Origin of the sequence: Phyllobacterium endophyticum (assembly GCF_003010935.1) — a bacterium.
Lineage (GTDB): Bacteria > Pseudomonadota > Alphaproteobacteria > Rhizobiales > Rhizobiaceae > Phyllobacterium > Phyllobacterium endophyticum.
Genome location: NZ_PGGN01000001.1, coordinates 336,685 through 452,027, shown reverse-complemented (window position 1 = coordinate 452,027; position 115,343 = coordinate 336,685). Strand labels below are relative to the sequence as shown.

The following is a 115,343-nucleotide window of genomic DNA, read 5'->3' as shown; positions in this document are numbered from 1 at the left end:
GCAGCTGGCCGATCAGTACCGATCGCGTGGTTTGGGCGCGTGCTGCTTTCGAACTTCTCAAATATCTCGACGGTGAGGATCGCACGCGATTCCTGAACGATGCCTATACCGCCATTCGCAACACGATCGAAAACGATCGCCTTGCCGCCTATGACAATCGTGATGGGCTCTATCGCGGCGAAACGTCATTCCTCGATTGGCGCGAACAGACCTATCCCGACTGGGTGAAGGATACTGTGGTCCACATTGCGATGTCGAAAACGCTGTCTACCAACATCAATCACTGGAAGATTCTCGATGTCGCAGCGAAAATGGCCGTAGAGCTTAAGCAGACCTCGGACGCCGCCAAGTATGGCGGCTGGGCCGATGTTCTTAAACAGCACATAAAGAGCGACCTCTGGCTGAAGGAAGCGGGTCTGTTCAGCATGATGAAGACTACAGAGCTTGATCAGGCTCCAGTGCGCCGCTACGAATTGATTGGTGAGGCTCTGGCGATTCAGGACGGCATTGCTGATGAAGCCGAAGCAACGAGCATTCTGAACAACTATCCCCATACAGCGGCTGGCGCACCGGTCGTCTGGCCCCAGATGCGCGATGTGAAGGTCTACCACAATCGGGCCATCTGGCCGTTCGTTTCCAGTTACCTGATCAAAGCGGCGGCCAAGGGGCGCAATTCAGACGTAGTCGACCGCAACTTCGAAACTCTCATCAATGGTGCAGCATTGAACCTGTCGAATATGGAGAATTTCGAATTCACCAAGCTCGCGGTGACAGCAGATAAGCCTGAGGATCGCCCGGCTGTCAATTCCGATAAGCAATTGTGGTCGGTGGGCGGTTACATCGGTTCCGTCCTCGACGTCGTATTCGGGCGCGAGGCCGACATGACAGGTATCCGGTTCCAGCCGTCGATCACTAAAAAAATGCATAGGAGTGTCTTCAAAGGTGCCCGGCAGATCCAGTTGAACAATCTCGATTATCGAGGCAGAAAAATTACAGTCAAAGTGAATTTGCCCGATGCAAGTTTAGTCGATAATGGTTTCTACACTGCGCAATCGGTCACGCTGAATGGCGCGCAGATACTGCTGGACCGCTACACGAAAGCGTCAGATCTCAAAAACGACGGAATGAATATTTTCGTCGTAGAGCTGATCAACAACAAGGTAGATGGCGGGGCGGCCAAGGTGGTTTCCGCAGACACTGACCTGTACGGCCCGCAACCGGTTGACCTCGACCTGACCGCAGATCGCTGGGCCCTGACAAAGGACAGCAATGGATTGATCAATATCAACTGGAAAGGTGCCAATCCGGCCGGAACCGCCATCAATATCTACCGCAATGGCGTTTCGGTAGCTACCGGCGTCACGGATCGCGGCTGGACCGATACGCCGGGCCAGTCGAATATGAGTCAAACTCTATGCTATTCACTCGACCGGCAATATACTCTCGGACTGAATAATAGCGTGTCGCAGCGAACCGATCCGGCATGTTACTGGGGTGATGGCAGACTCACATTTATTGGTGCTGAAAGAGCGACGAACAATTCTGTTGCAGGTTCACATGCGCAACTGAAGGACGACCATGGTCGCAGATCCTGGTCAGACTGGGGTGTCCCAGGCGAAGAGCTGACCTTCACCGTCACGCCATCTGTCAGCGGGAGCTATCACGTTCTCCTGCGCTACGGCAATGCTTTTGGGCGTGTAAATACCGGCGTGACTGCGGCGGTCAAGCAAATGGAGGTAAGGGGTGCGGGTGAGACTACGGGCAAAGGCGTCGTCGTCATGCCGCATTTGCCAAACTGGGATACTTGGGGCGAATCGACCCCTGTCCCGGTGACGCTGGTGGCGGGCATGTCCTATACAATCAAGTTCAGCGATTTTTACAACATGTCCTATCTCGACTCATATTCGACCTATGGTGACAGTGGTGGCGCTGGGGGCATATCGAACCGGGCTAATATCACTGAGCTGATATTGCGGCGTATGATCGATTGAACTTGGATCTCGATGCGAGACATAGGAAATGGCCCGGCAAGTCCGGGCCAATTTTTTGAAATTTTCCGCATCTGCGAAGTACATTTTCTTGACCGTTTGATAAAAAATTTGACCTTCCGAGAAAATCTGCCATTCTCGCTGCAGGTCCGGATATACCGGCCATCGAAAAGACTGCTGATCCACGGGAACCGGACGCAGTCAAAACGAGGAGATGAGATTTCATGGGACCAATGGATTCTGGAATCCGTGACGTCAGAGCCGAGCGGCTCGCATCCGGCGCCTACGCGGACGTTTTTTCTGATCTTCACCCGCCGCTTAGCCGGCACGAAGCCTTCGTGGAATCAGACAGGTGTTACTTCTGCTACGACGCACCATGCATGAATGCCTGCCCGACGGGGATCGATATTCCGCTGTTCATTCGCGAAATCGCCGCGGACAATCCTACCGGCTCAGCCAAGACCATTCTCTCTGAAAACATTCTTGGTGGTATGTGCGCCCGCGTCTGCCCTACCGAAACTTTGTGCGAGCAAGCCTGCGTTCGCGAGGCCGCAGAAGGCAAACCGGTGAAAATCGGGCTTCTTCAGCGCTATGCTACCGACCATCTGATGGCGAATGGCCAGCATCCTTTCGATCGGGCAGAGCCGACCGGCAAGTCTGTCGCGATAGTTGGAGCCGGCCCAGCGGGTCTGTCGGCCGCCCATCGGTTGGCCATGCGCGGGCATGATGTCACTATTTTCGAGGCAAGGCCAAAGGCCGGGGGGCTGAACGAATATGGTATTGCTGCCTATAAAAGCGTCGCCGATTTTGCGCAGAAGGAACTGGATTTCGTTCTCGACATCGGGGGTATCACCATTCACAATGACAAGGCGCTCGGCCGCGATATCAGTCTCGATGCCTTGAAAACAGGTTTCGACGCGGTGTTCCTCGGCATGGGGCTGCCGGGTGTCAACGAACTGGGCCTGGATGGCGAAGATGCTGCCGGCTGCATCGATGCGGTGGATTTTATATCGGTTCTCCGTCAGAGCGACGACCTTTCGCAGATTGCAGTAGGCCGCGACGTCGTCGTGATCGGTGGCGGCATGACGGCTATTGATGTTGCGGTGCAAACGAAGCTGCTCGGCGCCGAGAACGTCATCATCGCCTACCGTCGCGGACCCGAACATATGAACGCCAGTGATTTCGAACAGGAACTGGCTTTGAAGAACGGCGTCATCATCCGTCATTGGCTCCAACCACGTGCGCTGACACGCAATGACCGCGGCGAGGTTTGCGGTATTACGCTCGATTATACAAATATGGCCGATGGCCGTCTCAGTCCTTCAGGCGAGAGCATCACGCTCGCCAGCGATCAGGTGTTCAAGGCGATCGGCCAGACACCGGCAGAAGCCGTGCTTACCGGAGCAGGTATCGCGCTGTCTCGAGGTCGTGTCAGCGTTGACGATGAAGGGCGAACCTCAGTCCCCGGCATATGGGCGGGCGGCGATTGTGTTGCGGGTGGTCAGGACCTCACAGTTGCCGCGGTACAGGACGGCAAGATTGCTGCAGAATCTATCCACCGGACCCTCATGCAGCAACCGGAGAAAGTCAGTGGCTTTGTCGAGGCCGTGATGACGACGAGCGCCGACGGCACCCCGTTGCCGGAACACCGAACCATTCATACGATCCAAGTGGTCGGCTAAAGGAACTGACATGGCTGATCTTTCATCGAATTTCCTCGGCATCAAATCTCCAAATCCGTTCTGGCTGGCCTCAGCGCCACCGACAGACAAGGCCTATAACGTCGAACGGGCCTTCAAGGCAGGCTGGGGCGGCGTTGTCTGGAAGACCCTTGGAGAACAGGGCCCGCCTGTGGTCAATGTCAACGGACCCCGCTACGGCGCTATCCACGGGCCGGATCGACGGCTGCTCGGTTTCAACAATATCGAACTCATCACCGACCGGCCGCTGGAAGTGAACCTGCGGGAAATGACCGAGGTAAAGAAGAAATGGCCGGATCGCGCCCTCATCGCCTCGATCATGGTGCCGTGCGATGAAGAAGCGTGGAAAGCCATCCTGCCTCTTGTCGAGGCGACCGGCTCCGATGGAATTGAGCTGAACTTCGGCTGTCCGCATGGCATGTCCGAGCGGGGCATGGGTGCAGCCGTTGGTCAGGTGCCGGAATATATCGAAATGGTCGTCCGCTGGTGCAAGCAGTATACGCGCATGCCGGTCATCACCAAGCTTACGCCGAATATAACCGACATTCGCAAGCCCGCGCGAGCGGCGAAATCCGGCGGCACCGACGCCGTATCGCTTATCAACACCATCAACTCGATCGTTTCAGTGGATCTCGACAACTTTGCTCCCAATCCAACGATCGACGGACGCGGCTCGCATGGCGGCTATTGCGGCCCGGCCGTAAAGCCGATCGCTTTGAACATGGTGGCGGAGATCGCTCGCGATCCCGAAACGCGCGGCCTGCCGATTTCCGGCATTGGAGGCATCACCACATGGCGGGACGCAGCGGAATTCATCGCACTCGGTTGCGGAAATGTGCAGGTTTGTACCGCAGCGATGACATATGGTTTCAAGGTTGTTCAGGAAATGATTTCCGGCCTCTCCGATTGGATGGATTCCCGCGGGTTCCGCAGCATTGAGGACTTCCAGGGCCTCGCAGTGCCGAATGTTACCGACTGGCAATATCTGAACCTCAACTACATCACCAAGGCGCAGATCGACCAGGACCTTTGCATCAAGTGTGGCCGCTGCCATATCGTGTGCGAAGACACGTCCCATCAGGCTATCACGTCGACGGTCGATGGCGCGCGGCAGTTCGAAGTTATCGACGAGGAGTGCGTCGGCTGCAATCTGTGCGTGAGTGTTTGCCCCGTCGAAAACTGCATCAGCATGGTACCGATGATCTCGGGCGTCGATCCGCGCACGAAGATGCCGATTCAGCCGGACTATGCCAACTGGACCACGCATCCGAATAACCCAATGGCGAAGCTTGCCGCCGAATGATCGGTCTTCTCGGCGGCCTGCGACAGCGCATCTATTGACTGAAATGATGGGGGTATTAAGAGTCCGGCGCAGCCAAACGCAGCAGGAACCAAACCGTGATCCGTCATATTGTATTCTTCAGTGCCCGCAACAAGGATGATGTTGGATTGATTGTCAAAGGCCTGAAACGGCTCGGGGAAATTCCTCACTCCACAATCTTCGAAGTCATGCAGAATACCAAGACCGATCCTATCTCAGGCGAGATCGACGTGGTCGTCTATGGCGAATTCAAGGATGCCGAAGCCTTGGCCGCATACAAGGCGCATCCGATTTACGAGCAAACGACTGCTGTCGTTCGGCCGCTACGTGAGCTGCGAATCTCTGCGGACGTGGTTTCGACACTCAGCTGACCGAGCCGGAAATACTCTCGAGGATGGGGCAATCGGGCCGCTGGTCTCCATGGCAATGCGCCACCAGGTGTTTCAATGTCTCCTGCAGTTCCCTTAGCTCGATGATCTTGCGGTCGATCTCCTGAAGCTTTGATCTTGCGATGGATTTCACGTCGGCGCTGGCGCGGCTTTTATCCTCATAAAGGGCCAGGAGCTGGCGGCACTCCTCCACAGAAAAACCCAAGCCACGCGCTCGCTGCAGGAACCGCAATTTATGCACGTCCGACATGGAGTAATCGCGGTAGCCATTTTCCGACCGCTCAGGCTTCAAAAGCCCGATATCCTCGTAATAGCGGATTGTCTTCGCAGGCAACCCGGATTTGCCAGAGGCGTTTCCAATATTCATGACAACCTCGCAGTCTGACTACAATTGGATCGTTCGCAACCTTAAGGCATTCGCGATGACCGACACCGACGAAAGGCTCATTGCCGCTGCAGCCAGCATTGGCGACAGCAGTAGACCGAATATGGGATAGAGTAACCCTGCTGCGACCGGCACGCCCAGCATGTTGTAGACGAAGGCGAAGAACAGGTTCTGTTTGATGTTGCGGATCGTGGCGCCTGCCAGGTGACGGGCGCGAACGATGCCATTAAGATCACCCCTCACCAGCGTTATCCCGGCACTTTGCATTGCCACATCGGCGCCAGTACCCATGGCTATGCCAACATCGGCCGCTGCGAGCGCCGGAGCGTCATTGACGCCGTCACCGGCCATGGCGATCATCGCGCCTTTCGCCCGCAACTCTTCTACAAGCTGTTTCTTGCTCTCCGGCAGCATGTCGGCCCGAACCTCGTCGATGCCGAGATCGCGCGCCACCGCCTGCGCCGTGACGGCATTATCGCCGGTCGCCATGACTATCTTCAACCCTGCCCTGTGCAGTTGGCGTATCGCCTCGGCGGCTGTCGCCTTGATCGGATCGGCAACGGCAACGATACCTGCCGCCTTGCCGTCCACTGCGATGAAGAGCGCACTCTTGCCGAGTGCCCGCAATTGATCAGCCTGCTTGACCAGCGCAGAAACATCCGCACCGATATCCTGCATCATCGCCCTGTTTCCGAGCGATACGGATTTTCCTCTGACTGAACCGGAAACTCCCTTGCCGATAGCCGCCTCGAAGCCGATTGCATCGGCAAGCGTGAGATTGCGCGACTTTGCCCCCTCGACAATAGCCTCGGCGAGCGGGTGTTCGGAGCCCTTCTCAAGGCTTGCAGCAAGGGCCAGCAATTCGTCTTCAGCAAAACCCGGTTCTGCAACCATATCAGTAAGTTTTGGCTTGCCTTCTGTCAGCGTTCCGGTCTTGTCGACGATGAGCGTATCGACAGCAGCAAACCGTTCGAGAGCTTCGGCGTCCTTGATCAACACGCCAGCATGCGCCCCCCGCCCCGTTGCCGTCATGATCGACATCGGGGTTGCGAGCCCAAGTGCGCATGGACAGGCGATAATCAGCACTGAAACCGCGGCAACAAGGCCGTAAATCATGCTCGGCTGTGGTCCAACCGCCGACCAGATGAGGAAGGCCATGATAGCGACTATGACGACTGCCGGAACAAACCAGGCAGCGACGCGGTCCGCCAAGCCCTGGATCGGCGCACGCGAACGTTGGGCCGATGCAACCATGCCAACGATTTGAGACAGCATCGTATCTGCGCCCACCTTCTCCGCCTCGATCAACAACGTGCCATTTCGATTAAGGGTGCCGCCGGTAACCGCGTCATGTTCGGTCTTTTCGACTGGCAGGGGTTCTCCGGTGAGCATGGATTCGTCGATAGAGGAGTGGCCTTCGAGCACGATACCATCCACTGGCACGCTTTCACCGGGGCGCACCCGCAGCCTGTCTCCTGCAACCACTTCATCGAGCGGTACGTCCGTTTCGCTGCCATCGCTCGCAACGCGGCGGGCTGTCTTGGGCGCAAGGTCTAAAAGAGCGCGGATCGCCGACCCTGTTCGTTCTCGCGCTTTGAGCTCCAGTATCTGGCCAAGGAAGACGAGCGTAACGATAACTGCCGCAGCTTCGAAATAGACAGGTACGGAACCGCCATGCATGCGGAAGGAATGCGGGAAGATGTCAGGCACGATAGTTGCCACCACACTGAAGGCGTAGGCCGCGCCGACGCCGATTGCTATCAGCGTCCACATATTCGCACTGCGATTGACAAAGGACGTCCACGCCCGTTCGAAAAATGGAATAGCAGCCCAGACTACGACCGGAGTCGCCAGCGCAAATTCCAACCAGATCGCAAGATTCTCACCGATCCAGGCGCGTAACGGCAGGCCGAGCATAGGGCCCATGGTGATGAGCAGGAGTGGTACCGAACAGATAGCACTTATCCAAAAACGACGGTTGAAGTCGACGAGCTCCGGATTCGGTCCTTCGTCTCCGGTCGGGATCCCCATAGGCTCCAGCGCCATACCGCAAATGGGGCAAGAGCCGGGACCGTCCCTAACGATTTCCGGGTGCATGGGACAGGTATATTGCGTTCCCGCGGGCATCGGTTCAGGCGCTGGCCGGCCGCCGAGATAATCCCGCGGGGACTCTTCGAATTTGGCCAGGCAACCTGCCGAGCAGAAGTAATATTTCTCACCTTCATGCCGCAGGAAATATCGAGCACTCGCCCGGTCTACTTTCATGCCGCAGACAGGGTCGGTTGCATCAAGATATGCCTCGGGATACTTCGCAAATTTGTTTTGGCAACCCGCCGAGCAGAAATGGAACAAACGTCCGCCAAATTCGGCTGCCGGTTTGCCTGCCGCGGGATCAACCGTCATCCCGCACACCGGATCGCGCACGTCCACTGCTTGTGCAGAGTTCTTGCCACTGCAACAGGAGTGATCATGGTTATGATTGGTCGGGTGGTGGTCATGTTTCATGGTGCGAACTTTCGGTTATGAACCAGATAGTGCACCAAAGGTAATGTTTCCAGTAACTGGAAGGTCAAGAGGCTTGGGCAGATCAGTGTGCAAAACAAAGGCGGGCTTGCCCGCCAGTCCTCTGCTAGCGATCTCCCCTCTCCAAGAGGATGGTCAAGACTTGTAGCTAACCGGCTTGCGCCTGACCGGCGTTGCCGTTGCTCAACTGTCCCGCTTCCCACCCGAGAATGGCCCGTTTGCGCGTCAGACCCCAATGATAGCCAGTCAAAGCTCCGGATTTTCCAACGGCTCGATGGCACGGTACGACGAAACTGACCGGATTGGCGCCGACGGCAGCGCCGACCGCCCGTGATGCCGATGGCGAGCCGATATCCGCGGCGATATCCGAATAGGCGACGCACTTGCCCATGGGAATCTTCAACAGGGCTTCCCAGACGCGTAACTGAAAATCGGTACCGATAGTAACGACTTTAAGCGGCCTGTCGGCACGCCACTCCGCCGGATTGAATACTCGCGCCGCATAGGGAGCGGTAGCGGCAAGATCCTCCACATAGGTCGCATTGGGCCAGCGAGAGGACATGTCCGCAAGCGCCTCGCGCTCCTTGCCGGGATCCGCGAAGGCAAGCCCTGCAAGACCTCGGTCTGTCACCATCACCAGCGCCTGCCCAAAGGGCGAGATGAGAAAGCCATAGCGGATGGTGAGACCAGCGCCCCGGGTCTTGTAGTCACCTGGCGACATGCCCTCATGGGTGACAAACAAGTCGTGGAGGCGACTGGGCCCGGACAGACCGGTCTCGTATGCGGTCTCCAGCAACGGCATGCCTTCATCCAGCAGACGCCGCGCATGATCGATGGTCACCGCCTGCAGAAACCCTTTCGGAGAGAGCCCCGCCCACCGGGTGAAGAGTTTTTGCAGCGCTGTCGGCGACAGACCGGTATCGCGTGCCAGCGTCTCGAGCGAAGGCTGATCGCGATAGTCCCTGCTGATGCGTTCTATGATATGGCTGACGATCGCATAGTCGTCGCCAGTGGGGGTGATATCTTTATGAAGTATGGCATGTGGTTTCATCGGCTTTACCTCTCATTGAAACCATATGACCACTCGCATCATTCTGTCGCCACCCGATTCTTGCCGCTCTTCGATTTCACCTGCCCTTGGCAGTTGCCAGAGCACTTTGAAATGCCGAGGCGAAGGTCTCGCGATCATCGGGATTGAGAAATGAGCCGATCGTTACGGCCTTGCCCTGCCCTTCGACCAGCATCGAGGTGATGCCAATCTCGGAATGGCGATCGACGCTGAACCTTGTCCAGAATGGATTGAACTCGTGCAGCTTTGCCCGGCCAGAGGGCGCAACCTGTCTGATCCGCAAGGCGACGCGCGATACGCATACCTCTTCGTGAGCCTTTGCCGACGTATAGTTCATACGGAAAGCAATATAGACCAGCAGAACGTCGAGGCCGAAAAAGCCAAAGACAGGCCAGGCACCGAGCGACAGAAAAAACAAGCCGGTGAGGAAACTGCTGAGACCTAGCGTGCCCATCAGAATGAGAAAACCCGGCCGACCCAGCGACCGGTGTGGAACGAGAAGCGCGCGAAAAATCTCTTCGTCGTTCGACCCCGCAGGGTCCAATGGCTTCATTGTTTGGCTCATGGCATTTGAGTATAGATGCACTATGGAAAATCCCAAGCGCAAAATTTGTGAAGATCATGTGAGCGTTACGACACCAGCCAAGGCGCGAAGGGTTGCCGGAGCGAGGTATAGCGCAGCCGAGATTCATGAAATCTTTCGGCGGTTCTCGATTCAACGCCCCGAACCCAAGGGCGAACTCGAACATATCAATCCGTTCACGCTGCTTGTTGCCGTTGTCCTGTCGGCACAAGCGACAGATGCTGGTGTCAACAAGGCGACCCGCGCCTTGTTCAAGGTTGCCGACACACCGGAAAAGATGCTCGCCCTGGGCGAGGCAAAAGTCGGCGATCACATCCGTACCATCGGCCTCTGGCGCAACAAGGCAAAAAACCTGATTGCTCTATCCGAGGCGTTGATCAACCAGTATGGCTGCGTAGTTCCCGATGATCGTGACGAACTCATCAAACTGCCAGGTGTTGGCCGCAAGACGGCGAATGTCGTGCTCAGCATGGCTTTCGGCCAATCGACCATGGCCGTCGATACGCACATCTTCCGCATCGGCAACCGGCTTGGCCTTGCTCCGGGCAAGACACCTGATGAGGTGGAAGCGCGGCTTATGAAGATCATCCCGGCGCAGTACCTCTATCACGCCCACCACTGGCTGATTCTGCACGGGCGTTATACATGCAAGGCGCGCAAGCCCGAATGCCCCTCCTGCGTCATCGCGGACATTTGCAAGGCAGCGGAGAAAACGACCGATATTCCGGCGCCGCTGGTGCCGTTGCCGCCACAGGCCGTCTAATCACCGCGTTCTGCTGTCTTCGTATCGTGCGATTTCCTTGTGCAGGTGTACCATCATGGCCGCGGCGAAGAGTGGCGTCAAAAGATTGACGATCGGAATTGCCATGAAAGCGGCAATTACCAACCCGGCAAGAAACACCCTAGTCGCATATTTCGAGCGCAAAGCCTTGGCCTCCACCTCCGGACGAAAGCGCATCGCAGCAAACTCAAAGAATTCACGACCGAGGAGATAACCATTCACGACAAAGAAAGCGATGAAATTGATGCCGGGGATAAGCAGCATCAGCAGAGCGGCGATATTGCCGAGGATGACAACGCCAAGGAATTTCACCGATAGAACGAATGATCGCAGGGCCGGCAGCGGGCGTCCTTTCGGATCGAGCGGATAATCCTCTTTTTCTACAAGTTCGGCCACGTCATCGAGAAACAGTCCCGCAACGATGGCTGTGACCGGCGCGACCAGCAATGCGAGGCCCAGAGCAAGCCCAATGCTGGCAAGGACGCCGGCAACAACACCTATCCATCCGGTCCACGACGGCAGATCGGGGAGCATCTGATCAAAGAACGGCCATGCCAGCGCCTCGAACAATTCCCGCAGGCCGAACCAGAAACCAATGAGCAGCAAGACAGTCAGTCCGATGGATTTCCACAGAACCGAACGAAACTCCGGTCGAAACAGATGACTTGCCGCCGCACGGGCGCTTTCCACAACCATTTGACGCCGCTCTCCAAGTTTTATGCCTTGCGCACATAGGGGCAGTTCACAGATCAGACAAGGCAACACACCAAAGAGGGGGTGGTCAACCGGGTGTCGACGCGCTAGGACAAGCGCCAAAATGACCAACAGGCAACTGACCGCAATCCCGGAGTATCCATGTCCAGCTTTGACGTGCTTTGCATAGGCAATGCCATTGTCGATATCATCGCTCGCACCGACGATGACTTTATCATCAAGAACGGCATCATCAAGAACGCCATGAACCTGATCGATGCCGACCGTGCCGAGTTCCTCTATGAGCGCATGGGTCCGGCGATCGAGGCATCCGGCGGCAGTGCCGGCAATACAGCCGCAGGCGTTGCAAGCCTTGGCGGCCGTGCCGCTTATTTTGGCAAGGTAGCTGATGATCAGCTTGGCCATGTATTCACCCACGACATTCGTTCGCAGGGCGTGGCCTTTGACACGCGGGTTCTTGCATCGCCGCCCCCTACCGCTCGCTCGATGATCTTCGTCACGCCGGACGGCGAACGTTCGATGAATACCTATCTCGGCGCCTGCGTCGAGCTTGGTCCGGAAGACGTGGAAACGTCCAAGGTTTCCGAAGCCAAGGTCACGTATTTCGAAGGTTATCTGTGGGATCCCCCCCGGGCCAAGGAAGCAATTCGCCTGTCGGCCAAAATCGCCCACGAGCACGGACGCGAGGTGTCCATGACGTTGTCCGATCCATTTTGCGTCGACCGGTACCGCGACGAGTTCCTTGAGTTGATGCGCTCCGGCACCGTGGATATCGTCTTTGCCAACGAGGCTGAACTGAAGTCACTCTACGAAACGGATGATTTCGAAAAGGGTCTTGAACTAATCCGCAACGATTGCAAGCTTGCCGCGGTCACCCGCTCGGAGAAAGGCTCCGTCGTGGTATCGAAGAATGAAACCGTTGCGGTTCCAGCAATCGAGATCGCCGAACTGGTCGACACGACGGGCGCAGGCGACCTTTACGCAGCCGGATTCCTGTTTGGCTATACGAACGGCCGGTCCTTGACGGATTGTGCTAGGCTTGGTTCTCTGACCGCTGGCCTCGTTATCCAGCAGATCGGCCCACGCCCGCAGCAGAATCTGAAAGCTGCCGCAGAGCACGCCGGTCTACTTTAACTTGATATAGCCGTCTCGCTTGAGTTCCTCCGCCGTGCGACCAGGCTTGTGATAGGTCGGCAGCGACCAGCCGAAATATAGCGCTCCGCCCCGGACAACAAACGCGGCGACGGTGGCTGCGAGCGCGGAAAATTCGGGGCCGGCGGCCGTCCCATGCAGCAGGATATAGGTAAGCGAGCCAGCCAGAGCCGCCGTGACGTAAATCTCGCGCCGCATCAGGACAGACGGCTCTCCGGAAATGATATCGCGGAGGATGCCTCCAAATGTTGCGGTCATGACGCCGGTGACAACGGCAATGGTCGAATCAAAACCAAGCGCCAGGCTTTTGGCAGCGCCGATCACACTATATGCCGCAAGCCCTAACGCATCGAGCCACAGGAGCAGACGGTAGCGCGACTCGAGGAGGTTGGCGGAGAAATAGACGAGAATGGCTGCGGCTGCGCAGACCAGCAGATTTCCGGGGTCCTGCACCCAGAAGACCGGCACGCCAAGGATCAAGTCCCGTAAAGTGCCACCACCGATGCCTGTCACGGCTGCAAGAAAGACGAACGCGATAATGTCGAGCTGCCGCCGTGAAGCAGCGAGCGCTCCTGTGGCGGCAAAGACAAATATCCCGGCATAATTGAACACCTGAATCATGGTCATCGGCATTTCCCATCTTACGTTCCCTGTATAGGGGCGGACCGCCGGTCCGTGCTGGGAAATAGATATCTCAATATTGCTGAATTATCGTTGCCAGAAAAAAGGCGGAGCCTGGAATTTCCTGCTCCGCCGCCATGCGTCGCCCGCAGGCTAGGTCAATTGCCGGTCAGGCGTCTCTTTCAGCCTGTGGATCAATAGGGCCAGGTTCAGGCTGAGCTTCAGCCGGTTGCTTCGGGCCACCTTTGGACACGCCGACAAGCGCGGGGCGCAGCATGCGGTCGCCTATGACAAAGCCGCTCTGCGCGACCTGAACTACTGTGTTCTGCGGGACGTCAGCATTGGGAATCTCAAACATTGCCTGATGAAAGTTCGGATCGAACTTCTGGCCCAGCGGGTCCAGCTTCTTGACACCGTGCCTTTCCAAGGCAGACATCAGCGACCGCTCGGTAATTTCAACGCCTTCGGCAAGGCTCTTGAAGCCGGCATCACCTTTGGCGAGCACATCGGCAGGAATGGCCTCGAGAGCGCGCTTCAGATTGTCCGACACCGAGAGCATGTCACGCGCGAAATTCGCCACTGAGTAGGCGCGCGCGTCATGTACATCGCGTGCGGTACGCTTGCGCAAGTTCTCCATATCGGCGGCCAACCGCAACAATTGGTCTTTCAGGTCGCCATTCTCAGCGCGCAATTTGTCGAGCTCTGCCCAATTGTTGGCATTTGTCTCGACCTCATCTTCCTGGGCCAGAGCATATTCCTCGGCCTTGCGTGACTTGAGAAAATCATCGGCAGCGCGTTTCAGCGCATCGCGATCGCGCGGGTTCTTGAGGTCGCGCTGGTCGAGATCGGAAGCGTCGTGATTTTTCTTTTCTTCAGCCATGTATCCTGTCCATTCATTATTCTTAAGTTGCGCTGGATATCGAGCCTCGAGCCGTAAAAATCAAGTGCAAATGAATGTAGCATTGACTTCTGATGATCGTGGAATGGAGTCAATCTGGGTCTGAAGATCAGGCTTTCCTCCTAGAGCGGTAGCCTAGTGCAGGTGCCTGTATGCATCAAGCTCACCCTGGAAAGGGACATGGTTCCGCAAATAAGACGGAACGGACGCGATCGGATTTTAATTTGGCTGCTAATCGCCTAAGACAAGGAGGCACAAAAAGAAACCCGCAAACGCGGGCTCTTTAACATCATTTGGTGCCAGAAGAGGCATCTAATCACTTGTATAACATGTTGTAATCGTTCATGAAATTATATGAGCACAGAAGAAATACCAACAAAAATACCAACAAATGTCAGGCTGTCACGGTGTGTTGAGTCAAATTGTCACTCTTTAAAGTTATGCGGGCACGCTATTCTTCGTCGGAAAAAAAATCTTCATCTAGACGCTTGAACTGCAGCGTGCGGTGAACCCGCACCCCCACATTGTGTTCAATCATGAGATCAACAAGCTGCTTTCCATCGATAAGGATAACACTTTTAGAGATGCTTCTTACGTATGTTCTAGCGCCTTCTGAAAACCTAGAGGTAGTGACAAACACGCCTTTCGATGCCTTGAAGCCTTCCAAACTACCTACGAAGGCATTCACTGTCGGAGTATGGATAGCACTTCCTATTTGATAGCGCTTGGCTTGAACATAAATCCGATCAAGTCCCAATCGATCCTCGTTTATAACGCCGTCAACGCCTCCGTCGCCGGTTCTACCAAGTTTACGGGCTGCATCCTGATGAGATCCTCCATAACCCATTGCAATCAGCAAATCGACAATTAGGCCTTCGAAAAAGCTAGGACTACTCGCAAGAATTCTTTCTAATAGCTCCTCCTGTAAGGCACCAAGAAGTGAAGCGTATGCCGTTTCTATTTGATCGTCGGGAGATTGGGGATGAGAGTCTTGTTCCGTGAAGGAAGGAAGATTTTCGTCCCTTTGACTCAAGGAAGACTTGCTTGCGGCGATGAAAGCCTGAAATGACGGGTATTTTTTCAACTGCTCATTGTCAATCCGCGCTGGTTTGCTTGCAAGTAACAAACGGCCAGCGTCGGTTGCGATGAACTGACCTCTTTGCGGGGTGCTTAAGAGGCCAGCTTTCAAGAGATAGAATTTGGCCCAATGAAGACGGTTAGCCAACATTCTTTGACGACCGCTTGGAAGAAGCTGTTGCCGCTCGTCGGCATTCATCCGAAATTCATCTGCCGCTAAATCTTCCAAATCAGGCACACGCACTGCCTTATTCGCGGCGGCCTTGAGAACTGTAAGCATTAAACTCTGATAATCAGGGATTGTCATTAAATCCACGCGATTGTTACGCCAAATATCCCGGCAGTTTCGATCTCCATTCGCTCATCAATACCAAAGCGCACTCCACGGTTTCTCCATTTGTGTCCTGAAGCTCAAGAGTGCCTGCCGGAACGGTCGTATCCCAAGCAAAATTATCGGAAAGGAAATTCAGCAAATCGCGCTTGTAGGCCGTGTCGAGATTGTCGAGTTGATCGCCTTTCGTTTCTAGAACGGCAATCCGGTCGCCACCCTCGTTTCGCTGAACAGCAAAAATGAAATCTGGATAAATTTTGCCCCGTCGCCAACCCTGCAAACCGTATTGCTTGCGCGCCACATTACGGTGCCACCATTTCAGTGCGTCATCGTTGTCGAGATATCCGGCAACCGCGCGCTCGTCAGTGTTGAGTTCTGATTCGTAAATTGGTGCAAAGAGGCTCTTTGCCAGTGAGCCGCCAGCAATACTGTGCAGTTGCGGTGCTCCCAACGGTTCTGTGGTTTCAACACTGAAGGGTAGCCGCCAGTTCTTTCCATCTAGCCGCAACCTGAATTGAACACCGCCGGTCGCCACTGCTGCTTTAAAAAGCGCTTCAGCCTTTGCCGCGCGTTCCATATCGAGCGCACGGCGCAATTCGTCAACAATGCGGCTAGCGATCGCCCCAATCTTGGCATCATTAAAGCCCTTGGTCTTCAGTACGTGTAGCAAGCTGCCAACAATTTCCCGAGCAACGAAAGGATTGGGTACGAGGTCGGAAATCATGCGTACGGCATAGGCGGGATCAAAACGCAAAGCCTCTTGCGCAATGGAAAGTGTTTCTGCTGCGAAATGCTCCGGCGTATCTGCAATGCTGATGCGCTGTAGCTGACGTGCAGCCGCTTGCGTGTTTTCTGGGATCGCGTCAGCAATAAAGGTGGGGTCGAAACCACGCCAGTCTATGGCTGCCAAAATGTCGGTTTCATAGTCCAGATCTCGCGTCAGTCCATTCTCGATGACTAACACCTTGGGCAGGTATATTTCTTGTGATGAAAATTCCGCGCGCCTATTAATCAAACGCGCTGTTTTGACGTTTGCCGAGTCTCCCCCTTGGTGGACTGCAATCACCAAATCACCCAGTCCATCTTTTTCCAGGCCTTCTTTGATATTTGCCACGACCTCAGCGGTGCCTGCCTGATGCGTAATCACATAGCATTCATCGAGTGGGTCAATGCCGGTTTTCAGTGCGCCCGGTTGGCGAAGGATGCGGCCAACAAGCTGCGTCATAGCCCTCAGATTTGAATTGGCAGACAGCGAACAAAGTACGTATGCGAATGGGCAGTCCCAACCTTCTTGTAGGGCCTGCTTAGTAATAATCGCCCGCACGCGGTTGAACGGCGATAGGAGGTCCTGATTTTCAGGGGCGCTTAGATCATTTGTTTCGGCTGTCTTGATCGCAATTTCGGCTTCATCAAAGCCAGCAGTCAAAAGCCATTCCTTCACATCTTCAGAATGGATGAGGCCCGCGCTGCGCTGATCCTTGCCGGTACGTTCCACCTGTATCAACATTATAGGACGTATATAGCGATTGGTTTGACCGCGAAGGCTCTCAGCTTCCCGTTGAAGTACATTCAACCGTTCAATTGCAGCGGCAAGTGTCGTTTTCCAGTCAGAGTTTTGACGCGTATCAAGGTTCAGCGGCATCTTAATCATGCCCTCTTTGTCGAGTTCGACGCCGGTTACCTCAACAAGCACATTGGCATAACGGCCCGGATGTGGATTCCTTCCCCCTCTCGGCTGCACATCATGGGGCGTTGCGGTCAACTCCAGCACAAAGGATGGGTTGAACCCATAAAGCGTCTCAAAAGCTAGATCGGAGACGGCCCTATGGCCTTCATCGAGCACAACAACAGGGCGGATTATCCGCAAGGCATTGCCCAGTGAATCCTTAATCAATGGCCAAGCCACGGGGTTGTCAGCAAGGTCATAGAGCGACAGATTGGGAATCGCAGCACTCATATCCGAATGGGCTTTTTGATCGCCTTGGGGTGGTGTGAATCCCGATACATCGCCCCGGTCCTGAAACATCTTCAGCGTATCCTTGGTTTCGCGATTCGCTGATTGCAGCATCAACAACATAACGCAGAGCTGGCTCTCCACATCGCGCGAATCGAGTCGGTCTGTCTTCTCCATGATTCGAACACGGCCCGCAGCGGCCCGATCAAGCATTTGCCGATAGGGGTCTTGTCGATCCCTCAGGCGATTAAGCGTTTGGGAATAGATCGCTTCATTGGGTACAATCCAAAGTACAAAGCCGGTATTGCTGTTGAGATAGCGTCCGAAAATGCGTGATAGTCCATTGATCGCCACATAAGTCTTGCCACCACCGGTTGGCACTTTCAGCACAGCATTCGGCACGGAGCGGCCAATACCGTCACGTCGCTCCGAATGAGCGATTGCCACTCGAGAAGGTGGCAGTTTGTTGTCGCGGCGCAATTGATCCCAAGCTAGCGCCGAAAAATCGGGAACTTCGATGCCTAGACTGGGCTCACTTGCGGCCATATCCGCTATTCTGTCCGCGCGGACTTTATGGAGCGTCAATGCATCGAGATAGGTGTCGAGCGCGTCTAGAATGCGGTCCTGATAGGCAAGTTGGCGCATTAGGCCCGCTCAATCCGGTAAAGCGCGAAGGGGAGGGGTACGAATTCAACGCGCAGCCCTTCTTCGGCAATGAGTTTTTGTGAGACAAAGCGTGACGCAGCAAAAACGAGATGATCCTTGTCGGGATGCGCCGCTGCAATCTTGCGTGCAAAGCCCAGAGTCAAAGCAGCATCCGGCCCCTTCAACCAGTTGAGATCTGCTCGGTAGATCAGCCAAACGTGCTGATCGCCGTTCAACCCGAGATAGAATTCTTCCTGATTGAGTGCGCCGCCATTTAGCGGATGATTGGTTGCTGTGTGATAGAGGACGCTACCCAAGGCGTCGTAGGATGGCAGACTTTGGCCGGTCAGGATAGCGTCAAGTTCCACCGGATCGCCCAATGTACAGTAGGTGAAACCGCCTCCTAAGCCATCGGCTCGCTCAGCGAACGCCTTTTCACCGGTCACAACTAGTTCGCCATCTTTTACTTCCTTTTTGATCCGATCATATTCATGCCCATGCAGGTTCTCGAGTCCCTGCACCATACTGACAAGATCATTGGGCGTCTCAATTGCGCGCCAGTTCAACCTTTCGCGTAAGAGTTCGGTCTTTTGCGTTCCGATGAATTCATAGCCATTGATCACCCGACGTACACGTTCGGCTGTTAACCGGTCGGCATATTCTTCCATCTCAGCGAGGATGAAACGGCGACGACCGCCATCTCGTTTGTTGGCTTCGAGGACAGCATGGGCAGTGGTGCCTAATCCCGCGAAAGAATCGAGAACAAGTGCGTCTTTCTTAGGAACAAGTCTCAAAATCTTTTGTATTTCGACGGTTTTGGGGTTGGGAAGAGATCGGATGTATCCACCTCAGGAAAGATACGCTTCAACTCATACTTGGCATTTCGGTTATGGCCTGTTTCCTCTATGTTTGCCCAAAGCGTAGATGGCGCGAGGCCACCTTGGTCCTGTAGATAAGTTTTTCTCAATATTCCGCGCTCTGTATCCGTGAAGATAATCTCACCGCTCGCGATCTTTGTCGATAATACCTGCCTGCTCCACCGCCAACCATTTGGTGGCGACTCCAACACCCGTCCGTTGGGATGGTCAATTGTATATCTTAAATTATCGCGTGGGTTTGGGGAGCTAAGATTTCCCGGAAACCAAGGGCCCTTCGGATCATTATCTGGATTTGAATAATGTTGATTGTGAGCTTCCTCGCGTTCAAGTCTTTCGGACAGCCATTCAGGGTTTTTGGAGTACGCGTAGATGGTGTTGTGGTCCACCGAAAACCGCTTTGAATCATGATTCGAGCTATCTGCCGAGCGCCAGATAATTTCGCCAACAAATAAATCTGATCCGAAAACTTCGTCCAGCATGCATCTTAAACGATGAGTTTCATTATCATCGATGGAAACGAACAGAGTTCCATCTTCCGCCAGCAGATCATACAATAAGCGCAAACGGGGCCACATCATAGCGCACCACTTGTCATGTCTCAGGCCGTCCTCAATGCCGATAGGATTGGCCGCCAGCCATTCCTTGATCATTGGAGCATTAACGTTGTCGTTATAGGCCCAACCTTCGTTCCCAGTATTGTATGGCGGGTCAATGAAGATGCAGTCCACCTCGCCCGCATATCTAGGCAAAAGTCCTTTTAGCGCGTGCAAATTGTCGCCTTGAATGATCAAGTTGCCAGTAAGATCAACCTCACCAATGCCTTTGTCAGAATGGGGCACAAGCGGACGAAACGGCACGGAAAGATGGTGGTTATAGACAAATTCCTTGCCCTTGAATGTCAGTTCCGTCACCACGCTGCATCTCCCCAAGTTGAATTCAGATAGAATCGAAAGACTGGCCAGATAGCAAGCCGTGTAGGTGCTTCAAATTCGATTGGTTTGGGTTTTTGCACTTTTAAGAAACGTCTCGAGCGCTGCAATCGCGACCGGATCGATGCTGTGAGTTACGTCATTCGAACTGGTGCCAAGCTTGCGGATAATTTCCGCCTGCCGGTGACTGGATACTTCGCCATACGATCGAAAAGTTGTCAGGACATGTTCATGGCCCAGGTTTTGGCTCCATGCTTTGAATTCTTCTGGCGTTTTGCAAAGGGTTTCCCCGAGTCGGGCAAGGGTGGTGCGGAATGAATGGGGGTTGAAGTAGGGAAGTCCGGCCTCGTTGAAAGATTGGCCGAATATGCGGCGGATCGCAGCAGCGTTTTTCCAATGCTTGCGCTCCAGCCCCAATGGCGCGAAATGCCCATTGGCATCAAGACCAACTTGTGTTTGCGGAAACAATGGGTCATCCGATCCATAGACACACTCGTTTTTGAGTGTAGCAATCCAGTCGCCAACAATTGCTTCCGCGACATCACCAACTGGGAAAAACCAAGTGGTGAAGGTCTTCCGGTTCTTTGTGCGCACGTCACGGGCATCCTGAAAAACCATGCGTCGTTCTAGATTAACATGGCGCAGTGACATTGAAGCCAATGCGTCGTCGCGCGCGCCCGTCAGAACTGCGAAGGCGATCAACGCCCGGTTGCGTTTCTCTAACAACGTTACCGATTTCATGTTTCTAATGACGTGCATGATTTGGCCAAGGTCAGGTGCCGCTTTTTCCCGTTTCGCCGTGGCGATACGGCTGTCATTAGCGGATGGATTGAAATAGTCGGAATCTGAATAGCTGATTTTCGATTTGTAGCCCGGTTGGCCAGCCAGCCAATGAAAAAATGCTTTAAGCGCCATCAGTCGAGAATGAATGGTGGCTTTGGCCAAGGGTTTGCCGGTATCCTGCTTGATCGCTTCATTCTGAAGCCGCTTAAAGCGCCGGGCTTGCTCGATATTAAAGGCGGCAAAATCCTTGTAATTGGTGGATACTTCAAAGAACGCGATTGCCGCCGCTGCTTGGTCAGCGGAAGTTGATGAAAGGCGCTTGGCCTCTTCAAGCCAAATCAGGTATTGGCGCTTGATCCGTTCGTTTTTAGGATGGTGCTTTCGCATGTGGTTTTGTCTCCTATTGCAAGTGATCATTCAGGCAGGGTTAGGCGCGCTTGTTTATGCGTTCTTTGTCCTGCCTAATTGTCACCGTCAGAATTGCCTTCAGTGCCTCAAGATTCATTACTGAAACGCGCTTGTGCATGAGGGTGGAGCATTCTTCGCAGATCGCCCGCAGGTTGCCGCTCGTGGAGTCCATGGGCAGAAACTCCACTTCGCCAAAGGCAGGAGGTCGTGGCTCACGGCACGAAAAGCAATAACATTCGGTCAACTGGCATTTCCGTTTGACGATCTTTCGGCTTTTGAGAAAGTCGGCAAGATCACTACCCAAGATTAACGCTGGCTTTCGATCCTGAAGGGCAGGAAGGCCGCTTTTCATCCAGCGCCGGACAGTGCCCTCTGCTACACGAAGGACGCGAGCGGCTTCATCGACCGTGTAATTTCTGTGCTGCCTAAGCGCCCGTCCATGTGCGCGCCGCGCCATTCAGCGTACCCCGCTTTCGATCAGCGAGTGAATATCTTGTACACGCCATGCTGTGATGCGTGGACCAAGCTTGATGGGCTTGGGAAAGCGACCATCTTTGACGCCTGCCCACCATGTGGACTTGCTGACAGGGATTGGACCGCGTGGCGAAATGATCGCGGATAGTCGGACGAAGCCGGTAGTAGGGAAAGACATGTCGTTCGGCACGGTGCCACCTCGTTCTGTTAAACATGAGGTGGTCTTAGGATGGCCGACATTGTTTTAGGACGAACTCGGTTAAAGCAAAACCGAATTCGGTTTGGGAATTCTATTCGGTTTCGCCCGGCAGGAGGTCCTTTCCCTCATTCAGATATTTGCGGATGGTATCGGCGTCCAGGGAAACACCTAATTTTGTCAAATCGTCTGCGATTTCGGTGGTCGCCGCATTTCGTCCAATCTTGGGTTCGTATCGATAGCCTGCAATTGCCATTCCAATTATCAGCTTCAAGAGACTCTCGCGTTCACGCGTACCGAGTGGCTTTTCCGAAGAGGACTGTGGCGAGGCTTCGAGCTCCACGATGCGAGCTTTGAGCGCGTCATGCATGGATTTGTATTGATCCAAGATGCCCACATAACCTGCGATTTGCTTGCTATGCTCATCGCCTATTTCCGACAGATGCTCAGAGCGTTTCTTCAAGTCGGCAAGCCGACCAGCCCTTTCTTCCGTGAGCTGGCTTTCAAGTTTTTCGAAGAGCTCATTCTTCTGGTCAAATAGAGTTTTCCAGTCTGCAATTTGAATGCCAAGCGCTTCGACCGCCTTCACGAGCTCTTCGGGCATATCAAAGCGCGTTCGTTGTGCCCATGCCAAGAAGATACGCGGAATAGTGGATTTCCAAATCTGGCCCATTGTTTCGGCGCGGCTAACCAAGACTTGCTTTGCAGAGAATTGGCCTACGAATGGTGATACATTGGCCAGAGATTTCAATCGCTCCCATGAAACAACTCTTGGATCTTTTCCGAAGGACAAGGCCACCGCTTCATCGATTGTCCAGTACGACATTTTGGCCCAGTATTCGAAATCAGCATTCGAGGATGGCTGGTTAAAGAATCGGGCCTGTTCTTCCTCTCTTTGCTTTTCCTGATAGTTATCAATTTCTCTTTTTCGAGCTTCTGCCGCGAGTTGCTGTATTCCCTCCAGCCCTAGCCCGGCGAGTTCTTTACGGAAAGCGCTGGCCTGCTCGTTGGCTTTGCGCAACTGGGTCTTGATATCGTCTGAATAGTGAGGATTCTCCAAGGGGCCGGGATAGGCAGCCAATATTGGAAAACGTTCGTGTACCAAGTATTGAATGGGATTGGTCTTCCAAGGTGCAGAAAATACCGCCATGTCCGTGCCGATTCGCTGGTTGAGGCCACCGACAATACAACTTTAGTCTACATCCTTCTAATTAGTTCAAGTTCATTTCCCCACCATTCTGCCATTTTGACACGCTCGTCCCAATAAAGTGCACGATGATACGCCCGACGAACCTCATCAGCGCCCACATGCGCAAGTTCTGCTTCAATAGCATCGGACGACCATTCACCGCTTTCGTTCAAGAGTGATGAAGCACTTGCGCGAAAGCCATGGGAAGTGGCTTCGCTGTTGGTGAAGCCCAAGCGCCGAAGTGCGCCGTTCAACGTATTTTCGCTCATGGGCCGCAAACGCGACGTGATCGCCGGAAAAACAAGTACTCCGTCGCCAGTCAGCTTTTGCAGCTCTTGCAGAATTATGATGGTTTGCGACGAAAGAGGCTTCCGATGTTCACGCCGCATTTTCATCCGTGCAGCAGGAATAGCCCAGATTGCCTTTTCCAAATCAAACTCTTTCCATTCAGCTTGGCGAAGTTCGCCCGGTCGTGGATAGAGAAGTGATATGAGCTGCAGCGCCATTCTCGTTTCCGGCATACCGTCATAACTCCAGATCGCTCGAAGCAATCCGCCGAACGCCTTTCTGCTTGTGATTGCCGCTCTATGAGTGACCACGGGCGCTGTTAAGGCACCTCTCAATCCAAAGGTGGGATCGTTCTCTGCTCGCGTTGTAGCGATAGCGTAGCGGAAGACCTGCCCGATTGTGGAACGCATGCGCCGGGCTGTCTCATAGTTGCCTCTGCTTTCAACCTTTCGAAGGGAACCCAGGATTTCGGTCGCAGTAATCTCCGAGATAGGCCGTAGCCCTAGATCAGGTCGAGCGAGATCGACAAGCCAGCGTTTCTTGACCATGGTGGCTGCCGCCTTACCTTCACGTTCAACCTTGGTGAGGAACTCGTCAGCAATACCGCCAAACGTTTCGGCCCGTGCCATCTGCTTGTTGATACGCTCCAGCTTCGTCTGGTGTGCAGGGTCCGTTCCGTTGGCAAGCAGCTTCTTGGCATCGTCGCGCTTTCGCCGGGCATCCTGTAGCGAAACGGCAGGATAGGTGCCAAGCGCCAATAGTTTTTGTTTGCTTCCGAAACGGTACGCCAGACGCCAAAGCTTTGAACCTTGAACTGTGAGAAGCAAATGCAACCCAGCGCCGTCACTGTGCTTTTTCGGGGTTGAACCGGGCTTCAATGCCTTAATGAAGGTATCTGTAAGCGCCATTTGTTGGTATCCGACTTTGCCGAGGCGTTGGAATTTTCGAGAATACCAACAAATGTACCAACAAAACGTTCGGATGCAATAGGACGGCATTGGACGTCAGAAAACAAAAAAGCCCGGAAACCGGGCCTTTTGTCTGATTTCAGTACCGTATCGGACGGTGTGAAATGGGAATTTGGTGCCCAGAAGAGGACTCGAACCTCCACGCCTTGCGGCACACGGACCTGAACCGTGCGCGTCTACCAATTCCGCCATCTGGGCAGCGGGGTTCCATGTAAGGGGAGCCCGCTGGTCTGTCAATCCACTTGCCGGGGAATTCGAAGCGATTTGTCAGTCGCCCGCAGGCTTGCAGTTCAACCCACGAGTACTTCTTTCGAGGCGACGGTGGAATCGGCATTAAGTTTGTAGATGATCGGAACGCCGGTCGCGAGTTCCTGTGCAACGATCTCCTCGCCCGTCAGGCCGTCCAGCGCCATGATCAGCGCCCGCAGTGAATTCCCGTGCGCCACCACCAGTACATTTTCCCCCCGCAGCACGTGGGGCTGGATATCGTGCATGTAATAGGGCCAGACACGGGCGCCGGTGTCGCGCAGGCTTTCACCGCCGGGTGGCGGCACATCATAGGAACGCCGCCAGATATGAACCTGCTCTTCGCCCCATTTGGCGCGCGCATCGTCCTTGTTCAGACCAGACAGATCACCATAGTCACGCTCGTTCAAAGCCTGATTCCTGATCGTGTCCAGGCCCGTCTGGCCGATCTCTTCAAGAATGTGATCGAGTGTCGCCTGAGCGCGAGAAAGGACAGACGTATAGGCCATATGAAAATTCAGCTCCTTGGCCCTCAGGCGCTTTCCGGCATCTCTCGCTTCCTCGTGGCCGAGCTGGGTCAGAGCGGGGTCGCGCCAGCCCGTGAAAAGGTTCTTCAAGTTCCATTCGCTCTGGCCATGGCGGACAAGCACGAGGGTTCCGGACATTGCAATACTCCTGTTGACAGACTTATGTATCGAGGCCGAGGACATCGAGCATGGTGTAAAGACCCGGTTTGCGGCCTCTGCCCCATAGCGCCGCCTTGACCGCGCCGCGCGCGAAGATCGACCGGTCCTCTGCATGATGGGAAAGCGTTATACGCTCACCTTGACCGGCCAGGATCACGGAATGGTCGCCCACGACCGAGCCACCACGCAGTGACGCAAAGCCGATCGTACCTGCTTCGCGAGCTCCGGTATGGCCGTCGCGCACCCTTACGCTATGCTGTCCGAGTCCGATATTGCGGCCCTCGGCAGCAGCCTCGCCGAGTAGCAGAGCGGTGCCCGAAGGCGCGTCAACCTTATGCTTGTGGTGCATTTCCAGAATCTCGACGTCGAAATCATCCGCGCCTAAGGCTTTTGCAGCCTGTTTGACGAGGACGGCGAGCAGATTTACGCCGAGGCTCATATTGCCGGACTTGATGACGACCGCATGACGAGCGGCCAAAGCAATCTTCGCATCGTCTGTACTATCGCAACCGGTAGTACCAACGACATGGACAATGCCGGTCTGGGCGGCAAGGCCGGCGAATTCTACGCTCGCCGCCGGCGTGGTAAAATCAAGGACGCCTTCTACGCCAGCGAATGCGGCCAGAGCGTCGTCTGAGATTGGAACCCCCAGCTTGCCGACCCCAGCAAGTACACCCGCGTCGCTGCCTATATGAGGAGATCCTACCCTCTCGATTGCGCCGGAAAGCATGGCGCCCGGGGTCGAATGAATGATACGGATAAGCGTCTGACCCATGCGGCCCGCTGCGCCGACGACCGCAAGTTTCATCGGGGTTGGCTGTTCCACGTCACTCATTCAGCTGGTCTCGCTATCGGCGTCTGGATATCCTCGCTATCGTAGATGGGCGACTCTTCCCTGCCCTGCAACTGATAGAAGCGGGCATAGACCCCATTGGGGCGGGCGAGAAGTGTTTCGTGAACGCCTTCCTCCACCACACGCCCGGCTTCCATGACCACGATATGATCCGCGTTGACGATGGTCGACAGGCGGTGGGCAATGACGATGGTGGTACGCCCTTGCATGACGCGTTCCAGTGCCTGCTGGACGCGTTTTTCCGACTCGTTGTCGAGCGCGGAAGTTGCTTCGTCCAAAAGCAGGATCGATGCGTCGCGCACAATAGCGCGGGCGATCGAGAGGCGCTGACGCTGGCCGCCGGAAAGCGTCACGCCGTTCTCACCGACTTCCGTGCCATAGCTCTGCGGCTGCTGGCGGATGAACTCGTCTGCATTGGCGAGCTTCGCTGCTTCGATGATCTCCTCATCGGTGGCATCCGGGCGGCCATAGCGGATATTGTCGGCGATCGTTCCTTCGAATAGATAGGGTTGCTGCGAGACATAGGCAATCTGCCTGCGCAGCGAGCGCTTGCTGACATAGGCGATATCCTGCCCATCGACCAGGATACGGCCGCCATTGATATCGTAAAAGCGCTGGACAAGCCCGATCAACGTCGACTTGCCAGCGCCGGAAGCGCCGATAATGGCGGTGGTCTTGCCAGCTTCCGCCGTGAAGCTGATGCCATGCAGCACCGGCACGCCAGTGCCATAGCTAAAGGTGACATTGTCGAATTGCACCTCGCCGCTCTGCACGGCGATCGGCACGGCGCCGATGCTGTCCGCCTGACGCGGCTCGATGTCGAGGATCTCGTAGATCATGCGCGCATTGACCAACGATCGTTCGAGCCCAACCTGCACCTTCGCAAGGCGACGTACCGGATCATAAGCGAGGAGCACAGCGGTCATGAAGCCGAACATGGCGCCGGGCGGCTCGGCATTATACACCGCGCGGTAGCCCGTATAGATGATCATCGAGGCGATGGCGATGCCGGCGATGAGTTCGGTGATCGGCGTCATACGCTCCGAAACACGCGCGATCTTGTTGGCGCGTTCCTCGGCCCGCTTGATCAGCGCACTGATCTTGATGCGCAACTGGTCTTCCATGGTGAACGCCTTGACGATGGCGATGCCTTGCGTCGCCTCCTGCATGGCGCCGATCAGATGCGAGTTCAGCGTCACGGATTCGCGATGAATGCTGCGCAGGCGCCTTGCCAGATACCGGACCACAAGTACCAGAGGCGGCCCGACGAGCAGGGCGATCAGCGACAGGAATGGATCGAGCAAGACCATGCTCACGATGAGCGCGATCAGCGTCGGCACGTCCTTGGCGATGGTCGTGACGACGATATCCAAAAGCTCGCGTACACCGCCAACGTTCTGGTTGATACGGGCAGCAAGCTGGCCAGAGCGGGTGTCGTGATAGAAATCGAGGCCGAGCTTCATCAGGTGATCAAAGACGCGGGCTTGATAACGCGCGACGATGTTGTTGCCGATTCTCGCCATGGTCACGGACTGGACATAAGTCGCAACGCCGCGAATGACGAAAGCACCAAGAATGCCGAGACTGATCGGAAGGATAAGATCTTCGCGGCGTTCGTAATAGATCTTGTTGATCACGTCCTTGAAGATATAGGCGACGAAAGCCGTCGTGCAGGCCACCGCAAGCATGGCGACGATGGCAATGGCATAGGAAGAGCGGTGATCGTGCAGATTTTCGCCAAGGACCCTGCCGATGACGCGCTTCGCCTCGGATGGATCGATCTTCTTTTTCCTGGTCTGTTCGCTCATTACTGGCGGCAACTCGCTGGTACTGAAAAATCCGGCAAAGGCGCTGCTTTTGCCGCTTGTTAAGTCCCTATAGCTTTATTGGCCCGGCTTGCCTATCGGTTTTGGCCTTGGTTGCAAAGGGAGTAGGCGAGTGTTGCTCTTGTGCCCCGCACCGGTCAGTCGCGACGCCAGCGGCGCCCTTCGGTTGAAATGCCAAAGCGGGTCGGTGTACGCGAGAAGGCGGAAAGGCCGCTCAAGGCCGCCAGAGGATGCGTTATGATATAGACCGGCGTCTCGCGTAGAATTTCAGTGTGAGGAGCCTTGTCCTCGAAAGCCTGGCGGAAGGCCGGATCTTTCAAGGGCTGTACGATCTTCTGGACGATGCCGCCCGCAAGGTAAACGCCGCCTCGCGCCATGAATGTCAGCGCAAAATCGCCGGCAAGGCGGCCGAGATAGGTCACGAACAGCGCCAGTGTCTCCTTGGCCTCCGGGGACGATCCAGCGAGGCCTGCCGCAGTGATGTCAGCGGGTGTCTGTAACGTTGGCTCGGTGCCTTCCACCTTGCAAATAGCACGATAGATATTCTGGAGGCCGCGCCCGCACAGCAACTGTTCGCCGGAAATGCGCCCCTCGATATGCTCGATATGCGGAAAGATTTCCAGGTCGCGGTGCGTGCGGGGGCCCATGTCCACATGCCCCCCCTCGCCGGGAACGGGCACCCAGCTATTGCGCGCCCGCACCATGCCTGCGACGCCGAGGCCGGTTCCGGGTCCAAGTACTGCCCGGCTGCCGTGCGGATCGCCCGCACCGCCGCCGAGTTTTTCCAGATGTTTCGGTTCTAGCGAAACAACCGCGAGAGCCTGCGCCTCGAAATCGTTCAGTACGGTTATGTCGCGCAGGCCGAGCGTCTCCATCATCTGATGCGGCTTGACCACCCAAGCGCAGTTCGTAAGGTCGATCTCGTCACCTTCGACGGGTCCGGCAATGGCCAGCACCGCGGAGCGTGGCTGAATGGATGTATGGTCGAGGATGGCGTTCTGGATCGCCTCGTCGATAGTGGGGTATTCCGCAGTCTGGAGAACCGGAAATTCCTTTGGCTCCGCATAGGCGTCGACCAGAATGGCGAACCGCGCATTGGTGCCGCCGATGTCTCCGACCAGAATCGGAAATTTCATGATGTGGTCGGTATCTGCCTGCGTAACCATTTTAGCTTCCCGTTGTGCATCCCATTACGCCTCGGAGGCGTGAGGTGTAATCAGTGTATCTGTGGTTGCATCGTCGCGCAGCAATCCCCGTTTTTGCACCAAAACCTCGGCAGTCGCGCGGTTCAGCGCCATCGGGATATCGTAAACGCTGCCAAGTCGCATAAGCGCCTTGACGTCGACATCATGGGGCATTGGAGAGAGCGGGTCGACAAAGAAAATCAGACCGTCGATCTTGCCCTCGGCTATCAGAGCGCCGATCTGCTGGTCGCCCCCAAGTGGTCCGCTCTTGACCCGGGTAATTGTCAGCGAAGGACAGGCATCTTGCACAAGACCGCCAGTCGTACCCGTCGCAATGATCGTGCAAGGTGCCAGCAATTGCTCATAAGCGCGAGCAAACGCCACCATATCGTCCTTTTTTTGATCATGCGCTATCAGCGCGAGGCGAAATGGTTGTGTCATCAAATCTCTATAACGGCTTGGGCCCTAAATCGATTGAAACCCTATAACCAATTCAGAACCGCATGAAAAGGCCGGAGGTAAAAAAGACTTGGGCAGGTCATTGCGCGTCTGTTCCTCCTGATTTGGCGGGCAAATCTGCTTTGCGTGGTTCGACAGGCTCACCATGGGGAGGTGGTGCGGCCGTAGGATAGTCGAAGGCGTCACGACATGCGCCCGAGTCGTGCTCCTGGTTCCCTGCAATCATCGACCTCCCTCAGGTGAGGCTGTCGAACCACGCACAGCTACAATGCGGTCAGTCAAAACTACTGCGCCGGCACGCCTTCCGGCAAATCGCCCCCTTCCGGGGCATAGGCCGTTGCCGGAGTTCCCGCCGCAGCAGGCTGCGCAACTTTCGCACCTGCGCCGTAGGTCACTTCATCAGCCGATTTCGGCCCTGGCGCGTTGAGGATCATCGCGCAGGCCTTCGGCAGGTCGGAGAGCATGGTAACCTTCGGCTTCACCGGCTTGGCGGGTTCCGGTGCTTTCCTCCAAGGCTCATCGGTGAACCACCAGGCTAGCGACTTGCCACAGCCATCGTCGGCGCCGATCGGTTCTTGCGGCTTGCAGTTGGGCGAACCAGGCTGGCATCTTATCCGCACATGGAAATGGTAGTAATGCCCCCAGTAGGGCCGGATTTTTGCCATCCAGCCACGGTCTCCCTGTACGCTGTCGCAGAGCTTCTTTTTGATGCCGGGATGAACGAAGATTCGTTCCACCTCCGGGTAGCTTGCTGCCCGTTTCAAGAGCGCCGTTCGTGATGACGTCCATTTATCCGGATCGACATAAAGTGTGTCTCCCCTGAGCATCGATGTGGCTTCAACCTTCTCGCGCTCATCGTTCGTAAAGCGCCGCTTCGGCATGGGAGTCAACCAGATATCGGCGTCCAGTCCTACCTGATGCGAGGCATGGCCTGTCAGCATCGGCCCGCCGCGCGGCTGCGATATGTCACCGACGAGCAACCCCGGCCAGCCATCCTTGGCAGCGGAATCGCGTGCCAGCCGCTCGAGAAGGGCGATCATCCGTGGATGTCCCCATCGACGGTTGCGCGACAGGCGCATGACCTGCCAGGCGGGACCATCCACGGGCAGCGCTACGCCGCCTGCGAGGCAGCCCTTGGCGTAGAATCCCGCCGACTGCGGAGCGCCGACGGTTGGCAAAGCCTGAGCTCCGAACAATTGCTTGGCAGGCCCGTCCTCGGCAACCGCATCAACCGCGGTAGTAAACGAAAGGAGCGCAGCTAACGCGAGGCGCCGCAGGGTATTCGATATCATGATCGCTGTCCCACAAGTGACCCGCAATAATCTGTATTGCCGATCCGGGCTTTATGATGGCCAGATTCGCCGGAAAGTCGCAATATGCCTGCAAGTCCGACTTACGATTCGATTGGAACATCGCCATGAAAGCAGTCATTTTCGAGCAATTCGGCCAGCCGCCGCGCGTGCAGAGTGTTGCGGACGCAACACCTGCTGCAACGGGCGTGGTCATCAAGGTCGAGGCGACGGGCCTTTGCCGCAGCGACTGGCACGGCTGGATGGGGCACGACGCCGATATCGTTTTGCCCCATGTGCCCGGGCATGAACTGGCCGGGACCATTCAGGCCATGGGCAAGCATGTAACCCGGTGGAGGCTCGGGCAACGTGTTACAGTTCCATTCGTTGGCGGTTGCGGCCATTGTTTCGAATGCAACTCGGGCAATCATCAAGTTTGCGAAAATCAGTTTCAGCCGGGCTTTACCGCTTGGGGCTCCTTTGCAGAATATGTGGCGGTGGATTTCGCCGACACCAATCTCGTCGCCCTTCCGGACGCGCTCGATTTTGCCACAGCGGCAAGTCTGGGCTGCAGGTTCGTCACCTCATTCCGCGCCATCGTCGATCAGGCGAAGGTCAAGCCGGGTGAATGGGTAGCCGTACATGGTTGCGGCGGCGTAGGTCTTTCAGCGATCATGATTGCAACGGCGATGGGCGCCAATGTCGTTGCGATCGACCTGACCGAGGAGAAACTTGCATTCGCGCGCGAGCTTGGAGCGATTGCGACGATCAACGCCCGGGAGACGCAGGACGTGGTCGGCGCGATGCGGGAAATCACCAAAGGCGGTGCGCATGTTTCCATCGATGCGCTGGGCCATCCTTCGACCTGCTTCAACTCGATCGCAAACTTGCGTCGGCGTGGCCGGCATGTGCAAGTCGGGCTGATGCTGGGCGATCACGCACAACCTCCCGTTCCGATGGACAAAATCATAGCGCATGAGCTTGAGATATATGGCAGCCATGGCATGCAGGCTTTTCGTTACAATGCGCTGATGGACATGCTGGCGACCGGCAAATTGCTGCCGCAAAAGCTGATCGGCAAGGAGATCACGCTGGATGACGCACCCGCCGCGCTGATGGCGATGGACCGTTTCGAGGGGACCGGCATAAATGTCATTACGAAATTCTAGACGGACCTCCCAAAGCAGAAGAATGAACTGGGGTTCTCTATTTCCAGCTTCCGTCCCGCCACATTGAGGAAAAGGCTGTGCCGTAGTCAGGATAGCGGAAGGAAAAACCCAGTTCCTTGATACGCCTGTTTGAGACGCGCTTGTTCTCGCCGTAGAAGGAGCGCGCCATGGGCGTCAGCGGCGCGGTTTCGAAATCAGCCTCTTCAGGGGGTTCGACACCCATCAGCTCCGCCGCATACGCAACCACATCCTGAGGCGGCGCCGGTTCATCATCGGTAATGTTGAAAATCCCGGCTTCCTTGCGCTTTGCAAGAAACGTCAACGCGCCGGCGATATCGTCGACATGGATGCGATTGAAAACTTGGCCGTTTTTGTTCAAGCGTCGCGCCGTTCCATTGACGAGGTTGACGAAGGCGTTCCGCCCCGGGCCGTAAATGCCGGAAAGCCTCAAGATGGCGAGCGGAACATCGCGAGCGTCGCAGAGTTTCTGCCAGCCACGCTCGGCTTCCACACGCTCTGCTGAACGCGCCGACACAGGGTGGCAAGGTGTGTCTTCGTCCACCCAGGCTCCACCATGATTGCCATAGACGCCAACCGTGGACAGGTAACCAATCCATTGCAGGTGCCTCATGTCACGCCGGATTGTTTCGCCGAATTGCGCCAGTACGGGATCGCCCGTCTGACCAGGCGATGTCGAAATGACGAGATGCGTGACACGGGCGAGCACGTCGACGATCTCCTGGGACGCGTGGGTTCCATGGAAGAGGAACGGCGTGATACCTTCTTTTTTGAGGTCTGAAAACTTGGCGCCGTCGCGCGTCGTCCCGCCGATGAAATCCGCTTGACCATCAATGAGCTTGGCAAAGGCGCGCGCCGAATATCCGGCACCAAATAGAAATACCTGCATCATCGATACTTTGCAGCGTTGTGCCATTCGGTCAAGACATCGGCATCGTTCTCTTTTACGGCATGGTGAATTGCCAGTGTAGCAAAACGGGTTCTTTCCATCAGTTGGCCGAGAGCCCAGACGGCGGCACCGCGTACCAGTGGTGAGGGATCAGCCAGATGATACTCGATGGGTCCGATCAGGCCTGATTCGCCGGAGTTTCCGCTGGCGATCAAAACGTTGCGCAGGAAGCGGGTTCGACCGATGCGCTTGACCGGAGATCCCGCAAACAGCGCGCGAAATGCCGCGTCGTCCAGCGTCAATAGCGATGCGAGCGATGGCGATTTCAGGTCGTCGCGTGCCCGCAGCTTCGTCTCGTGCGCCGCCTTGGCAAACTTGTTCCAAGGGCAAACGGCGAGACAATCATCGCAGCCATAGATGCGGTTACCCATCGACTGGCGAAATTCCGGCGGAATTGGTCCCTTGTGCTCAATCGTGAGGTAGGAAATGCAGCGCCGCGCATCGAGTTGATAGGGCGCGGGAAAGGCATTGGTCGGACAAATGTCCAGGCAGGCCTGGCACGAACCGCAATGGTCCGACTCACGCTCGTCGGCGGGTAATTCCGCCGTCGTGAAGATCGTTCCAAGAAACAGCCATGAGCCATGATTACGGCTGACGAGATTAGTGTGTTTGCCCTGCCAGCCGAGCCCGGCAGCTTCGGCCAGAGGCTTTTCCATCACCGGAGCCGTGTCAACGAATACTTTCACGTCCTCGCCCGCCGCACGGGAGACAAAACGGCCGGCGATACCCTTGAGCTTGCCTTTTATTATATCGTGATAGTCGCGGTTTTGCGCATAGACCGAAATTGCCGCCCTGTCCTTCTGCTTGAGAATCGTCAGCGGATCGCCCTCGGGACCGTAATTCATAGCAAGGACGATAATTGACCGAACATCTGGCCACAGGTTTTCCGGATTAGCGCGGCGCTGCTCGGTTTCCAGCATCCATTCCATACTGGCATGGCGTCCAAGCGCGAGATATCGACGCAAGCGTTCTTCGGCCAAGGGAATGGCGTCCGGCCGGGTGACCGCAACGACGTCGAACCCGGCTGCACGCGATTCTGCCAGGATGAACTGCTTCAGCCGTTGTTGTTGGTCCAAGTTCATTTTCTATGAACCTTTTGCGTGGTTCGACGCTGACTATCTCTCCCCTTGTGGGAGAGAAATCGATTTCAGCATCTTAGCGTCTTTGCTGGGAGCTAGAAATCGCAAGAGAGGGAATTTGCTTCGCTGAGAACTACCCCTTTCTTGGCTTTTTTAAGGATTTAGCGAAGAGGCTTAATCCAAGAAAACCCTTTCTCATCCACAAGGGGAGATAAATCGGCGCTATCAAAAATCCAGGTCGCCGTAGTGCGATGAAGGCGGCAGACCGCGTACGCGATCGGACAACAAGGGACGGAATGACGGGCGTGATTTCATCCGCGTGTACCAGTCGCGTGCCGCTTTATAGTCGCCCCACTTGATCTCGCCAAGATAATCGAGGATCGAAATCGATGCGGCAGCGGACATGTCGGCGTAGCTTGGTGCCGGGCCAGCCAGCCAGTTGCGCGTCGCCGTCAGCCAGTCGATATATTTCATGTGCTGGGTGATATTGGTACGCGCAGCACGAATAGCGCCTGAGTCGGGCGCCCCGCCACCCTGCTCGGCGGTCATATGCAGCTTGAAAATACGTTCGCGCGCCATGTGCCGCGTCACTTCGTTCTCGAGCTTCGTCAGGAACCAGTCGACAAGCCTCCTGACTTCGGCCCGATTGAGCGAATCCTCGGGGAACAAACGGCGGCTTCGCTTTAGCGCGCCCCGCGTCTCATCGATATACTCTGCGATAACAGACGCGCCAGAAACCGGCACGTCGCCTTCCGCCAATAACACCGGAAGTGTTCCCGCAGGATTAAGTGCCAGAAACTCCTTACGGCGTGCCCAACTATTTTCCTCGATGAGTTCCACCTCAATGTCATATTCGTTGAGTATGAGTCGGGCATAGCGGGAGCCGGTGGACATGGGATGATGGAAGAGCGTCAACATGGCAGATTGGTAAATCTTTCAAACTGGTATTTTATCCGCACCGTCGTCTCGCGACAGCCGCGTCGAGCTTGCGCCAACGTATAGGCGCAACCTTAGCACGAGACAAGTAAACAGGATTTCACCAATAGCCGGTTACTCCCAACGGCAAAATTCAAGAAAGCGATAATCATGGAATCAGAAACGATTGTCGAAGCCCTTTTCCTTGGCTTGTTGGAAGGCATGACCGAATTCCTGCCCGTCTCCTCCACAGGGCATCTCCTGCTTGCAGGGCATTTCCTGGGATTTGAATCCAATGGCAAGACCTTCGAGGTGTTGATCCAGCTTGGCGCCATTCTCGCAATCCTGACCGTTTATTTCAGCCGTCTTCTCAAGATCGCAAGGGCCCTGCCAAGCGATCCCACGGCGCGGCGCTTCGTCACCGGAATTCTCGTCGCGTTTCTGCCCGCCGCGGTCATAGGTGCGATCGCCCATGATTTCATCAAGGAGGTACTGTTCGAATCGCCAAGGCTGATCTGCGTGATGCTGATTATCGGCGGGCTCATTCTTCTCTGGGTCGACCGCCTCGATTTGAAGGCGCGCTACACAAGCGTCATGGACTATCCGCTTGGTCTCTGTCTCAAGATCGGCCTTATCCAGTGTTTCGCCATGATACCCGGGACGTCGCGCTCCGGTGCAACGATCGTGGGTGCACTGCTCCTTGGAACGGACAAGCGTTCCGCAGCTGAATTTTCGTTCTTCCTGGCCATGCCAACAATGGCCGGCGCGTTCGCCTACGATCTTTTCAAGAACCGCAACATACTGACTTTCAACGATGGCTCTTTGATTTTCGTGGGATTCATAGCGGCGTTTATCTCTGGCGTATTCGTCGTTCGCTATCTCCTCGACTACGTGTCGCGCCATGGGTTCGCGTTGTTCGCATGGTGGCGGCTCGTCGTCGGCACGCTGGGACTGATAGCCCTGATAGTAATGGGGTAAGGCTTGCTAGTTGGCTTATGCCGGCTTTTGGCTGGAATATTGCCCATGCACGCGGAAGCGCCAGAGATATGATGGAAGGATTGCCTCGATTGTCTGCGGCTGAATTCCAAGACCTTCCAACGTGCGACCCTCTTCTTTGGCAGCGTTTGACACAACATTGTCACGCTGCAGGAGCAAGACCTGATCACGGGTCATCACCGGGTTCGGAAGACGGCCCAGGATAGAACCCTGGATTTTGGCGATCCAAAACGGGATCGACACAAACATGCGTTTGCGGCTAATAACACGCAGCATTTCCTCAAGGCACTGCCGGAAGGTCAGCACTTCGCCGCCGCCGAGTTCATAAACCTCGCCTTTCTTCAAGGCACCGTCAACCGACCGTGCGAAAACTTCGGCTACGTCGCCGACATACACGGGCTGGAATTTCGTCCGGCCGCCGCCAATCAACGGAAGGAAGGGCGAGATGCGCGCCATGCCTGCAAATTTATTGAAGAAACTGTCTTCAGGACCAAACACAATCGATGGGCGAATGATAATTGCGTCCGGGAGTATTTCGCGCACAGCAGTCTCGGCGCGCCCCTTTGTGCTGGCATAGGCGGAACGAGAGTGTGCGTCGGCGCCGATAGCAGACATATGCGTTAGCGGCACACCCGATGCGCGGGCAGATTCGGCTACCGCGCGGGCGCCCATTTCATGCACCGTATTGAATTTCTGCTTCCCGGCCTCAAACAGCAGACCCACCAGATTGATAACATGGTCGCAGCCCGCGACGGCTCGATCGATCGAGGCACGGTCACGCAGATTTGCCTGAACAGCCTGTATCTGGCCTACACCGCCTAACGGCTGCAGATGGAAGGCGAGATCCGGGCGGCGGACGGCTACACGAACCCGATAGCCTCTTTTTGTCAGCGCGCGCACGACATGACGACCGATAAAGCCGGAGCCTCCAAAAACGGTGACAAGTTTTGGCTTTACGATTGTCATGAAGCTCTCCTAATTCCATGCGGCAGCAGAAGTTGTGTACTGCCTTTTGGCGCCGGCCGCAAAGGGGATTGGAGCTCAAGGTTCGCGGCGCGTTGCCGCGCCGCGGGAATCTCGTCTTACTGCAGCATCACTGTGCGCAGTTCGTGTTCCTGCGCACCGACGAGAATGTTGTCGCGCTGGTCGGAAAGGACGATCGGATCGCCATTAGCTGCGAACAGCGCCCATAGTTCAACGCCTGGCGTCATCGGCGGAAGTGCCGGGAAACTCGTGGCGAGATCCTCTGTCTTCACCTTGCGCATATAGGCCACCTGGCCTGCGCCAAGACGGGCGAATTCGAGCTCAGTCAGAAGATTCTTGTGGTCAGTCGTTTGCATGATAGCCTCCATGTTCGGACAGTCCATCCAAGGCCCTGTCCAGTTAGAGCTGACGATCAGTCTTCAACTGCAATGTTGATGCGCTTGACCAATCGCTCGGGTTCCGGTCGATCAAGGTCGATCGACAATAGCCCATTCTTCAGAGTGGCGGCGCTGACACGCATTCCATCAGCAAGAACGAAGATGCGCTGGAACTGCCGTGCCGCGATGCCGCGATGCAGATATTCACGAGTCTCTTCATCAGCCTGCCGGCCACGGATGATCAGCTGGTTGTCTTCCGTGGTCACTTCGAGGTCTTCATTGGAAAAGCCCGCGACGGCGAGAATAATTCGAAGCTGTTCACGATCATTACTATTGCCGCGGATACGCTCGATATTATAAGGCGGATAACCGTCGCCTGATTTGGCGATACGCTCCAGCGTCTTTTCCATCGAGTCGAAACCAAGCAACAGAGGGCTTGAAAACGGTGTCATTCGTGTCATTTGTGCAGTCCTTGAGAAAAGCGACCTAAAAGTGAAACCCTGGCTCGGCATTTCACTTCTGTCCCTTGATATGGTCGGTTGGATTGCAGAGTTCAAGAGAGTGACTTGTTACCCCTGATAGAAAGTAAGAAATGCCGCGTAAAATCATAATCGACACCGATCCGGGACAGGACGACGCTCTTGCGATCCTTCTTGCATTCGCAAGTCCGGAACTGGACGTCCTCGGCGTGACCGTCGTCGCAGGGAATGTGCCGCTCGCACTCACCGAACTGAATGCAAGGAAGATATGCGAACTCGCAGGGCGGAGCGACGCTCTGGTCTTCGCCGGTGCCGACCGCCCTTTGATGCGAGCATTGGTTACGGCTGAACACGTGCATGGAAAAACCGGGCTCGATGGCCCGGATCTTCCGGTTCCCACCATGAAACTTCAGGCCAAGCACGCTGCAGATTTCATCATTGAGACACTGCTGGCTGAACAATCGGGAACTGTCACACTGTGCGCCCTTGGACCCCTCACGAATGTCGCGCAGGTCCTGATACGCGCGCCCGAGCTGGCATCGCGTATCCAGCAAATAGTGCTCATGGGTGGAGGTTTCTTCGAAGGCGGCAACATTACCCCGACAGCCGAATTCAATATATACGTGGACCCGCATGCGGCGCAGATCGTGCTTCAGTCCGGCGTTCCCGTGGTCATTCTACCGCTCGACGTGACACACAAGGCGCTGACCACGGCAAAGCGCATCGAGCGTTTCCGTGCTATGGGAACAAGGGCGGGAGATGCCTCGGCCGCCCTACTGGAATTTTTCGAACGATTCGACGAGGAAAAATATGGCTCCGATGGGGGGCCTCTGCACGACCCTAACGTCATCGCTTATCTGCTGAAGCCTGAGCTCTATCGCGGGCGGAAGTGCAATGTGGCGGTCGATGTAGCCAACGAACTGACGCTTGGGATGACTGTTGTCGACTGGTGGGGGGTGACCGACCGGCCGAAAAATGCGCTTTACATCCGCTACGTCGACGACGAGGGCTTCTTCAATCTTTTGACCGATCGAGTCGCGCGACTGGCATAGGCACTTTCCGGTCCAATTGCGGAAATGAGCCGTTGCTTTCTCCTTGCTTGCTCACGGAGAGTTGAAGCCGTGTAAACCATCAGTAAGCAATTCCCAGACAGAATCGCCTGAAAAGGGTAGAGTCAAAAGATTGTACAGCAGAAAACTCGGGGGGTTGATATGCTGACGCGGCGTGGTGTTCTGGCAGGACTTTTGGCGGCAGCCTTGGCTCCCCGGGCGGCGTCTGCGGCAAAATCCAAGAAAAAATTCGTTGTCCAGCCCGAGTTCAGGCCGCAATATGTTTCGTTCGATTCATCGTACGCGCCTGGCACCATTGTCATAGATCCGCGTGGCCGTTTTCTCTATTTGATCGAAGACGGTTTTACCGCACGACGCTATGGAGTCGGTGTAGGGCGAGCGGGTCGTGTCTTTCGAGGCGCCGCGAAAGTCGGCCGCAAGGAGGAATGGCCGCGCTGGACCCCGACAAAGGGTATGATCAGGCGACAGCCGGAAAAATATGCGCGCTACGCTGGTGGGGTCGCAGGCGGACCCCACAACCCGCTGGGCGCCCGCGCACTCTATCTCTATCGCAATGGACGCGACACGCATTACCGCATCCACGGAACAACGGAGCCGTGGACGATAGGACGCGCCGTTTCGAACGGTTGCATCCGCATGATCAATGACCACGTCGTGGACCTGTATGCGCGGGTGCCGGTTGGCGCCCGCGTCGTTGTGCTCTAGGCCGCGACGCTATCCCGCTGGGTGTCGGGAGCCAGGGTGATCTCCAGACCATTGAGCTCTTCGGTCATTATCAATTGGCAAGAAAGCCGTGAATTGTCCTCGACGTGAAAGGTAACATCGAGCTGGTCGACTTCCTCATCCATGGGTGCAAAGAGCTTGTCCGACCAATCCTGATCGACATAAACATGGCATGTGCCGCAGGCGCAGGCACCGCCGCATTCAGCCTTGATGTCGAGGCCCCAATCACGAATGACCTCCATGACGCGAAAACCCTCGAGAGCTTCCAGCGTATGGCGCTTTCCGTGCTGATCGGTGACGTGGATATAGAGGGATTCAGAACTCATCAGAACCTATGCCGCCTTCAATTTCTTCTGCAGGGAGGTGGAGGACGTCGTGTACTGGAAGATAATCCGCTCGCCTGGCGAAACAATGCGTTTTGCCGCCTGGCTCATCAGCGCGGCTTCATGAAAACCCGAAAGGATGAGCTTCAGCTTGCCCGGATAGGTGTTGATATCGCCGATGGCGAATATGCCAGGTTCGGAGGTTTCGAACTTCTCCGTATCGACAGCAATCAGATTTTGGTCGAGATTGAGACCCCAGTCCGCAATCGGACCGAGCTTCATCGTCAAGCCGAAGAATGGCAGTAGCCGCCCAGCTTCGAGGATTTCTTCGCCTTCGGCACCCTTGAGAATTACTTTGGTCAATTGGCCGTCCGACCCTTCGAGACCACTGACCTGGCCCATGCGGAACTTGACACGGCCATCTTTTTCCAGCGCCCACATCTTGTTGACGCTATCGGGAGCGGCACGGAATTCTGGCCGGCGATGGACGAGTGTGACCGACTTTGCCACGGGCTCAAGATTGAGCGTCCAGTCAAGTGCGCTGTCACCGCCTCCGACAATTACCACGTCGTGGCCGCGGAAAGCCTCGATCTTGCGCACCGCATAGTGAACGCTTGTTCCCTCATAGAGCTCGATTTCCGGCACAGGCGGGCGCTTGGGCTGGAAGGAACCGCCACCAGCCGCGATGACGATGACCTTGGTGATGAAAACCTTGTCCGCATCGGTCTCCACGCGGAAACGTCCGTCCTCGAGCTTCTCGAGCGCGGTAACCATGGTGGAAAAATGGAACTGCGGTTCGAACGGCGCGATCTGCTTCAAGAGATTACTCGTGAGATCCTGGCCTGTGACTTCCGGCAGACCAGGAATATCGTAGATCGGCTTTTCAGGATAAAGCTCGGCACATTGGCCGCCAGGGCGGTCGAGGATATCGATTACATGGGCGCGCAGGTCGAGCAGACCAAGCTCGAAAACGGCGAAGAGGCCAACTGGGCCGGCGCCGACAATAACCACATCTGTTTCAATCAATTCGGACATAAAGGTGCCTTCCAGGTAGCAAATTCGAGTTGTTTGTGGAGTTCACGCCCCGGGAACGCGGCGCCAGCTATAGGTGCCGGGCACTGTGTGCGAGCCTCGTCCCGGCTGGTAGTAACCGGGAACATCGTGAAGATTATGGCCGGCAAGGCGGTTCAGCGTCACCGCATGGTTGACCTTCATCGTGTCGAAGCCGGTGCGCAGCATATAGGCGACCTGATCGATCAAAACATCCCCTACGGCGCGCAACTCACCCTTGAAATGATGCTGGTTCTTGATCAGCTCGGCCTTCGAATAGGAGCGCCCGTCACTAAAGGCTGGAAATTCCAGCGCAATTACCGGGATCGAATCCAGCAATGGCAATAGCGGTTCGACGCTTTCACCCGGGGCGACCACAACACCGATCTTGCGATTGGAGGCATTGCGTATCTCTTCGGTGAGACCGAGCCAGACGCCCAGCGGCAGGATCACAGCAGGTGCATCACCGGCCTCCTCCAGCGTTTCGGCTGTGACGTAAGGGTCCTCGCGGAAACCTTCGCGGCCCCAAAGCTCACCCGCAGGTTGTTCAATGTCACTCATAAACTCGAATCCGTCAGCGAGATGTTGCTCAGTTCGTCGGTAAGCCCGGTCAGGTGAATGCCGCACTCAGTCTTGTCGGAGCCAGCCCAGCGGCCAGCGCGATCGTCTTCGCCGTCCTTGACCGGCAAGGTGCAGGGCATGCAGCCGATCGAGCGGTAGCCTTCGGCGACCAAGGGGTGCGGCGGCAAATCATGCTCGGCCATATAGGCCTTGAGGTCGGCGGAGGTCCAGTGCGCAAGCGGGTTGATACGGATACGCGCGCCCACAGACTCGAACACGGGGAGTGCCGTACGCGTCGACGCCTGGAATTGCTTGCGGCCGGTCATCCATGCGCGGTAGGGCGCGACGGCACGGGCCATCGGCTCGACCTTGCGGATGTAGCAGCAGCGATCCTTGTTGGTCATGGACAGTGCGCCGAACGGGTCCTCATCCTTGAGGCTCTGCTTCAGCGGGTGGATATCATGCACATCCGTCATGCCAAGCTCGGCGATGAGCTGGTCACGATAGCGCAGTGTTGCCGGAAAATGCTTGCCGGTCTCCAGGAAAAGCACCGGCGTTGCGCGGTCGACCTGCGCGATCATGTGCAGCATCACTGCGCTGTCAGCACCGAAAGAGGAAACGACGGCGATCTCCTCGTTGAAGAGGTGATCGACCGAGAGCTCGATGACATCCATCGGCTCGAGATTACCATAGCGTGCCTGAAGCGCACGCGCCTCGTCCGCCACGGTAATGTCATTGACTTCAAGCAGCATTTGCAACCTCGCTATAGAGCGCATCCTTGAACGGTGCTGCGCCCACGCGCCGGTAGGTGGCAAGGAACGTCTCTTCCTTGTCGGTCCTGATTTCGAGGTAACGATCGACGATCGTTTCGATTGCATCGACGATCTCTTCCGAGGAAAAGCCGCGGCCGGTGATGTCACCGATCGTGCAAATCTCGTCACCCGAACCGCCGAGGGAGATCTGATAGAGCTCTTCACCCTTCTTTTCGACACCCAGAATGCCGATGTGGCCAACATGGTGATGGCCGCACGCATTGATGCATCCGGAAATTTTGAGCTTGAGCTCGCCAATATCCGCCTGACGCTCCGGGTTGCCGAAACGTTCCGAGATGCGTTGCGCGACCGGGATCGACCTCGCAGTTGCCAAAGCACAGTAATCGAGACCAGGGCAGGATATTATGTCTGTGATCAGGCCGGCATTAGCCGTTGCCAAGCCGTCGGTCAGAAGCAGATCGTAAACGATGCGCAGATCGGCAATCGCCACATGCGGCAGGACGAGGTTCTGCTCGTGACTGACGCGGATCTCGTCATAGGAGAATTTCTCGGCGATATCGGCAACCAGATCCATCTGCGCATCGGTGGCATCGCCCGGAATACCGCCGATTGGCTTCAACGAAATTGTCACCACGCCGTAGTCGGGATTCTTGTGCGGTGTGACGTTCTGGTCGACCCAGGCGGAGAATGCAGGATCCGCCTTGCGGGCCGCCGCGAGTTCAGACCAGCCTTCAGGACGCTGTACAAGATTCGGCGGCGCGAAGTAGGCGTCAATGGCGTCGACGTCCTGCTGCGGCAGTTTGAGGTCTGTTTCCTTGATTGCCTGCCATTCTGTCTCGATCTGACGGGTGATTTCTTCGGTGCCGGTCTCGTGCACTAGGATCTTGATGCGCGCCTTGTACTTGTTGTCCCGGCGTCCATTGAGGTTGTAAACGCGCACGATGGCTGTCGTGTAGGTCAGCAAATCCTCGACGGGCAGGAAGTCGCGTACTTTCTTGGCAACCATCGGCGTGCGGCCTTGCCCACCTCCGACGTAGACGCCAAAGCCGAGCTCACCGGACTCGTTCTTCTTCAGGTGCAATCCGATATCATGGACCTGGATCGCTGCGCGGTCGCGGTCGGCGCCCGTTACGGCAATCTTGAACTTCCGCGGCAAATAGGAGAATTCCGGATGCATCGACGACCACTGGCGCAGGATTTCTGCATATGGGCGCGGATCACCGACCTCATCGGCAGCAGCGCCTGCGAAATGATCGGCGGTGACGTTGCGAATGCAATTGCCCGACGTCTGGAGGGCGTGCATTTCCACCGACGCCAACTCGTCGAGAACTGCCGGGATGTCCTTCAAGGCAGGCCAATTGTACTGGATGTTCTGTCGCGTGGTGAAGTGACCATAGCCACGGTCATAGCGGCGGGCGATATGGGCAAGCTTGTGCATTTGCCTGCTGGACAGCGTGCCATAGGGAACCGCCACCCGCAGCATATAGGCATGCAATTGCAGATAGACGCCATTCATCAGCCGCAACGGCCGGAACTGCTCTTCCGTCAGCTCGCCGGCAAGGCGGCGTTCGACCTGGTCCTTGAACTGTTCAACGCGAGCGGAGACGAACGCGTGATCAAACTCATCATAACGATACATTCTGCGGTCTTTCGATTTTAGAGCAGAACTTGCTCTAATACTTTGTTTTTACGCAATCCCGGACGGAAAACCGGTTCCCACTTTCCTAGAATTGCTCCATGTCAGGCGGCTTTGGACTTTTCAGCCTGTTTGCCGAGGTCAAGACGAATGGTAGGTCCGAGCTGACGAATGCGCTCGCGCAGGCGTACCGGAAAAAGATCGGTGCCACGCTCTTCAACATCGATAACATTGACGTCGATGACGAGGTTGGACTTTATTGCGGACTTGCCGGCTTCCTCGAGTGCATTGACCGCTTCCGCGTGACGCGCGATCAGCGCTCCATCGATATGTTCCAACCACTCGCCATTGGCGCCGAGCCATACAACTTCGCCATCGGCCAGGCGGTTTGCAGTCAACACTTTAACACTCATGATCTTCATCCTTCGCAGTTATGCAACATTGTGGTCAAGGTGGTGTTGCACCACGGAATTCTTTGAATTGGCGGAAAGAGCCTCAGCCTTATCGATAGCTGCACCGGCGACCGCGTCGCCAATGATGACCATGACAGGGCCGCCCAGATCGTCGCGCTGTTCCAGCGCCGGCAGATCATTGAGCGTCCCATGGAACATGCGGCGTTCTGCACGCCCCGCATTCTCGATGACAGCAACTCCAGTATCGGCATGAAGCCCCGCCTGAATCAGGCGCTCCGCAACGGAAGCGGCCACGCTGCGGCCCATGTAGACAGCGATTGTCGCACCGGAAATGGCGAGGCGCGCCCAGTCAGGCAGCACCTCTCCAGCCATATCATGACCTGTGGTGAACACGAGGGAGGATGCGACACCGCGCAGGGTCAGGGGCAGTTGCATATCCGCCGCAGCCGCGAAGGCGGAGGTGATGCCTGGAACGATCTCAAAGCCGATCCCCGCGTCGCGCAAGGCGGCCATCTCCTCGCCGGCGCGGCCGTAGACAAGCGGATCACCCGATTTCAGGCGAACCACCTGCTTGCCTTCACGACCAAGCGCAACAAGCAGATCATTGATCTCGCTCTGGCTCTTGGTATGACAACCTTTGCGCTTGCCGACGGAGAGCCGTGTCGCGTCACGTCGGCCCATCGCAACCACAGCTTCCGGCACCAACGCATCATAGACTATGACGTCCGCCCCCATGAGCACGCGATGCGCACGCAAGGTCAGCAGATCTTCAGCGCCTGGGCCGGCGCCAACCAGCCAGACGTAACCCTTGGGTACACTTTGATTACCTAGAAGACCGGCTGCAGCCTCGTGCGCACCGGCAAGGTCATCGTTGTAGACGTTGCTGGAGACGGCTCCAGAAAAAAACGAACGCCAGAACAGACGGCGCGGCAGGCCTTTTTTGACCAGCTTATCAACCACAGGGCGATAAGCATTGGCGAGTCGCGCCAGATCGCCCAGCCGCGGCGAGAACATGACATCGATGCGGGCGCGGATCATCTGCGTCAATACAGGTCCGGTGCCTTCAGAACCGATGGCAATGGCGAGCGGCGCACGATTGACAATGGCGGGCGTGAAGAAATCGCACAGGTCCGGACGGTCGACAACATTGACCGGAATGTGCTGGCGGCGGGCCTCGTCGGCGACCATCGCATCCTGGTCCTCGTCGCCAGTGGCGACGAAGACCAGTTTTGCGCCGATCAATTGCTTGGGAGCAAAGCTTTCTGCGATATGTTCGTGTTCGCCATCTCGAAGGAACGCAGCGAGTTCCGGCTCAGGCTCTGCCGCAATGACGCGGATGGCGGCATTCGTCTGCGCTAGAAGCCTGGCCTTGTTCAAAGCCTCCTCGCCATTGCCAACGACTACAAGCACTTCATTGCGCACGCGAAAGAAGGCTGGAAAAACAGAAAGCTGGCTTAGGCGGATTGACATAGACAAGCGTATCCCGATGATCCCGAGGATTATCCATGATCCGCCCTTGATTTATAAGGAACAGAAGTGCGCCGAAACTCGTGGGGGAGCATGTAATTTCTGAAAATGTCGAAACAAGCGGATCAGCATTCTACGTGTACGACAACATACATGACCTTGTCATCACCCATCAAGGCGACACAAGGATGTGCTCTCTACCATCCGCGTCCCTGACCGAATCAGTCAGAAGGATACACGACTAAGTTAATCGTGTAAAAAACGAAATGCAAGATATTTTTCGATGCCTTGTCGGATCGGGCAACCTTAAGTCGTCATCTATAGGAACAACGCGACCAGAGAGGAATTAATATGCGCATGATTTTCGTAAACCTGCCCGTCAAGAGAATCGAGGCGACAAGAGCCTTCTTCGCCGCTCTTGGCTTCAGTTTCAATCCGGATTTTTCCGACGACAAGACCGCCTGCATGATCATCGAAGAGAATATTTTCGCGATGCTGATGGAAGAGGATCGATTCCGCGATTTCATAAACAACGATATCAGCGACGCCACGAAGGCTCAGGAAGTGCTTATCGCGCTCTCTGCCGGAAGCCGCGAGGAGGTAGACGGCATTCTGGCCAAGGCGATTAGCGCCGGCGGCAAGCCATGGAAGCCCATACAGGATCTCGGTTTCATGTATGGCTGCAGCTTCCAGGACATCGATGGGCATGTCTGGGAAGTCGTGCACATGGACATGCCCCAGCAGTAGAATTCTGCCAACGAGCGCCCCCCGCTGCTCCTGCTCAGGTCGTAAACGCCGCCGGCACATGCACAGGCCAGCGCCACGGCAGGATAGCAACAAGGTCGAACCGGAGGGAGAGGCGGGAATGGTCGGACTGGCGCGCCAGCCACAGGTCAGCCGCGGCTTCGATACGCCGCATGGTCGAGAGATTGAGCGAATCCATTGCCTGCTCAAGCGTGGTTCTCGCTTTTACCTCAACGATGAGAACAATGTCACCACGTCGTGCTATGAGGTCGATCTCGCCCAGCCTTGTGCGGTATCGACGGTCCACTATGCGATAACCTTTCAGCATCAGTGCGAGGGCAGCAAGGCGTTCGGCGGAATGGCCGCGGCGGTAGGCCCTGTTGCGCTTGTCCACTCCGCTCATTTCAAGGCCAATAGCCGTTGGTAGAGCTCTCCCTTGGGCCGGCCGGTCATTCGAGAGGCCTCGCCAGCGGCTTTCGCTGGCGACATTTCCAGGCTGAGTGCGCGCAACAGTGCATCGACATCGTCGTCCGTGCGAGGCAAATGCTGGTCGTCCCCCGGGGGTCCTATAACCAGAACAACCTCGCCGCGAATACGATCCTCCCCGTCATATTCCGCAGCAAGGTCCTTAATCGGTAAAGTCAGAACTGTCTCGTAGGCTTTCGTCAGTTCCCGGCACAGCGAAGCCTGCCGTTCGGGTCCGAACACTTCGACCATATCTGCCAGTGCCGTTGCCGCGCGGTTGGGAGACTCGAAAAACACCAGCGCCGCATCGAGTGATTTCAACTGCTCCAGTTTTGCGCGCCGCTGGCCTTGTTTCGAAGGCAGAAACCCGGCGAAATAGAACGAATCCTTGAAAAGTCCTGAGGCGGTCAGCGCGGCAAGAACCGATGATGCACCCGGAACGGGTACGACTCTAATGCCAGCAGCTTTGGCTTCCGGTACGAGGCGGCCGCCCGGATCGGCAACCAGGGGGGTGCCTGCGTCTGAAATCAACGCAACGCTTTTGCCGTTGAGGATCGCTTCGATCAGCTTCGGGCCCGCCATGCCGGCATTATGCTCATGATACGCATAGGGGCGCCGCGAGATACCATAGCGCTCGAGCAACACGCGGCTGACGCGCGTGTCCTCGCAAGCAATGACGTCGGCAGCGGCAAGCGTCTCGATACCGCGGAGAGTCATATCCCCGAGATTACCAATTGGCGTCGCCACGATATAGAGTGCCGGCTCCAGTGGACGGGCGCGATACGAAGCGCTGCCAATCTGGTAGTTTCGCTCGCTCACATCGCCTTCAGACATCGCAATCCTTCAAGCTGCCAACTCGGCTATGACCGCGTTGAGCACGATCGCTCCCTGTGGCGTCGTACGAATGCGGCTATTGCCGATATATTCGACAAGGCCCTGTTCAGCCAAGGAAATCACGCGGCTCTCCCTGACGCTGTGTCCTGTCAGCCGTTCGTAACGGGCCAGATCGATGCCCTCGACGAGACGCAATCCCATGAGAAGAAATTCATCCCCCTCCTGCTCATGGGTGAGGAACTCCTCTTCGACGATACCATGGCCGACTGTTTCGACTTTCTCTATCCACGTTTCGGGGTGGCGTTCGGTGATTGTCACAGTGCGGGTACCATTTTCTACGAAGCGGCCATGGGCCCCAGGGCCGACACCAACATACTCGCCGTAGCGCCAGTAGACGAGGTTGTGCTGTGATTCCGCGCCGGGTGCCGCATGGTTGGAAATCTCATAGGCGGGAAGTCCATGCCGTGCCGTCGTCTCCTGCGTGTCCGCATAAAGCGCCGCCGCGTCGTCGCCATCGGGCGTTATCAGTTTCCCGGCCTTCCAGAGATTATAGAAGGGCGTGCCCTCTTCGATTGTCAACTGATAGAGCGACAGATGATCGGCGGCGTAAGAAATGGCCTTCACCAGTTCTTCGCGCCAGGCTTCGACGGTCTGTTCAGGCCTCGCATAAATTAGGTCGAACGAGAGCCTGGGGAATATGTCGCGCGCCAGTTTGATCGCGGCAAGCGCCTCCTCGACACTGTGCATCCGGCCCAGGCGGCGCAGATCACGATCGTTGAGCGCCTGCACACCGAGCGAAACGCGGTTGACGCCGGCGGCGTGGTAACCGCGGAATCGCTCCGCTTCCACGCTGGTGGGATTGGCTTCAAGTGTAATCTCGATATTATCCGGTACATGCCAATTGGCGGCGATCTCGTTAAGCACGGATGCCACAGTTTCCGGCTGCATCAGAGAGGGTGTTCCGCCGCCGAGAAATATACTCGACACAGTGCGGTGACCCGTACGTTCGCGCATCTCGGCGATTTCGCGCGCGAAGGCTGCGGCAAAGCGAGGTTGATCAACGGCATGATGCCTGACATGCGAATTGAAATCGCAGTAAGGACATTTCGCCATGCAGAACGGCCAATGGACATAGACACCAAACCCGGTTCCGTCTTTGCCAGAATGATTCATCCAGCATCCAGACAGTCATTGGCAAAACGTTGAAAGGCGCGGGCACGATGCGATAGCGCCTCGTCATCGCCTGGCTTCCAACCATGCTTTTGTTGCGCCGTCATCTCGCCGAACGTTACGTCAAAGCCTTGCGGTTTAAACACGGGATCAAAGCCGAAACCGGCCGAGCCACGTGGCGGCCAGACAAGTTCACCTTCGACCTCGCCTCTATAATAATTCGCTTCGCCATCTGGCCATGCAAGGCAAATCACCGAAACAAACCGCCCGCTGCGATCATGGGGAGCGTTTGCGCCTCTTTCCTGCAGCGCCGCCTCGACCTTTTGCATGCCATGGGCAAAATCGCGTTTACCGTCAGGCAGTTCCGCCCAGTTGGCCGTATAGACGCCGGGATTACCGCCTAGTGCGTCGACGCAGAGGCCGGAATCATCCGAAAGTGCGACCAGACCAGTCGCCTTTGCAGCCGCGAACGCCTTGATGTAGGCGTTCTCCTCGAAGGTACTTCCCGTTTCGTCAGGTTCAGGCAGACCAAGCTGGGCGGCCGACACTACCTCGAACCCGAAGGGGCCAAGCAGGTCGATCATTTCCTTGATTTTCCCCTCGTTGTGACTGGCAACCAGGAGCTTGCCTTTTTCAAGTATTCTCATTTCCGATTCCATAATTCCGGCTCTGCGAATTCGATCGAATTTCCCGACGGATCGCGAAAATAAAGCGAGTGTGCGCCGTTGGGCCAATCGAATTCACTTTCGATGGCAACGCCATGCGCTTCAAGATGGGATTTCCATTCGGCGATTTCATCCCGTGTCGCGCGAAAGCAGACATGACCCGGACCCGTGGCACCATGCGAGGGTATCGGCAAACCACCTTTCGGGCGTTCTTGCAGTTTTAACGCATTGAACAGGATCAGCACGCCAGGGCCGCAACGAAAGAACACGGATTCTTCGCCGGCCCGGAGAATGCATTCAAGCCCGAGCACACCGCCGTAGAAACGAGCAGTTGCCTCGACGTCCGTCACATAAAGCGCTGTTTCCAAAACTCCGGATGGCTGCATCGTGAACCTGTTAGCTGACAGCCATTTTCTGCAACGAAACTAGCCGGTTGATGCCATTGCGGGCAAGGCCCAAGAGCGACAGCAGTTCTTCCTCGGAGAAAGGTTCGCCTTCAGCCGTACCCTGCACCTCAACGATACCACCCTTGCCGGTCATCACGAAATTGGCGTCGGTCTGCGCCGTTGAATCTTCGAGGTAGTCGAGATCGATAACAGGCGTACCGTTGGAAATGCCACAGGAAATGGCGGCGACATGATCTTTCAGGACTTTCTCCACCTTCAACATCTGGCGTGTTTCCATCCAGCGCAAGCACTCGTGCAGTGCCACCCAACCACCTGTAATGGCGGCCGTGCGCGTTCCGCCGTCCGCCTGAATGACATCACAGTCCACGGTAATCTGAACCTCGCCCAGCGCCTGCAGGTCAACGACAGCACGCAACGAACGGGCGATCAACCGCTGAATCTCCAGCGTGCGGCCACCCTGCTTGCCGGAAGAGGCTTCGCGGCGCATGCGGTCGCCGGTCGAGCGCGGCAGCATGCCGTACTCCGCTGTAACCCATCCCTTTCCGCTATTGCGCATCCAGCCGGGAACTTTTTCTTCAAGGCTGGCCGTGCACAAGACGTGCGTATCACCGAATTTTACAAGGCACGAGCCCTCGGCATGTTTGGAAACGCCGCGCTCGAAGGAAATGGCGCGCATTTCGTCGGGAGCTCGCTTTGAAGGACGCATTGAAAGACCTCTTGTTGATGTGTTCCGGGCCTTTTAGCCGCGATGGGACAACGAAGCAAAGGCTTTGATGCGAAGGCTTTGATGATCGTGCGGAGAATGCTTATATCATGGTAGCAATCGACAAAAAGCACGAGGCATGATGAACAAGACTGCGGTCCCCGAAACATTGCAATCGCTCGATCAGCGATCGCGCGATATATTCCGCCGTATTGTAGAAAGCTATCTCGGAGACGGAGAGCCGGTGGGTTCCCGCAACCTGTCGCGCATCCTGCCCGTTTCCCTGTCGCCGGCGACCATCCGCAATGTGATGAGCGATCTCGAACACCTGGGTCTGGTTTATGCTCCGCATATTTCCGCCGGCCGCCTGCCGACACAACTCGGCTTGCGCTTCTTCGTCGATGCCTTCATGGAAGTCGGCGACCTGTCCAAATCCGAGCGCCATTCCATCGAGGCGCAGGTCAGGGCGGGCGAAACGCAGTCGGCAGAAAATGTGCTGACGCAGGCCAGCCAAATCCTCTCCGGAATGTCGCGAGGAGCAGGGCTGGTACTCGCGGCGAAGGCAGAAGGAGCGCTCAAGCATATTGAGTTCGTCCGCCTGGAACCGACGAAAGCCCTCGCCGTACTGGTCACGCAAAGCGGCGATGTCGAAAACCGGGTCATCGAACTGCCTGTCGGCGTCACGCAGTCGCAATTGATCGAGGCATCGAACTTCCTCAATGCGCATATACAAGGCCGCACAATCACCGAGGCGCGGCAGGAAATCGCCCGCCTGAAGGAAGAGACACAGCAGGCGCTGGATGCGTTGTCCCAACACCTCGTGGAACAGGGGCTCGCCATCTGGGGCGGTGATGGCGGTGGTCAACCAGCACGGCTGATCGTCCGCGGTCGCGGCAATTTGCTTGAATCGGTTAGCGCCGAGGCCGATCTGGAGCGTCTGCGCCACCTTTTCGATGATCTCGAAACGAAGGAAGGTACGCTGCAGCTCCTGGATCTGGCTGAAGCAGGGCCGGGCGTTCGCATCTTTATCGGCTCGGAAAACAAACTGTTCTCGCTTTCCGGTTCATCACTTGTCATCGCGCCATATCGTGATTCTGAACAACGCATAATCGGCGCTCTTGGCGTCATCGGCCCGACAAGGCTTAACTATGCGCGAATAGTGCCAATGGTGGACTACACCGCCCAGCTCGTTTCACGGCTTTTGCGATAGATCATCATATTTGCCGGCACCGGGAATCGTGGCAATGTAAGAACCGGCCGCAACATTGAGTGAGGGTTTCAGCCCATCGCTGCCAATCGTTTCGGCAGTCCGGAGACGACCACTTTCGATGCGGGATCCGCTACATTCCGAGCCGCCAGCTTTGCGATGATCGCTTCGCGGATCGGGCCTGCGTGAAGTGACGGGCCGATGATTATCCGATCAATCAACTCCGGCAGCTCAATACCCATGACATTGTCGGCGGGGCTGTTTTTTAGCTGCATCTTATAAACAATCTGCGGGACTCCGCCGATCACTTCCTGATGCTCCACGAGTTGGACAGACGGCCAGAGCTGCGGGTTCGTCAGGACACGCCATTCGCGTTCGTCGCGAAAGCCGGGATGCTTCGAGCAGGTCGCCGCGAAGACAAGCATAAGGAAAACCATCTCGGCCAAAGCGACCTTGTTCAGTTTGGCCAAAAAGTCCTTGTTGGACGCTACCCGCTGGGCGACGAGCCTGAACTCATCATCGAGTTGCTGGCGCGTCCAGTAAGCTACCGGACTGGAATAGGCCTTCAAGGCTTCGGTCACCTGTAAAAAAGGGGCAACCTTAACGACGACCGCAACTCCAGTCGTACTGTCGTCAAAGGCCCGCCATAATGACAAACGACCTGTATCGTTTTCGGTATCATCGTGCTCGGCGACTGACAGGACATAGGACTGGGTTCGCAGACTCGACAGCCACTGATAGTATTTTTTGACGGCTTCTTCCCAAACTCCAGGAACGCTGGCCTGGAGAGCGCTTGCCAGAGCCGCGTTGCTTTCGCTGTCGTTGTTCCACTGATGCAGTTGCATGACGCCTTGTTCGACGTCACGATAATCGTTCATGCATCGCGTGTTACGAAACTTTATTGCCTCTTCATCAAGAATGCGAAACAGATTTTCCGCCGTGGTGTAGTGGACAAAGCGGGAATTCGCCTTGATGGCCAGACGCCGGTCGAAAGTCGTTGGCATGAAGATGCTGAGCATCTTGACTACGTTGGGATCCCAGTCTTCCATCAGTCCTCAAACGCCCGAGCCGTGCTTGCATGCCAATCTGCACGGCTGATCATAAACGCTAATGCAGCGGGTGTCGCCTGCCCGACTTGTCCTCACATCGTGAAATCGTTCAGGGACAACCTATCTTCAACTTGTGCCGAGACCTCAGCGATCAGATCGGCAATGCCATCGCCGTTGATGTCGCCCTCGATCATCCAATGATCGACGTTCGAAGCGGCTGCCTGGTCCTGTGGGACGAGGAAAACCCGCAACTCTCCGGCGACGCCGGAGAAATCGTTCTCGCCAATAAAATGGAAATCCTGGTTGCCCGCTACGCCCGTGTCCGCATCTATTCGGCTGAGATCAATCGCGTCACCGTCACTGGCATTGAAATCGGCTATGGACGCGTGGGTGGCTTGTCCGCCGTGCATCTGGGATCCATGTTCAACCTGACCGAAGATAAAAGTATCTGCCCCGCTTCCACCCGCCAGAATGTCGGTCCCCGTACCAGTGATGAGTTGATCATCGCCCAGACCGCCATTCAACGTATCGTTGCCGACGCCGCCTTCAAGCGTGTCGTTGTTGTCACCGCCGCGCAGGAAATCATTGCCGGAGCCACCAATAAGATGATCCGCGCCTGTACCGCCGTCCAGCCAGTCGATGCCTGCCCCCCCGACCAGTGTGTCGCTACCCGAGCCGCCATTCAGCCTGTCTTCACCCGCGCCGCCATCCAATGTATCATCACCGTTGCCGCCATAGAGCCAGTCTTGTCCGCTTCCACCATCCAGCCGATCGTCGCCTGCGCCGCCGTCCATCCAGTCGAGGCCCTGTCCGCCAGCGATGTAGTCGGTACCGGCGCCACCATTGAGCCGGTCACTACCGGAGCCACCATTCAAAGCGTCATCACCTGCGCCGCCGATCAGCGTGTCGTCACCGCGGCCGCCATCCAGGAAGTCATCCTCTGCACCGCCATCGAGATAGTCCGCTCCGACGGCGCCATCGAGCCAATCCGTACCGGCACCGCCAAGAAGGTGGTCATCGCCATTGCCGCCATCGAGGCGATCATCTCCACCGCCGCCATCCAGCGTGTCATCGCCGCCGCGGCCATGGAGATAGTCCTCGCCACTGCCGCCAAGAAGCCTGTCCTCGCCGCTGCCCCCGTCGATCCAGTCGGTGCCTGCACCGCCGACCAACGTGTCATTGCCATCACCGCCCGAGAGGCCGTCATCGCCATCGAGACCGACAAGGACATTGTCGCCGGAATCGCCGGACAGCGTGTCGTGAAAAGAGGAACCGACAAGATTTTCGAACCCTACTGCAAGCCGATCGCCTTCGGCGTCGCCGCCCCAGGCTCCAAGTGCGCCAGAACCATCAACACCGCCTAGACGAACCATGACTCCCTCGGACGAACCCGCATAGGCCAGTGTATCGACGCCTTCATAGCCGAATAGCAGATCGCTGCCCGCCTTGCCCTGGATAAGATCATTGCCACTGCCTCCAAAAAGCAGATCGCTTCCGTCAGTGCCTGTGAGTATCTGGTCAATGCCATTTTCAAGGTCGATATTGAGGAGATCGAGCAAGGAACTGTTCAGCGCCATCATGGCCCCCGTGTTGAGACATTAAGATCGGTTTATTCGGCTATATTTGGATATAGAGCTAATTTTGGAGGTTCTTGCAAATGAATTTTTTATAAAGAAAGCATAGTTCAATGTGGCGTAAATATACTTCAAATTTTGAATTAGATTATGCTTGCTGACTTGCTCTTCAGCACGGGCTTCGACCAGCCACGGTACCGTAAACGTGATCAACGGTGTAGCTGGAAGAGCCATTGCAAGCCATGACGCGGTCAACTAATATATCAATCTTATGATTGGAGATGTTCATGGATACCCTCAGCCCTCCCAGGCATTTGCGCCTTCACGCCAGCGACAATGTTGTCGTTGCGGTTGACACCTTTCAGCCCGGCCAGTTGATCGAGGCGGTGACGGTGGCCAGTCGTGTACCGCGCGGCCACAAGCTCGCCTCCCGCTTGATCGCTGCGGGTGAACCTGTTCGCAAGTTTGGACAAATCATAGGATCCGCATCCAAGCGCATCGAACCTGGTGAATGGGTACATGAACATAATCTCGACTACAGTAACTTCGTCCGTGAGCCGGGTGCCACTCATACGATCCACTCGAATGGTGTTCTGCCCCTGGAGCAGCAAGCCACATTCGAGGGTTTCCGCCGGGCCAATGGCCGTGCGGGCACACGCAATTATATTGGCATCCTGACCTCGGTGAACTGCTCTGCTTCAGTCGCACGCTTCATTGCGGAGGCCGTGCAAAAGTCGGGCCTACTCGACGAATACCCAACCATTGACGGGATTATTCCCCTGGTACACGGCGGCGGCTGCGCTCTCGATGTGAAGGGAGAAGGCTACGAGGTCTTGAAACGTACCCAGTGGGGTTACGCCACAAATCCTAATATCGCAGCCGTGCTGATGGTTGGACTGGGTTGTGAAGGCTTCCAGATCGGCCGTTGGAAAGAGGCTTATAACATTGTCGAGAGCGATACATTCCGTAGCCTGACGATCCAGGAGGTAGGGGGCACCCGCAAAACGATGGAAGCCGGCATTGCGGCGGTGCGCGACATGCTTCCGGCAGCGGCAAACGTTAGGCGCGAGACCATTCCCGCATCGGAACTTATCCTTGCCTTGCAATGCGGCGGCTCGGACGGGTATTCAGGCATTACTGCCAATCCGGCACTCGGTGCCGCAGTCGATCTCCTGGTGCAGCACGGCGGCACCGCAATCCTTTCCGAAACGCCCGAAATATACGGTGCAGAGCATCTTTTGATTGAACGCGCCTCGAACCAGGAAGCCGTCAAGCGGCTGCAGGATGTCATCGCCTGGTGGGAGGACTACACAGAGCGCAACAAGATGGAGATGAACAATAATCCCTCGCCCGGCAACAAGGCTGGCGGCCTGACCACCATTTTGGAAAAATCTCTTGGTGCGGTCGCCAAGTCGGGTACGACGCCACTCGAAGCTGTGTACGGCTATGCCGAACCAGTGACTGCGCACGGTCTGGTTTTCATGGACACACCGGGCTATGACCCTGTTTCAGCGACGGGCCAGGTCGCTGGCGGAGCCAATATCCTGGCCTTCACGACAGGGCGCGGTTCGGCCTATGGCTGCAAACCGACGCCCTCTGTCAAGCTTGCAACCAACACGCCCATGTACAATCAGATGATCGAGGACATGGACATCAATTGCGGCGATGTTCTCGACGGCGTGTCGATCGAAGACAAGGGCCGCGAAATCTTCGAGTACATCCTGAAAGTCGCCTCGGGCCACCATAGCAAATCCGAAGAGCTCGGCTATGGCGACGCGGAGTTTGTGCCTTGGCAGATCGGCGCGACGATGTGAGGCCTTCAAGCGGCGTTTTGCTGGTGTTTTGCCCGGGCGACAATTTGCGTCGGGTTGACGAAACGAAGTGCGATGAGCAGCCAGACGAGCGTCGTGATCATATAAACCACGGCCATGGCGTCGATTGATTGCACGGCACGCACACCAGAGGCGAACACCGAATAATACAGAGCCACAACAAGGGTTTGGCTCGTGGGACCTGCTGTCAGGAATGTCAGCTCGAACATTGCTACGGTCCGTACAAGAACGAGTAGCAAGGCTGCGAGAATGCCCGGCAGCAACATTGGCAGAAGTACATGTCGGAACAGCTGAAACGTTCCCGCACCAAAGACCCGCGCCGCGGCCTCAATTTTGGGATCGATCTGCTCTATGAACGGGATCATGACGAGAATCACGAAGGGTACTGTCGGCACAAGATTTGCAAGAACGACGCCCCAGAATGTACCGCCGACGCCTGCCTGATAGAGCACTGTTGCCAAAGGAATACCAAACGTGATTGGCGGCACGAGCAAGGGCAGAAGAAACAGCAGCATGACCAATTTCTTGCCGGGAAAATCGCGGCGGGCCAAGGCATAGGCAGCAGTGACCCCGAGCAGCCCCGATAGTGCGACAACGGTGAAGACAATCTGGAAGGTTACAATGAGCACATCACTCAACTGGAACTCTGACCACGCCGTAAAATACCATTTCGTGGTCCAGCCTGCGGGAAGCCACGTGCCGAGCCAACGTGTGCCGAAGGAAGAAATGAGGACTGTTGCTATCATCGCCAAGAGATTGACGACGAAAAAGGTTATGACCAACCACACCGCAGTGATCCAGAGCTTGGCGCCAACCGTCGTATCGCGGATCATGATCAGCCTTTCCCGCCCGCGGTCGAGCCGCGATAGAACATGTTGCGAAGTGCGAGGATCGCAACGACGATGAGCAGCTGCACCACGGCCATGATCATGGCTACCGCGGAGGCCATAGAATAATCATATTGCTCGAAAGCCGCTTGATAAGCGGCAATGGAGATGACGCGTGTCGGGCCAGCCGGCGCTCCAAGCAAAATTGCCGAAGGGAAAACGGCGAAGGCTTGAACAAATGAGAGGCAAAAGGCAATGGCGAGGCCCGGGATCAGCAATGGCAGCATGACATAGCGAAACCGTTGCCAGCTTTTGGCGCCGTGCGTCGCTGCGGCCTGCTCCAGTGCGGGATCAATGCCGGAAACGTATGAAAGCGTGAGCAGGAAAGTGAACGGAAACCCTGTAATGATAAGGGAAGCAAATACACCCCAATAATTGTTTGTCAGTTTCAGCGGCCGGTCTATCGCGCCGAGAAACATCAAGGTCCGGCTGAACCAGCCTTGCGGCCCCAGATAGTTCAACAGCCCCTCGGCGACGAGCACTGTTCCAAGCGTCACCGGGAGAACCAGAATGGTCGTCAGCAATCGTTGATGCGTCATCAGACGCACGCGGAATGCAACGGGCAGCGCAATCGCGATGCTGATTATCGTTACAGGCACCGCCAGCCATAACGTCGTGAGGATAGTGTCATAAAGGAACGGATCCGAGAAGAACTTCCGGTAATTGGCGAACGCTCCCCCTTCTACCGGTGTGAATGAAAGGATCAGCCCGTATATGAAGGGATAGATGAACACGAGAAGGAGAAAGAGCACCGCGGGAAGGACAAGAAGGGTCACACCGTCGATACCTCGCAAGGCAAGCCGTTGCCGGAGCGACATGCGATCGTCGAAGGAGTTCGAGGCCATGTTCTCCCTAGTGGTCATGCCGCGAAAGCCAGCGCACGTGCCGGATCAACCGATAGCCAAATCGAAGTGCCAAGCGCAGCCGTCTGTGGTGCGTGGAATACCAGCTCAAGACCTTCCGCCGTACGGGCGGTCCCTACAAATTCGCGGCCGCGATATTCGATGGTTTCTACCGTGGCTTCGACCGTCCGCCCGGATTTCTCACCGGCGACCACGTCGTCTGCACGTGCCGCTATGACCGCGGCATCGCCGACCTTCAGGGTGTTCCGAGCCCTACCGCTCAGCGTGGCACCACCTACGACAACGTCGATGCGATCGCCGCTTCTAGCGAGGACCTTTCCAGTCAAGCGGTTGCGGTATCCCATGAATTCCGCCACGTCCAGGTGATCGGGCCGCTCGTAAAGATCGCTTGGCGCACCCACCTGGCGGATTTCGCCATCACGCAGCACCACGACGCGGTCGGCCAAAGACAAAGCCTCGTCCTGATCATGCGTGACGTAAACAGTGGTTGCACCCAGCTGGTTGTGAATACGGCGGATTTCTGCGCGCATCTCAAGCCGAAGCTTTGCGTCGAGATTGGATAGTGGCTCGTCCATCAAGACAAGCGGCGGCTCTATGACGATAGCGCGTGCGATGGCAACGCGCTGTTGCTGGCCTCCGGACAATTGTCCCGGCAACTTGTGGCCCTGCCCTTGCAGGCGGACAAGATTCAATGCCTCCTCGACACGCTTTTCCATCTCTGACTTCGCGACCTTGCGCATCTTGAGGCCAAAGCCGATGTTCTGACGGACGGTCATATGAGGAAAGAGGGCATAGTTCTGAAAGACCATGCCAAAGCCGCGATCCTCCGGCTTGAGGGTGTCGATGCGCTTGTCATCGATGAAGATGCCCCCACCCGTTGTCGATAATAGTCCGGCGATGCAATTGAGAGCCGTTGACTTGCCGCAACCGGATGGTCCGAGCAACGCGATAAACTCTCCCTTGCGAATGGCGAGAGATACGTCTTTGAGAGCATTATGTGAGCCGAAAGCGCGGCTCATCCGGTCAAGGCGAATCTCATGAAATGGAGAGGACGCAAGCAGCATCGGGCACCCTTGTAGCTGACCATCATCCGGACTGACTTCCGGATGATGTTGTGATCGGCTCGGCTATATCAGGACTTTTTCGCCGCGACTTCTTCGTCCCAGCGGCGGAATGCCACAACCATGGACGATGGCTCGAGCGGAATTTCCACCGGATTATTGGCAATCCAGTCCACATATTCCTTTCGGCCGAACTCGGCGATCGCATCCTGGCTCTCCTGCGGCGCCATGGTGATGGGCACGTCCTTGACCGCCGGACCGGGATAGAAATAACCCTGGTCATAAGTGAAGGCCTGCTGTTCAGGCGTCAACAGAAAGCTCATCATATCGAGAAGCACTGCGAGCTTTTCGTCAGCGATCCCTTTCGGAACGCACATGTAATGCGCATCGGCAACCCAGTGAAATCCCTTGAGCGTCGAGACTGCGGCTTCTTTCGGAACAACGCCGAGTACGCGTGGGTTAATGTCCCAACCGGTGGTCGAGACGGTCATGTCACGCGTTCCTTCTCCGAGTTCCTTCATCAAGGCGCCTGTACCAGTCGGGTAATATTCTATGTGCTTGTGAAGCTCCTTCAGGTAGGCCCAGGTCTTGTCCCAGCCTTTTACCGGATCACGCGGATCAGCGTCGCCAAGCAGATAGGGAAGACCCATCAGGAAAGTGCGGCCGGGACCTGAATTTGCCGGACGCGCGTAAAGGAATTTGTTGGGGTTTTCCTTGGCCCAAGCCAGAAGCTCTTCAGCGGTGGTCGGCACCGTCTTGACGCGATCAGGCATATATTCGAGCAGCGGACCAGACGGGTAATATGTGACCACCACACCGAAGTTCTTGCCGAGAGAGAGCATGCGATGGGCAGGCTCAAGATAGATCGACGCGAGGTCTGGCAAGGAGGATGAATGATCCGGCAAAAGCTTAACCCAAAGATCCTGGGCGATACCAGCTGAAAGGGCATCGGTGCCCGTGAGGACGAGGTCGATATCCAGCCTGTTTGCCGCCTGCTGGGCCTTGATCTTACCCGGCAATTCCGGGGCAGGCGCCTTGGTAAAGGTGATCTTTGACACGAGCTCCGGCTTGGCTTTGGCATAGTTCTCGATAGCTGTCTGCGTAAGCGCAAGGTTGCCAGCGACGTCGGCAACATTCAGCGCCACCGGAGATGTCGGCAAGGCGAGCCTGGACTGAGCGAATAGTCGTGTCGCCGGCAGCGTAGCGACTGCTGCCAGACCGCCAATGGCTTGTCTGCGTGAAATGCGGATCATGACTTCCTCCCTGTTGATCTCAACATCCCTTGTTCAGGGGTGACCGCCGGCTTCCCTACTTCCGGTCAATCGCTGAGATTTGATATATTAATCTATCAGATCGAGATAGCAAGGGTCTTCGACTCACAACGTCATTCCGGTGACCGCTCGGGCTGCACCGCACTCCAACAATTTCTCCAGTGCAGTTCCGACCGTTCTGCGAAACTCGGAATTGCCGGGAAGGTCGTCACCAAAAACTTGGCGAAAACTCAGATAGGCATCGAGGAAGTCATTCACAGAGGCGGCATCTGCGGTCCGCTGCTTGAATTCCTTGGCAAGGGGATCTCGAACATCGATCAGGTTGCCGTTTTCGTCGGTTCCGGCGGCGTAGCGCATCCAGCCAGCGACGCCGAGAGCCAACCGGTCAAAAGGCTTCTTCTGTTCCAAGCGACGGCGGATCGTGTTCAACAGGCGTTGCGGCAATTTCTGTGAACCGTCCATTGCGATCTGCCACGTGCGGTGCCGGAGCGCCGGGTTACGAAACCGCTCGCGCAGTTGAGTCTTGTAGGCCTCCACGTCGAAACCCGTGAGGGCCGGAAGAGTGGGGGTAATCTCCTGATCCATCATCGCTTCTATAAACGCACCGAAGCCCGGTGCCGCCATGACATCCGATACCGTCTCGTGGCCCGCCAGGTAACCAAGATAGGCCAACGTAGAGTGACTACCGTTGAGTAGCCTCAATTTCATCAGCTCGAATGCGGCGACGTCGTCGACAAAGGTCACCCCGAAGTTCTCCCATTTGGGACGGCCCGAAGAAAAGTTGTCTTCCACGACCCATTGGCTGAAAGGCTCGGTCATGACAGGCCAGTCATCGGAATAGCCGGTGGAACGAGCTACCGCCAAGCGGTCTGCGTCCGTGGTGGCCGGCACAATCCGATCCACCATAGTGGAAGGAAATGCAGTATTCTCACGGATATATCGCCCAAGCGCAGGGTCTCGCAATTCCGCAAATCGGGTGACGACACGCTTAAGCGTCTCACCATTTGATGGGAGATTGTCACATGAAAGAAGCGTGAAGGGCGCAACGTCATTGGCGCGGCGTCGGGCAAGTGATTCCACGATGAAGCCTATGGCCGAACGCGGTGCAGCAGGATTGTCGAGATCGTGGACGATATCGGCATGTGTTTCATCGAGCGAGGCCGTCGCAGGTGAATAGCAATAGCCTTTTTCTGTCACGGTCAAGGAAACGATGGCGACATCGGGATCTGCCAGCGCCGCAAGTACTGCTTCCGGGTTTTCTGGTGCGACCAGAACTTTGACAATGCTGCCTATCACCCGAAAACTATCGCCTCCGCCGTCACGTGATGCAACTGTATAGAGTCCCTCCTGCGGCTCCAGCGCATCACGGGTGTCGCTACTGCGCAGCGAAACGCCGAGAATGCCCCAGCGATTGTCACCGCCGGCCAGAGCGCTGTCAGTGTAAACTGCCTGGTGCGCGCGGTGGAACGCACCAATCCCGAGGTGGACAATGCCAACCCGAACCTTACTTCGATCATATCCAGGCTTGTTCACATTTGTCGCCAGCTGCAGGCTAGCTTCAGAGAGGCGTGCAAAGTGGTTCATCGAAACCTTCTGTTCATTCTAGAGCTTGTAGGCACGCTTCGCCAACCGGTATGCAAGATCGTGCGCGATCTCATGCGCCTCGTCCTCATCCAGCCTGTGATCGGCTACCAGCCGGGCGAGGAATGCACAATCGACACGCCGTGCCATATCATGGCGAGCTGGAATGGAGAGATATGCACGCGTATCATCGTTGAAGCCGACCGTATTATAAAAGCCGGCCGTCTCGGTAGTGAGCTCACGGAAACGCCGCATGCCTTCCGGACTATCATGGAACCACCAGGCTGGACCGAGCCGCAGGGCCGGATAGTGACCCGCCAAGGGTGCGAGTTCACGACTGTAGCTTGTTTCATCGAGGGTGAAGAGAATGAGAGTTAGCCGCGGGTCGTTACCAAGTGCATCAAGGAGTGGTTTCAATTCTTCGACATAGCTGGTCGAGCGGGGAATATCTGCCCCCTTGTCCGTTCCGAACGCTCGGAAAAGCGACGGATTGTGGTTTCGGTACGAGCCAGGATGGATCTGCATGACAAGGCCATCGTCAACACTCATTCGTGCCATTTCCGTCAACATCTGCGCCCTGAAGAGGTCCGCGTCATCGGGTGAAACGCCCTTCAAGACACGTTCGAACAGCGCAGATGCCTGTGAAGAAGGCAGATCGGCGGTACGCGCGTTTGGATGACCATGATCCGTTGAGGTTGCGCCGCGCTGCTTGAAATAGGCCCGGCGGACACGATGCGCTTCGAGATAACCCTGATAGTCGAGCCGGGTACCCGCAAGTGCTACAAAATCTTCTACATTGGCCAGGAAGTCAGCGCGTGAAGCATCGACAACCGCATCAGGACGATAGGCTGGAACCACCCGACCGTCCCAACCCGAACTGAGAATGGCATCATGCTCCGAGAGTTCGTCGGTGGCTGCGTCCGTCGTGGATATGACCTCGATGTTGAACTGTTTGTAGAGCGCCCGCGGTCGCATGGATGGTTCCGCGAGGCGCGATGCGATCCGGTCGTAGATTGCATCTGCATTCGTCTCGTCAAGGCGATCCTCGATGCCGAATACCGTTTCCATCGCATGTTCGAACCACAGACGGGAGGGTGTGCCCCGGAACAAGTGAAAATACTTGGCGAAGAGCCGCCAGATCTTGCGTCCGTCCGCCTCGACCGGCCGGCCGTCCTGACGCGGCACCCCTAGATGTTCCAGCTTCACGCCTTGAGAATAGAGCATGCGGAAAATATAATGGTCCGGCTTGACGAAAAGGCTGGCCGGGTCTGCAAATGCATCATCATTGGCATACCATCGAGGATCGGTGTGGCCATGCGGCGAGATGATAGGCAAGCTCTCGACCGTGTTGAACAGGCGCCGGGCAATCACGCGTGCATCGACCTCGATGGGAAAAAGCCGGTCAGGATGAAGTGCCATTGGACGTCCTTGTATAGCGCCCCCGATGCAGCGAGCCACTGAGGTTTCAGACAACAGCATCGATGTCTTGGCGAACTGTAGAAAATAATATATTAGTATGTCAACCGTAGCGAAAAAGCGTTTATATCGTCCGGAATGGCGTTATAGGACTTTGCTTCGTAAGCGGTCATGGGATGAGATGCATTCCATGGCATATAGAGATGGAGCGCTGCAATGACAGCAGAAGACCGGGGGAACAAGGCTGTGGCGGTTGCATCATCAGAGGTGCGGACGTCCGAATTCGAAGCTGCCACCCGCTCCATGCGAATGGGATCCCGCGGAGTGCCGGCCGGCCGGATGACGACGGCCACCGCTATTTACCGCGAACTTCATGCTGCGATTGTCGCAATGGAGATGACCCCAGGAACGGCCCTCAACGAAAAGGTCTTGACAGAACGGTTCGGTGTCAGCCGCACACCGGTGCGCGAGGCTCTGATCCGACTGGTTGAAGATGGCCTTGTCGATGTGTTTCCGCAGTCGGGAACATTCGTCGCGCGCATCCCAGTTGCCTTGATCCCCGAAGCTGTCGTTATCCGCCAGGCACTCGAGGGAGCGACGGTCGAGCGAGCGGCGGCTATCGCAACGCCCAAGGACGTCGAATGGCTCGACGAAATTCTTGCCCGCCAGCGCTTCCTTGCCGACCGCCAGAACATGAGCGCTTTCCACGAAGCCGATGAAGCGTTCCACGAGGCGATTGCAGGTGTTTCCGGCCATCCGGGCATATGGCACTACCTGAAGCCGGTCAAGGTGCAGATCGATCGGGCTCGGCGCATGACACTGCCTGGCCTAGGCCGCATGGAGCAGGTCCTGTCCGAGCATCAGGTAATCCGCGATGCCATCGGGGCTCACGACGTGCCCGCTGCCTGCGCGGCTATGAAACAGCATCTGAACGCGGTCATCCCTGACATCGAGACATTGAGAAAAAGCCATCCCGGATCCTTTGTTTGATCGGACGGCACCAAATTACGGAGGAATGAATGCGTCAGGCATGGCGATGGTTTGGCCCGAACGCCGGTGTATCACTTGATAATGTACGGCAGGCCGGCGCAACTGATGTCGTTTCGGCACTGCACGCTGTCCCCATTGGTGAGGCATGGACGACGGCACAGGTGCACGCTCGCAAGTCACTCATCGAATCGACCCCAACGGGACGTACACAGCTAACCTGGTCGGTGGTCGAGAGCATTCCGATTCCGGATGCGGTCAAACGTCTGGGTCGTGCCGCCAAGCATGAGATTACCGCCTGGATTGAAAGCATGGAAGCGCTCGCGGCCAACGACATCAAGGTCGTCTGCTATAATTTCATGCCCGTGGTCGACTGGTGCCGTACTGATCTTGACTATGTCACGCCGACCGGCTCGACGGCCATGCGCTTCGATCACAATATGTTCGCTGTGTTCGACCTGCACATCCTGCAGCGGAAAGGTGCCGAAGCCGACTATTCGCAGGCCAATCGCGATATTGCCAGAGATCTGTATGAAGCCATGGGCGCACAGGAGATCGCCGATCTCACCCGCAATATCGCCAGCGCGCTTCCAGGCTCGACAACTGAACCACTGACTATTCCCGCATTTCGCGACAAACTGGCAGCGTATGAGGGTATCGACGCACATCGGCTGCGGCAGCATTTGATCGAGTTTCTGGAGGCGGTTACACCCGTCGCCGAGAACCTCGGCGTCAAACTCACCCTGCACCCGGATGATCCGCCACGTTCACTTTTTGGCTTGCCGCGAATAGCCTCGACCGAGGCCGACTACGCGGCCCTTTTCGAGGCTGTGCCGTCTGTTGCAAACGGCATGTGCTTTTGTACAGGTAGTCTCGGCGTGCGTGCCGACAACGATCTGCCTAAGATTGCCAGGCGTTTTGCAGAGCGCATTCATTTCACCCATCTGCGTGCGACCACTCGCGAGGGTGATGGAAGCAGTTTCCATGAAGCGGCTCATCTTGAAGGTGATGTGGACATGGTGACGGTACTGCGCGAACTGCTCGCCGAAGATAGAAAACGTGAGAAGGCAAACAGTATCATCTTCAGATCCGATCACGGGCATCGCATGCTTGACGATCTGGATAAGGAAGTGACGCCGGGGTATCCGGCCATCGGCCGCTTGCGCGGCTTGGCGGAGCTGCGGGGCATCATACACGCCTTGGACGCCATCGCGCTCGCGTAAAGTCGATCACAATTTTCAAGAGTGAAGCCCTGCTGCCGAGTGCCGGGGCTTCAGAGGCTCGAAAGAGTTAATCCAAATTAATCATATCCGGGTCCAGTTAACCCCGGATCAGGCAAACACTTAATAATTCGGTGAGTATTAACCATATTATCGCCATATTTCGACAAATCTTCGGGCAATAGCGCCGTAGTTTCAAACATCGTTGATCACGTTTTGAGTCACAATAAGACAAGTTTTTATAGCGACTTAGATATTCTATTCAACTGATCTCGCAGGTGTTTGGACGACGAGACACCTCAAGGCCACATTTCTCCAAAATAGAAGACAGTACTCGCTCACGCCACGATCTACTTGCCCGGGGATCAATTTCCATGCGTGTGTCTTCAGTCCGGCAGTTCTGCCGCGGGCTATCTTAAGTGTGAATCTCACATGGTCTCTTTTACAAGTATCCGCCTGGTACTTATCTCATTCGTTCCCTTTTTGATGTTCAACGCCGCATCTGCCAACGCCGGGTCGGCTTGTGGCGGTGCGTCCTGGTACGCCCTTAACTCCCGAACTGCCTCCGGTGAACGGATGAACCCTTCCGCACTGACTGCCGCACACCGTACATTGCCGCTCGGCTCACGGGTCAAAGTGACCAACCAGCGCAATGGCAAGACGGTCGTAGTGCGCATCAACGATCGCGGACCGTTTGTCCGAGGCCGCATGATCGACCTTTCCAAGGGAGCCGCCAGTCGCCTCGGCTTCATCGGCGCCGGTCACACAAGTATCTGCATGGCCCGCTTGTAAGAGCTTCAAAGGATGTTGATCGGGCCACGGCATTGACCTTGACGCTTGAACGTGACATCGCCATGTGAACACTCCTAATCCAGTCGGGGGACGTTCCATGGCGCTGACAGTCGCGGTCCAGATGGACCACATCAATTCAATCCGGATCGCTGGCGATACGACCTTTGCACTTTGCCTCGAGGCCCAAAAGCGGGGTCATGTCCTCTACCACTACACGCCCGATCGTCTCAACATGCGCGATGGCGTGGTCTCTGCCCGTGTTGAAGAACTGAACGTCCGCGACATCGAAGGTAACTATTATACGCTCGGCGAAAAGGTGCCGCGCGATCTGTCGGAAATGGATGTCGTTCTGCTTCGCCAGGACCCGCCCTTTGACATGAACTACATCACGACCACGCATATGCTGGAGCGCATCCACCCGAAAACGCTGGTCGTCAACGATCCGGCATGGGTACGCAACAGCCCTGAAAAAATCTTCGTCACCGAGTTTCCGGACCTGATGCCCGAAACGCTGATCACAAAGGACCCGCTGGAGATCGCAGCCTTCCGCAAGGAGTTTGGCGATATCATCCTGAAGCCTCTCTACGGCAATGGCGGTGCCGGGGTTTTTCATCTCGCCGATGGTGACCGCAACCTTACATCATTGATGGAAATGTTCGGTCAGATGTTCCGTGAACCTTTCATAGCACAGCGCTATCTGAAGGATGTGCGTTCCGGTGACAAGCGCATCATCCTGATCGATGGCGAGGCTGTCGGGGCGATCAATCGTGTGCCATCCGACACAGATGCACGATCCAACATGCACGTGGGCGGCCGTGCCGAGAAAACCGAACTCACGGAACGTGAGCGCGAAATTTGTGCCCGTATCGGACCTTCCTTACGCGAGCGCGGTTTCATCCTGGTCGGCATTGACGTGATCGGCGACTTCATGACTGAAATCAACGTGACGTCTCCAACCGGCGTTCGCGAGGTCAAGCGTTTCGGTGGCGCCGATATCGCCGCACTCTTCTGGGATGCGGTGGAAGCGAAGCGCACGTAATTACTTTGCCCTTTGTTCTCTTCTTGTTCTTGTCACGCAGCGTTAAGTATGCTGATGTGAAGCCATTGGTGTCGTCTTCGTTTTTTAAACCTACGCATTTTCAAGAAAGATCTCATGGTTACCCGCGTTCGTACGGTTGCCTTCCAGGGAATTGAAGCACAGCCCGTTGATGTGCAGGTGATGATCGCCCCCGGCAAGATGGGCATGCATATCGTCGGTCTTCCGGACAAGGCGGTTGCCGAAAGTCGGGAGCGTGTCCAGGCCGCACTGCATGCTTCGGGGCTTTCGATGCCGGTCAAGAAGGTGACCGTGAACCTGGCGCCGGCGGATTTGCCAAAAGAAGGTAGCCATTACGATCTGCCGATTGCGGTGGGATTGATGGCGGGGCTTGGAGCCATGCCGGCCGATGCGTTGCAGAACTATGTGGTACTGGGCGAACTTTCCCTGGACGGAACCATCACTCATGTAGCAGGTGTGTTGCCTGCCGCAATCGCCGCCAACCGACAGGAGAAAGGCCTGATCTGTCCCGCATCCTGTGGTCCCGAAGCCGCATGGGCGGGTGCCGACATCGATATACTCGCGCCGCGGAGCCTGATCCAGTTGGCAAACCATTTTCGTGGCACGCAAGTATTGTCGCGCCCCGAGCCTGTGATGCAAGCAAATGCGACCGGGCTGCCGGATCTTGCCGACATAAGGGGCCAGGAGAGTGCACGGCGTGCGCTGGAGGTTGCGGCAGCCGGTGGACACAACCTCTTGATGATGGGGCCGCCAGGGTCCGGCAAATCCATGCTGGCGCAACGGCTGCCCTCAATCCTGCCACCATTGCTGCCGCGTGAACTGCTCGATGTATCTATGATCGCTTCGATCGCCGGTGAGCTTATGGGTGGCAAACTGACCGACAGAAGGCCATTCCGTGCGCCGCATCATTCGGCATCCATGGCGGCCATGGTTGGAGGCGGTATCAGAGCGAGGCCGGGTGAAGTTTCGCTGGCACATCGCGGCGTGCTGTTTCTCGACGAATTTCCCGAGTTTACGCCGCAGGTGCTCGACTCCCTGCGCCAGCCACTCGAGACTGGCGAATGCATGATCGCACGTGCCAATCATCGAATCTCCTATCCCGCACAGATCCAGCTCGTTGCCGCGATGAATCCCTGCCGCTGCGGTATGGCGGGTGAACCCGGCCATCAATGCGCCAGGGGACCCCGGTGCAGGCAGGATTATCAGGCAAGGATTTCAGGGCCTCTGCTGGACCGCATCGACATCAGGATCGACGTCCCGTCCGTGAGTGCTACCGATCTCATACGCCCGCACTCGTCAGAAAGCAGTGCATCGGTCGCTGAACGGGTTGCGCGGGCGCGGGCAATCCAAAAGAGGCGCTACGAGGAATTGGGATTTCCAGCGATCACCACAAACTCACAGTGCTCCGTTGCACTTATCGAACAGGTGGCGCAACCGGACAGTCCCGGCGTTTCCTTGCTGCAACAGGCGAGCGAACAAATGCGCTTCTCCGCGCGGGCTTATCACCGCGTACTCAAGGTTGCGCGTACACTTGCCGACCTGGAGGGGCAGGAGACCGTTGGACGCATCCACCTTGCCGAAGCTATTTCATATCGAATGGCAGGGGACGCGTCTATGCAAGCGGCATGAAGGTGTTAATCCATGGAGCATCGCGCTGTACAGGGCGGTGACGACCTGCGCCGCGATAGCAAAAGACCTTGCCTCAACCAAGATCTTTCTCAGTTCTACTGAACCGAACCAACGAGAATGTTGGTCGGAGCTTCGATGCTTACCCAGCGGCCGGTATTGTTGGTGGCTTGGCGCTTGAGATAGGTGTATGGCGTCTCGGACCAGTTCTTCACACCATCAACGAGATTGTCGAGGATAAAATCGCCTTGGTCTGTGCGCACGGTCAACACCGCGTGACCTTCGCCATCAGGCTTGCGAACGACAGTAATCAACAGGTTTGCGGAAGAAATCCCTGACTTCATCAGATCGCGACGCTTCAAAAGAACATAGTCCTCGCAATCGCCTACCTTGTCGGGATACGCCCAATATTCCTCGACGCCGTAGATTTCCATGTCGGTCAGCGGCTTGACCTTGTGATTGTCATTGCTGTTGACGTTGACTATCAATTGCCAAAAATCGTGATTCATCTTCTCGGGAGTGACGTTGCGGCTCCGGATCGTGCACTCATCGGGAATCCTTTTGCAGAATTCGTAATGGCCGATCGGCTGCGACGTAAGTCCGCCGGTTGTCATGAATGCTTCGGATGCGAAAGCGCTGTTTGTGCCAAGTATACCCGCGACAAGTGCCACAGCGAAACCCATGGCTTTCCCAACCCCTGCAACCCCCAACATGTTCTACTCCAGACCCCATCCGCTATCGTTAACAAAACGTTAATGGCGGGAGGGGACATGAGTCAATCACAATGGCGCCACGATCCAGCCATTGTTAATATATGGTTAAAATTTGAATTTTCGTAACTCCGCAATATTCATGAGAGACCGCAGGTCTAACAGGATGCTCGTTACCAAGCCGAAAAGGAAACTGGGCAGGTACGGTGATTGCTACCCGAGAATGACAGAACTCTTTGATCTTGCAATATATTATGGCTGATCAAGCCGTCCAAAAATTACGGGTAAAAACCCTGTGCCGTGCAGGCCCGGGTTGAACACCAGTACATCCACCGGCCTAGAGGTCAGGCGCGCTTGTTGATCGGCGTCACATTGGTCCTGCGATTCATTTGTGCGTGATCATTAACGAATTGAACGATACGCGGTGCAATTTCAGCGCGAAAACGCGAGCCATTAAACACGCCGTAGTGACCAACCTTCGGTTGCAAGTAATGCATCCGCATGTCGTCGGGAATATTGGTGCAGAGTGTCTGCGCTGCCTTTGTCTGGCCGACGCCAGAGATGTCGTCGTTCTCACCTTCGACCGTCAGAAGTGCGACATTGCGAATGGCAGAAGGGTCGACGGGGAGGCCCCGATGGGTCATCTCCCCCTTTGGCAATGACTGCCGGACAAATACAGTATCAACCGTTTGCAAGTAAAATTCCGCCGTGAGATCCATCACCGCAAGATACTCGTCGTAGAACTCGCGGTGCTTGTCGGCAGAATCACCGTCTTCCTCCACGAGATGCATGAAGAACTCTTTGTGGGCGGTGATGTGGCGGTCAAGATTCATGCTCATGAAGCCCGACAACTGCAGGAATCCCGGATAGACATCGCGCATGAAACCACTGTGCGGCCAAGGCACCGACATGATCACATTATCGCGAAACCAGTCGATGCCCTTTTCTTCGGCCAGTTTGTTCACGACTGTTGGATTCTTGCGCGTATCGATCGGTCCACCCATCAAAGTCATGCTCGAGGGAGCAAACCGGTCGCCATTGGCTTCCATGATCGACACTGCGGCGAGGACCGGAACGGAGGGTTGGCACACCGCGACGATGTGCGTGTCCTCACCCAATACATGAAGCATCTCAATGACATAGTCGATGTAATCATCGAGATCGAAGCGCCCGTCGCTGAGCGGAACAGTCCGCGCATCGACCCAGTCGGTTATGTATACCTCAGCATGGGGCAGCAATGCTTCGACCGTGCCGCGCAGCAAAGTTGCATAATGACCGGACATCGGCGCCACCACGAGAATCTTCGGATCGGCGGCCCGCTTGGCTGGTAACGCGCGCTTGAAATGAATGATTTTGCAGAATGGCCTTGACCAGACGATCTTCTCTTTGACATCCGTCTCGATGCCATCCACGACCGTCCCGGCCAAACCGAATACGGGCTTGCCGTAGCATCGCGTGGTGCGCTCAAACAGCTCGCAGGCCGCAGAAATCGATCGCCCGACAACCGTTTGTGATAGTGGATTCAAGGGGTTATCGTAGAAGAGCCTTGTTGCGTCGGAGAGCGCTCGATAGGGCTGGAGCGCAGCATGGTTGAGTTCATAAAGCTGGTAGAACATGCCACTTTTTCCGATCGATCAATCTGACATCAGCTTCAAGAAACCCCTTGCAGATGAAAAGGTTCTTGACTGGTCAGTGACCGTAGCGGGTTCCTGCAATATTGCAATGCAACAAAGTGATAAGACGCAGCAAAAATGTTCACGTGCGCGCGTCGAAATACGGGCTCGATCCCAGCCCCTCAAACACCCTCGACAATCAGCATCTCTGCATCGGCAACGGTGATCCGAATGGCTCTAGCTGCTTGATATTCCTTAGAATTATAGCAATCGAGCGCAGCTTGGACCGAAGGAAATTCGATGATGACATTGCGGCCCCGGGCTTGCCCCTCGAGCACGTGATAGGGACCGCCACGAGCCAGAAAATTGGCTCCATATTTTTCGAAAGCAGGCTTGGCAGTTGAAACATAGTCCTTGTAGCGATCGGCGTCCCTGACGTCTACGCGTGCAACCCAATAACCCTTGGCCATCTGCTTTCCTCTACCTCTCACAACCCAATTACACTAAGGGGTTGATATTCTGGTGCCGATTCAGGGCATTTTGATATCAAAACCTGCGATTCCTGTTCCGGACCTCACTTTAATGATCCGTTTCCTCCTTGAGGAACAGCGTCACGCGTTCGACATCTCGGCGAGAATTGCCTCGGCGGCAGTCTTACGATCGGACGCTGTCACGATCGGCCGGCCGACAACGAGATGGCTCGCTCCCGAACCAAGCGCATCCGCAGGTGTCATGACCCGTTTCTGATCACCGGCGTCCGCGCCGGCGGGACGGATGCCGGGCGTGACGATGGCGAGATCGGGACCGACAATCCTGCGCACTGCTTCAGCTTCGGTCGCGGCGCAGACAATGCCGCCCATGCCGGCGGCAAGCGCCTGCTCGGCCCGGATGAGGACGAGCGTATGCGGATCGTGCTCGTAGCCGGCATCAATCAGATCCTGTTCGTCCATCGATGTCAGGACCGTCACGCCGAGAAGGCACAGGTTCGACCCGCGTGCTGCCTCGACTGCCGCCCTCATCGCCTTGGGGTAGGCGTGCAGTGTCAGCATGGAGACACCCATCTTGACGATATTCTCGACGCCCTTGGCGACGGTGTTGTCGATATCAAGGAGCTTCATGTCGAGGAATACTTTTTTACCCGAGCTTACAAGATCGCCGGCAAAGCCGAGGCCGCCGGCAAAGGCGAGTTGATAGCCGATCTTGTAAAATGAAACCGCATCGCCGAGTTCGCTGACGACCTGTTCAGCAATTTGCACCGTAGGCACATCAAGGCCAACGATCAGGCGCTCGCGCAAAGCCGCATCCGTCATGAAACCATCCTTTTTCATTGATCGATTTCCCATGACACAGAACTCACGTGGAGGAAATAACCTAGCGGCGGGAAACGGCGTATCTTGTGTGATCGATCAGCGACTGGCAGACGCGCTGCATCGACTTGAAGGTCCGTTCATCGGTAAAGGAACCGTCTTCGGCGAAGGCTTCCTGCGCATGAACGACCGAACATTGTTCGGTAATGATCTGGGTGCCGACATTCATCATCACCGACCGCAAGTGATAGAGACCGCGTGCACCGCCGAAATTGCCTTCCGACGAGGAACAGAGCGCAACGACTTTGCCCGAATAGGGCTTCAAGGGCCGATCGCCATCCCTGGAGATACGGCTGACCCAATCAATGGTGTTTTTCAGGAGCGGCGGGATCGACGAGTTGTATTCCGGCGAAGCAATCAGGATGCCATCATGGGCGGAAAACAGACGGCCGAGCTTCATGGCGTTGTCAGGGATGCCTTTTTCCTTTTCGAGATCCTGATCCATCAGCGGCAACGGATAATCGACCAGCGAGATATGAGTGACTTCGGCGCCGAGTTCGATCAGTGTCCTCAGCGCGACATTGGCCACCTTGCCACTATAGGCGCCGGTGCGATTCGACCCCGCGAAAACGAGAATTCTGGGCAGCATTGCATTCCTTCTGCGAGTGATCGGCGCCGATGCAACAGCCGGTCAGTCGGCCCGGCGGTAGACCCACAAACGCGCAGGCGGCACATTGCGGATGATGAAATCGAGATGTTCGATCTTGTAGTTGCCACGGCCAGCCGGAACCGGCGACATCGGGCCGTAGGTGATCTGAACCACTGGACGACCATGCGGAATGCGCCGCAGCAGGTCCTCGACGATCTTGACCCGGTCGCCGACAGGGAAATTCAACAGGGGCACAGCAGAGACAACTGAATCGAACTTCTGGTCGCGTTTTTCGCCGAGCGTTGCATCCAGATTGAACGCATCGCCTTCGATAATATTCACACCGGGAAAATCCTCGCGCAGATGCTCGGCAAAATCGGAGGAATATTCAACACTATACAGGTTCGAAGGCGCAACGCCGCGGTTGAGAATCGCTCGGGTGATAACGCCAGTGCCGGGGCCCAACTCAAGCACGGGAAGACCCGAATGAGGATTGACGACGCTCGCCATGCGGCGGGCGGTGATCGAACTGGTCGGGAGAATCGAACCGACAGCCTTGGGACCATGCATCCATCCCTTGAAGAAACGGATTTCCTCGCCGAACTTCTCGGCCAGTTTCTTCCCAAGTGGTCGTGACATGCTCATCCTCCGTCGCAGTCAGACAAGTTTATGACGCAACCTGCAAGGGACGCAAGACCGACCATAGCAAAAACGCCAATTAAACTATTCGCTTAGGCCCTCAAAGAATTCTTTCATTCGTGCAAAAAACCCCGACGATTGCGGGCTGTTATCCTGCGACGAGATGCGATCGAATTCTTCCAGCAGCTCGCGTTGGCGCTTGTTGAGGTTCTGCGGCGTTTCGATTGCAATCTGGATGTAGAGGTCGCCCATGGCCGGCTGGCGCAAAACAGGCATGCCCTTGCCCTTGAGGCGGAATTGCTTGGCGTTCTGCGTGCCCTCGGGAATTTTGACACGGGTCTGGGTGCCATCGAGTGTCGCCACTTCGAACTGGCCGCCGAGCGCTGCGGTCGTCATCGAGATGGGCACCTTGCAATAAAGGTCTGCACCATCGCGCTGGAAAAATTCGTGGGGCTTCAACGAGAGGAAAATATAAAGATCGCCGGCCGGTCCACCGCGCAAGCCCGCCTCACCCTCACCCGTCAGGCGAATGCGGGTTCCGTCTTCGATGCCTGCGGGAATGTTGACCGAAAGAGCGCGCTCTTCGGTGATACGGCCCTGACCGCTGCATTTCGGGCAAGGATCCTTGATGATCTGGCCCCGGCCATGGCAGGTCGGGCAGGTACGCTCGATGGAGAAGAAGCCCTGCGCTGCGCGGATGCGGCCGGAGCCGCTGCAAGTGCCGCAGGTGACGGGCTGGGTGCCAGGCTTGGCGCCGCTGCCGGAACATTCGTCGCAAGTGATGGAAGTCGGGACCCTGATCTGCGCCGTCTTGCCGGCATAGGCCTCTTCCAGCGTGATCTCCATATTGTAGCGCAGATCCGCGCCACGCTCACGCCCGCCGGAGCGGCGCTGGCGGCCGCCACCCATCATGTCGCCAAAGATATCTTCGAAAATATCCGCGAAACCGCCGGCGCCACCGGCGCTGAACCCGCCGCCCATTCCGCCATTTTCGAAGGCGGCGTGACCGAACCGATCGTAGGCGGCGCGCTTTTGCGGGTCCTTCAGCGTCTCGTAGGCCTCGCCGATCTCCTTGAATCGATGCTCTGCATTGGCATCGCCCGGATTCTTGTCAGGGTGAAACTGCATCGCCAGTTTACGGAAAGCGCTTTTCAGCTCTTTCTCATCAGCGCTTTTAGCTACGCCGAGGGTTTCGTAATAGTCAGCCTTCATCCGGATACTCGTTCCCAGAAAATCGCAAAATGCTTCTTCCGAAGCTCATTCAAAGGCCGTATTTAGGTGTTCCTGCCCACGAATGCCATAGTTAACTTAGAATGATTCGACCAACAATGCGCAAATTTGCGCATTGCATGGTTTGTGCCGGAGGAAATACGGCACGCTTGAGCGGACCTGTGGCACCGGAACATCACCGTGCCGCAGTTCAGGACCATCCGACAAACTCGTGATAGCGCCAATCATCGTTTGCGATCGATTTTTCCCGGGCTTTGACGGCTTCCCAGCTTTTTTCAACAATCGTCCTGCTATCGAAAATCACGTTTCCCGCCAGGGATCGCGGTGCATCGAGAATTTCTGCGATGATCGCGCTTGTCAGTTCTGAAAACCGAAATTCGAAACTGTCCAGCGGGCACAGCCTTATGATGACGGTCTTCTTCAGTTTGGATAATCGGCTCAAGTCGTCCTGGCTGAAGCCCTTCGCTTCTGACACGTGGAAATCCCTTACGTAGAGCTCGAAGCCGCTCATGAGATCCCTGCCCTTCAACAGATCGATACCGGGATTGGACAAACGGAACCTGAACGGCAAGAAACCTGAATGAAGCGCAAAACTGAAGCCCGGACGAATTTCGCAGCTCATCTCGAACTTGTTCAACTCGCTGATCATTTGAGGAATGATTTCGTCTGAGATGTCATCCAGGTGAATGAGATAATCCATGCTCATAGGCAACCCTTTTACTAACGGAAATTCCTAAAGGCGTTTGCAGGTCATCTGAAAGAAGATCGCACGGCTCAAAGGCTGCAATGTTGCTGCGTAAAGAAGAACTCCGGACTTGATGATTGGCAGAGCTTTCCGTGGCCGCATTGCCGAGGTAATCGCCTCTGGCAGGCGGCAATAACGTCTCACCGTCTTTGCCATGCCTTGAACTGACTCAACGATGCGCAGGATGCCGGATGTAGTCAATTGAGCTAAAGTATGAATGGCAAACAAAAGCCCGGCACAATGGCCGGGCTTTTCATTAGAACGCAGTGAAGTCAGTTAAGCTGACTTCTTCTTGCCGTCTTCGTCGATCTCTTCGAAATCGGCATCGACGACATCGTCGTCAGCCTTGGCGGTTGCATCGGCTCCACTGCCTTCGGCAGCAGATGCCTCGGCAGCCTGCGAGGCCTCATACATGGCCTGGCCAAGCTTCATCGAAACTTCGGCGAGCGTCTGCGTCTTTGCCTTGATCTCTTCGGCATCGTCGCCTTCCGCCGCAGTTTTCAACTCGGCGAGCGCCGTTTCGATCGCCTGCCTGTCTTCAGCCGATACCTTGTCGCCATATTCCTTCAGGGACTTCTCGGTCGAATGGACGAGAGCTTCGGCCTGATTCTTCGACTCGACTGCCTCGCGGCGCTTCTTGTCGCTTTCGGCGTTGGCTTCGGCATCCTTGACCATCTTCTCGATATCGGCGTCCGAAAGGCCACCCGACGCCTGAATGCGGATCTGGTGTTCCTTGCCGGTGCCCTTGTCCTTGGCCGAGACGTTCACGATACCATTGGCATCGATGTCGAACGTGACCTCGATCTGCGGAACACCGCGCGGTGCAGGCGGAATGCCGACGAGATCGAACTGGCCGAGCGACTTGTTGTCGGCCGCCATTTCACGCTCGCCCTGGAAGACGCGGATCGTCACGGCGGACTGACTGTCTTCCGCGGTGGAGAAGGTCTGCGACTTCTTGGTCGGGATCGTCGTGTTGCGTTCGATCAGACGGGTGAAGACACCGCCCAGTGTCTCGATGCCGAGCGACAGCGGGGTAACGTCGAGCAGAAGAACATCCTTGACGTCGCCCTGCAGAACGCCGGCCTGGATGGCAGCACCCATCGCAACGACTTCATCAGGATTCACGCCCTTGTGGGGTTCCTTGCCGAAGAAGGCTTTGACGATTTCCTGAATCTTCGGCATGCGGGTCATGCCGCCGACAAGGACCACTTCATCGATCTCGCCAGCCTTGAGGCCAGCATCCTTGAGCGCCGACTTGCATGGTTCGACGGTGCGCTGGACCAGATCGTCGACGAGGCTTTCGAACTTGGCGCGTGAAAGCTTCATCGTCAGGTGCTTGGGCCCGGACGCATCGGCGGTGATGAAGGGCAAGTTGATCTCGGTCTGCTGTGCGGACGAAAGCTCGATCTTGGCTTTTTCAGCAGCTTCCTTGAGGCGCTGCAGCGCAAGCTTGTCGTTCTTCAGGTCGATGCCCTGCTCTTTCTTGAACTCGGCCGCAAAATACTCGACCAGACGCATGTCGAAGTCTTCACCGCCAAGGAACGTATCGCCATTGGTGGATTTGACTTCGAAGACGCCATCGCCGATTTCCAGAACCGAGACGTCGAACGTGCCGCCGCCAAGATCGTAGACGGCAATGGTCTTGCCTTCCTTCTTGTCGAGGCCATAGGCCAGGGCGGCTGCCGTTGGCTCGTTGATGATGCGCAGGACTTCAAGGCCGGCGATCTTGCCTGCATCCTTGGTTGCCTGACGCTGTGCATCGTTGAAATATGCCGGAACGGTGATGACGGCCTTCTCGACCTTTTCACCGAGATAGGCTTCGGCAGTTTCCTTCATCTTCTGCAGGATCATCGCGGAGATCTGCGAAGGCGAATATTTCTTGCCATGGACTTCTACCCAGGCATCGCCATTGTCGCCCTTGACGATCTTGTAGGGGACAAGCTTCTTGTCCTTCTCGACGGTCGGATCGTCAAAGCGGCGGCCTATGAGGCGCTTGACCGCAAACACGGTCCCTTCCGGATTTGTAACAGCCTGGCGCTTGGCCGGCTGGCCAGCGAGGCGCTCATCGCTATCCGTAAAAGCGATGATCGAAGGCGTCGTCCTTGCACCTTCCGCATTTTCAATAACCTTTGCGTTCTTCCCGTCCATGACGGCAACGCAGGAATTGGTCGTTCCCAGATCAATACCGATAACTTTAGCCATTACTCTTCTCCATTCAGCAGGCTGCCGGGACCTCTGCCGAGCGTTCCATACGGGCAGCCCCTAGGGGGTTAACAAAATCAGGACTGCGGCGCGGGCAGTTCTTTACCGCATAACCCCAAAAACAGAAACCGTTTTTGGAAATGATTATGCGTCGTACAAGTTCTACGGCGACATTGTGCATACGCGAGGTTCCGCACGGCGCAGTAGGTTGCTGGCTATATAAGAAGGGTCAAATTGCCATGCAAGACAGAAGGCGCAGCATTTACATGCATAATCACCTTAAAAGACTCGGCAAAACAGCTTTTTCTCTCCATATAATCGTCCATGACCGACAGTTCTTTCCCTCTCCCCCTGCCTTCACATCGCCGGAGCAGGCTGATCAACAGGCTGCACACCTGGCTGCTTCTGGCCGGAAGCCTGCTCTTGCTCATCGTTTGCGCCTTCACGCTGGCGGGGCCTGCCGGGGTGGTCTACGCGTTGGTTTTCGGCGGGATCAGCCTTTACGCCATCAGGCGCGTAAGTCCTCAAATGGTGCTGGCGATGTATAAGGCAAGGCCCGTTACACGCGCCGAATTCCCGCAAGGCCTGGCGATCGTCGAAGAACTCGCCAAACGGGCGGGCCTGCCCAGGCCCCCGGAGCTGCATGTCATCCCCTCACGCATGATGAATGCCTTCGCTGTCGGACGGAAGGACAATTCAGTCGTTGCCGTCACCGACCAGCTCATCCGGTCGCTGACTGCGCGCGAACTCACCGGTGTTCTGGCGCATGAAATCAGCCATATTCGCAACGAAGACCTCAAGGTCATGGCGCTTGCCGATACGGTGTCGCGTTTTACCTCCCTCATGTCCACCGTCGGCATTGTTTCACTCCTGTTCAACGTCACCTGGATGGCGAGCGGGTCCGAGGCGCAGATACCATGGCTCGGCGTTATTGTGCTGCTGTTTGCGCCTACCATGGGCGGGCTGCTGCAGATGGCGCTTTCCAGAACCCGCGAGTTCGACGCCGATCTGGGCGCCGCGATGCTGACGGGCGATCCGGATGGTCTCGCCAGCGCTCTGACGAAGCTCGAGAAGGCTCAAGGCAAGATATGGGAGACGCTCGTTCTCCCGGGCGGACGCATCCCGGACCCTTCGATCCTGCGAACGCACCCGCTGACGGAAATTCGCGTCGCCCGGCTGAACGCGTTGAAAGAAGCCTGCGATATGGCCGCTCGCGGCGATATCTTGACGGATCTGGAGCTGCAGCCGCTGGAGCATATCCGCACGCGGCCAAGATCAGTCCCGCAGATCGGCCAGCAATATGGACGCTGGAACTCCAACAACCTGGAAATTCTGTCGCTGATAAACACGCAAGCGACCCATCCCGTCGTGCAGGACAGCGAAGCGGAATGCGAGGCATGCGCCCAGAGCCTCAACAGGCCGGACGGCAAGCCTCGCATTCATGTCGTTCGCGGTGGGGTTTATTGGTAGGTTACGGCGGTCAAACCGTTTCCCAGTGTCCGCTGTCGCCAGCACGATAGACAGCGTCGATCAGCTTCTGATTGCAAACCGAGTCTTCGAGCGTAAACACCTTTGCATCCTCACCCTGCGCGGCACGGGCGAAGGCTTCGATCTCGAGGCAGTAATGATCCACATTGCCGAAATTGTATTCGGTCGCGCTGCCATGGCTTGCGTCGTGCAAGGTGATCTTGGCGTGATCGTATTTGCCGGTATTGAATGGTGCGAGCACCTCGATATAGCCCTTGTCCCCGTGGAAAGCGATCGACTGGCGCGCGGCGAGCTGCGTCGCGACATAGAAGTTCAACTCGAAGTCTTCAAAGTCGGCACGCACGCTGGCGTAGCGGTCGGTCCCGAAATCGGGATCGCGTTCGATGCTTGCCATCACACGGACAGGCTCCTTGCCGGTCACGAAGCGCGTCACCACGGTCGGGTAAACACCGATATCGGGCAAGGCGCCGCCGCCCAGCGAGAGCTGGTTGCGCATGTTGGTAGCATCCTTGTTGAAATAGGTGAACGCCGACTGTACCTGACGCAACTGTCCGATTGCTCCCTGGGCGATCAGTTCGCGAACTTTCAGCCATTGCGGATGATAGGTCACCATGAAGGCTTCCGAAATCAGCACGCCATTCGTATCGCGTGCGCGCTGCAGGGCCGCGATCTCACTGGCGTGGAGGGAGATCGGTTTTTCGCACAGGACGTGCTTGCCAGCCTCCGCCGCTTTCAACGACCATTCCACATGCTGCGAGGTAGGCAGCGGAATATAGACCCCGTCAATTTCGTCGGACGCCAGCATCTCCTCGTAGGAACCGAAGGCAAGCGGGGCGCCGAAGCGGTCAGCGATCGCACGGGCCTTCGACAGGTCGCGGCTGGAAATAGCGGCGAGCACGGAATTTTCCGCGTTGCATATTGCTGGAATAACCAGCGTGACCCCGATTTTTGCCGTCGATAGAACACCCCAACGAAACATGATGACCTCTCCTTTGCGTCGATATCCACGCCATGGCAGCCTGCAACGGGATTTTTCTGCGTCCGGTGCTCACGTACCAGAATGTACGCTGCGCTCCGGTGCTCGAAAACCACCGTTTTCGTCTCGCCCTGACATGAATCTCCACAATTCCTAGGGTGTAAACTTGAAGAAATCAATGAAGGCACGCAGTGCCGGACGCATCTGACGGCGGCTCGGATAATATAGATAGACGCCGGGAAAAGGCGCGCACCAGTCCTCGAGCATGGAGATCAAGTCTCCTTTCGCAATCGCTTGCGGCGCCATGTGATGCAGCAGGAACGCAATTCCCGCGCCCCCGACCGCCGCTTCGACCACGAGCCGGTCGTCGCCGAGAATGAGCGGACCGCTGACATCAAGAACGATGGCCTCGCCATCCTTTTCGAACTCCCAGCGATACACCTGACCACTGGCAAAGCGGCGGCGGATGCAAAGATGATCGAGAAGATCGCGCGGGTGCCTCGGCACTCCATGTTTTTCGAGATAGGCTGGCGCAGCAACGATGCTCGCCCTGATCGGACTACTCATGGGTACGGCGATCATGTCCGGCTCGAGACTCTCACCGAGCCGCATGCCGGCATCGACGCCGGTCGCAACGATGTCATTGAATTTCTCCTCGACGCGCAATTCCAGCGTGACACCAGGGTAGTTTGCGCTGAACGCAGCCAGACGCGGCGCCAGAAGCCAGTGGGCCGCAAAAGGCGGAACGCTGAGGCGCAGATTTCCGGCGACACGATTATTTGCCTCCCTGACGGCATCCAGCGCCAGGTCGATCTCACCCAGAGCCGGACGAAGCCGCTTGAGCAGCAGCGCCCCCTCCTCGGTCACGGCGACACTACGCGTCGTCCTGGCAAGGAGCCTGACGCCCAGGCTCTGCTCCAGACTGGAAATGGCATGACTGACGGCGGATGGCGCAATGCCGAGTTCCCTGGCAGCACCACGGAAGCCGCCACTCTCGGCGACCGTCGCAAAGATTGCCAGTTGGGGAAGCCGGGAACGATCCATTGATCTAACATATAGACCAAGCTGTGAAATTATAAGTCAATTATCGAACACTGCTCCACATCCTATCTTCCACCAATCACACACAAGGAGATCGGTGATGGAAAAACGCAAGCTTGGAACGGAACTCAACGTCTCGGCCGTGGGTCTCGGCTGCATGGGCATGACGTTCGCCTATGGCGGACAGGACGAGGCCGACGCAATTCGCACCCTGCATCGTGCCCTGGACCTTGGCGTCACCTTCTTCGATACGGCGGAGGTCTATGGTCCATTCGACAATGAGATACTCGTCGGCAAGGCCATCAAAGGCCGCCGCGAAGATGTTGTGATCGCCACCAAGTTCGGCTTCAAGATCGCCGATGAAGGCGAGGGTCCGTCTCGCATGATCGGCGTCGATAGCAGCCCGGAACATGTGAAAGCGGTTGCGGAAGCATCGCTCGGACGTATCGGCATCGATGAGATCGACCTGTTCTACCAGCACCGCGTCGATCCGAATGTGCCTATCGAAGAGACGGTGGGTGCCATGGCCGATCTCGTCAGGCAGGGCAAGGTGAAGGCTCTTGGCCTCTCCGAAGCCAGCGCCGCCACGATCCGCCGAGCTCACAAAGTGCATCCGATTGCCGCCGTGCAGAGTGAATACTCGCTGTGGAGCCGGGAACCCGAAGAGGATGTTTTCAAGGTTTGCCGCGAACTTGGTATCGGCTTCGTGCCGTATAGTCCGCTTGGCCGCGGTCTCCTGACCGGAACAATCAACAAGCCGGATGAACTCGGCGCCGACGACTGGCGCAGGACGCTGCCGCGTTTCCAGGCGGAAAACATGGATGCCAACGCGGTACTGATCGCAACCTTGAAAGGACTGGCAGAAGCCAAGGGTATCACGCCAGCACAACTGGCATTGGCCTGGGTTCTGCATCAAGGCAATTTCATCGTGCCAATCCCCGGGGCCCGCAAGATCAGGCATCTGGAAGAAAATGTCGCCGCAGCCGATATTTCCCTGTCAACCGTCGAGCTCGCCAAAATCAGCGATGCGCTTTCGCCTGACCGCGTCGCCGGAAAGCGCTACACCGATGCGGCGCTTGCTCTTGTGAACGGCTGACAACCAGGGCGGACCAATAGAAAGGGGCGGCTACGGAGCCGCTCTTTTTGGTGCTCTTGACAGAGGAAATGACGTGGGCCTATTCCTGACCGCCACGGGCCACTTTTAAAAACGTTCCGGCGGCTGTATATCGCGCTAGATCGATTTGTCTCAACAAGCCGCGCCACCTCGTCTGTCATCGCTGGCGCCGAAACCTGGAATACCATGGAAAAAGCAACGAAAAAGTCCATTCGGCGTTGGACTGTCGGATTGGTTCTTCTGGCAATCCTCGCCTATTTCGTCCCGTATCTGGTGATCTTCTACCTGATCTGCGGCCTTTACGATCTGTCGCGCAACAAGAATTTGAACCTGCAGGTTGTCGAGCAATATTTCTTTGGCAATGGAATGTTCACCTGGATCCTGTCGCCGCTCAATATTCTTCTCGACATATTGTCACTGCCTTACGTCAACAAGGGAGTTTACAAGCTGCAGGACCTTCCCGCGGATTACCAGGCGGAGGTGAAGCGCCTGATAACCGCGACGCAGAAGGAAAACATCGTCGGGCAATTGCAGGCACGCGCCGAACAGCAGGCGCGCAGCATGTTCTTTTTCAAATGGTACGGCAAGGATCAGCCGAGCTTCGCCAATGTGCCGTCCTTCTATGAAAAGTACAATTTCGTGAAGACGATCGGTGTCTCCGTTTTCAACAAGAAGAACTCGACTTCAAAACATTTCGGGCCTATCCGGGCGACGATCCGCGTTCTTTACAACATCAACGACATGAACGATCGCACGGCCTATATCTGGTGCGGCGACACGACGAGCTATTGGAAAGACGACAAGCTGTTCATCTTCGATGACACGCTGATGCATCAGTCCGTCAACCAGACCGACCAGACACGCTATTGCCTGTTCGTCGATATTCTGCGCCCGTCCTATCTGCCCGGCCTGTTTGCCGCGATTGTTTCGTTCATGGGCGTTATCCTGAAGGGCAGCAATTCAATCTTCTACAAGAACTGGAAAGTCATCCAGAAGTAGAGCCTTCATGTCTGGATAAGATCAGTTCTGTTTCCAATGAGCAGCGGCTTGCGAGGCTGGTCCTTCTTCAGAAGGACGCTGCTGTCCGGGGCGAAAAGTGCGTAGATCGGCAGCATAGCAGCGCCTATGGCCGATCCTAGATGGCCGAGCGATCCAGCGATGATTTCCGGTCCGAGCAAGCCAACCGGGATAATCTCGCCCAGCCGTTGCTGCACCTTCGCAACAATATCCTGAAGAATGGCACGCGGCAGAATACTGTCGATGATCACCGCATCGATATCAACGACCGCGACGATACCAACGATCGCCTGCGCCAGCGCATCGGCACAGTCGGTCTGCCACTCAAGCAGCGGCGTACGCGCGGCAACGGGCAGCGGATCCAGCTCTCGCACGCGAAATATATCGATGCCGTTGGCACGAAGATGATTAACGAGGACATAGACCGAGGCCCGGTGCAGCAAGATATCGAACGGGCTGGTCGATGGCTTTGCGGAAAAGAGATCGGATCTCGATACCGGAAACGGGCCAAGCGCCGCCGTATTGCCATTCGGTCCGGTCTGCAACTGGCCCTTCTGCACCAGTCCGCCGCCAATGAGCGTATCGATCGATACGTGCATGAAATCTTCGAACCGGGATCCATTGCCGCTGACAAGTTCGGCCAGCCCGGCTGCCGATCCGTCATTCTCGATATAGACGGGCGTAGCGGCGGCAATGGAGAATAAAGTGGTGAGATCGACATTCTCCCAACGGGAACTCAAGGCCTCCGGGAAGCCTAGTTCCTCGCCCCACCCTCCGAAAAAATAAGGCGAAGCTATGCCGACCCCGACGATCCTCGACTGTGCGGCAGCGCCGAGAAATGTCTTGAAGGATGCGACTGCATGATCGCCGAAGCGTTTGACATCCGCAGGTTCGGGAAACCGGTACTCGTGCGATTCCTGAGCGCGGATGTCGCCGGCAAAATCGAGCAGAACGGCGTCCAATGCCCGCCGCCCTATGCGTATTCCGATGGAGTATGCGCTCTCAGGCACAAGCCGGTACATGATCGAGGGTTGACCCCGCTGCCCGAAACGTTTGCCAATTTGCTTTACGAATCCCGAGGCCTCCAGCCCATCGACAATCGTCGCGATGGCCGCCGGTGTCAAGTTGGCGTAGCGGGCAATATCCGCCTTGGAAGCGTCTTTCAACCTTCGGATCGATTCCAGTACGACGCGTTCGTTATAGTGCCGCACTTGAACAGAATTACTGCCTTTTCCGGCCATTATCTCTCATTTCCAGCGCTTTTGCGGCATCTATACTCACTTGTGGATCCATTGTCGTGGGCGCAACGAGCGCCGCTCTCACCCAGCAAAGCTCGTGCGCCTTTAGTCGAAACTGCCCGTTTCGAGGGCCAATGTCAAACTTTCCGCTTGACCCCGCGCGGCAATTCTTTTAGCAAATTGCTTTAATATACGCGGGAGAGGCGTATGTTGGGCGGCAGGGTTTTCGGCCGGGAGGAGGCACTGTTGAATAGCATGCAGAACGTTGCCGTTGACAGCGGTTCAGTTGCGCCGATACGCCTGAACAAAGTCGTCAAGACGTTTCCCGGAACGGTTGCCCTCAAAGAGGCATCGTTTGATTTGCGGCGTGGTGAGGTGCTGGCGCTGCTCGGCGAAAATGGCGCCGGGAAAAGCACCTGCGTCAAGCTTCTGGCCGGGGTCTACCAACCGACACAGGGTAGCGTGGAGATCGACGGCGTACCGGTGGTTTTCGCGTCGCCTGCCGATGCACAAAATGCCGGCATTGCCGTGATGCACCAGCATCCGGGCCTGTTTCCCGACCTGTCGATTGCCGAAAACATCTTCCTTGGGCATATGCCGCTAAACAGTGCGGGATTGATCGATGTGGAGGCGATGCATGCCCAGGCCAGGGCCGTCCTCGACACTGTGGGCCTTGCGGTTTCCGCCACGACAAAACTTGGTCTGTTGCGCACCTCCGAGCAGCAACTCGTGGAAATTGCCCGGGCGCTTTCGCTGAAGGCCCGGGTCTTGATCATGGACGAGCCGACGGCAGCCCTGTCGCAGCGCGAAGTCGAGCGGCTATTCAAAGTGGTCGAGGATTTGCGTGCGCATGGCGTCGCCATGATGTTTGTCGGCCATCGTATGGACGAAATTTTCCGCATCGCCGATCGCATTGCGGTTTTGCGTGACGGGCAGATGGTGGGTGTCGAGCCGGCGTCTTCGCTCAGCCGCGAACGCGCGATACATATGATGGTCGGGCGCGAAATCACCATGCTCTATCCACAGCGCCAAGCCTCGCTTTTGCCGGTTGCACTGGAACTCAGAAAGCTCGTGGTCGAGGGGACCGACAGCGAAATCGACCTTCATGTCCGCAAAGGCGAAATTCTCGGAATTGGCGGCCTGGTGGGAAGTGGCCGCACGGAAATCGCCCGTGCGATTTTCGGCGTCGACAGGCCGCGCAGCGGCCAGATACTGGTCGACGGCAAACCCGTAGAATTCCGCTCGCCGCGCGATGCGATGAATGCCGGCATAGCCTATGTGTCTGAAGACCGTATGGGACAGAGTCTGGTGATGGACTTCGCCATCCTCGACAATGCGGCACTGACGGTGCTGGCAAAGGCCAGCCGCAACGGGATTTACCGCCCGCAAAGCGCCATCGACATCGTCGGTGACGAGCTCAAGCGGCTGAAACTGCGGTTCAAGGACTATCACCAGCCGATCAAGCAGCTCTCCGGCGGGAATCAGCAAAAGGTGGTGATCTCGAAATGGCTGGCGACCAGGCCATCGATCCTGATCCTTGACGAACCAACCCAGGGCATCGACGTCAATACCAAGGCCGAAATCCACGCGATGATTGCAGATCTTGCAACACAGGGCATGGCGATTATTCTGATTTCCTCTGAACTGCCGGAATTGCTCGGGATGAGCGACCGGATTGTCGTCCTGCGCGAAAGGGAAAAAACCGCCGAATTTTCCAAGGCAGAGGCAACACAGCAGCTCGTGCTGAAAGCCGCGACACATGAGCTGGAGGACCGCACGGGTGTGGATGCTGGTGACGCTGGACGCCGCAGCGTCTGGAGCCGGATGCTGGAGCATCGCGAATTCGGCCTAGCGGCTGCAATGGCGGCCGTGGTGATTCCTGTCGCGCTCGTCAATCCACGCATTTTCAGCAGTGCGAATATCACGGCTGTCTCGATGGACGTTGCGCTTTTGATGGTTGCTGCGCTTGGTCAGATGCTCGTCATGATCACCCGCAACATAGATCTGTCGGTTGCAGCCATCATCGGGCTTGCCGCCTATGCATCGGCGAGCACGCTTTCGGCCTTTCCGGAGCTTGGTGTTGCAGGCGGCCTCGCCGTTGCCTGTTCCGTTGGCATTGCAGCCGGTCTCATCAATGGGAGCATTGTGACGCTCGGGCGCATTCCTGCGATCGTCGCGACGCTCGGCACCTTGTCGATCTATCGGGGATTCAACAGCCTGTGGGCGGCCGGCGATCAGGTGAGTGCCGACGAGGTACCGCAGGCATGGCTCGACATGACGGGTTACAAGCTTGCCGGCATACCGCTGATCGTCGTTATCACACTGGCAATTCTTGTACTTTCGGCATTTCTGCTGAAACGCACGGCGCTTGGACGCGAGCTTTTCGCCACGGGCTCCAACCCCGACGGAGCCGACATGATCGGCATTCCGCAAAAGCGGCGTGTCGTGCTTGCCTTCACGCTTGCCGGGCTGCTTGCCGGCATTTGCGGCGCACTCTGGGCCTCGCGCTATGCGACCGTAGATGCCCGCGTTGCCAGCGGATTCGAGCTGACGGTCATCGCTGCCTCGGTTGTCGGCGGCGTCGCCATACGCGGTGGCGCCGGTACCATCCTCGGCGTCGCTCTTGGAGCGATGACGCTTCTCGTCATCAAGAATGGTTTGACGCTGGTGCGGGTCGATCCACTGTGGCTGCAGGGCGTCTACGGCCTCGTGATCCTGCTTGCGATCGGGATTGATGCGATTGTCACGCGCCGGGCGGCGCATGCCCAACAACGCGCAAGGTAAACATCATGACCAACTTCATTCGACGGCTGGAATTTTGGGATCTGTTGCTGCTGGCAGCGTCAATTGCCGTGATCGGCTACGGCATCGTCTTCGTTCCCAACTTCTTTTCCGCTTTCAATCTGTCGCAACTGGCAGCGAGTGCTTCGGAAAAAGCATTGCTGGTGCTTCCCATGGCGCTCTTGATCATTGTCCGCGAGATCGATCTGTCGGTTGCCTCCATTTTGGCGCTGACCAGCGTTCTGTTCGGATTGATGGTCCAAGCTTCAGTGCCGCTCTCCCTGGCATTGCCGCTCACGTTGCTGGCCGGCGGCATTCTGGGAGCCTTCAACGGCTATTTCGTCGCCTATCTCGGACTGCCTTCGCTTGTGGTCACACTTGGTACGATGGCGATGTATCGTGGTATCGGGTATATCTTGCTCGGCACCGGGTCGATCAATATCCTGCCCGACCCGCTGTTGAATTTTGGCATCGACAATGTGCCTGGGACCAGTATCCCTCAGACTATCCTGCCATTTCTGATCCTTGCGCCGGTTTTCGCTGTCGTTCTCCAGAAGACCTCGACCGGCAAACGCATCTATGCGTTGGGCGGCAATCCGCTCGCTGCGCTTTATTCAGGAATTGCCGTGAAACGGATCACGGCAGCTCTCTTCGTGTCGACGGGGATCATTTGTGCGATTGCAGGAATTGTCTACACCGCCCGGCTTGCCAATGCGCGCGCCAATAATGCACTTGGCATGGAACTCGACGTAATTACCATCGTCCTGCTCGGCGGCGTCAGCGTATTCGGTGGCAAAGGCAAGCTTACCGGCGTTCTCTTGGCGCTCGTGCTGCTTTCGGTCATACGCAATCTTCTGGCGCTGAACCAGATCGGCGGCGATGCCCAAGGCATGGTGATCGGGCTGCTCCTGATCGGTTCACTGCTGTTCGGCAACTATTCGGCGCCCCTGTTGAACTGGTTCATTGCCTTGCCGCATCCGCGCAAAAGCAAAGGGTGAAACCGGGCCCCTTGCTCAAACAATTTTTCCGGTGTTCAGGTAAAGGAGGAGATCATGCAGTTGCTTAGACAGGTTTTGTTAGCGGGTATATTCGCCAGCGGGCCGCTAACGGGTATGGCGCTTGCGCAGGAATGCGCCAAAGAGCCCGTTACCGTCGGTTTTTTGCCCAAGCTCGATACGGATCCCTATTTCCAGGTTGCCAAAACAGGCGCCGAGGAAGCGCAAAAGGAAATCGGGGGAACGCTCATTCAGGTTGCGCCGTCACAGGGCACCGCCGAGGCACAGATCGAATTCATCAATAGTCTGGTGTCACAAAAAGTCGGCGTCATCGCCATTTCCGGCAATGACGCCAATGCAGTTGCGCCAGCATTGAAGCGTGCCGCCAAACAGGGCGTTCGGGTCATATCCTACGATTCAGATGTTGCGGCCGGGGCACGGTCGATTTTCGTGAACCAGGCGAAGGGTGACAGCTTGGCCGAGATGATGTTGCAGAGCGCCTATGATCTGACCGGCGGCAAGGGGGAATTTGCCATTCTTTCTTCGACGCCAACCGCGACAAACCAGAACACCTGGATCGAGTTCATCAAGGACAAGCTGGCGAGCGATCCGAAGTACGCCGAACTGAAGCTGATGCAGGTTGCCTATGGCGAAGAAAGCGAGCAGGTCAACCAGCAGCAGGCGCTGGCGCTCGTTCAGGCATTTCCCGACCTGAAAGCGATCATCGTGCCCGCCGGTATCGGCCTGCCTGCCGCCGCCCGCGCGCTCGAAGAGGCCGGCCTGACCGGCAAGGTGAAGCTGACGGGGCTTGCACCGGCAACGCTGATTTCAAAATATATCAAGAATGGCAGCGCCCAGGATATCTGGTGGAATGTTTCTGACCTTGGATACCTGACCTATCACGCAGCACAGGCGCTGGCGCAGTGCAAGATAGAAGGAAAGGAAGGCGACAAGTTTACCGCCGGCCGCCTGGGCGAATACACCATCGGCGCAGCAGGCGAACTGATCCTCGGCCCGGCGAAAATCGTCACACCGGCAAATCTTGCCGAGTTCAAATTCTAGAGTCCTCCAGCTCTGGAAAAGGGGATTCAGCCATCGCGATCCCCTCTCTTGCGATTTCAGCATTTCAAGCTTCGCCCGCTTGCTGGAATCGCAACTAGGGCGCCGCAGGCGTTGCCCACCCCTTCGGCGCCCTCACATCCAGAATATGTCAGCCACGCAGAACGCCGCCGGTCTGTTTGCCGACGCTCTCGACAATGCGCTTGGTCAGCGTGTCGAGATCCTCGTCGGTCAACGTCCGCTCGAGCGGCTGGATAGCCACTTCGATCGCGACCGACTTCTTGCCGGCACCCAGCGACGCACCTTCGAACAGATCGAAGACCTGAACGCCGGTGATCAGTTTCTTGTCGCTGGCTAGCGCCGCCCGCAGGATCGCACCCGCTTCCACGGACTTGTCGACGACAAACGCAAAGTCGCGGCGCACTGTCTGGAAATCCGAAAGGTTGAGCGCGGGTTTGGTGCGTGTCGGCTTCTGCTTCGGTTCCGGAATGGCGTCGATGAAAACTTCAAAACCGCACAGGGCACCCGCGACGTCGAGCGTTTCCAGCGTCTTCGGATGGAATTCGCCGAAGGTTCCTAGGATCACCTTGGGCCCGAGCTTGATCGTGCCCGAACGTCCTAGATGATACCAGGCGGGACCGCCGCTTTCGATCTGCAGCTTTTCCACCGGCGCTCCGCAGGCCTCGAGCACTGCAAGCGCGTCGGCCTTGGCGTCGAATACACCAACCGGGCCAGCATTGCCCGACCAGTGACGGCCGGAGCCTTCAAGCTTGGCCGTACCACGGCGAACACCACCGGCGACGCGCCGCTGCGCTTCCGGCGTGTTGCCCTCGTATGTGCCGGAGACTTCGAACAGCGCCAGATCACTGAAGCCGCGATCGGCATTACGCTGGGCAGCAGCCAGCAGGCCCGGCAGCAACGAGGGGCGCATGTCCGACATGTCGGCGGCGATAGGATTGGCAAGCTTCAACTCGCTCTGGCCGCCGCCAAAAGCCCTGGCCGATGATTCCGGGATGAATGACCAGGTAACGGCCTCCATCATGCCGCGCGAGGCAAGCGCCCGGCGAGCGTTGCGGGTGCGTATCTGCAGCGTCGTCAGTATCTTGCCGTTGACCGCGGCGTGGCTGACCAGCGGTTGCGGCTCGATACGGTCGACACCGTGGATGCGCATGACTTCTTCGACGAGATCTGCCTTGCCGTCGACATCTGGACGCCAGGAAGGAACCGCGACATCGACCACTTCGCCGCTTCCTTGCGGTTTGAAGCCGAGGCGGGACAGGATCTCGAGGCTCTTCTCAGCCGGAACATCGATGCCGGTGAGCCGCTTGACTTCCGATGCCGGGAACCGGACGATCCTGGAGTTGTGACCCTTGTAACCGGCCACCTGCGTCCGCGATGGGGCACCACCACAGAATTCAAGAACCAGCTGCGTCGCGAGCTCCAGTCCGGGGATCATGAATTCGGGGTCGACACCCCGTTCGAACCGATACCGCGCATCGGTTATGATCCCGAGGTCTCGACCTGTGCGGGCGACATTCAACGCATCCCAGAGTGCAGATTCGATGACGACGTTGGTGGTGTTCTCATCGCAGCCGGAATGTTCGCCGCCCATGATGCCAGCAATCGACTCCACGCCGTCCGCATCGGCAATGACGACATTGTCCCAACGGAGCGTATATTCCTTGCCGTTGAGGCCAAGAATCTTTTCGCCATCAATTGCGCGACGCACGGTAAGATTGCCATTGACCTTGTCCGCGTCGAAGACGTGCAGGGGACGACCCCGGTCGAACGTGACATAGTTGGTGATATCGACCAGCGCATTGATCGGGCGCAGCCCGATCGCTATCAGACGCTGCTGCAGCCATTTCGGGGCGGGGCCGTTCTTGACGCCCTTGATCGTGCGCCATGCAAACCCCGGACACAAGCCGGGCTCATCCTTGAGATCGAGGGTCACGTTGACCTGCGGCTCGCCGGCACCCGCGACGGATTCGACCGGCTTTTTGCGGAGCGTGCCAAGGCCGGCTGCGGCGAGATCCCGGGCAATACCGTGGACACTGGTGCAATCCGGCCGGTTCGGCGTCAGATTGATCTCGATGACCGGATCGTCGAGACCGGCATAGGCGGCAAAACTCGTTCCGACCGGCGCATCCGCCGGGAGGTCGATGATGCCATTGTGCTCATCCGACATCTGCAGCTCGCGTTCCGAGCACATCATGCCATGGCTTTCGACACCCCGGATCTTGCCGACGGAAAGCGTGATATCGATGCCTGGAACATAGGCGCCCGGCGCGGCGAATGCACCAATGAGGCCAGCGCGCGCATTGGGAGCTCCGCACACGACTTGCAGCGGCTTGCCATCGCCCGTATCGACGGTGAGTACCTGCAACTTGTCGGCGTCCGGGTGGCGCGCAGCCGTCAGCACCTTGGCGATGACAAAGGGCTTAAGCGCCGACTTGTCGTCGAGGGACTCGACCTCGAGACCGATCATGGTGAGCGTCTCGACGATCTGATCCAGCGATGCGTCAGTCTCTAGATGATCTTTCAGCCAGGAGAGTGTGAATTTCATGATTTCACCCGTTTCGAAAGTTTGAATTACGAGACATCGGCAAGCCGCGTCGTTTCCTTGATGTCAGGCGCTCAGGCCGCCAAACAATGTCGGGATGTCGAGCGGACGGAAGCCGTAATGCTGCAGCCAGCGAACGTCGGCGTCGAAGAAGGCGCGCAGGTCCGGCATGCCGTATTTCAGCATGGCTATGCGATCGATCCCCATGCCCCAGGCAAAGCCCTGATATTCGTCCGGATCGAGACCACCGGCGCGCAGCACATTCGGATGAACCATGCCGCAGCCGAGAATTTCCATCCAGTCGGTGCCTTCGCCAAACCTGACTTCCCTGCCGGAACGGTCGCACTGGATATCCACTTCCAGCGAAGGCTCGGTGAAGGGGAAGTAGGATGGACGGAAGCGCATCTTCAGCGACGGCACTTCGAAAAATGCCTTGCAGAACTCCTCCAGCACCCATTTCATATTGGCGACGTTGGCAGTTTTGTCGATGACCAGTCCCTCCACCTGATGGAACATGGGCGAGTGGGTGGCATCGCTGTCCATACGGTAAGTCTTGCCGGGAATGACGATGCGAATAGGCGGCTTCTGGTTTTCCATCGTGCGAATCTGGACCGGGCTCGTATGCGTACGCAACACCCGCCGCTCGCCATTCTCGTCCGGATTGAAGAAGAAGGTGTCATGCATCTCACGCGCCGGATGGCCTTCGGGGAAATTGAGCGCGGTGAAGTTATAATAGTCGGTCTCGACGTCGGGACCTTCGGCGATGGAGAAGCCCATGTCGGCGAAGATCGCAGTGATTTCATCGACAACCTGGCTGATGGGATGAATGCGCCCGCGTTCTGCCGGCGCAGCGCGCACGGGAAGCGTGATATCCACCTTCTCAGTTTCAAGGCGCGAGCTGATAGCAGCGTCCCTGAGCGCATTCCTGCGGGCGGTCAGCGCTTCCGCAATCCGATTCTTCAGCCCGTTGATCGCAGGGCCCTGGAGCTGCCGCTCTTCCGGCGACATGGAGCCGAGCGACTTGAGCTTCTCTGAAATCGAACCCTTCTTGCCGAGCGCAGCGATGCGGACCGCCTCTATGGCAGCTTCGTCATTTGCTGACTCGATCTGCGCGGCAAGCACGCTTTCCAGTTGTATCAGGTCATCCATCGTTCTCACCTGTTGCTAGGATCCCGTCATTTCCACGAAATGACCGCCTCTTGCTCGTCCATACAGAAAATCGAAAAACCCGCGCCAGCCGAGCCAGCGCGGGTTTCCCAAATCTAGTTTCGTGAATGCTTTGGGAGCGGCTGACTAAGCGTGTACAGCGCCTTCGAAAGCGTTCGGTGTGGTGTTCTTCAGGTACTCGAGAGCCTTCTTTGCAGAAGCCACGAGCGCACCGAATGCTTCCGGCTCATGGATCGCGAGATCCGACAGAACCTTGCGGTCAACCTCGATGCCGGACTTCGACAGACCGTCGATGAAGCGGCTATAGGTCAAGCCATGTTCGCGAACAGCAGCGTTGATGCGCTGGGTCCAGAGCGCGCGGAAAGTGCGCTTCTTGTTCTTGCGATCGCGATAGGCATATTGCTTCGAACGATCGACAGCAGCCTTGGCGGTCTTGATCGTGTTCTTGCGGCGGCCACGGAAACCCTCAGCCTGCTTCAGAACTTTTTTATGCTTGGCGTGGGACGTAACGCCCCGTTTTACACGTGCCATGATATGATCTCCTTAACTCGAGGCTCGTTGCCATTTCTTCCGAAATGACCGCCTCCTGGGATGGATAACGTTTGCCCGATCAAAGACCGTTTGGCAGGAACTTCTTCACGATTTTCGCATCGGCATCAGCCAGGACCATCGTCCCGCGTGCATCACGAATGAATTTGTTCGAACGTTTGATCATGCCATGGCGTTTGCCAGCGGCGGCGGCTTTGACTTTGCCAGTCCCGGTAATCTTGAACCGTTTCTTGGCAGCAGATTTGGTCTTCATCTTGGGCATTTTGCTACTCCTTATTGGCGCTTTCCTGTCGTGCCTTCGGCACGCTGCGCCTCTTTTCTGTTTGAGGGCCCTGTCATTTCTGCGAAATAACCGCCTCTGTTGTTAACTTCAGGCCGACCAAAGCCTGAAAGCATACAAAACCGCCACGGCATGCCCTGCCGGGCGGTTTGAACGGGTGCTTATTACCAGAAGCTTGGAAAAGCGCAACAGTTGAATCGCGTGAGCCGGCGAAAAGCTTAGTAGAGCCTCAACAGGACCGGCAGAACGTGGACAGACTGCAAATATTCGACGAACTCCAGCAACGGACAGGCAACAAAGAAAACCAGTCCATCGGTAAATGTCCGGTAAAGCATCGAAGACTTTACCGTCAGCACCTCAGTCTCCCGGTAGAGGGAGAGCTTGGGGAAAAATCGGGGTACCTCGCGCTTGTAAACGGCATAGACCTCGCCGAAAACCTTTTCGAGATAACCTTCTTCGGCAGCGATGACAAAGCGGAAGGCGATGTAGCAGATGACGGAAAGTGCCAGCGAAACGATCAGGCTGCCTGTCATCATGCCTATACCTGCCGCACCGAGCGTGCTGAAGACGTAAAGCGGGTTACGGCTTATGGAATAAGGACCTGTGCGAACAATTTCCGAACTTTTACGTCCGCCGATATAGAGCGTGCACCACATGCGTCCGAGGATCGTCAGGACGATCACGCCGATGCCGAAATCCTCGATATACTCATGGACTTCGCCCGCCCAGGCCGATCGTATGGTCAGAAGGGCAATCAGGATCAGACCGACGAGGAGAGCAACTGCAATGCGCCTGCGGTGCTGGAACCGGGACATGTCCCGCAGAGAGTTCAGTGCCATCATGGGCTTTCGAATTGTGAGCATCCAAAGGAAAAGCCGCCCGAAGGCGGCTTTTCTATGAAGCTATGTTGTTTTCAGCGCGGCGCCAGAACCATCATCATCTGGCGGCCCTCAAGCCGAGGTTCGGCCTCGACCTTGGAAATTTCCAGCGTATCTTCCTTGACCTTGTCCAAGAGGCGCATGCCGAGTTCCTGGTGGGCCATTTCGCGGCCGCGGAACCGCAACGTAACCTTGACCTTGTCACCCTCTTCAAAGAAGCGCTTGATCGCCTTCATCTTCACGTCATAATCATGCGTGTCGATATTCGGGCGCATCTTGATTTCTTTGATCTCGACCGTCTTCTGCTTCTTGCGCGCTTCCGCGGCCTTCTTCTGGCCCTGGTATTTCAGCTTACCAAGATCAACGATCTTGCAGACTGGCGGTTCGGCATTGGGTACGATCTCGACGAGATCAAGCCCCGCCTCATCGGCCATCGCCAATGCTGCCTGGATGGTTACGATCCCGTGGTTTTCACCTTCGGCATCGATAAGCTGTACCTGAGGTACGCGGATATCGCGGTTGGAACGAGGTCCATCTTTCTGGACCGCCTGGGCTCTAAAGGGTCGGCGAATGGCAGTAGTCTCCTTGAATTATTTCGGAACCGCAAATAGCACCGTCAGGCCGGAGCCGCAATGCTTCTGTGCGCAGGCGAATGGCAATAGCAGTTTTTTCGGGATAAATCACTCGAAACCAATATAGGCTTGTCGAGGATTTATGCAAATGTTGCGGGCTTCCCACGTTCTGTTTAGCGTCGAGACAGCAGATCAACCAATGGAGCAAGCTTGATGGACGCATCCCCACCACAGTTCCTGGACGTCAAAGGCGTGGACATTGCATTGCGTCGGCGCGAGGGGCGTGCTCCGGGAATCGTCTGGCTGGGGGGCTATTACTCGGACATGCTCGGCAGCAAAGCGCAATGGCTCGACCAGTGGGCATCCGAACGCGGCCTCGCCTTCCTCCGGCACGACTATTCCGGTCACGGCGAATCGGGCGGCGAATTCCGCGACGGCACCATCTCCTTATGGCTTGAGCAGAGCCTTGCGGTTTTTCGCAAGTTTTCCCACGGTCCGCAGATTGTCGTCGGCTCATCCATGGGCGGGTGGATCGCCTTGCGGCTGATCGAGGAATTGCAGAAACTTGGCGAAGGTGGGCGCGTGGCTGGTCTCGTGCTGATCGCGCCCGCACCCGATTTCACCTCGGAGCTTGTCGAGCCGCAATTGACCAATAATCAGCGGCGGCAGATAGCACAGCGCGGATATATGGAAGAACCATCCGACTACTCATCCGTGCCTTACATATACACCAAGGCCCTGCTCGAGGATGGCAGGGCCAACCAGGTGCTGAAGGGTGTGATCCAGACCGATTGCCCGGTCCATATCCTGCAAGGCATGAAGGACAAGGACGTGCCCTATACGCACGCGCTGCGATTGGTGGATCACTTGCCCGTCGACGATGTGACGATTACACTGGTGCGCGATGGGGATCACCGCCTGTCGCGTCCGCAGGATCTTGAACTTTTGACCCGGACCGTGTCTTCACTGATCGATCGAATCGCTTCTTCCGTCCAATAGGCCTTCCAACCTCAGGTTCCCATGCGCCCTTCCGTGATTGCTTCCGCCGTCGTCGCTGCTGTTGTCGGCTTTGGCGGCACGCTTGCGCTTATCATCGCAGCGGCGCAGGCGCTCGGCGCAACGCAGGAGCAGACCGCAAGCTGGGTAACCGCGGTCTGCCTCGCGATGTTCGCAGCGACCGGTTACCTGAGCTGGCGCTACAAGATGCCTGTTATAACAGCCTGGTCCACACCCGGACTGGCGCTCATCGGCAGTTCTATCGGTTTCACCATGCCCCAGGCAACCGGGGCATTCATTGTAACCGCGATAGCGATCATTCTCACCGGATTGATCAAGCCGGTTTCAGCATTCGTATCGAGGATCCCGGCATCCATCGCCTCCGGCATGCTGGCCGGCGTTCTCTTCGCGTTTGTCGCCGCCGCAGCGCGGACGATCCCGATAGATCCGCTATTTGTCCTTCCGCTCATTCTATTGTTCTTTGTCATCCGGCTGTTCAATCCCGCCATGGCCGTGCTTGCCGTACTTTTCGGCGGAGTGATCTATGCGTTTGTCAGCGGACGGGTCGAGAGTGTCCCCGGCATCGAGCTTTCCACCCTGACGATGATTGTGCCGGTCTTCGACATGCGCGCCATGATCGGTCTCGCCTTGCCGCTTTATCTGGTGACGATGGCATCGCAAAACCTGCCGGGCTTCGCGGTGCTTCGTGCAGCGGGTTACGAGCCGCCAACGGCGGCGGCGCTACAGGTGACCGGGCTCGTATCGCTGATCACCGCTCCCTTCGGCGCTCACACCAGCAATATGGCGGCAATCTCCGCCGCGATCTGCACCGGCCCGGACGCGCATCCCGATCCGGCAAAACGCTGGCTGACCGGTCCTTTCTACGCACTTTCCTACCTGATCTTCGCCATATTCGGCGCGTCTCTGGTTGCGCTGTTCGCCGTATTGCCCCCGCCGCTGATCGCCCTCGTCGCCGGGCTCGCCCTGATCGGCGCCTTCATCAATGCCCTTACGCTTGCCCTGACGATCGAGCACGAACGACTGGCAGCGATCGTTACGTTTGCCGTCACGGCATCCGGCATCACTATCGCCGGAATAGGTTCGGCCTTCTGGGCGCTGGCGGCGGGGCTTCTCGTCATTGGCCTCGATCACGCAAAGAAACGGTTCTGATTCCAAGCATTTGGCGTATTCGAAACCATGGTTTCTTGAAAAGCCGCAAAGTCTTTCCCATGTCGATATCAATCGGCCAGTTACTGTTTCCCGCGCTTGGCGCACAAGGACGCAGTAATTATTGTGTTGGCACATGATCCTTGTCCAAAAGCCATTCCGACTTTTGGGGTCATGTGCGGGTCGGGCTTCTTGATAGGGAAGGGCTTTCGATGAACACTTCTGCTTTGATCCGTCCAGGCTGGTCCCCGGCGACCATCGCCCTGATGATTATAGGTTTCATGCTATTCTGGCCGCTCGGCCTGGCAATGCTCGCCTATATTGTCTGGGGCAATCGTTTCGGTGGTTTCAAGCATGAAATGAACAATGCGGCTGACAATGTCTGTGGCGCGTTCCGCCGTCACCGGCGTTCGCAGCATTTCGGCCGCGGTCCATTCGGCACGGGCAACGTTGCTTTCGACGAATGGCGCGAGAAAGAACTGCAGCGTCTCGACGAAGAACGCCGCAAGCTGGAAGAGATGCGGACCGAATTCGAAGACTACGCACGCGAGCTTCGCCGCGCCAAGGACCGGGAGGAATTCGATCGCTTCATGGCCGAGCGCAATGCAGCGCCCAAGACGTCTTCGGATACCAACGAAGGATAGCGACTTGCGGTCACTTCCTTTCTGACCTTGCAAGCGGCGCCTTCCGGCGCCGCTTGTGTTTTTGTCTCACCCGTCTTGTTCGAATCAATTAATGTGTCTTCATGATCCTGTCCCTGTTCCGGAGCCCGCCGAAAAAGTCCGCGACGCTTAAAGCCGAGCGGATATACGAAGTTGCAGGCCGCGTGTTGCCATTGCTGGTGATGGAGAACCCGCGAGCGACAAGATTGACGCTGCGGATCGACGCGGGCGGCAAAGGCCTTCGGATCACGGTACCGCCCGGGATGCCGGCACGCGAAGTCGACAAGTTCCTCGCCAGGCACGAAGGCTGGATCGAAACACGCATTACCAAGATGCCGGACCAGCCCAAAGTGCGACCGGGGATAAAGCTTCCCATTCGAGGCGTGCCGCACCTCATCGTGCACGAACCGGCAAAGCGCGGAACGGTGCGGCAGGAAAACGGAGCAGAGGGCCCGAGATTGATTGTCTATGGCGATCGCCCGCACCTCTCCAGGCGCGTCGGCGATTTTCTCAAGCGGGAGGCGCGCCGCGACCTCGAAATGCTCGTCGCACGGCACACTACGGCTGTCGGAAGAAGGGCGAAAGCCGTTCGGCTGAAGGATACGAAGAGCCGCTGGGGTTCGTGCACCTCGGACGGAACGCTTTCATTCTCGTGGCGTATCATGATGGCGCCGCAACCAGTCATCGACTATCTCGTCGCGCATGAGGTGGCGCACCTGAAGGAAATGAATCACGGACCTAAATTCTGGAAATTGTGCAGTGAGCTCTGCCCCGATACGGAGCGCTGCAAGGCGTGGCTGAAACGCAATGGCGGCGCGCTGCAGGCGATTGACTTCAGCTGATGCGGTTGCCGCTCTCGCCTGACGTACTCGCGGCCGCCCGCACGCTGTGGGATTTTCATCTCGTCTATGACGATCTCGCGGAGGCGGATCTTATCATTGGTCTCGGCAGCTACGACCTGCGCGTTGCCGATCGGTGCGCCGAACTTTTTCACGAGGGGTGGGCGACGCAACTGCTCTTCACCGGCAAATCCGGCAATTGGACGAAGAAGCTCTATGACGGCAGTGAGGCGGAGGCGTTCGCTGCCCGCGCCGGCAAAGGCGGTGTCCCTGATGGGGCCATGCTGATCGAGCCGGAGGCCACCAATATCGGCGAGAACATCCGCTTTTCGCGCGCCATGGCCGGAGACAATATTCGCCGCATCATCATCGTCACCAAGCCGCAAACGCAAAGGCGCGCCTATGCGACGGTCCGGGCCCAATGGCCTGAAGTACCGGCGCTTGTAACGGCTCCTTTGACGAGGTTCGAGGACCAGCCGGTCGAGGCCTATCCACTGCAGAGCCTCATTCACGAAATGGTCGGGGATGTACAGCGCATGGTCGAATATCCGGCAAAAGGATTTCAGATTGCGCAATCCATCCCACGATCTGTCGCGGATGCGTATGAGTTGCTTGTGAAAGCCGGGTATGACCACCATCTGTGATGTCAGAGTGAAACGTGCAATATCCTCGACTTTGACGCATTTTCATGCGAGTGGCGGCATATGAGCCTTGATATCAAGATATGCGGGTTGAAAACCGCCGAGACAGTTGCTGCAGCACTGGACGGCGGCGCAACGCATATCGGCTTCATCTTCTTTCCAAAAAGTCCGCGCAATATCGATCCTGCCCTGGCTGGCTATCTGCGCCGCGCCGCCAAGGGTCGCGCCAAAGCCGTTGCCGTGACTGTCGATGCGGACGACGTCACGCTCGACGGCATTGTCGCGGCTATGCAACCGGATATGCTGCAATTGCATGGACATGAGAGCGTGGGACGGGTTCTCGAGATCAAGGCGCGCTATGGCTTGCCGGTATTGAAGGCATTGTCGCTTCGAGACCGCGCCGATCTGGATCAGATCGGTCCTTATTCTGGCGTTGCAGATCGGTTGCTTCTGGATGCCAAGCCCCCCGCCGGGTCCGACCTGCCGGGCGGAAATGGTGTTTCTTTTGACTGGAAGCTCCTCGGTGCGCTTGACGCCTCCATAGATTACATGCTTTCCGGTGGTCTCAACGCGGGAAACATCGCCGAGGCGTTGCGAGCGACGAACGCGCGCGGAATCGATATTTCTTCTGGCGTCGAGTCGGCTCCTGGCCTCAAGGATGTCAGCCTGATCAAAGAATTTTTCCGGGCGGCAGGTGTTGCGAAGGGCGCCGCTGCCGCCTGAAAACAAGAGAGACGGTCGTTCGGCAAGCGCCGGGATCTCAATAGTGGAGTGATGCAGTGAACACGGTTATTCAGCCCAATTCATTCAAGACCGGGCCCGACGAAGAGGGCATGTTCGGCATTTTCGGCGGACGCTTCGTCGCCGAAACCCTCATGCCGCTGATCCTTGAACTGCAACAGGCCTATGACGATGCGAAAAACGATCCGGCTTTCAAGGCAGAGCTTCAGGCCCTTTCTACGCATTATGCGGGCCGGCCGTCCAAGCTGTATTACGCCGAAGGACTGACGCGGCACGTTCGCCAGCTTGCCAGAGAACAGGGCCTGGATGGCGGCGCGAAGATTTATTTCAAGCGTGAGGATCTGAACCACACCGGCAGCCACAAGATCAACAATTGTCTTGGCCAGATCCTGCTTGCGAGGCGAATGGGCAAGACCCGCATCATCGCCGAGACCGGCGCTGGCCAGCATGGCGTGGCCTCCGCCACAGTGTCGGCGCGTTTCGGCCTGCCTTGCGTCGTGTATATGGGCGCAACCGATGTCGAGCGGCAGAAGCCGAACGTTTTCCGCATGAAGCTGCTTGGTGCCGAGGTCAAGCCGGTATCCTCCGGGCACGGGACGCTCAAGGACGCGATGAACGAGGCGCTGCGCGACTGGGTTTCGAATGTCGAGGATACCTATTATCTGATCGGTACTGCCGCTGGCCCACATCCCTACCCCGAAATGGTGCGGGATTTCCAGGCCGTGATCGGCACGGAAGCGCGCGAGCAGATCCTCGAACGCGAAGGCAGGCTGCCGGATACCATTGTTGCAGCTGTGGGTGGGGGGTCCAATGCGATTGGCCTGTTCCATCCATTCCTCGATGACAGGCAGGTGGAGATCATCGGCATCGAAGCCGGCGGCCGCGGGCTCGATGGCGAAGAGCACTGCGCGTCGATGAGCGCAGGCAGACCGGGTGTGCTGCATGGCAACCGGACTTACCTGCTGCAGAACAAGGACGGCCAGATACTCGACGGCCATTCCGTCTCGGCCGGGCTCGATTACCCGGGCGTCGGACCTGAACATTCGTGGTTGCGCGATACGGGGCGCGTTTCATATGTTCCTGTTCTCGATAATGAGGCCCTGGACGCTTTTACGCTGACGACGCGCACCGAAGGCATTATTCCAGCACTTGAATCCGCCCATGCTATCGCGCATGCGGTTAAGATCGCGCCCAAAATGGCGCAGGACAAGATCATGATCGTCAATCTCTCCGGCCGCGGCGACAAGGATGTGCACACGGTCGGGCAGCTTCTTGGAATGGACATCTGATCATGACACGTATCGACGCAAAATTCGCGGCATTGAAGGCGGAGGGGCGCCCGGCGCTCGTGACCTACTTCATGGGCGGGGACCCGGATTTCGACACATCGCTGAAGATCATGAAGGCGCTGCCCGAGGCGGGTTCTGACATTATCGAACTCGGGGTGCCGTTCTCCGACCCCATGGCCGATGGTCCTGCAATCCAAGCTGCCGGCTTGCGTGCGCTCAAAAAGGGCATGTCGCTGACAAAGACCCTGGATCTCGCCGCCCGCTTCCGGCAGGGCGACGATACGACGCCAATCGTATTGATGGGCTATTACAATCCCATCTACATCTATGGCGTCGAGCGCTTCCTCAAAGATGCCGTCGCTTCGGGAATCGATGGTCTTATCATCGTCGACCTGCCGCCGGAAATGGACACGGAACTGTGCATTCCGGCGATCAGGGCCGGTATCAACTTCATCCGCCTGGCCACGCCGACCACGGACGACAAGCGCCTGCCCAAGGTTCTGCAGAACACGTCGGGCTTCGTCTATTACGTTTCGATGAATGGCATTACCGGCTCGGCCCTTCCCGATACGAGCAGGGTTGCGGCAGCTGTTCAGCGCATCAAGAAGCATACCAGGCTGCCCGTGGTGGTCGGCTTTGGCGTGAAGACTGCCGAACAGGCCAAGATCATCGGATCTGCGGCTGACGGTGTCGTCGTCGGTACCGCAATCGTCAATGCGGTTGCCAATACAATCAACCCCGACGATTCCCTGGTGGCCGATCCCGCCGAGGCCGTTGCCACGATGGTGAAAGGCCTTTCCAGCGGCGTGCGTGCATCGAGCGCAAGTTTTGCTGCCGCCGAGTAAAGTTCCCAAGTCAACCGTTTGTTAGAAGAACAGGACCGATCATGAACTGGATTACGAATTACGTCCGGCCAAAGATCAATTCGATGCTTGGCCGCCGTGAAATGCCGGAGAACCTGTGGATCAAGGATCCTGAATCCGGCGAGATGGTTTTCCATACGGATCTGGAAAAGAACCAGTGGGTGGTGCCATCGTCAGGGCACCATATGCGCATACCTGCCAAGGACCGGCTGAAGTTCTTCTTCGACGATGGCGCTTTCGAAGTACTCGAACAGCCGAAAGTCACGATTGATCCGCTGAAGTTCCGCGACGAAAAGCGCTACGTCGACAGGCTGAAGGAACATCGCGCCAAGACCGGCCAGGACGATGCCATCATAAACGCCCTCGGCACGATCGAAGGCCTGCCAATCGTCGTGACCATTCATGATTTCAGCTTCATGGGCGGATCGCTCGGCATGGCCGCTGGCGAAGCAATCATCAAAGGCTTCGAAACGGCGATCGCCCAGAAGAAACCGCTGGTGCTGTTTGCTGCCTCCGGTGGTGCTCGCATGCAGGAAGGAATTCTTTCCCTCATGCAATTGCCGCGTACGACTGTCGCTGTCGAAATGCTGAAGGAAGCAGGTCTTCCGTATATCGTGGTTTTGACAAATCCGACCACTGGAGGCGTTTCCGCCTCATACGCGATGCTCGGCGACATTCACATTGCCGAGCCAGGTGCATTGATCGGTTTTGCCGGCCAGCGGGTAATAGAGCAGACCATCCGCGAAAAGTTGCCGGAAGGCTTTCAGCGCGCCGAGTATCTGAAAGCGCACGGTATGGTGGACATGGTGGTGCCGCGCACCGAACTGAAAGCGACCATTGCACGATTGTTGAAAATGCTGATGGGCGAGGCAGCGACGGAAGTCCCTGAAGAACCCCCCGTCGAGCAGGCCGTCGTCTTGCCTGTACCAGCCGAAGCGCGAGCTTGATCAACATAATGCGTTCAAACCGGCTGTATGATGCCATCGCTCGCTGAAGAGGAAATAGACCGTCTTTTGGGGCTACACCCCAAGGGCTTCGATCTTTCGCTTGGACGCGTTACGCGTCTGCTGGACACCCTTGGCAATCCGCATCTGAAACTCCCGCCCGTTATTCACGTGGCGGGCACGAACGGCAAAGGATCCGCCGTTGCCTTCTCGCGTGCCCTGCTGGAAACTGCCGGCTACAGGGTCCATGTCCACACGTCCCCACATCTGGTGCGATGGCACGAGCGTTATCGTCTGGGACAGGAGGGGGGCGGCAGAATCGTCGAGGACGAGGTGCTGGCGGATGCGGTCAAGCGGGTTGCCGAGGCCAATGCCGGACAGGCAATCACCGTTTTCGAAATTCTGACCGCTGTCACTTTTGTCCTGTTTTCGGAACACCCGGCGGACGCTGTCATCCTCGAGGTTGGTCTCGGCGGGCGATTTGACGCTACCAATGTCATCCCGGAGCCGGCCGTCAGCGTCATCATGCCCATTTCACTGGATCACCAGCCCTATCTCGGAGACCGGGTAGAACTGATTGCCGCGGAGAAAGCCGGAATAATCAAGGCGCGTTGCCCTGTTGTCATCGGGGCACAGGAGGAGGAGGCGGCGCGTATGGTCCTGATCGAGACCGCCGAGCGACGCGATTGCCCCTTCACAGTATATGGTCAGGATTTCCTCAGCTACGAAGAACGCGGCCGCATGGTCTACCAGGATAACAGGGGATTGATGGATCTTCCTCTGCCTGCCCTGCCCGGGCGTCATCAACTGGCGAATGCCGCTGCGGCCATCCAGGCGGTCAGAAGTGCCGGATTCAAGGTGCCGGAACAGGCGGTCGAAAAAGCCATGACCGCTGTGGAGTGGCCGGCACGCATGCAGCGCCTCGTCAAGGGCAAGCTGGTGGACATGGCGGTTCCGGGATCCGAGATATGGCTTGACGGGGGCCATAATCCTGGCGCGGGCCTGGTGATAGCCGAAGCTGTCGCCACCTTGGAAGACCGCAATCAACGGCCGCTGTTCCTAATCACCGGCATGATCAACACCAAGGACCCGGTCGGCTATTTCCAGGCGTTCACCGGCATGGCGCGGCACGTCTATACTGTCCCAATCCGTTCGAGCGGTGCGGGCATACCCCACGACGAACTGGCGCTTGCTGCCACTGAAGCCGGGCTTTCCGCTGAGCCCGTCCATTCCGTAGAGAATGCGCTGAAGATACTGCGTGACAGCTGGGATGCATCGGAACCCGCACCGCGCATTCTTATCGGCGGATCGCTCTATCTTGCCGGCGAAGTCCTTGCCGACAATGGCACCCCGCCACAGTAGAAAAAGCCCTGCATGGAGCCGGGCTTTGCAGTACTGGTCTTTCGAACCGATCAGGCGGCGGAATTCTTGATCCAGTCCGACAGCTTGCTCTTTGGAGCAGCGCCAATCAGGTTGGCGGCGAGCTCGCCGTCCTTGAACATCAGCAAAGTAGGGATAGAACGTACGCCGAACTGGGCAGCCAGTTCCGGATTTTCGTCGATATTGACCTTGGCGATGGTAACCTTGCCTTCCATCTCGGAAGCGATTTCTTCAAGGGCGGGCGCGATCATCTTGCAGGGACCACACCATTCCGCCCAAAAATCGACGACCACCGGCTGGCCTGCCTGAATAACGTCCGACTGGAAATTGCTGGTGTCGATCTTGAGGGTAGCCATTGGCTTTTCCTTGTATGTTTGTGACTGTGTTGCGCATCATGTGGTGAGTCGGCTCGCACTCGTCAAGCTTGGTATTGTCACGATTCAGTGCAAACAGCCGAGAGAGCTTGCGGCCCTGCGTTGCAGCTTGGCGCAACAGGCCGCAGTTCCTGTCTTTGCTTCACCCCAGTCTGGTCAGGGCATCTTGCATAGCGTCAGGGGGTATGTCGATGAGATGCGGACCTTCGGTGTAAAGCAGTGCCGCTTCGACTGCCTTGCCGGGATAGAGCGGCTCCAGCAGTCGCCGATAAAGCCCGAGCTGCGCCACATAGGCTGCCGGTACGCTGTCCAGGGCGAGTGGCGCGGGCCGGTTAGTCTTGTAGTCGACGATGAGAACGCGGCTTTCATTGACCGCCAGCCGGTCGATGACACCGGATACGGCATGGTCCTTGCCGCGCAGATGCAACGTCCCCATGACCGCGATTTCCGACAGTGATCCGGCAGCGAAGACCGGCGCGAAACGTTGGTCGTTCATAACGCGGAGCACGGATTGGACAGCAGCTTCGATTTCCGGCGCAGGCCAGTCGAAAGCCGCTCGCGACATATAGCGTTCGGCGGCAGGCAGCCTTTGTCCATCCGGCAGGTTGGGCAGCATCTGCAGAAGGGCGTGGATAATGGTGCCGCGGCGAATGGCAAACGAGGGATCGCTGCCATCGGCGGTCAGGACGGGCGACCCGGTAACCAACGGTGCCTCGTTTTCCGGTTCGATCAGGACTGAAACACCGGACGGCGCGAGGGGCCGCGGCAGGCCGGCCTCGCGCGGCATTGGCGTCCTGTAGGCGGCCGGAAATGGTCGCGATAGCTTATTTTCGATTGCTACGGGTTCATCGACTGGAATAGATATGCGTTCCGTAACGCGATAGCGCCTGGCAACGACGCTTTCGACCGGATGCCGGAACGGTTCGCTGAGTTCGCCCAAAGCCGCATCCACCAGGCCCTGCCAGGTATCCGGCGGTTGTCGAAGTCCGCGATAACCACAAACGATCAGGCGATCCTCAGCGCGCGTCATGCCAACATAAAGCAACCGCCGATACTCCTCCTCGGAGCGAATTTTCAGGCCGTCTATGATCCTCCGGGTGAATTCGGTGGCGTAAGCCTTTGCAGGGACGAACAGGAACCCTTGACCTTCCCAGCCATCCTTCTCCTTCATGTCAAAGGACAGAAGGTTCGGCATACGTCCTCCAGATGACGCCGCGCTACCGGAGTCGATGAGAAAGACGACGGCTGCCTCCAGCCCCTTGGCCGCGTGTACTGTCATGATCCGCACTTCATTGCGGCTCTGATCAAGTTCGCGCTTGATCTCGGGCGTCGCCGCATCGAGTGTCTCAAGAAATGCCTGCAGACCCGGCAAGCCCGTTTTCTCCGTCGCGACGGCGTAATTCTGGAACTCATCGATCACGTCGCCTGCTTCGTGCCCAAGCCTCGCCAGAAGATCGCGGCGCGCGCCACCCGGTCCAAGTATCTCCGCGTAAAATTCGAATACCGGGACTGTGTCGGCGCGATTGCGCCATGTTTGCAATCGCTGCGCGGTCGCTCGCAGGATCAGATCGTCTTCGGCTCGAGCCTTCAGCCTATGATAAAGCGTTTCGTACTCGGCCCGGCCATGCGCGAGATCGAAGAGCTGCTCGTCATCCCACTTGAACAGCGGGCTTTTCAACAATGCAGCCAGTGACAGGTCATCGGACGGTAAAAGCATGAAGCGGCCGAGCGCGATAAGATCCTTGATGGCAATGTGGTCGGTGAGCTTCAACCTGTCCGCACCGGCGACAGGCACGTGCCGCTTCTTCAGCTCGCGCGAAAGCGCGGGCATGAACTGATCGCGCTTGCGCACGAGCACCATGATGTCACGCGCCTCGAGCCGCCGGCTCTTCCCTTCTATGATCTCACCATTCTTGAGCCAATGATCAATCGTGCTGGCGATCTGCTCGGCCAGCCGCACAGGAGGAGCAGGCAAACTATCGACAGGCTTGCGCCAGTCGTCCTCCTCCGGAGTGGTTTCCGGTGTCAGCATGTCCCAGATTTGGACTTCGCCCGGATCATGATCGCGGATTGCCGTGTGCACAGTCGGACCATTGCCGCCAAAACCACGATGGGCTTCCGGACGCTCAAACACCTTGTCGACGGCAGACAGGACATCCGGCGTCGAGCGGAAGGAAAAGTTGAGGTTTACGCGGGAAAAACTCAACTCGGCTTGCTCTGCATTGCGTGCGGTTGCCCTGCCATGCGCAGCAAAATCTTCAGGGATGGCTCCTTGAAACGAATAGATCGACTGCTTCTCGTCGCCCACTGCAAACAGCGTCCGGCGAGTATCGCGCGCCGATCTGCCGGAAAAGAATTCCTCGCTGAGCAGGCGGATGACCCGCCATTGATTGGGGCTGGTGTCCTGCGCCTCATCGACCAGAATGTGATCGATGCCTTTGTCGAGCTTGTACTGAACCCACGGCCCTGCGTCCTGGCGCGCCAGCAGATTCACGGTCCGGATGATAAGATCGTCGAAATCCAGAAGGCCATGTGTTCTCTTCATCTGCTGGTAGCGGGCGATCAGATCATCCACCAGAGCAAGTGCCGAGAGGGTGAGCCGGATCAAACGTAACTGCTTGAGACGGTCCAGCCCCTGAAAGACGTCCTGCGCCGCCTGCTCATAAAGATCGACGAAATCGGGAAAGTGCTCAAGCACTGCCTTCGTGGCAAGAACCGAGGCGCTTCTCGGCTCGCCTCCCGCTTTAAGAAACGCCGTTCGCAGCGCTTCCTCCCGCTGATCGATGTCTTCATTGAACCTGGCGTGCAGGAGTACGAGCGCAAATTCCTGCGCCTTTACAGCGCCCTTCTCGATCGAAAGCATGGCGGAGAGTGTTGGTTCGTCGAAGCCCCGCACCGGCCACAGAGTGGCCAGAATACTGTCTTCCGTTTCGCTACAAGAGAAGCCAAAATGCGAATAGAACGCTTGGCGGCGCAAACCGTCGTGACCGATTTCAGCGATAAACCTGATCAGATCGTGCCGCTTGTTTACCGCTTCATCGAGCAATTGCTGCAGGCCAAACTCGCCAGCGGCGTCGAGCACATCGGCAAAGGCCGCCGCAAGTTGCGCGTTTTGATCGAGCCGTGCGGCCTGCAGCAACTGGCGGCGCGCCTCACCAACCAGCGCGACCTGCATCATGTCATCCATCAGCTCGAAATGGCCGGCAATATTGGCCTCTAGCGGGAACTGATGGAGAATTGCTTCGCAGAACGCATGGATTGTCTGGATTTTCAGACCGCCGGGCGTTTCCAGCGCGCGTGCAAAAAGACGCCGTGCCTCCGCCAATCGCCCCTGACCTGGAACCTTGCGGTCAATGTCTTCGATGGTCTTTGCCAAAGCCTCGTCATTCATCGTCGCCCATTCAGAGAGCCTGGAGAAAACCCGGTTCTGCATGACGGCCGCCGCTGCCTTGGTATAGGTAAGGCAAAGTATCTTCGACGGGTCGGTCCCGTCCAGCAGGAGGCGAATGACCCGTTCGGTGAGAACGTGGGTCTTTCCCGATCCGGCATTGGCCGAAACCCAGACGGAGTCCCGCGGATCAGCTGCCTTGTTCTGATTGGCGATCGTTTCTCTCGGTATGATGCGCGGCTGTTTCATTCGCCGTTACCGCCATCATCGGCACCCCCCGCCGACCATTCCAGCACGCGAGCCAGATGATCGTAGTCTCCGGTAAGGTCGGTTTCCCTAAAGGGCAGCGCACGTGACAGATATCCGTTCTGCGGATCACGGTAGGCCATCAGCAACTCCGTCAAACGGCGCCACGAGAGTTCACCCAGTTCCGGAGCGGTCTTCGAGCTGCCATTGGCCGAGCTGCCAATTCGGAGAATCGATTCCGGCTCGACACGACCGTTGGGGCGTAATCGCACATAGAGCAGGTCGGCGGCATTGCGGGTTCCGACCTCATGGAATGCGCCACGTGCAAGCAGCGCCGCCTCCAGCGCCAGCTGCGGCGAGAGGAGCACGTGCGCCTGCCGCTTGGACGGCGTCGATCCGGTCTTGAAATCGATGACCTCCACAGCGCCGTCGCGCCGGAGGTCCACCCGGTCTGCACGGCCGGAAAGGGTGACGCCCGTCGCCTCGACGGAAATCTTCTTCGAAGCGATTTCCGGATAACGTTTGTCGATTAGGTGGGCGCGCTCGCGCTCCCACTGAATGTACTGCGGAACCAGCGACTTGAAGCGTGGCCACCAGACCGCATCGATTTCTTCGGGCAGCGCGACCTCATCGAAACAGCGCCGGCCGATTTCCAGAAGGCGCCGAGAGGCATCCTGACGAGCAGGATCGACCTCCTCGCTGGTGAATGCCGCCAGAATGTTGTGAAAAAGCGAGCCGCGCTCCGCAACGTCGGGATCGCGTATGAGCGGCTCGATGGGACGCAGTCGCAGGATTCGCCGCGCGAAGATCGCGTAGGGATCACGTCTGAGTGTCTCGATTTCCGTGACCGAAAAGTGCTTTGGCCGGGCAAGAAGCGGCGGTTTCGGGTCGGGCCTTCTGACAAAATCTTCGTCGGGTGCGGTATCGATCTGCCGAGCCCAGTCCAGATATTTTTGCCCGCGAGTGCGCAGGTCAACGGCGGCGGTCTTGCCCAGCACGGTTTCCAGCCGCTGCAGCCAGCGGGAGGCGACGGTCGGTGCATTGTCAGCGCGCTGCGAACGGGTGAGGATGACGCGATCCATTCCCATGGCCATTTGGAAATCATGCGCAGCGAGGCCGGTTCGGCGCTCCGGCGGCTCAAGATTTATGATCGACTTCATCGGCCGTGACATGAAGGGGTCATTGCGGGTCTTGCCCGGCCATGAGCCTTCGTTGAGTCCGCCGATGATGACGGTGTCCACAGTCTGCAGGCGGGCCTCGAGAGCACCCCATATGAAGAGGCGCGGATGGGCGCCCGCCTTTGGTTTGACCACCTCGCCCGAGACCAGCGATTCCATCACTGCGGGCCATTCGCCGGGGTGAAAATCGAGACCTGCATCGGCGGAAACCAGATCGCGGAGAAAGGCAGCAAATTGTTCGCCCGCCGCACCGGAATATAGCGCCGAGATATCGCGCTGATCGTCCCGGACGAGATTCTCCAGACTGGCGACCGTGGCGCGAATGATCTCCGGTATTTCCACCCGATCCACCCTTCCCGCAAAGGCGGCGAGCGGTAGCATGCTTTGCGTCAGCGCCCTGCAGGCTAAACCGGCCGTATCGATGCGGGCGACGGTGACCTGCCGGAGCCAGGCGGGTTCATACGGAGTGGCGCCGGCGTGAACCAGGCGCTCCTCGAAGAACTCAGCAAGACCGGAAAGGGTGGCCCGTCCGGTACCACCTCGAAGTGACACGAGCTCAATCGTCTCAGCGGCTTCCCGGACCGCGGCACGATCGAGCCCGAGCCGCGTCAGCGGGTGCTTCAGCAGTGCCAGCAATGCCACCGGATCGCCGGGGTTAAAAACGGTCTCGAGCGCCAGCCGCATCAGCGTTGCCGGCTGCGTCTCGCGCAGGGGATAACCTCCCGAATCATCCGCGACGATATTGAAGCGTGCGAGCTCGGTCGAGACGCGTCGCGCCAGATCGCGATCTGCTGTGATCAAGGCTGCCGTCTGGCCTGGCTGATCAATGGCCTCACGAAGGGCTACGGCAATCACGAGCGCCTCTTCGCCCTCGTTCGCCGCCTCCACAAGCGCGACCGTTTCGACAGCCGACGAGAAGCATCCATCACCCCGGTCGATCTTGGCCCAGGCTTCGCTTGTCTCCGCTGGCCGCATAGCCTCTGCCAGGAGAGTTTCACGCGCACGTTTTTGCGGCGTGACGTTTCCCAACCGTGCAACATCATCGCGCAGCGTGCCGAGGTCACCCAACAGTTTCCTGAGACCATATTGCGGGTGGCCGAAGATGGACGGGTTGTCATCGGTATGTGCCAGGATATCCCAGCTGGCAGCATCCATGTCGCGGTCGAGACCGGGCAGGACGAGCGCTCCTTGCGGGAGAGAAGCGATAGCCGCCAGCAGGCGCGCCGTGGCAGGAATCGAACCCGTGGAACCAGCGGCGATGACCGGGCCCACAGGCGGGTTGCGCAACAGGCGCTCCGCTTCGAGTTCGATGAGGCGGTTGCGGTGCGCTGCCGGATTCGAGCGATGACGCTCAGCAAGGATCGCCGGCCAAAGACTCGTGACGATTCCCAGAAAATCCAGGGTCACCTGCCACCAGTTCGGCAGTTCCTCCGAAACGATGTTGGCGAGGGTGGACCAGCCCATGGCTTCTGTTTCCACCTGATCCATCAAGCTTGCAAGGTCGCGCGCAAGCCATACGGCATCGGCAGTCGTAGCCGGAATGGCGATCTCCTCGTTGCCGAAGAGTGCCCGCACATGATCGGGAAGGCGCTCGCGCCATGGCCGCACAAGTCGCGCGAGGAGCAGGAGGCGCTCCGTCGAGCCTATCGGCGGCAAAAGATCAAAAAAAGCGTCCGATCCCATGTCGAACATGGCCGCATCCTCATCCACGTCGCCAAGGGGGCGGATGACAGGAAGAATTGCAGATTTGACGGGGCTCTTCTCGACCAGCAGGGAGCGCAACGTCCGTGCTGCGCGCCGCGTTGGTACATAGATCGTGGCCGTGGCCAGTGCCATCGGGTCAGACGGGTCGGCTGGATAGAAGGGAATGAGCGCGCCCGATTGCAACGCTTCCACTAGAGCTGGCAGAAACGGCAGGCCCGGCGCTATGGAGAATATCCGCGGATGCCCGTGCTCAACCATTGACCATCTGTCTGGCGATGGCTGCTTCCGCAGCACCGATCGCTTCCGGTGTTCCGACGGTCAGCCACAGCCCCTCCATGCGAAGGCCGTAGAGCCGATTCTCGGCGATAGCTGCATCGAAATAACGATTGAGCGAGGACTTTCCCGCCTTTGCTCCGGCAAAGATGCGCGGATGGACGATAGCGGCACCTGCATAGATATAGGGTGATGTCTCGCCGCCGCCGAGGCGGCGCAGCCGGCCATCATCGCCCATCTGGAAATCGCCACGTCCATCGTAGCCCGTCGCCTGATCCTTGGTGGCGATCATGAGAAGGATATCCATGCGGGCATCATCCCACCCTTCCGCCAGAAGGACAAGATTTGGCCGGGCTCCGTCCACCCAAAATGTGTCGGCGTTGATTATGAAAAAGGGCTCGGGCCCAATATTTGCGAGTGCGTTCACGATGCCGCCGGCAGAATCCAGAAGCTCCTTGCGTTCATCGGAAATAAGGATGGTTGGCGCTTCCCGCCCCGCCAGATGAGCATCGAGTTGATCTGCGAGATAATGAACATTGACGATTGCGCGCTCGACGCCTGCTGCAACCAATGCATCCAGCCCCCAATCAAGCAATGGTTTGCCGGCTACCCTTACCAGAGGCTTTGGAATCGTATCTGTTATAGGCGCCATGCGTTTGCCAAGGCCGGCTGCGAGAACCATTGCCGTATTCGGACCTGCCATGAATTAACTCTCCGGGGAAAATATACCCGCCTTTTCGCACCATTCCCTGACCGGCGCCAGTGCAGGATGGCGAACGACACGATCGAAATAGGTCTGGATGCGAGGCAGGTGCTTTAGATAGTAGGATTTGCCGTCGCGCTCGTCCAGCCGAATGAAGATGCCGAGTATCTTGGCATTGCGCTGTGCCGCCATGATCGCCAGAGCCTTGCGGAAATCCGGTTCATCGAAGTCAGAGCCTGCTGAATTCCGCTCGTGAATATAGACACCGAGCAAGTGGTCCTGAAGGTAGGGAGAGATCGTCACCCGCGCATCGAAGATCAGCGACGCGACGTCATATGCCGATGGCCCGATCATCGCATCCTGAAAGTCGATGAGACCAACACGTCTGATGCCGACCTCGTTGCGACGCCACAGGATATTGGGCGAGTGCACGTCTCGCAGCAACAGACTAGTCTCGCAACCATTTAGCTGGTTAATGACAGCATCCCAAGCAGCGACGTAAGCAGCCTTTTGAACGCCATCGAGTTCAATTCCGCTTATGCGCCGGACATACCAATCCGATAATAGCTCGACCTCGATCATCATTGCGTCGCGATCGAACTCATGGATATGGTGCATGGTTCCGTCGCCGACCTCGGCCTCATGGGGCCACGCCTGCTGATGGATGTTTGCCAGGAGACGGATCGTTTCTTCGTAGCGTTCGATGATCGGCGCGCCATCTGCGTCGAGCACCCCGTCACCGCCAAGGTGCTCCAGAAGAAGAAACCCGTTTTCCAAATCGCCGGCGTGGATTTTTGGAACTGTATAATTCCGCGATGACAAAAGCCTGTCGAGCGCAACAAATGCACTCACCGATTGTGACAGATGCGCTATCTGCATGTAGGTTTTGCCGTCCCGAAGAACTGGCCCGCCGGGATTGAATGGCGAATTCATGAGAATAAGTGGCTGCTCCGTGCCCGCCGCAACTGTCTCATAGCCGCGAGCCGAGGCGTCGCCAAGAAGGTAGCGGCGTTCGGCCTGTGCAAGACCGGAAGCGGCAAGGAACTCCCTGATGGCGAGGGAGCGTTGCAGCCGTGCCAGCGCGGCGGTTTCGCCATCTATCAATGCCTTGCGGCCTTCACCATCACTCACGAGCGCTACGCTCAGACTTGGCCGCGCCAATGCACCCTCCGCCCGTTCCGGCCACTCCACAACAACAGCGCCTTCCATCAGCGCCTCGTCGAGACCGAGCTCGTCCACTTCATCGGCTGATGACAGGCGATATAGATCGACATGACTGATGGGCAAGCGCAGGTCCGGATAGGATTGCACTATGGTGAAGGTTGGACTCGGCACCTCATAGTCCCTGTCGTCGGCAATCGTGCGGATCAGTCCGCGCGCCAGCGTCGACTTCCCGGCGCCCAGATCGCCTGACAGGAGAACGAGGTCGCCCTTGCGTAGCGCCAAGCCGAGATCCTGACCGAGCCTTACCGTGTCTTCCGGTGTCGCGAGATGGATAATCGTTGCTGTCATGGTGCAGCTATTCGGCAGCGATGCTGAATGTCCGCGCCTCCAGCGGGAACCGGCAGGTCACCAGCGTGCCCTTGCCTGCACCGCTGGCGATGTCCACTGTGCCGCCGTGCAACTCGACAAAACCCTTGACGATGGAAAGCCCGAGACCGGCACCGCGTTTGCGCCCGCCGTTCGGGTAGGGTTGGAAGCGCTTGAAAATGCTGTCGAGAACGTAGTCCGGCATGCCAGGTCCGCTGTCCTTGACACTGAAGACCATGTCAGCCTGTTCGCGCCAGCATGCAAGGGTTACGGTGCTGCCTTCCGGGGCATAGTTGGCGGCATTGCTGAGGAGATTGGAGAGAACCTGCTTGACCCTGCTCGCATCGGCCCGGAATGAGCCCGTGCCCGGCGAGACCCGGATATCGAGCAGAATATTGTGCTCCTTGAAGCGGCCCGCCACCTTTTCGGATG

The 115,343-nt window shown here is 57.1% G+C and carries 105 protein-coding genes, 1 tRNA gene and 1 pseudogene (2 of these 107 only partly in view); 34 read left to right on the top strand and 73 right to left on the bottom strand.

All coding sequences use genetic code 11. The features are described from left to right. The 4 genes from CU100_RS02235 to CU100_RS02220 all read left to right on the top strand — a co-directional run. Window positions 1–1,991, top strand: partial view of an alpha-L-rhamnosidase-related protein gene (locus tag CU100_RS02235; RefSeq protein WP_106714920.1) — the 3' portion only. Its footprint begins 1,168 nt before the window's first position; the window shows 1,991 of its 3,159 coding nt (coding positions 1,169–3,159); the start codon falls outside the window, past its left edge; it ends in the stop codon at window positions 1,989–1,991. Window positions 1,992–2,212: 221 nt separating this feature from the next. Next, entirely contained in the window at window positions 2,213–3,670 is a 1,458-nt protein-coding gene (locus CU100_RS02230) for an NAD(P)-dependent oxidoreductase (RefSeq protein WP_106714919.1), read from the top strand. 10 nt (window positions 3,671–3,680) lie between these two features. Continuing rightward, entirely contained in the window at window positions 3,681–4,991 is a 1,311-nt protein-coding gene (gene preA, locus CU100_RS02225; RefSeq protein WP_106714918.1) for an NAD-dependent dihydropyrimidine dehydrogenase subunit PreA, read from the top strand. Window positions 4,992–5,086: 95 nt separating this feature from the next. Further along, a complete protein-coding gene (locus CU100_RS02220) occupies window positions 5,087–5,380 on the top strand; it encodes a Dabb family protein (RefSeq protein WP_106714917.1) in 294 nt (97 codons plus the stop codon). Here CU100_RS02220 and cueR read toward each other — a convergent pair. The 4 genes from cueR to CU100_RS02200 form a co-directional block, all read right to left on the bottom strand. Further along, window positions 5,373–5,765, bottom strand: a complete 393-nt coding sequence (gene cueR / locus CU100_RS02215; RefSeq protein ID WP_106714916.1) for a Cu(I)-responsive transcriptional regulator — start codon at window positions 5,763–5,765, stop codon at window positions 5,373–5,375. The genes CU100_RS02220 and cueR overlap by 8 nt on opposite strands. Window positions 5,766–5,783: 18 nt before the next feature. After that, window positions 5,784–8,288, bottom strand: coding sequence for a heavy metal translocating P-type ATPase (locus CU100_RS02210; RefSeq protein WP_106714915.1), 2,505 nt, complete (start codon window positions 8,286–8,288; stop codon window positions 5,784–5,786). Between the two features lie 166 nt (window positions 8,289–8,454). Beyond that, entirely contained in the window at window positions 8,455–9,357 is a 903-nt protein-coding gene (locus CU100_RS02205) for a methylated-DNA--[protein]-cysteine S-methyltransferase (protein ID WP_106714914.1), read from the bottom strand. Window positions 9,358–9,433: 76 nt separating this feature from the next. Then, window positions 9,434–9,928 carry a DUF2244 domain-containing protein gene (locus CU100_RS02200; RefSeq protein WP_245418899.1) on the bottom strand — a complete coding sequence of 165 codons (495 nt, stop codon included), beginning with the start codon at window positions 9,926–9,928 and terminating at the stop codon, window positions 9,434–9,436. 34 nt (window positions 9,929–9,962) lie between these two features. Here CU100_RS02200 and nth point away from each other — a divergent pair, with 34 nt between their 5' ends. Beyond that, a complete protein-coding gene (nth, locus tag CU100_RS02195) occupies window positions 9,963–10,721 on the top strand; it encodes an endonuclease III (protein WP_407070289.1) in 759 nt (252 codons plus the stop codon). On the opposite strand, the gene CU100_RS02190 is transcribed toward nth, so the two are convergent. Then, window positions 10,722–11,435, bottom strand: a complete 714-nt coding sequence (locus tag CU100_RS02190) for a sulfate transporter family protein (protein ID WP_106714911.1) — start codon at window positions 11,433–11,435, stop codon at window positions 10,722–10,724. Window positions 11,436–11,594: 159 nt separating this feature from the next. On the opposite strand from CU100_RS02190, the gene CU100_RS02185 reads away from it, so the two are divergent. Then, window positions 11,595–12,587 carry an adenosine kinase gene (locus tag CU100_RS02185; protein ID WP_106714910.1) on the top strand — a complete coding sequence of 331 codons (993 nt, stop codon included), beginning with the start codon at window positions 11,595–11,597 and terminating at the stop codon, window positions 12,585–12,587. Here CU100_RS02185 and CU100_RS02180 read toward each other — a convergent pair. From CU100_RS02180 to mepA, 17 genes and pseudogenes are all read right to left on the bottom strand, one after another. Then, window positions 12,579–13,232: a trimeric intracellular cation channel family protein gene (locus CU100_RS02180; RefSeq protein ID WP_106714909.1), complete on the bottom strand. Its 654-nt coding sequence runs from the start codon at window positions 13,230–13,232 to the stop codon at window positions 12,579–12,581. The two genes, CU100_RS02185 and CU100_RS02180, sit on opposite strands and share 9 nt — an antisense overlap. Window positions 13,233–13,395: 163 nt before the next feature. Next, complete coding sequence (gene grpE / locus CU100_RS02175; RefSeq protein WP_106714908.1) at window positions 13,396–14,106, bottom strand: nucleotide exchange factor GrpE; 711 nt, start codon at window positions 14,104–14,106, stop codon at window positions 13,396–13,398. 469 nt (window positions 14,107–14,575) lie between these two features. Beyond that, window positions 14,576–15,508: a restriction endonuclease gene (locus CU100_RS02170; RefSeq protein ID WP_106715943.1), complete on the bottom strand. Its 933-nt coding sequence runs from the start codon at window positions 15,506–15,508 to the stop codon at window positions 14,576–14,578. 16 nt (window positions 15,509–15,524) lie between these two features. Continuing rightward, the gene (locus CU100_RS02165; protein WP_106714907.1) at window positions 15,525–18,131 is read right to left on the bottom strand and encodes a DEAD/DEAH box helicase; all 2,607 of its coding nucleotides are present in this window, start codon (window positions 18,129–18,131) and stop codon (window positions 15,525–15,527) included. Beyond that, window positions 18,131–19,737, bottom strand: a pseudogene (locus CU100_RS27120) (site-specific DNA-methyltransferase). Before CU100_RS27120 ends, CU100_RS02165 begins: the two are co-directional and overlap by 1 nt. 255 nt (window positions 19,738–19,992) lie before the next feature. Then, the gene (locus CU100_RS02150; protein ID WP_106714905.1) at window positions 19,993–21,108 is read right to left on the bottom strand and encodes a site-specific integrase; all 1,116 of its coding nucleotides are present in this window, start codon (window positions 21,106–21,108) and stop codon (window positions 19,993–19,995) included. Between the two features lie 40 nt (window positions 21,109–21,148). Next, entirely contained in the window at window positions 21,149–21,586 is a 438-nt protein-coding gene (locus tag CU100_RS27610) for a helix-turn-helix domain-containing protein (RefSeq protein WP_106714904.1), read from the bottom strand. Next, the gene (locus CU100_RS02140) at window positions 21,587–21,781 is read right to left on the bottom strand and encodes a helix-turn-helix transcriptional regulator (protein ID WP_106714903.1); all 195 of its coding nucleotides are present in this window, start codon (window positions 21,779–21,781) and stop codon (window positions 21,587–21,589) included. A 112-nt stretch (window positions 21,782–21,893) separates the two neighbouring features. Beyond that, window positions 21,894–22,949, bottom strand: coding sequence for a hypothetical protein (locus CU100_RS02135; protein ID WP_106714902.1), 1,056 nt, complete (start codon window positions 22,947–22,949; stop codon window positions 21,894–21,896). 47 nt (window positions 22,950–22,996) lie between these two features. After that, a complete protein-coding gene (locus CU100_RS02130) occupies window positions 22,997–24,184 on the bottom strand; it encodes a tyrosine-type recombinase/integrase (protein WP_106714901.1) in 1,188 nt (395 codons plus the stop codon). Between the two features lie 173 nt (window positions 24,185–24,357). Then, window positions 24,358–24,442 (bottom strand) — tRNA-Leu (locus CU100_RS02125). A 92-nt stretch (window positions 24,443–24,534) separates the two neighbouring features. Continuing rightward, window positions 24,535–25,155 carry a 2,3-bisphosphoglycerate-dependent phosphoglycerate mutase gene (locus CU100_RS02120; protein WP_106714900.1) on the bottom strand — a complete coding sequence of 207 codons (621 nt, stop codon included), beginning with the start codon at window positions 25,153–25,155 and terminating at the stop codon, window positions 24,535–24,537. A gap of 22 nt (window positions 25,156–25,177) precedes the next feature. Continuing rightward, complete coding sequence (gene dapB / locus CU100_RS02115) at window positions 25,178–26,011, bottom strand: 4-hydroxy-tetrahydrodipicolinate reductase (RefSeq protein ID WP_106714899.1); 834 nt, start codon at window positions 26,009–26,011, stop codon at window positions 25,178–25,180. Next, window positions 26,008–27,837: an ABC transporter ATP-binding protein gene (locus tag CU100_RS02110; protein ID WP_106714898.1), complete on the bottom strand. Its 1,830-nt coding sequence runs from the start codon at window positions 27,835–27,837 to the stop codon at window positions 26,008–26,010. The genes dapB and CU100_RS02110 overlap by 4 nt, the downstream gene beginning before the upstream one ends. A gap of 155 nt (window positions 27,838–27,992) precedes the next feature. Continuing rightward, the gene (locus CU100_RS02105; RefSeq protein WP_106714897.1) at window positions 27,993–29,021 is read right to left on the bottom strand and encodes a glucokinase; all 1,029 of its coding nucleotides are present in this window, start codon (window positions 29,019–29,021) and stop codon (window positions 27,993–27,995) included. 24 nt (window positions 29,022–29,045) lie between these two features. Then, the gene (locus CU100_RS02100; RefSeq protein WP_106714896.1) at window positions 29,046–29,480 is read right to left on the bottom strand and encodes a methylglyoxal synthase; all 435 of its coding nucleotides are present in this window, start codon (window positions 29,478–29,480) and stop codon (window positions 29,046–29,048) included. 302 nt (window positions 29,481–29,782) lie between these two features. Beyond that, entirely contained in the window at window positions 29,783–30,790 is a 1,008-nt protein-coding gene (gene mepA, locus CU100_RS02095) for a penicillin-insensitive murein endopeptidase (RefSeq protein ID WP_106714895.1), read from the bottom strand. 125 nt (window positions 30,791–30,915) lie between these two features. On the opposite strand from mepA, the gene CU100_RS02090 reads away from it, so the two are divergent. Continuing rightward, complete coding sequence (locus tag CU100_RS02090) at window positions 30,916–31,956, top strand: zinc-dependent alcohol dehydrogenase family protein (protein WP_106715941.1); 1,041 nt, start codon at window positions 30,916–30,918, stop codon at window positions 31,954–31,956. Window positions 31,957–31,993: 37 nt separating this feature from the next. On the opposite strand, the gene CU100_RS02085 is transcribed toward CU100_RS02090, so the two are convergent. The 3 genes from CU100_RS02085 to CU100_RS02075 form a co-directional block, all read right to left on the bottom strand. Further along, the gene (locus CU100_RS02085) at window positions 31,994–32,863 is read right to left on the bottom strand and encodes an SDR family oxidoreductase (RefSeq protein ID WP_106715940.1); all 870 of its coding nucleotides are present in this window, start codon (window positions 32,861–32,863) and stop codon (window positions 31,994–31,996) included. Further along, window positions 32,863–33,999 carry a tRNA epoxyqueuosine(34) reductase QueG gene (gene queG / locus CU100_RS02080; protein WP_407070288.1) on the bottom strand — a complete coding sequence of 379 codons (1,137 nt, stop codon included), beginning with the start codon at window positions 33,997–33,999 and terminating at the stop codon, window positions 32,863–32,865. The genes CU100_RS02085 and queG overlap by 1 nt, the downstream gene beginning before the upstream one ends. Before the next feature lie 228 nt (window positions 34,000–34,227). Next, window positions 34,228–34,920: a glutathione S-transferase family protein gene (locus CU100_RS02075; protein WP_106714893.1), complete on the bottom strand. Its 693-nt coding sequence runs from the start codon at window positions 34,918–34,920 to the stop codon at window positions 34,228–34,230. Between the two features lie 168 nt (window positions 34,921–35,088). Here CU100_RS02075 and CU100_RS02070 point away from each other — a divergent pair, with 168 nt between their 5' ends. After that, entirely contained in the window at window positions 35,089–35,895 is an 807-nt protein-coding gene (locus CU100_RS02070) for an undecaprenyl-diphosphate phosphatase (RefSeq protein WP_106714892.1), read from the top strand. Between the two features lie 15 nt (window positions 35,896–35,910). On the opposite strand, the gene CU100_RS02065 is transcribed toward CU100_RS02070, so the two are convergent. From CU100_RS02065 to CU100_RS02055, 3 genes are all read right to left on the bottom strand, one after another. Then, window positions 35,911–36,879 carry a complex I NDUFA9 subunit family protein gene (locus CU100_RS02065; RefSeq protein ID WP_106714891.1) on the bottom strand — a complete coding sequence of 323 codons (969 nt, stop codon included), beginning with the start codon at window positions 36,877–36,879 and terminating at the stop codon, window positions 35,911–35,913. Window positions 36,880–36,995: 116 nt separating this feature from the next. After that, the gene (locus CU100_RS02060) at window positions 36,996–37,253 is read right to left on the bottom strand and encodes a BQ00720 family protein (protein ID WP_106715939.1); all 258 of its coding nucleotides are present in this window, start codon (window positions 37,251–37,253) and stop codon (window positions 36,996–36,998) included. Window positions 37,254–37,309: 56 nt separating this feature from the next. After that, complete coding sequence (locus tag CU100_RS02055) at window positions 37,310–37,735, bottom strand: Hsp20 family protein (RefSeq protein ID WP_106714890.1); 426 nt, start codon at window positions 37,733–37,735, stop codon at window positions 37,310–37,312. A gap of 131 nt (window positions 37,736–37,866) precedes the next feature. On the opposite strand from CU100_RS02055, the gene CU100_RS02050 reads away from it, so the two are divergent. Further along, entirely contained in the window at window positions 37,867–38,805 is a 939-nt protein-coding gene (locus CU100_RS02050) for a nucleoside hydrolase (RefSeq protein ID WP_106714889.1), read from the top strand. 159 nt (window positions 38,806–38,964) lie between these two features. After that, entirely contained in the window at window positions 38,965–39,528 is a 564-nt protein-coding gene (locus CU100_RS02045; protein ID WP_183635491.1) for a L,D-transpeptidase, read from the top strand. Here the strand turns inward: CU100_RS02045 and CU100_RS02040 are convergent. The 7 genes from CU100_RS02040 to cysG all read right to left on the bottom strand — a co-directional run bounded on the left by CU100_RS02040 (window position 39,525) and on the right by cysG (window position 45,772). Next, the gene (locus CU100_RS02040; protein ID WP_106714888.1) at window positions 39,525–39,872 is read right to left on the bottom strand and encodes a 2Fe-2S iron-sulfur cluster-binding protein; all 348 of its coding nucleotides are present in this window, start codon (window positions 39,870–39,872) and stop codon (window positions 39,525–39,527) included. The two genes, CU100_RS02045 and CU100_RS02040, sit on opposite strands and share 4 nt — an antisense overlap. A 6-nt stretch (window positions 39,873–39,878) precedes the next feature. Further along, window positions 39,879–40,904, bottom strand: coding sequence for an NAD(P)/FAD-dependent oxidoreductase (locus tag CU100_RS02035; protein ID WP_106714887.1), 1,026 nt, complete (start codon window positions 40,902–40,904; stop codon window positions 39,879–39,881). A gap of 42 nt (window positions 40,905–40,946) precedes the next feature. After that, window positions 40,947–41,480 (bottom strand): DUF934 domain-containing protein, encoded by a 534-nt coding sequence (locus CU100_RS02030; protein ID WP_106714886.1) that lies wholly within the window; start codon window positions 41,478–41,480, stop codon window positions 40,947–40,949. After that, the gene (locus CU100_RS02025; protein WP_407070304.1) at window positions 41,477–42,229 is read right to left on the bottom strand and encodes a phosphoadenylyl-sulfate reductase; all 753 of its coding nucleotides are present in this window, start codon (window positions 42,227–42,229) and stop codon (window positions 41,477–41,479) included. The genes CU100_RS02030 and CU100_RS02025 overlap by 4 nt, the downstream gene beginning before the upstream one ends. Next, window positions 42,222–43,892 carry a nitrite/sulfite reductase gene (locus CU100_RS02020; RefSeq protein ID WP_106714884.1) on the bottom strand — a complete coding sequence of 557 codons (1,671 nt, stop codon included), beginning with the start codon at window positions 43,890–43,892 and terminating at the stop codon, window positions 42,222–42,224. The genes CU100_RS02025 and CU100_RS02020 overlap by 8 nt, the downstream gene beginning before the upstream one ends. Window positions 43,893–43,993: 101 nt before the next feature. After that, window positions 43,994–44,302: a DUF2849 domain-containing protein gene (locus tag CU100_RS02015; RefSeq protein ID WP_106715937.1), complete on the bottom strand. Its 309-nt coding sequence runs from the start codon at window positions 44,300–44,302 to the stop codon at window positions 43,994–43,996. Between the two features lie 18 nt (window positions 44,303–44,320). After that, window positions 44,321–45,772 carry a siroheme synthase CysG gene (cysG, locus tag CU100_RS02010; RefSeq protein WP_106714883.1) on the bottom strand — a complete coding sequence of 484 codons (1,452 nt, stop codon included), beginning with the start codon at window positions 45,770–45,772 and terminating at the stop codon, window positions 44,321–44,323. A gap of 348 nt (window positions 45,773–46,120) precedes the next feature. Here cysG and CU100_RS02005 point away from each other — a divergent pair, with 348 nt between their 5' ends. Continuing rightward, entirely contained in the window at window positions 46,121–46,516 is a 396-nt protein-coding gene (locus CU100_RS02005) for a VOC family protein (protein WP_106714882.1), read from the top strand. A gap of 34 nt (window positions 46,517–46,550) precedes the next feature. Here CU100_RS02005 and CU100_RS02000 read toward each other — a convergent pair whose 3' ends face one another. Genes CU100_RS02000 through rph form a run of 6 tightly spaced genes read right to left on the bottom strand, consistent with a single transcriptional unit; the run spans window position 46,551 to window position 50,760 of the window. Further along, window positions 46,551–46,916: a YraN family protein gene (locus CU100_RS02000; protein ID WP_106714881.1), complete on the bottom strand. Its 366-nt coding sequence runs from the start codon at window positions 46,914–46,916 to the stop codon at window positions 46,551–46,553. Further along, window positions 46,913–47,812 carry a 16S rRNA (cytidine(1402)-2'-O)-methyltransferase gene (rsmI, locus tag CU100_RS01995; protein WP_106714880.1) on the bottom strand — a complete coding sequence of 300 codons (900 nt, stop codon included), beginning with the start codon at window positions 47,810–47,812 and terminating at the stop codon, window positions 46,913–46,915. Before rsmI ends, CU100_RS02000 begins: the two co-directional genes overlap by 4 nt. 9 nt (window positions 47,813–47,821) lie before the next feature. After that, window positions 47,822–48,985 carry a radical SAM family heme chaperone HemW gene (hemW, locus tag CU100_RS01990; protein ID WP_106714879.1) on the bottom strand — a complete coding sequence of 388 codons (1,164 nt, stop codon included), beginning with the start codon at window positions 48,983–48,985 and terminating at the stop codon, window positions 47,822–47,824. After that, on the bottom strand, window positions 48,982–49,629 hold the full coding sequence (locus CU100_RS01985; RefSeq protein ID WP_106715936.1) for a non-canonical purine NTP pyrophosphatase: 648 nt from the start codon (window positions 49,627–49,629) through the stop codon (window positions 48,982–48,984). Before CU100_RS01985 ends, hemW begins: the two co-directional genes overlap by 4 nt. Further along, the gene (locus tag CU100_RS01980; RefSeq protein ID WP_106714878.1) at window positions 49,626–50,033 is read right to left on the bottom strand and encodes a VOC family protein; all 408 of its coding nucleotides are present in this window, start codon (window positions 50,031–50,033) and stop codon (window positions 49,626–49,628) included. Before CU100_RS01980 ends, CU100_RS01985 begins: the two co-directional genes overlap by 4 nt. A 10-nt stretch (window positions 50,034–50,043) precedes the next feature. Continuing rightward, on the bottom strand, window positions 50,044–50,760 hold the full coding sequence (gene rph, locus CU100_RS01975; protein WP_106714877.1) for a ribonuclease PH: 717 nt from the start codon (window positions 50,758–50,760) through the stop codon (window positions 50,044–50,046). 136 nt (window positions 50,761–50,896) lie between these two features. On the opposite strand from rph, the gene hrcA reads away from it, so the two are divergent. Further along, window positions 50,897–51,967 carry a heat-inducible transcriptional repressor HrcA gene (hrcA, locus tag CU100_RS01970; protein WP_183635492.1) on the top strand — a complete coding sequence of 357 codons (1,071 nt, stop codon included), beginning with the start codon at window positions 50,897–50,899 and terminating at the stop codon, window positions 51,965–51,967. 68 nt (window positions 51,968–52,035) lie between these two features. Here the strand turns inward: hrcA and CU100_RS01965 are convergent, their stop codons facing one another. Both CU100_RS01965 and CU100_RS01960 read right to left on the bottom strand, forming a co-directional pair. Further along, window positions 52,036–53,013, bottom strand: a complete 978-nt coding sequence (locus tag CU100_RS01965) for a DUF2971 domain-containing protein (protein ID WP_106714875.1) — start codon at window positions 53,011–53,013, stop codon at window positions 52,036–52,038. A gap of 92 nt (window positions 53,014–53,105) precedes the next feature. Further along, complete coding sequence (locus CU100_RS01960; RefSeq protein ID WP_170113707.1) at window positions 53,106–54,590, bottom strand: calcium-binding protein; 1,485 nt, start codon at window positions 54,588–54,590, stop codon at window positions 53,106–53,108. A gap of 284 nt (window positions 54,591–54,874) precedes the next feature. Between CU100_RS01960 and CU100_RS01955 the strand changes: the two genes are divergently transcribed. After that, window positions 54,875–56,401: a UxaA family hydrolase gene (locus tag CU100_RS01955; protein WP_106714873.1), complete on the top strand. Its 1,527-nt coding sequence runs from the start codon at window positions 54,875–54,877 to the stop codon at window positions 56,399–56,401. Window positions 56,402–56,406: 5 nt separating this feature from the next. On the opposite strand, the gene CU100_RS01950 is transcribed toward CU100_RS01955, so the two are convergent. The 6 genes from CU100_RS01950 to uxaC all read right to left on the bottom strand — a co-directional run bounded on the left by CU100_RS01950 (window position 56,407) and on the right by uxaC (window position 63,501). Beyond that, window positions 56,407–57,252, bottom strand: a complete 846-nt coding sequence (locus CU100_RS01950) for an ABC transporter permease (RefSeq protein ID WP_106714872.1) — start codon at window positions 57,250–57,252, stop codon at window positions 56,407–56,409. Window positions 57,253–57,254: 2 nt separating this feature from the next. Further along, window positions 57,255–58,151, bottom strand: a complete 897-nt coding sequence (locus tag CU100_RS01945; RefSeq protein WP_106714871.1) for an ABC transporter permease — start codon at window positions 58,149–58,151, stop codon at window positions 57,255–57,257. A 14-nt stretch (window positions 58,152–58,165) separates the two neighbouring features. Then, a complete protein-coding gene (locus CU100_RS01940; RefSeq protein WP_106714870.1) occupies window positions 58,166–59,233 on the bottom strand; it encodes an ABC transporter ATP-binding protein in 1,068 nt (355 codons plus the stop codon). A gap of 68 nt (window positions 59,234–59,301) precedes the next feature. Then, window positions 59,302–60,480 carry an ABC transporter substrate-binding protein gene (locus tag CU100_RS01935; protein ID WP_106715935.1) on the bottom strand — a complete coding sequence of 393 codons (1,179 nt, stop codon included), beginning with the start codon at window positions 60,478–60,480 and terminating at the stop codon, window positions 59,302–59,304. A 126-nt stretch (window positions 60,481–60,606) separates the two neighbouring features. Continuing rightward, on the bottom strand, window positions 60,607–62,085 hold the full coding sequence (locus CU100_RS01930; protein ID WP_106714869.1) for a mannitol dehydrogenase family protein: 1,479 nt from the start codon (window positions 62,083–62,085) through the stop codon (window positions 60,607–60,609). An 18-nt stretch (window positions 62,086–62,103) separates the two neighbouring features. Next, window positions 62,104–63,501 (bottom strand): glucuronate isomerase, encoded by a 1,398-nt coding sequence (gene uxaC / locus CU100_RS01925; protein ID WP_106714868.1) that lies wholly within the window; start codon window positions 63,499–63,501, stop codon window positions 62,104–62,106. 213 nt (window positions 63,502–63,714) lie between these two features. Here uxaC and CU100_RS01920 point away from each other — a divergent pair, with 213 nt between their 5' ends. From CU100_RS01920 to CU100_RS01900, 5 genes are all read left to right on the top strand, one after another. Continuing rightward, window positions 63,715–64,488, top strand: a complete 774-nt coding sequence (locus CU100_RS01920) for a GntR family transcriptional regulator (protein ID WP_106714867.1) — start codon at window positions 63,715–63,717, stop codon at window positions 64,486–64,488. A 29-nt stretch (window positions 64,489–64,517) separates the two neighbouring features. After that, on the top strand, window positions 64,518–65,708 hold the full coding sequence (gene uxuA, locus CU100_RS01915) for a mannonate dehydratase (RefSeq protein ID WP_106714866.1): 1,191 nt from the start codon (window positions 64,518–64,520) through the stop codon (window positions 65,706–65,708). A gap of 483 nt (window positions 65,709–66,191) precedes the next feature. Further along, the gene (locus tag CU100_RS01910; protein WP_183635508.1) at window positions 66,192–66,497 is read left to right on the top strand and encodes a septal ring lytic transglycosylase RlpA family protein; all 306 of its coding nucleotides are present in this window, start codon (window positions 66,192–66,194) and stop codon (window positions 66,495–66,497) included. A gap of 97 nt (window positions 66,498–66,594) precedes the next feature. After that, window positions 66,595–67,536: a glutathione synthase gene (gene gshB, locus CU100_RS01905; protein ID WP_106714864.1), complete on the top strand. Its 942-nt coding sequence runs from the start codon at window positions 66,595–66,597 to the stop codon at window positions 67,534–67,536. 114 nt (window positions 67,537–67,650) lie between these two features. Next, window positions 67,651–69,183, top strand: a complete 1,533-nt coding sequence (locus CU100_RS01900; protein ID WP_106714863.1) for a YifB family Mg chelatase-like AAA ATPase — start codon at window positions 67,651–67,653, stop codon at window positions 69,181–69,183. Window positions 69,184–69,278: 95 nt separating this feature from the next. Here CU100_RS01900 and CU100_RS01895 read toward each other — a convergent pair whose 3' ends face one another. From CU100_RS01895 to dnaK, 9 genes are all read right to left on the bottom strand, one after another. Continuing rightward, a complete protein-coding gene (locus CU100_RS01895) occupies window positions 69,279–69,893 on the bottom strand; it encodes a transglutaminase-like cysteine peptidase (protein ID WP_106714862.1) in 615 nt (204 codons plus the stop codon). 341 nt (window positions 69,894–70,234) lie between these two features. Beyond that, window positions 70,235–71,506, bottom strand: coding sequence for a polyhydroxyalkanoate depolymerase (locus CU100_RS01890; RefSeq protein WP_106714861.1), 1,272 nt, complete (start codon window positions 71,504–71,506; stop codon window positions 70,235–70,237). 179 nt (window positions 71,507–71,685) lie between these two features. Beyond that, complete coding sequence (locus tag CU100_RS01885) at window positions 71,686–71,973, bottom strand: DUF1330 domain-containing protein (RefSeq protein WP_106714860.1); 288 nt, start codon at window positions 71,971–71,973, stop codon at window positions 71,686–71,688. A 141-nt stretch (window positions 71,974–72,114) separates the two neighbouring features. Further along, window positions 72,115–72,813 carry an orotidine-5'-phosphate decarboxylase gene (gene pyrF / locus CU100_RS01880; RefSeq protein WP_106715934.1) on the bottom strand — a complete coding sequence of 233 codons (699 nt, stop codon included), beginning with the start codon at window positions 72,811–72,813 and terminating at the stop codon, window positions 72,115–72,117. A gap of 61 nt (window positions 72,814–72,874) precedes the next feature. Beyond that, on the bottom strand, window positions 72,875–73,459 hold the full coding sequence (locus CU100_RS01875; protein WP_106714859.1) for an NADPH-dependent FMN reductase: 585 nt from the start codon (window positions 73,457–73,459) through the stop codon (window positions 72,875–72,877). A 42-nt stretch (window positions 73,460–73,501) separates the two neighbouring features. Then, window positions 73,502–74,098 carry a phospholipid N-methyltransferase PmtA gene (gene pmtA / locus CU100_RS01870; RefSeq protein WP_106714858.1) on the bottom strand — a complete coding sequence of 199 codons (597 nt, stop codon included), beginning with the start codon at window positions 74,096–74,098 and terminating at the stop codon, window positions 73,502–73,504. 84 nt (window positions 74,099–74,182) lie between these two features. Next, window positions 74,183–75,310: a molecular chaperone DnaJ gene (gene dnaJ, locus CU100_RS01865; RefSeq protein ID WP_106714857.1), complete on the bottom strand. Its 1,128-nt coding sequence runs from the start codon at window positions 75,308–75,310 to the stop codon at window positions 74,183–74,185. Between the two features lie 208 nt (window positions 75,311–75,518). After that, entirely contained in the window at window positions 75,519–76,034 is a 516-nt protein-coding gene (locus CU100_RS01860; RefSeq protein WP_106714856.1) for a hypothetical protein, read from the bottom strand. A 315-nt stretch (window positions 76,035–76,349) separates the two neighbouring features. Beyond that, window positions 76,350–78,275: a molecular chaperone DnaK gene (gene dnaK, locus CU100_RS01850; RefSeq protein WP_106714854.1), complete on the bottom strand. Its 1,926-nt coding sequence runs from the start codon at window positions 78,273–78,275 to the stop codon at window positions 76,350–76,352. Window positions 78,276–78,599: 324 nt separating this feature from the next. Here dnaK and CU100_RS01845 point away from each other — a divergent pair, with 324 nt between their 5' ends. After that, the gene (locus CU100_RS01845; RefSeq protein ID WP_106714853.1) at window positions 78,600–79,745 is read left to right on the top strand and encodes a zinc metalloprotease HtpX; all 1,146 of its coding nucleotides are present in this window, start codon (window positions 78,600–78,602) and stop codon (window positions 79,743–79,745) included. A gap of 10 nt (window positions 79,746–79,755) precedes the next feature. Here CU100_RS01845 and CU100_RS01840 read toward each other — a convergent pair whose 3' ends face one another. Together CU100_RS01840 and CU100_RS01835 are read right to left on the bottom strand one after the other, a co-directional pair. After that, the gene (locus CU100_RS01840; RefSeq protein WP_106714852.1) at window positions 79,756–80,742 is read right to left on the bottom strand and encodes a Gfo/Idh/MocA family protein; all 987 of its coding nucleotides are present in this window, start codon (window positions 80,740–80,742) and stop codon (window positions 79,756–79,758) included. 150 nt (window positions 80,743–80,892) lie between these two features. After that, window positions 80,893–81,783, bottom strand: coding sequence for a LysR family transcriptional regulator (locus CU100_RS01835; RefSeq protein WP_106714851.1), 891 nt, complete (start codon window positions 81,781–81,783; stop codon window positions 80,893–80,895). Between the two features lie 97 nt (window positions 81,784–81,880). Between CU100_RS01835 and CU100_RS01830 the strand changes: the two genes are divergently transcribed. Beyond that, window positions 81,881–82,876 carry an aldo/keto reductase gene (locus CU100_RS01830; RefSeq protein WP_106714850.1) on the top strand — a complete coding sequence of 332 codons (996 nt, stop codon included), beginning with the start codon at window positions 81,881–81,883 and terminating at the stop codon, window positions 82,874–82,876. Window positions 82,877–83,080: 204 nt separating this feature from the next. After that, window positions 83,081–83,893 (top strand): aspartyl/asparaginyl beta-hydroxylase domain-containing protein, encoded by an 813-nt coding sequence (locus CU100_RS01825; RefSeq protein WP_106714849.1) that lies wholly within the window; start codon window positions 83,081–83,083, stop codon window positions 83,891–83,893. A 5-nt stretch (window positions 83,894–83,898) separates the two neighbouring features. Here CU100_RS01825 and CU100_RS01820 read toward each other — a convergent pair whose 3' ends face one another. Then, window positions 83,899–85,152 (bottom strand): ROK family transcriptional regulator, encoded by a 1,254-nt coding sequence (locus CU100_RS01820; protein ID WP_106714848.1) that lies wholly within the window; start codon window positions 85,150–85,152, stop codon window positions 83,899–83,901. A 204-nt stretch (window positions 85,153–85,356) separates the two neighbouring features. Here CU100_RS01820 and CU100_RS01815 point away from each other — a divergent pair, with 204 nt between their 5' ends. The 3 genes from CU100_RS01815 to CU100_RS01805 are packed head-to-tail and all read left to right on the top strand — an operon-like array spanning window position 85,357 to window position 89,987. Next, window positions 85,357–87,933 (top strand): ATP-binding cassette domain-containing protein, encoded by a 2,577-nt coding sequence (locus CU100_RS01815; protein ID WP_106714847.1) that lies wholly within the window; start codon window positions 85,357–85,359, stop codon window positions 87,931–87,933. A gap of 5 nt (window positions 87,934–87,938) precedes the next feature. Continuing rightward, complete coding sequence (locus tag CU100_RS01810) at window positions 87,939–88,928, top strand: ABC transporter permease (RefSeq protein WP_106714846.1); 990 nt, start codon at window positions 87,939–87,941, stop codon at window positions 88,926–88,928. Between the two features lie 54 nt (window positions 88,929–88,982). Continuing rightward, window positions 88,983–89,987: a rhamnose ABC transporter substrate-binding protein gene (locus tag CU100_RS01805; RefSeq protein WP_106714845.1), complete on the top strand. Its 1,005-nt coding sequence runs from the start codon at window positions 88,983–88,985 to the stop codon at window positions 89,985–89,987. Window positions 89,988–90,135: 148 nt separating this feature from the next. Here the strand turns inward: CU100_RS01805 and pheT are convergent, their stop codons facing one another. The 6 genes from pheT to infC all read right to left on the bottom strand — a co-directional run bounded on the left by pheT (window position 90,136) and on the right by infC (window position 95,993). After that, on the bottom strand, window positions 90,136–92,550 hold the full coding sequence (pheT, locus tag CU100_RS01800; protein ID WP_106714844.1) for a phenylalanine--tRNA ligase subunit beta: 2,415 nt from the start codon (window positions 92,548–92,550) through the stop codon (window positions 90,136–90,138). 63 nt (window positions 92,551–92,613) lie between these two features. After that, window positions 92,614–93,696, bottom strand: a complete 1,083-nt coding sequence (pheS, locus tag CU100_RS01795; protein ID WP_106714843.1) for a phenylalanine--tRNA ligase subunit alpha — start codon at window positions 93,694–93,696, stop codon at window positions 92,614–92,616. Between the two features lie 144 nt (window positions 93,697–93,840). Then, entirely contained in the window at window positions 93,841–94,245 is a 405-nt protein-coding gene (gene rplT, locus CU100_RS01790) for a 50S ribosomal protein L20 (RefSeq protein WP_106714842.1), read from the bottom strand. A 79-nt stretch (window positions 94,246–94,324) separates the two neighbouring features. After that, on the bottom strand, window positions 94,325–94,525 hold the full coding sequence (rpmI, locus tag CU100_RS01785; protein WP_106662221.1) for a 50S ribosomal protein L35: 201 nt from the start codon (window positions 94,523–94,525) through the stop codon (window positions 94,325–94,327). A 236-nt stretch (window positions 94,526–94,761) separates the two neighbouring features. After that, window positions 94,762–95,376, bottom strand: a complete 615-nt coding sequence (locus tag CU100_RS01780; RefSeq protein WP_106715933.1) for a methyltransferase family protein — start codon at window positions 95,374–95,376, stop codon at window positions 94,762–94,764. Between the two features lie 80 nt (window positions 95,377–95,456). After that, window positions 95,457–95,993, bottom strand: coding sequence for a translation initiation factor IF-3 (gene infC / locus CU100_RS01775; RefSeq protein ID WP_106714841.1), 537 nt, complete (start codon window positions 95,991–95,993; stop codon window positions 95,457–95,459). A gap of 213 nt (window positions 95,994–96,206) precedes the next feature. On the opposite strand from infC, the gene CU100_RS01770 reads away from it, so the two are divergent. The 10 genes from CU100_RS01770 to CU100_RS01725 all read left to right on the top strand — a co-directional run bounded on the left by CU100_RS01770 (window position 96,207) and on the right by CU100_RS01725 (window position 105,497). Then, entirely contained in the window at window positions 96,207–96,992 is a 786-nt protein-coding gene (locus CU100_RS01770) for an alpha/beta hydrolase (RefSeq protein WP_407070287.1), read from the top strand. A gap of 21 nt (window positions 96,993–97,013) precedes the next feature. After that, complete coding sequence (locus tag CU100_RS01765) at window positions 97,014–98,159, top strand: benzoate/H(+) symporter BenE family transporter (RefSeq protein ID WP_106714839.1); 1,146 nt, start codon at window positions 97,014–97,016, stop codon at window positions 98,157–98,159. A gap of 209 nt (window positions 98,160–98,368) precedes the next feature. Then, complete coding sequence (locus CU100_RS01760) at window positions 98,369–98,800, top strand: DUF2852 domain-containing protein (RefSeq protein ID WP_106714838.1); 432 nt, start codon at window positions 98,369–98,371, stop codon at window positions 98,798–98,800. Between the two features lie 101 nt (window positions 98,801–98,901). Beyond that, window positions 98,902–99,660, top strand: a complete 759-nt coding sequence (locus tag CU100_RS01755) for a M48 family metallopeptidase (RefSeq protein WP_106714837.1) — start codon at window positions 98,902–98,904, stop codon at window positions 99,658–99,660. Next, window positions 99,660–100,301 (top strand): YdcF family protein, encoded by a 642-nt coding sequence (locus tag CU100_RS01750; RefSeq protein ID WP_106714836.1) that lies wholly within the window; start codon window positions 99,660–99,662, stop codon window positions 100,299–100,301. The genes CU100_RS01755 and CU100_RS01750 overlap by 1 nt, the downstream gene beginning before the upstream one ends. A gap of 60 nt (window positions 100,302–100,361) precedes the next feature. Next, window positions 100,362–101,021 carry a phosphoribosylanthranilate isomerase gene (locus tag CU100_RS01745; protein ID WP_106714835.1) on the top strand — a complete coding sequence of 220 codons (660 nt, stop codon included), beginning with the start codon at window positions 100,362–100,364 and terminating at the stop codon, window positions 101,019–101,021. Between the two features lie 110 nt (window positions 101,022–101,131). Beyond that, window positions 101,132–102,328, top strand: coding sequence for a tryptophan synthase subunit beta (trpB, locus tag CU100_RS01740; RefSeq protein ID WP_210280648.1), 1,197 nt, complete (start codon window positions 101,132–101,134; stop codon window positions 102,326–102,328). Next, on the top strand, window positions 102,328–103,173 hold the full coding sequence (gene trpA, locus CU100_RS01735; RefSeq protein ID WP_106714833.1) for a tryptophan synthase subunit alpha: 846 nt from the start codon (window positions 102,328–102,330) through the stop codon (window positions 103,171–103,173). The genes trpB and trpA overlap by 1 nt, the downstream gene beginning before the upstream one ends. A 41-nt stretch (window positions 103,174–103,214) precedes the next feature. Continuing rightward, the gene (gene accD, locus CU100_RS01730; protein WP_106714832.1) at window positions 103,215–104,138 is read left to right on the top strand and encodes an acetyl-CoA carboxylase, carboxyltransferase subunit beta; all 924 of its coding nucleotides are present in this window, start codon (window positions 103,215–103,217) and stop codon (window positions 104,136–104,138) included. A gap of 30 nt (window positions 104,139–104,168) precedes the next feature. After that, a complete protein-coding gene (locus tag CU100_RS01725; protein ID WP_170113706.1) occupies window positions 104,169–105,497 on the top strand; it encodes a bifunctional folylpolyglutamate synthase/dihydrofolate synthase in 1,329 nt (442 codons plus the stop codon). Between the two features lie 50 nt (window positions 105,498–105,547). On the opposite strand, the gene trxA is transcribed toward CU100_RS01725, so the two are convergent. From trxA to CU100_RS01695, 6 genes are all read right to left on the bottom strand, one after another. Next, the gene (gene trxA, locus CU100_RS01720) at window positions 105,548–105,871 is read right to left on the bottom strand and encodes a thioredoxin (RefSeq protein ID WP_106714830.1); all 324 of its coding nucleotides are present in this window, start codon (window positions 105,869–105,871) and stop codon (window positions 105,548–105,550) included. 160 nt (window positions 105,872–106,031) lie between these two features. Beyond that, window positions 106,032–109,526, bottom strand: a complete 3,495-nt coding sequence (gene addA / locus CU100_RS01715) for a double-strand break repair helicase AddA (RefSeq protein ID WP_106714829.1) — start codon at window positions 109,524–109,526, stop codon at window positions 106,032–106,034. Then, a complete protein-coding gene (gene addB, locus CU100_RS01710; RefSeq protein ID WP_106714828.1) occupies window positions 109,523–112,663 on the bottom strand; it encodes a double-strand break repair protein AddB in 3,141 nt (1,046 codons plus the stop codon). The genes addA and addB overlap by 4 nt, the downstream gene beginning before the upstream one ends. After that, window positions 112,656–113,381 carry a nucleotidyltransferase family protein gene (locus CU100_RS01705; protein WP_106714827.1) on the bottom strand — a complete coding sequence of 242 codons (726 nt, stop codon included), beginning with the start codon at window positions 113,379–113,381 and terminating at the stop codon, window positions 112,656–112,658. Before CU100_RS01705 ends, addB begins: the two co-directional genes overlap by 8 nt. A 3-nt stretch (window positions 113,382–113,384) precedes the next feature. Beyond that, a complete protein-coding gene (gene tsaE, locus CU100_RS01700; RefSeq protein WP_106714826.1) occupies window positions 113,385–114,893 on the bottom strand; it encodes a tRNA (adenosine(37)-N6)-threonylcarbamoyltransferase complex ATPase subunit type 1 TsaE in 1,509 nt (502 codons plus the stop codon). 7 nt (window positions 114,894–114,900) lie between these two features. Further along, window positions 114,901–115,343: the 3' portion of a PAS domain-containing sensor histidine kinase gene (locus tag CU100_RS01695; protein WP_407070286.1), read on the bottom strand. It continues 2,035 nt past the right edge of the window; the window shows 443 of its 2,478 coding nt (coding positions 2,036–2,478); the start codon falls outside the window, past its right edge — the gene reads right to left on this strand; it ends in the stop codon at window positions 114,901–114,903.

Coding starts and splice junctions, on each gene's coding strand:
- CU100_RS02230 (WP_106714919.1), top strand. CDS start 2,213: ATGGGACCAATGGATTCTGGAATCCGTGACGTCAGAGCCGAGCGGCTC.
- preA (WP_106714918.1), top strand. CDS start 3,681: ATGGCTGATCTTTCATCGAATTTCCTCGGCATCAAATCTCCAAATCCG.
- cueR (WP_106714916.1), bottom strand. CDS start 5,765: ATGAATATTGGAAACGCCTCTGGCAAATCCGGGTTGCCTGCGAAGACA.
- CU100_RS02210 (WP_106714915.1), bottom strand. CDS start 8,288: ATGAAACATGACCACCACCCGACCAATCATAACCATGATCACTCCTGT.
- CU100_RS02205 (WP_106714914.1), bottom strand. CDS start 9,357: ATGAAACCACATGCCATACTTCATAAAGATATCACCCCCACTGGCGAC.
- CU100_RS02200 (WP_245418899.1), bottom strand. CDS start 9,928: ATGAAGCCATTGGACCCTGCGGGGTCGAACGACGAAGAGATTTTTCGC.
- nth (WP_407070289.1), top strand. CDS start 9,963: ATGGAAAATCCCAAGCGCAAAATTTGTGAAGATCATGTGAGCGTTACG.
- CU100_RS02190 (WP_106714911.1), bottom strand. CDS start 11,435: ATGGTTGTGGAAAGCGCCCGTGCGGCGGCAAGTCATCTGTTTCGACCG.
- CU100_RS02185 (WP_106714910.1), top strand. CDS start 11,595: ATGTCCAGCTTTGACGTGCTTTGCATAGGCAATGCCATTGTCGATATC.
- CU100_RS02180 (WP_106714909.1), bottom strand. CDS start 13,232: ATGACCATGATTCAGGTGTTCAATTATGCCGGGATATTTGTCTTTGCC.
- grpE (WP_106714908.1), bottom strand. CDS start 14,106: ATGGCTGAAGAAAAGAAAAATCACGACGCTTCCGATCTCGACCAGCGC.
- CU100_RS02170 (WP_106715943.1), bottom strand. CDS start 15,508: ATGACAATCCCTGATTATCAGAGTTTAATGCTTACAGTTCTCAAGGCC.
- CU100_RS02165 (WP_106714907.1), bottom strand. CDS start 18,131: ATGCGCCAACTTGCCTATCAGGACCGCATTCTAGACGCGCTCGACACC.
- CU100_RS02150 (WP_106714905.1), bottom strand. CDS start 21,108: ATGCGAAAGCACCATCCTAAAAACGAACGGATCAAGCGCCAATACCTG.
- CU100_RS27610 (WP_106714904.1), bottom strand. CDS start 21,586: ATGGCGCGGCGCGCACATGGACGGGCGCTTAGGCAGCACAGAAATTAC.
- CU100_RS02140 (WP_106714903.1), bottom strand. CDS start 21,781: ATGTCTTTCCCTACTACCGGCTTCGTCCGACTATCCGCGATCATTTCG.
- CU100_RS02135 (WP_106714902.1), bottom strand. CDS start 22,949: ATGGCGGTATTTTCTGCACCTTGGAAGACCAATCCCATTCAATACTTG.
- CU100_RS02130 (WP_106714901.1), bottom strand. CDS start 24,184: ATGGCGCTTACAGATACCTTCATTAAGGCATTGAAGCCCGGTTCAACC.
- CU100_RS02120 (WP_106714900.1), bottom strand. CDS start 25,155: ATGTCCGGAACCCTCGTGCTTGTCCGCCATGGCCAGAGCGAATGGAAC.
- dapB (WP_106714899.1), bottom strand. CDS start 26,011: ATGAGTGACGTGGAACAGCCAACCCCGATGAAACTTGCGGTCGTCGGC.
- CU100_RS02110 (WP_106714898.1), bottom strand. CDS start 27,837: ATGAGCGAACAGACCAGGAAAAAGAAGATCGATCCATCCGAGGCGAAG.
- CU100_RS02105 (WP_106714897.1), bottom strand. CDS start 29,021: ATGGTTACGCAGGCAGATACCGACCACATCATGAAATTTCCGATTCTG.
- CU100_RS02100 (WP_106714896.1), bottom strand. CDS start 29,480: ATGACACAACCATTTCGCCTCGCGCTGATAGCGCATGATCAAAAAAAG.
- mepA (WP_106714895.1), bottom strand. CDS start 30,790: ATGATATCGAATACCCTGCGGCGCCTCGCGTTAGCTGCGCTCCTTTCG.
- CU100_RS02090 (WP_106715941.1), top strand. CDS start 30,916: ATGAAAGCAGTCATTTTCGAGCAATTCGGCCAGCCGCCGCGCGTGCAG.
- CU100_RS02085 (WP_106715940.1), bottom strand. CDS start 32,863: ATGCAGGTATTTCTATTTGGTGCCGGATATTCGGCGCGCGCCTTTGCC.
- CU100_RS02075 (WP_106714893.1), bottom strand. CDS start 34,920: ATGTTGACGCTCTTCCATCATCCCATGTCCACCGGCTCCCGCTATGCC.
- CU100_RS02070 (WP_106714892.1), top strand. CDS start 35,089: ATGGAATCAGAAACGATTGTCGAAGCCCTTTTCCTTGGCTTGTTGGAA.
- CU100_RS02065 (WP_106714891.1), bottom strand. CDS start 36,879: ATGACAATCGTAAAGCCAAAACTTGTCACCGTTTTTGGAGGCTCCGGC.
- CU100_RS02060 (WP_106715939.1), bottom strand. CDS start 37,253: ATGCAAACGACTGACCACAAGAATCTTCTGACTGAGCTCGAATTCGCC.
- CU100_RS02055 (WP_106714890.1), bottom strand. CDS start 37,735: ATGACACGAATGACACCGTTTTCAAGCCCTCTGTTGCTTGGTTTCGAC.
- CU100_RS02050 (WP_106714889.1), top strand. CDS start 37,867: ATGCCGCGTAAAATCATAATCGACACCGATCCGGGACAGGACGACGCT.
- CU100_RS02045 (WP_183635491.1), top strand. CDS start 38,965: ATGCTGACGCGGCGTGGTGTTCTGGCAGGACTTTTGGCGGCAGCCTTG.
- CU100_RS02040 (WP_106714888.1), bottom strand. CDS start 39,872: ATGAGTTCTGAATCCCTCTATATCCACGTCACCGATCAGCACGGAAAG.
- CU100_RS02035 (WP_106714887.1), bottom strand. CDS start 40,904: ATGTCCGAATTGATTGAAACAGATGTGGTTATTGTCGGCGCCGGCCCA.
- CU100_RS02030 (WP_106714886.1), bottom strand. CDS start 41,480: ATGAGTGACATTGAACAACCTGCGGGTGAGCTTTGGGGCCGCGAAGGT.
- CU100_RS02020 (WP_106714884.1), bottom strand. CDS start 43,892: ATGTATCGTTATGATGAGTTTGATCACGCGTTCGTCTCCGCTCGCGTT.
- CU100_RS02015 (WP_106715937.1), bottom strand. CDS start 44,302: ATGAGTGTTAAAGTGTTGACTGCAAACCGCCTGGCCGATGGCGAAGTT.
- cysG (WP_106714883.1), bottom strand. CDS start 45,772: ATGTCAATCCGCCTAAGCCAGCTTTCTGTTTTTCCAGCCTTCTTTCGC.
- CU100_RS02005 (WP_106714882.1), top strand. CDS start 46,121: ATGCGCATGATTTTCGTAAACCTGCCCGTCAAGAGAATCGAGGCGACA.
- CU100_RS02000 (WP_106714881.1), bottom strand. CDS start 46,916: ATGAGCGGAGTGGACAAGCGCAACAGGGCCTACCGCCGCGGCCATTCC.
- rsmI (WP_106714880.1), bottom strand. CDS start 47,812: ATGTCTGAAGGCGATGTGAGCGAGCGAAACTACCAGATTGGCAGCGCT.
- hemW (WP_106714879.1), bottom strand. CDS start 48,985: ATGAATCATTCTGGCAAAGACGGAACCGGGTTTGGTGTCTATGTCCAT.
- CU100_RS01985 (WP_106715936.1), bottom strand. CDS start 49,629: ATGAGAATACTTGAAAAAGGCAAGCTCCTGGTTGCCAGTCACAACGAG.
- CU100_RS01980 (WP_106714878.1), bottom strand. CDS start 50,033: ATGCAGCCATCCGGAGTTTTGGAAACAGCGCTTTATGTGACGGACGTC.
- rph (WP_106714877.1), bottom strand. CDS start 50,760: ATGCGTCCTTCAAAGCGAGCTCCCGACGAAATGCGCGCCATTTCCTTC.
- hrcA (WP_183635492.1), top strand. CDS start 50,897: ATGATGAACAAGACTGCGGTCCCCGAAACATTGCAATCGCTCGATCAG.
- CU100_RS01965 (WP_106714875.1), bottom strand. CDS start 53,013: ATGGAAGACTGGGATCCCAACGTAGTCAAGATGCTCAGCATCTTCATG.
- CU100_RS01960 (WP_170113707.1), bottom strand. CDS start 54,590: ATGGCGCTGAACAGTTCCTTGCTCGATCTCCTCAATATCGACCTTGAA.
- CU100_RS01955 (WP_106714873.1), top strand. CDS start 54,875: ATGGATACCCTCAGCCCTCCCAGGCATTTGCGCCTTCACGCCAGCGAC.
- CU100_RS01950 (WP_106714872.1), bottom strand. CDS start 57,252: ATGATCCGCGATACGACGGTTGGCGCCAAGCTCTGGATCACTGCGGTG.
- CU100_RS01945 (WP_106714871.1), bottom strand. CDS start 58,151: ATGGCCTCGAACTCCTTCGACGATCGCATGTCGCTCCGGCAACGGCTT.
- CU100_RS01940 (WP_106714870.1), bottom strand. CDS start 59,233: ATGCTGCTTGCGTCCTCTCCATTTCATGAGATTCGCCTTGACCGGATG.
- CU100_RS01930 (WP_106714869.1), bottom strand. CDS start 62,085: ATGAACCACTTTGCACGCCTCTCTGAAGCTAGCCTGCAGCTGGCGACA.
- uxaC (WP_106714868.1), bottom strand. CDS start 63,501: ATGGCACTTCATCCTGACCGGCTTTTTCCCATCGAGGTCGATGCACGC.
- CU100_RS01920 (WP_106714867.1), top strand. CDS start 63,715: ATGACAGCAGAAGACCGGGGGAACAAGGCTGTGGCGGTTGCATCATCA.
- uxuA (WP_106714866.1), top strand. CDS start 64,518: ATGCGTCAGGCATGGCGATGGTTTGGCCCGAACGCCGGTGTATCACTT.
- CU100_RS01910 (WP_183635508.1), top strand. CDS start 66,192: ATGTTCAACGCCGCATCTGCCAACGCCGGGTCGGCTTGTGGCGGTGCG.
- gshB (WP_106714864.1), top strand. CDS start 66,595: ATGGCGCTGACAGTCGCGGTCCAGATGGACCACATCAATTCAATCCGG.
- CU100_RS01900 (WP_106714863.1), top strand. CDS start 67,651: ATGGTTACCCGCGTTCGTACGGTTGCCTTCCAGGGAATTGAAGCACAG.
- CU100_RS01895 (WP_106714862.1), bottom strand. CDS start 69,893: ATGTTGGGGGTTGCAGGGGTTGGGAAAGCCATGGGTTTCGCTGTGGCA.
- CU100_RS01890 (WP_106714861.1), bottom strand. CDS start 71,506: ATGTTCTACCAGCTTTATGAACTCAACCATGCTGCGCTCCAGCCCTAT.
- CU100_RS01885 (WP_106714860.1), bottom strand. CDS start 71,973: ATGGCCAAGGGTTATTGGGTTGCACGCGTAGACGTCAGGGACGCCGAT.
- pyrF (WP_106715934.1), bottom strand. CDS start 72,813: ATGACGGATGCGGCTTTGCGCGAGCGCCTGATCGTTGGCCTTGATGTG.
- CU100_RS01875 (WP_106714859.1), bottom strand. CDS start 73,459: ATGCTGCCCAGAATTCTCGTTTTCGCGGGGTCGAATCGCACCGGCGCC.
- pmtA (WP_106714858.1), bottom strand. CDS start 74,098: ATGTCACGACCACTTGGGAAGAAACTGGCCGAGAAGTTCGGCGAGGAA.
- dnaJ (WP_106714857.1), bottom strand. CDS start 75,310: ATGAAGGCTGACTATTACGAAACCCTCGGCGTAGCTAAAAGCGCTGAT.
- CU100_RS01860 (WP_106714856.1), bottom strand. CDS start 76,034: ATGAGCATGGATTATCTCATTCACCTGGATGACATCTCAGACGAAATC.
- dnaK (WP_106714854.1), bottom strand. CDS start 78,275: ATGGCTAAAGTTATCGGTATTGATCTGGGAACGACCAATTCCTGCGTT.
- CU100_RS01845 (WP_106714853.1), top strand. CDS start 78,600: ATGACCGACAGTTCTTTCCCTCTCCCCCTGCCTTCACATCGCCGGAGC.
- CU100_RS01840 (WP_106714852.1), bottom strand. CDS start 80,742: ATGTTTCGTTGGGGTGTTCTATCGACGGCAAAAATCGGGGTCACGCTG.
- CU100_RS01835 (WP_106714851.1), bottom strand. CDS start 81,783: ATGGATCGTTCCCGGCTTCCCCAACTGGCAATCTTTGCGACGGTCGCC.
- CU100_RS01830 (WP_106714850.1), top strand. CDS start 81,881: ATGGAAAAACGCAAGCTTGGAACGGAACTCAACGTCTCGGCCGTGGGT.
- CU100_RS01825 (WP_106714849.1), top strand. CDS start 83,081: ATGGAAAAAGCAACGAAAAAGTCCATTCGGCGTTGGACTGTCGGATTG.
- CU100_RS01820 (WP_106714848.1), bottom strand. CDS start 85,152: ATGGCCGGAAAAGGCAGTAATTCTGTTCAAGTGCGGCACTATAACGAA.
- CU100_RS01815 (WP_106714847.1), top strand. CDS start 85,357: ATGTTGGGCGGCAGGGTTTTCGGCCGGGAGGAGGCACTGTTGAATAGC.
- CU100_RS01810 (WP_106714846.1), top strand. CDS start 87,939: ATGACCAACTTCATTCGACGGCTGGAATTTTGGGATCTGTTGCTGCTG.
- CU100_RS01805 (WP_106714845.1), top strand. CDS start 88,983: ATGCAGTTGCTTAGACAGGTTTTGTTAGCGGGTATATTCGCCAGCGGG.
- pheT (WP_106714844.1), bottom strand. CDS start 92,550: ATGAAATTCACACTCTCCTGGCTGAAAGATCATCTAGAGACTGACGCA.
- pheS (WP_106714843.1), bottom strand. CDS start 93,696: ATGGATGACCTGATACAACTGGAAAGCGTGCTTGCCGCGCAGATCGAG.
- rplT (WP_106714842.1), bottom strand. CDS start 94,245: ATGGCACGTGTAAAACGGGGCGTTACGTCCCACGCCAAGCATAAAAAA.
- rpmI (WP_106662221.1), bottom strand. CDS start 94,525: ATGCCCAAGATGAAGACCAAATCTGCTGCCAAGAAACGGTTCAAGATT.
- CU100_RS01770 (WP_407070287.1), top strand. CDS start 96,207: ATGGACGCATCCCCACCACAGTTCCTGGACGTCAAAGGCGTGGACATT.
- CU100_RS01765 (WP_106714839.1), top strand. CDS start 97,014: ATGCGCCCTTCCGTGATTGCTTCCGCCGTCGTCGCTGCTGTTGTCGGC.
- CU100_RS01760 (WP_106714838.1), top strand. CDS start 98,369: ATGAACACTTCTGCTTTGATCCGTCCAGGCTGGTCCCCGGCGACCATC.
- CU100_RS01755 (WP_106714837.1), top strand. CDS start 98,902: ATGATCCTGTCCCTGTTCCGGAGCCCGCCGAAAAAGTCCGCGACGCTT.
- CU100_RS01750 (WP_106714836.1), top strand. CDS start 99,660: ATGCGGTTGCCGCTCTCGCCTGACGTACTCGCGGCCGCCCGCACGCTG.
- CU100_RS01745 (WP_106714835.1), top strand. CDS start 100,362: ATGAGCCTTGATATCAAGATATGCGGGTTGAAAACCGCCGAGACAGTT.
- trpB (WP_210280648.1), top strand. CDS start 101,132: ATGTTCGGCATTTTCGGCGGACGCTTCGTCGCCGAAACCCTCATGCCG.
- accD (WP_106714832.1), top strand. CDS start 103,215: ATGAACTGGATTACGAATTACGTCCGGCCAAAGATCAATTCGATGCTT.
- CU100_RS01725 (WP_170113706.1), top strand. CDS start 104,169: ATGCCATCGCTCGCTGAAGAGGAAATAGACCGTCTTTTGGGGCTACAC.
- trxA (WP_106714830.1), bottom strand. CDS start 105,871: ATGGCTACCCTCAAGATCGACACCAGCAATTTCCAGTCGGACGTTATT.
- addA (WP_106714829.1), bottom strand. CDS start 109,526: ATGAAACAGCCGCGCATCATACCGAGAGAAACGATCGCCAATCAGAAC.
- addB (WP_106714828.1), bottom strand. CDS start 112,663: ATGGTTGAGCACGGGCATCCGCGGATATTCTCCATAGCGCCGGGCCTG.
- CU100_RS01705 (WP_106714827.1), bottom strand. CDS start 113,381: ATGGCAGGTCCGAATACGGCAATGGTTCTCGCAGCCGGCCTTGGCAAA.
- tsaE (WP_106714826.1), bottom strand. CDS start 114,893: ATGACAGCAACGATTATCCATCTCGCGACACCGGAAGACACGGTAAGG.